We start from the raw sequence: 105,072 nt of genomic DNA on the forward strand, positions 1-105,072 counted from the left end.
CAGGTTGCATCGGCATCGGCGGCATCCGATTTGGAGCGCTGGACATAGGGCTTCACGTGCTGCGCCGGCATCAGCAGCACCTCGTGACCCAACGCGCGCAACTCCCGCGCCCAGTAATGAGCCGCGCCACAGGCCTCCATGCCAACCTTCAGTGGCGGGAGCCCCGCAAAGAAGGCGAGCACCTGATTGCGCCGCAGCTTCTTGCGCAATACAGGCTGTTCGGCTTCATTCACCCCATGCAACTGGAAAACGCTCTTTGACGTATCCATGCCAATGCGAATAAGTTTATCCACGGACGGTCTCCCTTGTTGAGATCTGCAACGACCTCATTCTGGCACATTGCGATGCCGTCGGGGGCCGTCCACCCCAACACCTACTGAAGTACGCTCCGCTCCGGTTCTCGAAAGCCGTCGTTCTCGACTCGGCCTGACCTGAATCTCAACACATCTTGCGCCGGTGCTATTCAGGTATTGGCGGCCTGGAAACTCAGACCCGTTCCACCGTCAGTTCCAGATCGGTGTCGGCAGCGGCGGTGACGCGCACCTGGGTGCCGGCGGGCAGATCCGGGCCGGAGACGCGCCACAGCGTGTCGCCGAGCTTGATGCGGCCGCGGCCGTCGCGGATCGGTTCGGCAAGCGTCGCCATCTTCCCGATCATCTGCGCACCACGGCGGTTGAGCAGCGGCTGGTCGCTCGGCTGGTCGCGTCCGCCCATGAGTTTCTTGCCGACAAAGGCTGAAACCAGTGACAGCACGAGGAATAGCAGCACCTGGACCTGCCATGTCCAGATGGCGGCATCCCAGATCAGCAGTGACACCGCGCCGATGACCAGGGCGGCGATGCCGATCCAAAGCATGAAGAAGCCCGGCGCGATGACCTCTACCACCAGCAGCACGAAGCCCAGGACCATCCAGTTCCACGGCCCGAGTTCAGAAACGATGCGATCGAGCATGGGAGTAACCTCCTACGATCTCAATTCTCGCTCGGGCGGACTACCGGCGGACGTGCCGCCTGCCGCTGCGCGCCGGTCGTGCCTTCGCTGCGGAACACTTCCTTGGCGATTTCGCCGATACCGCCAAGCGTGCCGATCAGCGACGAGGCTTCCAGCGGCATCAGCACGACCTTGCTGTTGGTGGCCGAACCGATCCTGGTCAGGGCCTCGGTGTATTTCTGGGCGACGAAGTAGTTAAGCGCCTGCACGTCGCCCTTGGAAATCGCTTCCGACACCACCTGGGTGGCGCGGGCTTCGGCTTCGGCGGAGCGTTCGCGCGCCTCGGCGTCGCGGAAGGCGGCTTCCTTGCGGCCCTCGGCTTCGAGGATCTGCGACTGCTTGAGGCCCTCGGCGGCCAGAATCTGCGCGCGCTTGTTGCGCTCGGCGGTCATCTGGCGGCCCATCGATTCGATCAGGTTGGCTGGCGGGTTGATGTCCTTGATCTCGACGCGGGTGATCTTGATGCCCCATGGGTGTGCCGCCTCGTCGACGACGCGCAGCAGGCGCTCGTTGATGGCGTCGCGGTTGGACAACAGCTCATCGAGGTCCATCGAACCCATGACGGTACGGATGTTGGTCATCGTCAGGTTGAGGATGGCGTTCTGCAGGCCGGCAACCTGATAGGCGGCCTGCGCCGCATTGAGGATCTGGTAGAAAGCAATGCCGTCGACACCGACGATGGCGTTGTCGCGGGTGATGATCTCCTGGCTCGGAACGTCGAGCACCTGCTCCATCATGTTCATCTTGGCGCCGATCCGGTCAACGAAGGGCGTGATGAGGTTGAGGCCGGGGCTCAGTGTCTTGGTATAACGACCAAAACGTTCGACGGTATAGTTGTATCCTTGCGGAATTGTCTTGATGCCCTTGAACAGCACCAGAACGACAAGCGCGACCAAAACAACGACCGCAATATCGAAACCACTGAAATCCATTTGGCTCTCCCTCAGAAGCAGGCCACGCAAGCCATTCCCGCACAGCCGGCTTCGCCAAAGACTTAAGTGTATTTCAGTAGCGTTACAATCAGGTGATGAGGGATTGTTTGCGGTTACACACTCAGTGGTTGAAGGCAAACAGGCTTGCATCCGTGTCTTCAAGCCCGTCGATCGATGCCGAGACGATCTCGGCAGCGATCCGCGAGAAGGTGATGCCGTTGCCGCCATATCCCAACACGGCATGGATGCGAGGATGCCCCGGAATGGCGCCGATATAGGGCAGCCCTGACGTCGTGTTGCCGAAGGAGCCGGTCCAGGAAAAATCGGGGCTGACGTCCAGATGCGGAAATATCAGGTTTAGTTTTGCGGCGATGCGTGCGCTCTTGTCGCCGATCAGGTCATCGCGCTGCGTCTCGTCGATGAAATCCTCGTCCTCGCCGCCGCATATGACCCGGCCATCGGCCGTTGCCCTGACGTAGAGATAGGGATCGGAAGCTTCCCAGATAAACGCCGCACCCGGCCAGAGCTTTCGCGGTTGCGGGCGGGTCGCGATCGCCCATGTCGATATGACCCGATGGGCGGCCGCCGGCACGATGTCGACCAGTTCGTAACCGGTGGCCAGGACAACGTGCCATGCCGTGATGGCGGGGCCGTCCCTCGTTGCCACGACCACCTCGTCGGCGCTGTCCTTGATCGCTGCCGCTTCGACCGGCGCATAGAGACGTGCCTTGCGCTCCCGAGCCCTGAGCAGCAACCCGGCCGTCAGCTTGCGCGGGTCGAGCGCGATATTGCCATGGCTGAGGATGGCGCCGCTGCGGTCGATGCCGAACGCCTCGGCGAGCGGCCGAGGGGTCAGATAGGTCGCGGCGATGCCGGCTCGCCGTCGCGCCTCGGCTTCCTCGCGCAATTCCGATGGGTCGAGCACGGTACCGGCCAGATAAAGCGATGCGGTGCGGCTCATGCCGCAGTTGATGCCGAGCTCATCGATGCGGGCGGCGAGATTGGAAATGGCCAGCCTCGAACGTCGCCAGGCCTGCCGTGCCTGGGCCTTGCCAATCATCCTCGACAGAACCGAAAGCGGCTGGTCGATTTCGAACTGCACCAGCGCCGTGGTTGCCGCTGTCGATCCTTTCAGCGGCCCACGCCGGTCGATGCAGATTACGGAGTGACCGTCCGCTGTCAGCGTCTCGGCCATCATGGCGCCGCTGATGCCCATGCCGATGATCAGCACATCGGTCTTGACGTCCCGAGTGAGACTGCCTGTCGGCACCGCGGGCGCGCGATAGGCGGACCAGACGGGCTGGCCGGTCCTGAGGTCGAGTTTGCGGAGCATCGAATTCTCCGGAGGCGCTGCTCAACGCCTCGGAGCTTGTGTTGTTCCGGTGTCAGGCCCAGCCTGACAGTTCGCGGCGTACCATCGCTTCGATCACCCCCATGCCCTCGGGGCTGTCGTTGAGGCATGGGATGTGGGCGAAGTTTTCGCCACCGGCATGATGGAAGGTCTCGGCTGCTTCCCGGCCGATCTCGTCCAGCGTCTCGATGCAGTCGACGGAAAAGCCGGGATTGACGATGGCGATCGATTTGACGCCGTCCTTGGCCAGTTTCTCCACCGTCTTGTCGGTATATGGCTGCAGCCATTCCTGCGCGCCGAAGCGCGACTGGAAGGTGGTGATCAGCTTGTTCTCGTCCCAGCCGAGTTTTTCGCGCAGCAGCCGTGTCGTCTCCAGGCAATGCGCCCGGTAGGGATCGCCCTTGTCGGAATAGGGTTTCGGGATGCCGTGGTAGGAGGTGATGACTACCTCCGGCTCGAAATCGAGCGTCGCCAGATGCCGTTCGATCGAACTGGCGAGCGCCTCGATGTAGACCGGCTCGACATAGTAGGGCGGCACGCTGCGGACGGCAGGTGCCGCGCGCATCTTCATCAGCGCCCGGAACAGCTGGTCGTTGGCGGTGGCGGTCGTCGTCGCCGAATATTGCGGATAGAGCGGGAATGAAAGGATGCGGTCGCAGCCTTGCGCCACCAGCCTTTCGGCGACGCTCGATGTCGAAGGGTTGCCGTAACGCATCGCCCAGTCGACGACGACATCGGGCAGGTCTCGTAGCGCCTCGGCCAGTTTTTCACCTTGTGCACGGGTGTAGGTGCGCAGCGGCGACTCGTTCTTCTCCCGGTTCCAGATCCGGGCATAGTTGGCGCCCGACTTCTTAGGTCGCCTGGTCAGCACCAGCCCATAGAGGATCGGATACCAGATCGCCTTGTTGAGCTCTATGACGCGCGGATCGGACAGGAATTCCCGGAGATACCGCCACATCGGCTTGAATTCGGTACCGTCGGGCGTGCCGAGATTGAGCAGCATGACGCCGACCTTGCCAGCCTTGGCCGGCGCGTATCCCGCCGTCGGGCCGACCGGCTTGATCGTCTTGGGGTCGACAACATTGGCAGGCGTCATAAGGGCTCTCCGGACACGGCGTGAAACTAGCGATGGCGCGCCGGTTTTCAATGCCGCGTCTGGCCGCACCATACCGCCTTTCCGGCCGGAAACAGAACACCCGCCAGGTTTCCCCGGCGGGTGTTTCTGCTGAAAGCGAAATGACGTTACTTCGCCGGGATGGTCAGGGTCGCGCCCGGCACAAGCCGATGCGGCCTTTGATCCTTGTTCGCCTCATAGATGAGTTTCCACTTGGTCGCGTCGCCATAGGCTTTCTTCGCCAGATCCCAGTAGGTATCGCCGGTAACGACGACATGGCTGCCTGTGGCCGGTGCGGCTTCAGCGGGCTTTGCCGGCTCGGCGGTCGCGGGTGCGGCCGGCGCGGGGGCGGCCGGCGCGGGGGCAGTCTCGGCAGGCTTTGCCGATTCGGCGGGCGCCGGAGCCGGCGGCTGAGGCGCGTTTTCCGTCGATATGGCTGGCGGTGTGTTGGCGATATCGCCTGAATTGGCAGGCAGTTCAGGCATCGCCGGCGCAGCTTCGGCGGGCTTTGCGGGTTCGGCAGGCTTTGCGGGTTCGGCAGGCTTGGCCGGCTCGGCGGCGGGAGCCGCCGCTGTCGTCGCGGCGATCTCGGTGATGCGGCCGTCGAGCTTCGGCGTATAGGGCCGGTGGGCGCCGAGATAATCGGCGACGACCTGTTCGAGGCCGGGGCCGTAATCATAGGCGTTCCTGGCCTTTTCGGCGAAGACCTTGTAGCCGTCGCCGCCCTGGCGGACATAGTTGTTGGTGGCGACGAGATAGTCCTTGTCGGGATTGATCGGCGTCCAGGCGCCGTTTTCCATCACCTCCACCGACTTCACACGGCCGGTATTGGGCGCGACCGACTTGTCGAAGGAATATTTGAGACCCGCCACCTGCGGGAAGCGGCCGGCACCGTCCTCGATCTGGCTGAGACCGCCTTCGAGCCCGGCGACCAGATCCTTGCCGGAAATCTGGAAGGTCGCCAGCGTGTTCTGGAACGGCAGCACGGTCAGCACCTCGCCCATGGTGACGGTGCCCTTGTCGATCGAGGCGCGCAGGCCACCACCGTTGGAGATGACGATCTCGACGCCCTGTCCCTTGACGCGGTCGAGGATGGCGTCGGAGACGAGGTTGCCCATCGCGCATTCCTTGGCGCGGCAACTCTCACGGCTGCCGTCGATGACGTCGGTGGTCTCGGCCACTTCCTTGTTCTTCAGGGCCTCGATCGGCGCGCCGAGCTCCTTGATGCGGGCGAGCACCGCGGGATCGGGCGTGATCGACTTGTCGAGATAGATCGGGTCGCCGCTCGCCGATTTGACGACGCCATTGTCGTCGAACACCACCTTGAACTCGCCGAGATATTTCGAATAGGACGCCGCCTGCACCACCGGCACCTTGTAGCCGTCCGGATTGTCGACCATCGTCGGGTAGGGGCCAGCCGCCTTCGGATCGGTGTTGGACAGAAGCGTGTGGCTGTGGCCACCGACCACGACATCGATGCCGGGGATCTTGGCAATGACATCGCGCTCCCTGTTATAGCCGATATGGGTCACGGCGATGATCTTGTTGACGCCTTCTCCCTTGAGCTTCTCGACCTCCGCCGTGATCGACTTGACGTCGTCCTCAATCGTGATGTTGGGGCCGGGCGAGGCGAGTTCGGGCGTGTCGTTGGTGACGGCGCCGATGATGCCGATCTTCTGGCCGCCGACCTCGACGACGATCGACGGCTTGACACGGTCGCCTAGCTTGGACTGCGCGTTGGCCTTGACGTTGGCACCGAGCACGGGGAACTTGATCATGTCGAGGAACGGCGCCAATGCCGCTTCGCCGTCGTCGAATTCATGGTTGCCGAGCGCCATGGCGTCGAACTTCATGTCGTTGAGGAACTCGCCTTCGGCCTTGCCCTTGTAGGTCGTGTAGAACAGCGAACCCTGGAAATTGTCGCCGGCGCTGAGTAGCAACACGTTCTGGCCTTCCAGCTTCTTGCGTTCCTGGGCGATGGCGGTGATCAGCCGGCCGGCGCCGCCGATGCATTCGCCCTTGGTCTCCTCCTCGGCAGAGCAGGTCGATTCATATTTGTTGTTGCCTTCGATGCGGCTGTGCCAGTCATTGATGTGCAGGATGTTCAGTGTGTAGTCGGCAAAGGATGCGCCGGCCGACAGGCCAAGTGTCGACGCGGAAAGGGCGGCAATGGCGGCAAGCTTCTTCATCTTCGTCTCCCGGTAGGCTGATCAGAGCCGTCTAACGCCCTTGCTTGACTGGGATATTACAGCCAGCGTTTCGATCATGTTCCCATCGCGTTCGGGCCGACGCAAGCGGAAATGCCGGTCGTATTTGCTGGCGCAAAACCCGGGGTATTTCCGGGCGCAAAAGGCGAGGGATTGCCGGCACAAAAACGGCGACCAAGCGGCCGCCGTCCTTTGTGACTGGAATGTTCGCCGGGTTCAGGTGCGTCGCGTCAGCACGAAATTCTGGCCGGCGGAACTGGTGCAGTTGAGCTGGCTGGTCGACACCATCAGGCAATTGAAGCTCACCGGGGTTTGGCGGATCAGCGAGGTGCCGTTGATCTGCACCGACGTGGCGCCTGTCATCGTGTAACTGCCATCGGCAAGCTTCTGTCCCGTATCCGTGGCGACGGTCGTGAAGGTGCCGCCGGTGAAGGTCGACAGGCCGGTGCCCTTGGCATCGATCCAGGAACCTTCGACGCCTTTCGGCGCGGCAGCCATCGGCGGCTGGTCGGGGCCGCTCGTGGCACAGGCAGCAAGCATCGAGGCGAGGGCACTCGCCATGCCCATCGAAAGAACTTTGCGCGCAATCGTCATATGAAATCCTCTCCAAACGCGTCGGTCCAAAAATCGGGTCGATTTCTGGAAGCGCGACGCGAACGTCCAAAGTGCTGGAATATGCTTTAGCGTCCGACGGACGCACATCGCCACCCCAGGCCGCACCCTTCAATCGCCCGATTTCCGGGCGATTGCAAGGCAATGGCGCATGGTCCGGGTGATGCTATCGGACGAGGATGTTGCGGAATTGCCACGGGTCGCTGCGGTCGAGGTCCTCCGGGAAGAGACCCGGGCGTCTGTCGAGCGGCGTCCAGTCGGTATAATAGCCCTTGACCGGTCCGAGATAGGGCGACTGCACGTCCAGGCACCGCTTGTAGTCCATCTCGTCGGCCTCGACGATGCCGGCGGCCGGATTTTCCAGCGCCCAGACCATGCCGGCCAAAACCGCCGAGGTGACCTGCATGCCGGTGGCGTTCTGATAGGGTGCCAGCGTGCGCGCCTCGGCGAGCGACAGCTGGGAACCGTACCAGTAGGCATTCTTGTCGTGGCCATAGAGCAGGACGCCGAGTTCGTCGACACCGTCGACCAGTTCGTTCTCGTCGAGCACGTGGTGTACCGGCTGCGGCTTGCCGGCGGCACCGAACATCTCGTCCAGCGACAGCATCGCATCGTTGCAGGGATGGTAGGCGTAGTGGCAGGTCGGGCGGTATTGAACCTTCCCCTTCTTGGAATGCACGGTGAAGAAATCGGCGATCGAGATAGCCTCGTTGTGCGTCACCAGCAGACCATATTGCGGTCCCGGCGTCGGGCACCAGGAGCGCACGCGGGTGTTGGCGCCGGGTTGCTCCAGGTAGATCGCGGCCTTGGAACCGTGCTTGTGCTTCTTGCCGTTCTTCGGCATCCAGGTCTCATGCGTGCCCCAGCCGAGCTCGGCCGGCTGCAATCCTTCCGAGATGAAGCCCTCGACCGACCAGGTGTTCCAGAACACATCCATGGGCTTGGGCTTCTTGGTGCGCTGGGTGTCGCGCTCGGCGATGTGGATGCCCTTGACGCCAGCCTTCTTCATGAGCTTGGCCCAGCCCTCGCGGTCTTCCTGCGCGGGCTCGGAGAACTCCATGCCTAGATCGGTGGCGAGATTGACCAGCGCCTGCTTGACGAACCAGGACACCATGCCGGGATTGGCACCGCAGGTGGAGACGGCGGTGGCGCCGCCCGGCTTGTCGTGCTTTTCCTTGAGCAGCGCCTCGCGCAACGCATAGTTGGTGCGGCTGGCATTGTCGGCCTTGGCGTCGAAATAGAAGCCAAGCCAGGGCTCGACGACGGTGTCGATGTAAAGCACGCCGAGCTTGCGGCAGAGCCGCATCAGGTCCACCGAGCCGGTGTCGACCGACAGGTTGACGCAAAAGCCCTGGCCACCACCATTGGTCAGCAGCGGCGTCAAAAGCTTTTTGTAATTCTTCTCGGTCACCGCTTCCTGGACGAAGGTGATGCCGCGCTCGTCGAGCAGCTTGCGATCGGTATCGCGCGGGTCGATGACCGTCATGCGCGACTTGTCGAACTTGAAATGGCGTTCGATGAGCGGCAGCGTTCCGTGTCCGATCGAACCAAAGCCGATCATCACCACGGGGCCGGTGATCTCACCGTAAACGGGCCAGTTTTCATTCGCCATTTTATCGAGCACTCCTTCAACTGCGTGCAAAAGCTGGGCAACTACGTGCAAAAGCCGAACAACCACGTGCAAAAGCCGGGCATTTTCGCCCAACGGCCATGCGCTACATCACAGATCATTGTCATAAACCAGCGAAAACCGCCAACCCGCGACTACGCGTCTTTGGCCATGTGGTTAAGGACAGCGGTCAGCCGATCGCGATCCGACGTCAGGCCCTTGTAGTCGAGTTGGGCGATGTCGAGCGCTTCGAGCTGAGCAGCGAAGGACGCCGCCAGCGTCGCCCGGTCCGGATGCCGCGCCAGCACGGCGAGCGGGTCGAGATGGATGCGGATGGTGAACAGGATATCGCGCGAGGCGGGCAGTTTGCGCAGCGTTTGACGCTCGACGCGGATGAAGGCGTGCGCCTTCACGTCACCATCGGGGAAACGCGTCGGCCGGCTGGTGGCGCGGTCGATGCGCTCGACATTGGACAACGGGTGGTAGAGCGCATCGCCTGATTGGATCGACCAGTTGTAACGTTCGACGGCCTGGCCCTGCAGGCCATCGAACATCCGGTTGATGAGATCGGCCGGTCTTGTGCCCGGGCCGAAGCCCGGCACCGGCTGATGGATCTGCTGCAGCGGCTTGCCGAATTTCTCGGTGAGCGACCAGGATGAGGGGAAGCACAGTGAACCCGCGGCCAGACGCCAGCCGTCTTCGCCCCGGCGCATGAGGATCAGGTCTTCCTGGACCAGCAGCGAGGCCGCGACCAAGGGAGCGCCGGCGAGGCTGGACGGGACTGCCGGATGGCTCGTCGCGCCCATGACCGCAACGCCCGCATCGCTGCGCCGGTGAGTGTCGGGAAATCTTTCCGGGAGGTAGGCGCCGAGCAAGTCGAGCACCTCTTGCTGGGCAGCGCGCGTGCCGTCCTCCTCGACGAAGACGCGCTCGGGGATTTCGTCATAGAGCCGGCGCTTCTCGGCGAGATAGGGCAGCAGGTGACCGTCCACCTCGATCCAGTTCACGGATTCCAGCGGCTTCAGACCGACGGTGAAGAGTTTCGACGAGCCGTCATAGGGCGTATGGGTGGGTTGCCGGAAACTCATGCCTCTTTGAACGAGCCCAAGCCGGCGGCGGTCATCCGCGCCGCGAATTCGGTGATGTCGTAGTCGGCGGCGCCCGCCTGGGCGAAAGGATCGGCTGCCAACCTGGCATCGAGCACTTCGCGGGGGCAGCGTGCGATGATGATGCCGCCGGTTCTTGGGCGCTTGGGCCCGGACGCAACGAAGATGCCTTCGGCGTAGCAGGCTTCCAGCCACTCGATATGGCCTGGCGCCAAGCGGTCGATCTCGGTGAGCGGCACCTTGTAGTTCAGCGACACGACGAACATTGTATTCTCCGGGCTTGGGTCACGACAGCCTGGCGGGGATCAGCCCGCGCAGCGAATTGCCGACGAACAGCGCCTTGGCGGATTTGAGGTCATCCAAGCTGTAGATCGCTTCATTGGCGCGGCCTTCATCCAGAAGCACGGCGCGCAATACGCCAGGCAGCAGGCCGCAATCGAGCCGTGGCGTCGCCAGGATGCCATCGCCGAAATCGGCGAAGACATTGGTGATCGTGCCTTCGCAGATCTCGCCGCGCTCATTGGCCAGCAGCACCTCGTCGGCCTGGGTGATGAGATATTCGGAGCGGGCATGGGTGTAGAGCTGCCGCCGGCTGGTCTTGTGGCGCAGCAGCATGTCGCTCGAATCGAGCCTCGTCCGTGCCAGCCGCAGCGCCCACACCTTGTCGGCGGCAAGGGGTTCATAGGGCTGCGCCGAGGCGTTGGCCTCGCCATTGCGCGACAGAGCGAGCCGCGTGCGCATGGCGATGGGTGATCGGTCGACCGCGCCGCTCAGGGCTTCGCCGACTTCTTGCGGATCATAGCTGAACCCCAGTTCCGCCGCCGAGCCATAAAGGCGCGCGAGATGGCGATCGAGTCGCAGGAAGCCCGAGGCGGGTTCCCAGCGCATGGTCTCGATCAGCTCGAAACCGGCGGCGTCCCCGTCGCGAAGCGGGCTTTGAGCAGACACTCCTGATACTCCTCTTGTGCGACCGAATCGAAGACGATGCCGCCGCCGACATTGTAGACGGCCTCGCCGCTGGCAAAGAGCGAGATGGTCCGGATCGCAACGGAAAAGCGCATCGTGCCGCCGGGTGCGATCCAGCCGATGGCGCCGCAATAGACGTCGCGGGGCGTGCCTTCCAGATCATGCAGGATCTCCATGGCGCGGATCTTCGGCGCGCCGGTGATCGAGCCGCAGGGAAACAGCGCCGCGAAAATCTGGCGTATGCCGAGGCCGGGCAGCAGCTTGGCCCTGACGTCGCTCACCATCTGATGGACGGTCGGATAGGTCTCGATGCGGAACAATTCCGGTACCTCCAGCGTGCCGACCTCGCTGATCAGCGATATGTCGTTGCGCAAGAGGTCGACGATCATCCGGTTCTCGGCCTGGTTCTTCTCGTCGTTGCGCAGGAAATTCTTCTGCCGTTCGTCCTCGTCGCCTGTTGTGCCGCGCGGTGCGGTACCCTTCATCGGATGCGTTTCGATCATCCCGGCGGCATCGATCTCGAAGAACAGTTCGGGCGAGCGCGACAGAACGATCGGGTCGCCGAGCGCGACCAGCGCGCCATATTTCACCGGCTGGCGTTCGGTCAGCGCGTCGAAGGCGCCGAGCGGATCGCCGGACCATTGCGCGTGCACCGGAAAAGTCAGGTTGCCCTGGTAGCAATCGCCTTGCCTGATGTGCTGGTGCAGCCGCGAGAACCGCTTCTGGTAATCCTCGAACGACCACGTCGCCCTTGCGTCGAATATCGGGCCGTTGGTGGGCGTGCTTCGCGGCGGCACCGCCTCTTTATGAGGGGCATCGAAGACCCCGAGGCAGACCAGCGGGGTCCGGCGCCTGCCCGGGAGCAGGGGAACGAGTTTCGGCTCCAGCAGGTAACCGGCCTCGTAGGAGAAATAACCAGCCAGCCATTTGCCGGCGTCGTGCGCGGCCTGCGCCGCTTGCAGCGCGGCCGGGAAGTCCTTGGCCTCATGCGCGACGATAATATCGGCCGGCCGCTCGAAAACGAGCTGGCGCGCGCTTTCGTCGTTGCGGAAAATTGCGGCGGGCAGGGACATGGGAACCGGGATCGATGTAGCCGACGATCGCTCTATATGGGGGGCCGGGCGCGCGCAATCGAGAGAGCGGCACCCTGTCCCTCAAAGCCGACCTTGGCCGGATCCAAGCTTGTCGGCAAAAAAGAAGCGGCGGCGCCAAGGCCGCCGCCGCTCACAAGGTCTCTGTGCCATCGTTCAGGTGTTGCTGGCGGTTCCGGCCGTCGGAAACTGCTTGGCGAATTCGGCCTCGTTGCCGACGGCGAGCAGCTTGGCCTGCTCGATCCAGCGTTCGCGCGCGATGCGGCCGTCGAAGTTCATCACATCCTCGATCCGCTTGATGTCGGTTGATGTCCAGGCGGCGATCTGGGCGAAGGTGGTGACGCCTTGCGCCTTGAGCAGCTTTTCGTTGACCGGGCCGATGCCAATCAGCCGGCGCAGATTGTCGGGCTTGCCCGACGCCGGTTTGGCTGCTGCCGTTGCGGCCTTCCTGGCGGCGGGCGCTGTCTTGGGAGCGGCCGAGGTCTTCGCTGGAGTTTTGGCCGCTGCGGGCTTCGGCGCCGCCTTTGCCGGGGCGGCCTTCGCCGCGGCCGGCTTGGCTGCAGCCGGAGTGGATTTGGCAGCGGCAGGCGTCGACATCACGGCTGCTGGTGCCGGACTTGACGCCTTTGCTCCGCCGGCGCCCGACGAGGCCTGCGCCTCACGCAACTGGCGCTCGAGGTCGGAGCGGGTCTTGCCGCATGCATTGAGTTCGCCGGTCAGGCGATCGCTGTCGGCGCGCAGCTTGTCGCGCTCGCCGCGGGTGCGATCGAGGTCGCCTCGAAGACCGTCGAGCTCACCACGCAAACGCCCCCAGATGAACCAGCCAACCAACACGCCTACCAGGAACGCCAGCAGCATGTAGAAAAAAGTGCCCATTATCTCTCTCCAGTCAGATCCGTCTGCCGCAGGGTCATGACCTTCGGCGATGGACTACTCGATGGTTCCGCAGATTCGCGAAACAGCCGGCTTCGGTTCGAGCTGTCGGCGATCGGCTTTGCCTGCCCATGGCCAACGGCCGTTGTCGCGTTCGCCTGAGCGCACGGCCGGCCGGGACTTTTCCTCGCCGATCCGCATGCGCTCCGGCTGAGCTTGAAGGGAAAGCTACCATAGAGCTTGCCGAAAGCTATGGGAAAACGTCCGTGGAGAGTTCTTCAAGAACAAATATTTAGGGCAAGAATAGCACGGTCCAAACATGCATTCGGGCTAAACTGTTCTTGCCGGGCGAGAGGCGTCTCAATCGTCCAGCGTTTCCAATTCGTCGATCAGGCCGCCGATCACGCCGAGCCCGATCTGCCAGAAGGCAGGGTCGGTGGCGTCGAGGCCGAAAGGCGCCAGAAGCTGCGAATGATGCTTGGTGCCACCGGCACGCAGCATCTCGAAATATTTGTCCTGAAAGCCGCGCTCGGCATTCTGGTAGACCGCATAGAGCGAGTTCACCAGGCAGTCGCCGAACGCATAGGCATAGACATAGAAGGGCGAGTGGATGAAATGAGGGATGTAGGTCCAGAACACCTCGTAGCCCTCGCGCAACTTGATCGCCGGTCCGAGGCTTTCGGCCTGCACTTCCAGCCAGAACTGGCCGAGCCTGTCGGAGGTCAGTTCGCCGTTGCGGCGCTCGGCATGAACCTTGCGCTCGAATTCATAGAAGGCGATCTGGCGCACCACCGTGTTGATCATGTCCTCGACCTTCTGGGCGAGCATGGCCTTGCGCTCGCGCCGGTCGGTGGTCCGCTCGAGCAGCGAACGGAAGGTCAGCATTTCGCCGAAGACGGATGCCGTCTCCGCCAGCGTCAGCGGCGTCGGGGCCATCAGTGCGCCCTGGCCGGCGGCCAGCACCTGATGCACGCCGTGCCCGAGTTCATGCGCCAGCGTCATCACGTCGCGCGGCTTGCCCATGTAGTTGAGCAGCACATAGGGGTGAACCGATGGTACGGTCGGGTGGGCAAAGGCACCCGGCGACTTGCCTGGGCGCACCGGCGCGTCGATCCAGTTGCGGTCGAAGAAGGTGCGCGCGATCTCGGCCATCTCGGGCGAGAAGCGGTGATAGGCCGACAGCACGGTGTTCCTGGCCTCGTCCCAGCCGATCACCGCCTGCGGCGTCTCCGGCAAGGGCGCGTTGCGGTCCCAGTGGTTCATCACCTCCATGCCGAGCCAGCGCGCCTTCATGGCATAGTAGCGGTGCGACAAGCGCGGATAGGCCTCGCGCACCGCGGAGGCGAGCGCATCGACCACGCCGCGCTCGACGCGGTTGGCGAGGTGGCGTGAATCGGCAATGTCCTCGAAGCCGCGCCAGCGGTCCGAAATTTCCTTATCCTTGGCCAGCGTGTTGGTGATCAGCGTGAAGGTGCGCAAATTCTTGCGGAAGGTCGTGGCCAGCGCCTCCGAGGCACGCCGGCGGACGTCGCCATCAGCATCCTGCAGACGGTTGAGGGCCGGCTCCAGCGTCAATTCCTCACCATCGATATCGAAGCGAAGATCGGTCATCGTCTCGTCGAACAAGCGGTTCCAGGCGCCGCGCCCGGTGATCGATTTTTCGTGGAAAAGCTGCTCGACGCGGTCCTCGAGCTGGTAGGGCTTGTCCATGCGCAGATCGAGCACCCACGGGCGGTAATGCCCGAAGGCGGGGTCGCCGGCCAGCGCGCCTTCGATCGCCGCATCCTCGATCAGGTTCAGTTCGAGCGCGAAGAACAGGAGATGCGCGCTGGCGTCGGTCATCTTCTCCTGGACGTCGCCATAGAGCTTGGCGCGCTGCGGATCGGCGGTGTTGCCGGCATAGACGAGGCCGGCATAGGAGACGATGCGGCCGATCAGTTCCTCGAGCGCCTCGTAGGCGGCAAGGGCCTCGCCCAGCCTGCCGGCACTGCCGCGCCCGGCCTCGGCGGCGAGCGTGCCTTTCCAGCGGGCCTCGAATGCGATGGCGTCGGCAGCCGCTTTGGCAATGTCGCGCTTCAGTTCCGGCGCGTCCATGCCGGCATAAAGGTCGGCGAGGTTCCATTCCGGCAGATCGCCAAGCCCGGCCGCGCCCTGACCGGACGCTGGCGCCGCAATCCGCCGATCAAACATCATGCGCATCGACATACCTTCTTTTTGGATCAAGAAACCGGCTTTTTGAATCGAGTGGCCGGCTTTGAATCAAGTGGCCGCAATTGGGAAGCCAGGATCAAGGGAATGGAGAAGCCGGTCAAATCCTAAGGAATTCGTTCACCGGGTTTTTTGAAACCTTATTTAGAACCCTGTGCCAAGATGATCCATGGGGATTTCGGGCGCGGGCAAACCAAGACAGTCATGACAGGTTCCATACTCATAGTCGATGACGATCCCGTGCAGCGCCGGCTGCTCGAGGCGGCGGTGACGCGGTTCGGCCATACCGCGATCGTCGCCGATGGCGGTGCTGCCGGCCTCGAAGTTCTCGACGGGCCTGGCGCCCGCGACGTCTCGGTTGTGATCCTCGACCTGGTCATGCCCGGTCTCGACGGCATCGGCGTGCTGAAGGCGATGCGCGAGCGCGACATCAGCGTGCCGGTCATCGTGCAGACCGCGCAGGGCGGTATCGAAACCGTGGTTTCGGCGATGCGCCACGGTGCTTTCGATTTCGTCGTCAAGCCGGCCTCGCCCGACAGGCTGCAGGCCTCGATTTCCAATGCGCTCAAGGTCGAAGCGGTCGAGGGTGAGGTCAAGCGCACGTCGCGCAAACGCGGCGGGCTGCTGACCTTTAGGGACATGATCACCCACAGTCCGGCCATGGACAGGGTGATACGCCTCGGCCAGAAAGCGGCGGCCTCCAACATCCCGATCCTGATCGAGGGTGAATCCGGCGTCGGCAAGGAACTGGTGGCGCGTGCCATCCAAGGTAGCGGCGACCGTCGCTCGAAACCGTTCGTCACGGTCAATTGCGGCGCCATCCCCGACAATCTGGTGGAGTCCATCCTGTTCGGCCACGAGAAAGGGTCGTTCACCGGCGCCACCGACAAGCACACCGGCAAATTCGTCGAGGCGCATTCCGGCACGCTGTTCCTTGACGAGATCGGCGACCTGCCGCTCGACGTGCAGGTCAAGCTGTTGCGCGCCGTCCAGGAGGGCGAGGTCGATCCCGTGGGCGGTCGCTCGACCGTCAAGGTCGACATCCGGCTGATTTCGGCGACGCATCGCAACCTCCTGCAGCAGGTCAAGGACGGCAAGTTCCGCGAGGATCTGTTCTACCGGCTGAACGTCTACCCGATCTTCGTGCCGCCGCTGCGCGACCGCCGCGACGACATTCCCCATCTGGTCACGCATTTCATGGAAAAGGTGGCGCCGGCCGACCCGCGCCATCGGCTGAAGGGCATTTCGGCGGCGGCGCTCGCGGTGCTGCAGGCCTATGACTGGCCCGGAAATATCCGGCAGCTCGAAAACGCCGTCTTCCGCGCCTCGGTGCTGTGCGAAGGCGATGTGCTGACCGCCGTCGATTTTCCGCAGATCCGGGCGCAGGTGGAAGGCACCGTCAATCTTGACGCGGACGACACGTTCGAAGCAGGCGCCGCCGCGCCGCCGCTGGCGCCGCGCGATGAGGACGTCGTGTCCGACGAGACCGCTCCCGTGCGCGAGCAGCCGGCCGGGGCGCAGCCCCGCTTCGGCATGCTGCGGGCACTCGACGAGCGCGGCAATGTGCGTGCGCTGGCCGATGTCGAACTCGAAATGATCAAGCTCGCCATCGATCATTACAATGGCCAGATGAGCGAGGTCGCCCGCCGGCTCGGCATCGGCCGCTCGACGCTTTACCGGAAGCTCAAGGAATACGGCATCGACCCGGAAACCGGCCGCGTCGATCGCCTCGCTTCCTGACGGCGCCCACCCGAGTGACAATCGCGCAAGACCGGGAACAGCTTGCTTTGCGATACTGCATCCCGATCAAGTATCGCAGCCGAACTGTGACGGCTGGAGGACGACTAAGGGGGCAGTGTTCACGCATTAAGGCTAACGGTAACAGATCGTGTTCGGCCAAAGCCGGAAAACATAATCTAAACCAGCGGTTTACCAAGAAACCCTGCGGACAATTTTTGACGGGATATTGCCACCGTGTTACCGCATTTCGGCTTCAATAAGCGATGATTAACCATTAGGATCGATATTCGGATGTGATAACGACACGTCCGTTTGGGCAAATCCGGGGACAAACGGCAGCCTGCAAGGCCTTTTGATTTGAACAGAATCGAACGACTCACAAACGGGCGGCACTATCATTTGAGCGTCTGGCCGAGATGGTTGGCGGCGGTGATTGTCGCGTTTGGTTTTGTCGCCGCGGCCGCCTCGGGCGCCCAGGCCGAAGTTCGTTCGCTGAAGCTCTACCACCTCCACACGCACGAGAAGGCGGAGATCGTCTACAAGCGCAATGGCCGCTACGTTCCCGAGGGCCTGAGGAAGATCAACATCATCCTGCGCGACTGGCGCCGCAACGAGCCGACCAAGATGGACCCGCGTCTGCTGGATCTGGTCTGGGAAGCGTATCGCGAAAGCGGCTCAACCGACTATATCCAGGTCGTCTGCGGCTACCGTTCGCCATCGACCAATTCGATGCTGCGCAGCCGCAGCCGCGGCGTCGCCGAGAAGAGCCAGCACATGCTTGGCAAGGCGATGGATTTCTATATTCCCGGCGTGCCGCTGAAGAAGCTGCGCAATATCGGCCTCAAGATGCAGGGCGGTGGCGTCGGCTATTACCCGGCCTCCGGTTCGCCATTCGTCCACATGGATGTCGGCAATGTGCGCCATTGGCCCGGCATCAGCCGCCAGGAACTGGTCAGCCTGTTCCCCAATGGCAAGACGCTGCATGTGCCGAGCGACGGCCGGCCGCTGCCTGGCTATGAACAGGCGCTGGCCTCCTATCAATCGCGCAAGGGTTCCGGCACTCCGAATATCGAAATGGCCAGCGCCGGCGGCAGCGGCAAGAAATCCGGCGGGTTCCTCTCTGCCTTGTTTGGCGGCGGTGGCGCCGACGAGGCCGACGACAGCGCCGACGTGGAGACCGCTTCGGCCGCACCTGCGCCCAAGGCTAGAAATCTGAAGCCGGCCCCGACCGCCAAGAGCAACCTGCCTGGTATCGCCATCGTGGCCCCGGAGAATGCCCAGCGCGCCGACATTCCTCAGCTTGCCGACGAGCAGGCTCCGGAGCCTGAGAAGAACACGCCGGAGACGATCATCGCGGCGCTGCCGGCCAAGGAAATCCCGTTGCCCGATTTCGCGCCGCGGCCGAAGGCCGATGTCGGCGCACAGCCTGAGAATGTTCCCTTCGCCATGGCGGATGCGACGGCCACCACCGAACAGGCAGTGGCGACCGCGCAGGCGCCGGCGAACATGCCTTTCGGCAAGTCCGATCCGGCAGCCATCGCGCAAGCCGCCGCCGCCGATCCGGCGCAGGTTGCCGTCAACAACATTCCCCTGCCGACATGGCGCCCCGAGCACTCGCTGCCGGCGGACCTCGCACCGCCGCCCAGCAAGGACGTGCTGATGGCGCTGGCCGAAACGGCTGACCAGGACAAGACCGCGACGGATGCGTTCTCCGTCCTGCCGACAGCGCGTCCCGAGCCGACCAAGCCCGACGCCGTCAAGGCCGTGCTCGACGAAGCCAATGCTCAGGTCGGCACCGCCGCCGAATATCAGGTGGCTTCGTTGTCCGAAGAGCCGCGTTCGGCCTTCAACGATCCGTCGGGTGTCGATGCGGCGTCGCCGCGCCAGGCTGTTGCCGCCCGTCCTGCCGGTTCCGATCCGGTCGCCGCGATCGGCGCCGGCGTGAAAACGACCCGCAAGGAGGCCAGGGCCACCGCCCGCGATCAGAAACCCGGCCCCAGGGCCGTGGTGGTTGCCGCGGCGCCGCAGGCCGCCCGCTGGGCACTGACCAGCGGCGAGAACGTCGCTACCGTTTCGAGCGCGACGACCGCGCCGGGCTACGCCTACAACATCGTGCATACGCCACCGAGCGAGGTCTATACGGCCGGCTTCCAGCCGAGCAACCAGATGGCCGACGCCAGCCGCTTCACCGGCAATGCCGTCAAGTTCCTGTCGGTCGCCCGCTTCCAGACGAAGTAACGAACAGGCCACAATATTGCTGAAGCCGCGCCGGGCGACCCGCGCGGCTTTTTGCTGTCCGAGGCACGATGCATCGGCGATGGATCACGTGCTGCTGAACTCCTCGTGAAGCCGGAACCGCTTCCTCGTTTCCCAGTTGGTGTGGGTACGTTCCAACCTGAGGAAATTCATGAAGAAGATACTATTGGCATCGGTTCTGGCAGTGGCGGCAGCATCGGCCGCGATCGGCCCATCGCAAGCTGAAACTCTGATCGTCAAGCATGGTAGGCATCACTGCAGGACCAAGGTGGTCACGCATTGGCAGCACCATCACAGGGTGGTCGAGAGGGTCAGGGTCTGCAACTGACCTGTGCTTGAGAAGAAAGCAATGCGGCCCGGTTGGCGAAAGTCGGCCGGGCTCTTTCGTGCCGAGCCGACAGGCGTTATCGCTGAAGCTTGCTCGCGGCCCGCGCGAGCGCTTCGATCTCGTCCCACTTGCCGGCCTTGACCATGTCGTCGGGCGCCACCCACGAGCCGCCGACGCAGACGACATTGGACAGGCTGAGATAGTCGGCAGCGTTCTTGCCGGTGATGCCGCCGGTCGGGCAGAATTTGACGTCGGCCAGCGGCGAGGCGAAGGCCTTCAGCGAAGCGATGCCGCCGGACTGTTCGGCCGGGAAGAATTTCAGGAAGCGCAGGCCGGCTTCGCGCGCGGCCATGATCTCGCCGGGCGTGATCGCGCCGGGCAGCAGCGGGACCTCGCTGTCGGCGGCGGCAGCCAGAAGCTCACGGGTGATGCCGGGGCTGACGATGAAGCGCGACCCGGCGCCGGCCGCCTCGTCGAACTGCTTGCTGTCAAGAATGGTGCCGGCGCCGACGATGGCCTCCTCGACCTCGCCCGCCACACGACGGATCGCTTCGAGCGCATCCGCTGTCCTGAGCGTAATCTCGATCGCCGGCAAGCCGCCGCGCGCCAGAGCACGGGCCAGCGGCACCGCATCGGCGACGTTGGCGATCTTCAACACCGGAATGACTGGCTGGCCATTGAGGAGCGACAGGAGTTTCTCGGTCTTGCTGGGCATCTGTCTCTCCTTGTCGGGCCGCATCGAAGGGTATTTCAACCGATTAGCAGACGGGTATTGCCCTGTCCACGAAACCGGTCGCGGCGCGATGTCACGCGCTGCCATCAAGCTTAAAGGTTCTTTCTCGACAAGGCCATGACAGGCAGCCCGACCCGTTTCGCCTTGAATCGGCTTCCACGAGCGTCTAGTTGCTCAGGCAATGACAACACCGCCCGCGCCATCCCAGCCAGTTCGCGTCGCCGCGCTCTACCGTTTTGCCCGGCTCGACGCCTTCGAGGCGTTGCGCGCGCCGCTTGCGGCCTTCTGCTGCGGCCGCGGCATCAAGGGTACGCTGCTCCTGGCTCACGAGGGCATCAACGGAACCGTAGCCGGCAGCGAGGAAGCGATCGCCGCGCTGATCGAACATATCCAAGCCATCGACGGACTGGCGGGCCTCGAGGTCAAGTACAGCAGTGCCGCGGCCATGCCGTTCCACCGCATGAAGGTGCGGCTGAAGCGCGAGATCGTCACCATGGGCGTCGAGACTATCGACCCGGCGGCAAGCGCGGGCACCTATGTCGAACCGGGCGACTGGAATGCGCTGATCTCGCAACCCGACACGATCGTCATCGATACGCGCAACGCCTATGAGGTCTCGATCGGCACCTTCAAGGGCGCCGTCGATCCGGCGACGGCGAGCTTTCGCGAGTTCCCGGCCTGGGTGGAAGCGCATCGGGCGGATCTCGAAGGCCGCAAGGTGGCGATGTTCTGCACCGGCGGCATACGCTGCGAAAAGGCGACCGCCTATGTGAAGTCGCTCGGCTTCGAGGACGTGTTCCACCTCAGGGGCGGCATTCTCAAATACCTCGAGGAGGTTCCATCCGAACAGAGCCTCTGGCAAGGCGAATGCTTCGTCTTCGACGAGCGGGTTTCGGTGTCGCAAGGCCTCGCGGAGGGCGCAGCGGAATTGTGCCGCGCGTGCCGCCATCCGCTGACGGAGAGCGACCTGATGTCGCCGAAATATGCCGCCGGGGTTTCGTGCCCGCATTGCTTCGACGCCCGCTCGGATGAGGACCGCAAGCGCTACGCAGAGCGCCAGCGGCAGGTCGAGCTCGCGCAAGCCCGGGGCAGGGGACCGCATATCGGATCCTGATCGAGGCGCCGGGGCCGGGCAAACCGGGGCCGCCTGTCATTGCAATGTCAAGCTTCGGGACCTACGTCTTCCGCGTTCGAAACCTGCCCGTTCGGCCGGGCAAATCCTGGAGGCATCGATGTTCGATCCCAAGAAGCTTCTCGACGAGCTGCTCGGCTCGCAAGTTCCCGGCACCAGCGGCACGGTCCGCGACAAGGCCGGCCAGGCGGTGCAGATGGCCAAGGATAATCCGCTGGCCGCCGGTGCGCTGGCCGCCGTGCTGCTTGGGACCGGCGCTGGCCGGAAGGTGACGGGTGCCGCGGTGAAGCTCGGCGGCTTGGCCGCCATCGGTGGCCTCGCCTACAAGGCCTACCAGAACTACAAGGCCGGCAACGCACCGGAACAGGCGCCCGCCGCCGGCGAGCCGGAATTGCTGCCGCCACCCAAGGATACCGCCTTCCACCCGTCGCAGGCGCCGCAAGGCGAGGATGAGTTCACGCTGACCCTGGTGCGGGCGATGATCTCGGCGGCCAAGGCCGACGGCCATGTCGACGACGAGGAACGCCAGAAGATCGCCGGCAAGCTCAGCCTCGCCGGTATCGGCGCAGACGCGGAAAAATTCCTGATGGCGGAACTGGAGAGCCCGCTCGACCTCGACACGCTGGTGGCCGGCGCCAGGACCGACGCGCAGAAGCTCGAGCTCTATACCGCGTCGCGCCTCACCATCGACCCCGACACGCGCGCCGAGCGCGGTTACCTCGACCTGCTTGCCGGGCGGCTTGGCCTGCCGGATGCCCTGATCGACCATGTCGAGGCAACGGTTTCGGCGGCGAAAGTGCCGGCCGCCAAGGGTACGTCACCCAATCCGCGGTGGTAACCCGGATTGGCACAGAGGGCCCTGGAGGCGTTTACCATTCGTTAACTCAGGAAGCGCATGATTCTACACAGTCGGATCGGCTTTCCTCCTCCCAAGCCCGGTTCAGATCAGGGCGGTCGCCAATGACCGCCCTTTTTGTCGGTGCTCGCCGGGTTCTCTCCCAAGAAACGCGTTTCACTTTTCGAGGGCATGCCCCGGTGGCCGCGCTTGCCATCGCCGCCATCATTTGCGATGCCTTCTCCATTCGAACCAAACTTGTGGATCAGGCGAGCACGCACAGCGCTGCCGAAGGACAACTGCCATGACCGAGCAAAAAACCGCCATCGTCACCGGCGCCGGCACCGGGATCGGCAAGAGCGTCGCCACGGCATTGCTCAAGGCGGGCTGGAACACGGTGTTCTGCGGGCGCCGCAAGCCGGTGCTGGATGCCGCGATCGCCAAGATCGGCCCGACCGAGGCCAGGGCATTGGCGGTTGCCTGCGACATCAGCAAGGCCGGCGAGGTCGACGATCTGTTCGAGACGGTGGCGGAGGCGTTTGGCCGCGTCGACCTGCTCTTCAACAATGCCGGCATGGGCTACAAGTCGACGCCGATCGACGAGATCCCGGTCGAGGTGTGGAACGATATTGTCGGCGTCAATCTCACCGGTTCGTTCCTGTGTGCGCGCGCTGCCTTCGGCGCCATGCGCAAGCAGAAGCCGATGGGCGGCCGCATCATCAACAACGGCTCGGTGTCGGCCTATGCGCCGCGTCCGGGCTCCGTGCCCTATACGGCGACCAAGCACGCCATCACGGGGCTCACCAAGACGCTGGCGCTCGATGGCCGTCCCTATGACATCGCCTGCGGCCAGATCGACATCGGCAATGCGCTGACCGAGATGGCGCAGCCGATGACGGTCGGCGTGCCGCAGGCCAACGGCTCGATCGCCGCCGAAGCGGTGATGGATGTCCAGCGCGTTGCCGACGCGGTCGTGCACATGGCCAGCCTGCCGCTCGACGCCAACGTGCTGTTCATGACGGTGATGGCGACCAAGATGCCCTTCGTCGGGCGCGGCTAAGCGGCGGGTGGCGGCAGGGCTTTCGCCGCCGCTTCATTTGCCAGCCAGCGGCACGCCGGGCTTGAAGAGCAAAATGGGCCTGATTTCGTAAACGGCGGTAGGATTGACGCGGCGAAGGTCGCGGGCGATTGCGATGGCGTCCTCTCTCGTGGCGCAGTCGACGACATAGAGGCCGAGCAACTGTTCCTTGGTCTCGGCGAAGGGGCCGTCGACAATCATGCCGTCGCCTGGCCCGCGCAGGGTGCAGGCATCCTGTGTTGCCCCCAGACGCGCGGACGGTCCAAGCGTGCCTTCCTCGTGGAGCCGGGTGTTTATCTTCAGCAACTCGGCCATCAGCGCCGTATCTTCCTGCGGCGTCAGCGCCTTGATCGCATCTTCCACGTGATAGGCAAGGATTGCATAAAACATCTGAGGTCACCCGATCTCGATCCGGTCCGGGCAAGTCGTAGCCGTTTTCGGCATGCTCGCCCAGCCTTGCCCAAGCGCCTCCGGACGGCTCATGACACCGTCATGGAAGGCGGCGGCACCGATCCGGGCTCGCGCGGCGGACGCTGAGCCTCACTTGGCCAGAAACGCTCCGATCCGCTCCAGCGCGCGCAGGATGTTCTCCTCGGAATTGGCGTAGGAAAGCCTGATATAGCCTTCGCCGAGAATGCCGAAATCGGGGCCGCCGATCAGCGCCACACCGGCCTCGTCGAGCAGCGCCGAGGCGAGCTTCTTGGCCTTCCAGCCGGTCTTCGATACATTGGGGAAGGCATAGAAGGCGCCCTTGGGCGTGATGCAGGAGACGTTTGGCAAGGCGTTCAGGCCTTCGACCACGATCTTCCGGCGGTTGTCGAAGGCGCGCATCATCTTGTCGACGTCGTCCTGCGGGCCGTCGATCGCAGCGATGCCGGCGAACTGGCTCGGCGCGTTGACGCAGGACCAGCAATTGACCGCCAGCTTGCGCACCTTGTCGTAGAGATGGGCGCCCTTGTCGCCGTTCGGCCAGATCGACCAGCCCATGCGCCAGCCGGTCATTGCCCAGGTCTTCGACCAGCCATTGAGTACGATCAGCCGGTCGCGGATCTCGGGAAAGCCGAGCAGCGAGCAATGCGTCTCGCCGTCGTAGGTCATGACGTCGTAGATCTCGTCGGAGAGGATGGCGACGTCGGGGTGCTTCTCCAGCCCCTTGACCAGTTTTTCGATCTCGGCCCGGGGCGTGACGCCGCCGGTCGGGTTGGCCGGCGAGTTGAGGATCAGGAGTCTGGTCTTCGGCGTGATCAGCGCCAGCGTCTCTTGCGCCGAGAAGGCGAAGCCGTTCTCCTCGCGCATCGGCACGGGAATGGGGGTTGCACCGGTGAATTCGATCATCGAGCGGTAGATGGGAAAGCCGGGGTCGGGATAGAGGATCTCCGCGCCGGGTTCGCCAAACATCAGGATGGCGGCGAACATGGTCGGCTTGCCGCCGGGCATGATCACCACCGCCTCGGGCGAGACCTCGACGCCGGTGGTGGTCAGCGTGCGCCGCACCACCGCCTCGCGCGTTGCCAGAAGGCCGTTGGCCGGCGTGTAGCCATGATGGCCGTCACGCAGCGCCTTGATCGCCGCCTCGACGATGTGCTGCGGCGTCTTGAAGTCGGGCTGGCCGATGCCGAGATTGACGATGTCGCGGCCCTGTTGGGCAAGTGCCGTTGCTCGCGCCAGCACGGCAAAGGCGTTTTCCTCGCCGAGACGGTCGAAGGCCGAAATCGTGTGGAGCATTTTTCCCGTCCCTGTGGTTCTTACTCTGCGGCAGCGTTTTTGTGAGCGTCCGCTCGCAAAAGTCAAACGGATTGGAGTTTCTGGTGTCGGAAAATCTTGAAAATTGGCAGCCGCGCCCGCGGCCCGAGCGCAAGGTGCTGGAGGGCCGCTATGTCAGGCTCGAGCCGCTGAGTGCCGCAACACATGGCGACGGCCTCTATGAAGCGTCGTCCGTAGCCGATGTCGACGGCCGCTTCGCCTGGCTGCCCGATTATCCGCCGGAAACCCGCACCGCCTTCCAGCCCTGGCTGGACAAGGTGGAGGCGAGCGAGGATCCGTTGTTCTTCGCGGTCATCGACAAGGCCGGCGGCAAGATAGCGGGACGCCAGACGCTGATGCGCATCGATCCGGCCTATGGCGTCATCGAGATCGGCAACATCTACTGGGGACCGCTCATTTCGCGCAAGCCGGCGGCGACGGAAGCGCAGTTCCTGTTCATGAAATACATCTTCGACGAACTCGGCTATCGCCGCTACGAGTGGAAGTGCAACAACCGCAACGAGCCGTCGAAGCGCGCGGCGGAACGGTTCGGCTTCAAGTTCGAGGGCATTTTCCGCCAGCATCTCATCGTCAAGGGTGAAAACCGCGACACCGCGTGGTATTCGATCATCGACAAGGAATGGCCGGCTCTGCGCAAGGCCTATGAAGCCTGGCTCGATCCGGCCAACTTCGACGCCGATGGCCAGCAAAAACGCCGCCTGGAGGATTTTCGCGCGGAATTCGGCGCGTAACGGGAGTTTGCCATTTGGCGCATACCCACGATCACAGCGGGCACGATCACGGCGGGCATGACCACGGCGCCGGCCATATGCATGGCTCGACCGACAAGAAGCGCGTCCTGATCGCGGCCTGCCTGACCGCGGGCTTCATGGTGGCGGAGGCGCTCGGCGGCCTGTTTACGGGGTCGCTGGCGCTGCTGGCCGATGCCGGCCACATGCTCGCCGACGCCATTGCGCTCGGCCTGGCCTGGTATGCCTTCCATCTGGCAGGCCGGCCGGCGACCGGCCAGCTCACCTATGGGTTCGGCCGGGTCAAGACGCTGGTAGCCTACACCAACGGCATCGCCATCTTCGTCATCGCGCTGTGGATCGTCTACGAGGCATGGAATCGCCTGCTGACACCGGCGCCGGTGCTGGGCGGACCGATGCTGGTGGTGGCGATCCTCGGCCTGCTGGTCAACATAGCTTCCTTCCTGGTGCTGCATGGCGGCGATCGAGACAACCTCAACATGCGTGGCGCTATCCTGCATGTGCTTGGCGATCTGCTCGGCTCGGCCGCCGCGATCGTGGCGGCACTGGTCATCGTGGCGACCGGCTGGACGCCGATCGACCCGATCCTGTCCGTGCTGGTCTCGCTGCTGATCCTGTCCACCGCCTGGTCGCTGATGCGCGCCGCCGCCCACGTCCTGCTCGAAGGCGTGCCGCCAAGCCTCGACCGCGACCTGATCGCCGGGGATATCCAGACAACAGTCAAGGGCGTGCGCGAAGTGCACCATATGCATATCTGGTCGATCGACGGCACGAGCAGCATGGCGACACTGCACGCCTGCCTTGACGAGGGCGTCGATGCGCATCAGGCGGTCAGTGCCATCAAGAAGCGGCTTGCCAGCGAGCACGGCATCAGCCATGCCACCGTGGAATCGGAATTCGGCCAGTGCGCCGACGATGGCGACGACCACGAGCATGAGCATGAGCACGATGCGGCCCCGCATCATGGCCACTATCACTAGGTCCGATCGATGACCATTAATCGGATCTGCCTCAGGAGTTCTCCAGCTTTGAAACTCAGCCCGATGAACGACCGCCGCTCCGGTGGTGCGGCATGATGGACCGTGAGACGCGCAATGCGGCCATCGCGGCGGTCTGGATCATGCTTCTGTTCGGCATTGCCGTTTTCTACCTGCCGACCGTGATGTTGGCACTCGGCAATTATTCGACCGTGCTGGCGGGTATCTTCGGCACCGCCTTCGTGCTGGCGTTTTTCTTGGTGTTCTGGCTGCGCGCGCGCACCCAGCGCAAAAATCGGGACAAGTAAGGGGTATCGGACATGCGCATTCTGATCACTGGCGCCGCGGGCATGGTCGGCCGCAAGCTCATCGCCCGGCTGGCCAAGGACGGCACGTTGCGCGGCAAGAAGATCACCGCGCTCGATCTGCACGACATCGTGCCGCCGCAGGCGCCAGCCATGGACGGCGTCGGCGTCGCACTGCACACGGGTGACCTTGCCGAAGCAGGCGCCGCAGAAGGTCTTGTTGCTTCGCGCCCCGATGTCGTCTTCCACCTCGCCGGCATCGTGTCGGGTGAGGCGGAAGCGAATTTCGAACTCGGCTACCGCGTCAACCTCTACGGCACGCGCGCGCTTTTCGAGGCCATCCGCCTGGCGGGGTTCGCGCCGCGCGTCGTCTTCACCTCGTCGATCGCGGTGTTCGGCGCGCCGTTCCCGGATGTCATACCGGACGAATTCCACCCGACGCCGCTGACTTCCTACGGCACGCAAAAGCAGATGAGCGAAGCGCTGCTCGCCGACTATTCCAGGCGCGGCTTCTTCGATGGCATCGGCATCCGGCTGCCGACGATCTGCGTGCGGCCGGGCAAGCCGAACAAGGCGGCCTCCGGCTTCTTCTCCGGCATCATCCGCGAACCGCTGAGCGGGCAGGAGGCGATCCTGCCGGTGCCGCGCTCGGTCGTGCACACCCACGCCAGCCCGCGCTCGGCGGTGAATTTCCTGATCCATGCGGCTGGCATCGACGGCAATGCTGTCGGGCCGCGCCGCAACCTGACGATGCCGGGCGTCGCCGTCACCGTCGGTGAGCAGATCGAGGCGCTGGAACGCATCGCCGGATCGAAGGCGGTAAGCCTGATCCGCGAGGTGCCCGACGAGACGATCTGGGCGATCGTCAAGGGCTGGCCGACGCGGTTCGAGGCGCGGCGGTCAAGGGAGCTTGGCTTCAGCGCCGAGAAGAGTTTTGACGAAATCATCCGAGCCCATATCGAGGATGAGCTCGGCGGCAAGATTCCCGGTTAGGAGTTGCGGTGCGCCTTGCCCATCCAACGGTATGGGCAGCTCTACACGGTGCCTGTCAGGCTCGCCGACAGCAACAGCAGTCCAAACAGGAACACGAAGGCCGCGCCGCCAATCTCGACGATCGGATGGATGCGGTTGCCCATGCGGCCGTCACCGGCGAAATAGACCGCCCAGTTCTTGGCTGTCACGGCCAGCGTCGCCAGCGCCGAAACGGTGATGGCGGTTCCAATCGACATCGCCAGCACCGACAGCAGGCCGCCGAGCCAGAGCCCGTTGAGAAGCGCGAAGCTCAGCACGATCAGCGCGCCGGAGCAGGGGCGGATGCCGACCGCCGCCACCGCCGACCATGCGGTACGCCAGTCGAAGCGGTCGCCCGACAGCAGCGCCGGATCGGGCGCATGCGAATGGCCGCAGGTTTCGCAGACCTCGCCGCTGGCGTGGTCGTGATGCGCATGATCGTGCGCGCCATGGTCATGATGGTGGCCATGCGCGCCGTGGTCGTGATGATCGTGCGAATGGCCATGCGCATGGTCGTGGTCCCCATGCGCGTGAAGTGCATGGGAATGTGCATGCGCGGTATGGTCGTGAGCGCCATGCGAATGGCCGGCGTGGGAATGACCAGCATGGCCCGCATGGGAATGACCGGCGTGAGCCGCCGAGAGGCTGTAGGCCGGCCCCTTGCCAAACAGGCGCAGGACGGCTGGACCCAGCTTGCGCCACAAAAGCCAGGCGCCAAAGAGGGTGACCAGGGCAAAGCTCATGATCTCCATGAACCAGGCCGCATCGGTCATCGAGATGGTGGTGCCGCGCAGGACGAAATATGCAAGCAGCATGACCAGGATCGCCGTCAGGCCCTGCAGCAGCGCCGAGACGAAGGACAACAGGATGCCGCGCTTCAGCGCCACTTCGTTTGCCACCATGTAGGACGAGATCACCGCCTTGCCGTGGCCGGGGCCGGCGGCGTGGAAAATGCCGTAGGCGAAGGACAGTCCGACGAGTATCCAGATCTTGCTGTTGTCCTGGCGCATCGCCTTCATGGCTGTCGCCAGCGCGCGATAGAATTCCTGCTGCCTGAGATTGATCCACATCAGGATATGGGCGAACGGACCGGTGGTCGGCGCCATGCCGTCATTGACGCCGATGCCGAGCGAACTCTGGGCGTGCGCGGCATTGGCGAAATGCATCATGGCAAAGGTGAGGGCCAACAGGCCCAATGCCAGACGCAGGGACGGTTTCGAGCAGTTCCCGATCAGGTTCACCGGATCTATCCTTCTGGCTGACAGGTCAGTTCGAGCTTGGTGGCAAAGATCTTGCTCATGTCGGTGCCTGTCGGATCGTTGAAGAAAGCATCCGTCAGGGTCTTCTGGTTTTCCTTGATCGCCTCGTCCGGGTCCGGCCGGACGACTTTGCTCGTGCAGTTCGACGGCAGCCCCTCGACGGTGATGTTGGAATCCTCGGTGAAGTCGATCGCCGTGTAGAAGGTCGGATCGTAGACGCCTATGTCGATCGTGCCGGTCAGCTTGATCGGCACCTTGGGTTCGGACTCGAACAGGATGATCAACTGGTCGTTGTCGAAATTGGCCATCAGATGCGGCGGCGGCACCATCGTCACGTCCTTGCCGTTCTGCGTGACGAGTTGGAAATAATTGAACTCGGCCAGCGAGGCATGGACGGTATCGGCGACCTCCTTCAGCTCCTTGTCGTCAAGCTTCAGGTCGGAGTTCTTGTCGAACTCCATCATCACAGTACTCGAAAACAGGTCGTCGAAGCGCCACAGGTGACGCAACGCTTTCACACTTTGGTGATCCGGGGACAGGATGACGTCGAGGCGTGCCTCGGCGAAGACGTGCGGATGCACCTCGGCGGGTCCCGTCGCGGCAAAGGTCGCCGCCAAGGCCGAAGCCAGCATGATTGCGTGCCGTTTCAAATGCATTCGCGGTCGCGATTCCCTTGGCTTTCGGAGAGAGTTGTCGAAGGTTACCAGAAAGGGGGCGAAAATGGGACCGCCGGCGCATGTCACCCAAAAGTGCGAAGCGGTTTCGGGACAACGACACGCACACTGAGGCTGGTCAGGCGTTCTCGCGCGTCCTGAACCACTGCACCAGGAAGTCGACGAAAACGCGCACCTTCGCCGGCAGATAGCGGCGATGCGGGTAGACGGCGAAGATGCCGCCGCCGGGCAGGATGCGGTCATCCAGCACCGCCACCAATTGGCCGCTCTTGAGGTCGGGCGCGGCGATGAAATCCGGCAGGATGCAGAATCCAAGCCCCGACAAGGCCGCGGCGCGCGCCGCCATCGGGCTGTTGACCTCGATCGGACCCGACACGGCGATGCTCACCGGATCGCCATTGTCGCCCTTGAACGGCCAGTTGTTCAGGCCGCGGCCATTGGTGTCGACGATGCAGGGCATGTGGCCGAGATCCTGGGGCCGTGTCGGCATGCCGTGCCTGGCGATCAGGTCGGGAGAGCCGCAGAGCTTGATCGAAAACGGCGCCAGCCGTCTGGCGATCAGCGACGAGTTCTCCAGCCGCGAGATGCGCACCGCGAGGTCGAAGCCTTCCTCGACCAGATCGACGAAGCGGTCGTCGAGCTGGATGTCGAGGACAATATCGGGATATTGCTTGGCGAAGTCGATCAGCGACTGGCCGATCGGCGCGTCGGCGAAAGTGCGCGGCGCCGACAGCTTGATCCGGCCGCGCACGTCGCCGGAGGACTCGCGCACGGCGTCGGCCAGGCTGTCGACCTCGCGCACGATCTCCGAGGCGCGGCGGTAGTAGGTGTGCCCGGCCTCGGTCATCGAGAACTGGCGCGTGGTGCGGTTCAGCAGCAGCGCGCCGAGCTCGTCCTCCAGCTCGCGCACATATTTCGACAGCAGTGCCTTGGAGCGGCCGATCTTGCGCGCCGCCGCCGAAAAGCCCTCGGCCTCGACGACGTCGATGAAGGCGCGCATGCGCGTCAATGTGTCCATGAATCAAGCCTTTCGTGCGGCATCGAGTAGTTTTCGGCCGAGCCGTATCAGGGCTATGTCGCTGCCGGAAGGGCCAAGCAGCGACAGGCCGAAAGGAGCGCCGGCGACCGAGCCTATCGGCAAGGTGATTTGGGGAAAGCCGGAGAGCCCGGCCAGGCACAGAAGATGCAAGGCGCGCTCGCGATAGGCCTGGAACTGCTCGGGTGTGCTGTCGACGTATGGCGCCGGGCCTGGCACCGTCGGCAGGACAAGGAAGCCGTCCTTGCCGAGCAGGGCGCTCAATTCACCGCGAAAGGTCAGCCGGCGCACTTTTTCGGCCTGTGCCGTCCGGTCGTCGACCGCACGGCCGAAGCCGAAACGCTCCTCGACCCCAGGCCCAAGGTCGCGTTCGCCGCTGGTGATCCATTCCCCATGCACCGTCCAGGCCTCCCTGGCCTGCAGCCGGCGAAAGCACCAATAGAGTTCATCCGGCGGAGAGCTGAAGCGCGTCGTCGGCGTCGCCGGCGTGCCGAAAACCGCGCCGGCCAGCGCCTTCATTCCCGCATATTCGGCGAGTGCCGGCCGGGCGACCATTTCGTCCAGCCAGCCGAGCGTCAGCGGGCGGTCGAGCGGATGCTGGTGCGGGTCGCGGCCGAGCAGCAACTTGCCGACGGTCTCGTAGGTTTCGATGTCGTCGGCGAACCAGCCAAACGTGTCGAAACTGGGCGCCAACGGCATGGTGCCTTCGAGGGAAATGCGGCCATGCGTGGTGCGGAGCCCGATCAGCCCGCAGAAACTTGCCGGCGCGCGGATCGAACCACCGGTGTCGGACCCCGTGGCGATGCCGGCCAGCCTGCCCGCCACCGCCGCCGCCGACCCCGACGACGAACCGCCGGTGACGCGGTCGGGAGCCGCAGGATTCACCGGAAACGGAAAATGCGCGTTCTGGCCGAACAGAGCGAAGGCGAGCTCGTCGGTCTGGGTCTTGCCGACGAAACGCGCGCCGGCGTCGAGAATCATCTGCACGGCGGGTGCCGTGCGCGACGCGGCGTGGCCCTCGGCGAATTTCTGCAAATTGCCGCAACCGGTACGGTAGCCGGCAACGTCGTAAATGTCCTTGACCGCCAGCCGCAGCCCGGCCAGCGGCCCAAGCTCGGCATGGGCCACCGGCATCTGGCGAAGGTCGAGAAAGGCATTGAAGGGGCCGTGCGTGCCTGTCATCGTTCGATATCCGGATACGGTTGCGCCAACATTGTTCGATGCCAGAAATTTTACAACCTGGGATACGATTTTTATTGATTGTGAAATGCTTCGCTCTTATATCGCGCTTGCCCAAAGTCGCACGTGCCTGTGGGTGTCCGCCGGTCCTCGAATGGTGAGGAAATCGGTAAGGTAACTGGAGCCAACCCCTCCAGTCGGTTTAGCGGCCAACCGCAGACCGAGGACACCTTGAAGCAACGACGGTGCGGGCCTTTCTGGTTCTCTGCCGGTTGTCCAAAGACCGGGGTTACTGAAGAGGCACACCTTCATTGCCGGCAGTGCGGAACGGGGTTCTCCCAATCCAAGCCAAGGCAGACAAAGCGAACCGAAGCCGGGCAAGGCCAAGGTTCATCGCCGCGAGACGGCGTTTCATGGTTCCGGGGTCTCCACCGGCTGGTTCCATGGATTTTCCGTCCCGCCTTTGTTTGACCGCGTGTTCGCGAGGCCGAAAGCCCGTGTCCGCACCCTTGTGCGCGCCGAAAGGCGCGATGGAGAAACCCGATGGCTACACAGCGCATCCTCGACTTCCTCGCCACCCGACGCCCGTCCGGCCCCTGCCTCGTCGTCGACCTCGATGTCGTGCGCGACAATTTCCGCGCCTTCGAGAAGGCTCTGCCCGATTCCAGGATCTACTATGCGGTGAAAGCAAACCCGGCGCCGGAAATCCTGCGCCTGCTTGCTGCGATGGGCTCGTCCTTCGACACCGCTTCCGTTGCCGAAGTCGAGATGGCGATGGACGCCGGTGCGCCGGCGGACCGCATCTCCTTCGGCAACACCATCAAGAAGGAGCGTGACATCGCACGCGCCTTTCAGCTCGGCATCAAGCTGTTCGCGGTCGACTGCGTCGAAGAGGTCGAGAAAATCGCCCGCGTCGCTCCCGGCGCCCGGGTGTTCTGTCGTGTGCTGACCGATGGCGAAGGCGCCGAATGGCCGCTGTCGCGCAAATTCGGCTGCGTGCCTGACATGGCCGTCGACGTGCTGCGCCATGCCAAGGGCCTCGGCCTCGACGCCTATGGTGTGTCGTTCCATGTCGGCTCGCAGCAGACCGACTTGACCGCATGGGACCGTGCGCTGGCCGACGCCAAGAAGGTGTTCGCGACGCTCGCCGAAGAAGGCATCGTGCTCAAGATGGTCAACATGGGCGGCGGCTTCCCGACGCGCTATTTGCGCGACGTGCCGGCGGCGCAGGCCTATGGCCAGGCGATCTTCTCGGCGCTGCGCAAGCATTTCGGCAACGCCATTCCGGAGACCATCATCGAGCCGGGCCGCGGCATGGTCGGCAACGCCGGCGTCATCAAGTCGGAAGTCGTGCTGATCTCGAAGAAGGCCGACAACGACAATGTGCGCTGGGTGTTCCTCGACATCGGCAAGTTCGGCGGTCTGGCCGAGACGATGGACGAGGCGATCCGCTACCCGATCGTCACCGCGCATGACGGCACCGAGACCGCGCCTTGCGTGCTCGCCGGCCCGACCTGCGATTCGGCCGACGTGATGTACGAGAAGACGCCGTATCCGCTGCCTTTGTCGCTGACCATCGGCGACGAGGTGCTGATCGAAGGCACCGGCGCCTACACGACCACCTACTCGGCTGTCGCCTTCAACGGCTTCGAGCCTCTCCGATCCTACGTGATCTGACGGCTCGCTAGAGCTGTTCAGATCACCCCTGGTGGGCGCCCGTCGCCCGCTTGGGCTCGCCTGTGGAACAGATCTCCGCTCGTGAAGGGATCGCGGAAATGGAAATGTCAGTTGAAATCGTGGCTCATGCGCCGGCCATCGTAATGGTCGCCGAAACCGTTGCCGACGTGGCGGCGCGCGAAGCCTTGCTCGATCGTGCCATGGGTCCGAAGCGCAAGACCAAATCGTCGGAGAAGCTGCGGCGCGGCCGCCGGCCCTCCGAGGGCCTGGCCTTCGTCGCGCGCGATGCCTCGGGCGGCGTGGCCGGCACGGTGCGGCTATGGGACGTCACCTTGGGCGAGGGCGGTCCGGCAGCGCTGCTGCTTGGTCCGCTCGCCGTCGATCCCTCGCTCACGAGTGCCGGCATCGGCTCGGCGCTGATGCGCCATGCGATCGCGGAAGCCGCGCGCCTCGGCCACGCGGCGATCCTGCTGGTCGGCGACGAGCCCTATTATGGCCGCTTCGGCTTTTCGGCCGCCAGGACCGGTGCGCTCGCCATGCCGGGGCCTTACGAGCGGCACCGCCTGCTGGCGCTGGAACTGGTGGATGGCGCGCTTGACGGCGCCGAGGGTACGCTGAAGGCGTCCGGCCGCAACCTCAAGGCGCAGGCGCAGATCCTGGCGCGTGAGGCTTAAGCGCGGCTCCTTCAATACAAAACGCCGCCTGAAAAGGCGGCGTTTTGCTATTTCAAGGCCGCTTCTGGCGGCTGCGTCCGTTCAGCCGATCAACTGGCTCAGCGCCATGGCGACGGTCATGTCGCCTTCGACCTTTATCTTGCCGGTCATGAAGGCCATGGTCGGATTCAGGTCGCCCGCGATCAGAGAATCCAGATCGTCGAGCGACAGCTTGATGGTGCAGTCGGTGGGAGCATCCGTGGTCGAGACGGTTGCGCCGTCGATGACGATGACGCCGTCGCTACCGGTGTCGAATTTCACGGAACGATCGAACCCGCTGCTGGCCACGCGCGACTTGATCTTCTCGGCAATCTCCTGAACGCTCACGCTGTTCTCCTGTCTGGTTGCATCCGTCACGCATCGGCACTTCGGTCCAGCCGAAGTCCATGCGGCATCACTGGCGATCATGATCGCTGCCGCATATAGCTTTGGATTGACGTTTACGTCAACGCGAATTGGTGGAACTGGGCCGACCGCCGACCACTATCGGGACCGGCGGCAGCGGGCCGATGGCCGATCGCTCAATGCGCGCTGACCGGCTTGGGAGTCTCGGGCGCCGGGGTGCCGGCGTCCTGCCGCCGGCGCAGCCAGTTGTCGCGGATCTCATCCTTGCTCAGGAAATTGACTTGGTCGATCAGGACCTCATGGACCAGGGTTGCGCCGACACGGGTGTTGATCGTGTCGCGGATGGCGCCGCGAAAGGCATCGAGGTCGACCGTCGCCTTCTTGCTGAAGTCGATCTGGGGGTGGGCGTAGAGATAGGTGTAGACCTCGTCTGTAATCAGCGCCTCGGCTGGGATCGACAGCTTCTTTATCTGTTCCGGCTCGACGGTATAGACGAGCTTGGCCAGGAAGTAGCCGTCGATCTTCGAATCGTGGATCAGCGGCACCGAAATGACGTCGGTCTTGACGTAGTCCAACCCGCCCAGCATCGGCTTGGGTTTTTCGCCGACGCCGCGTTCGCCGGCGGCCTGGAACGAATAGAACACCGCGCCGAGCGTGGCGGCGCAGATCCAGACCGCTATGGCGATGACCTTGATCATGTTGATCCCGAGCCCGGCATCGCCGCGCTCTAACCTTTTTGCCTGCCGAACTCGCCGGCGGAGTAGGTGCCGTCGGTTTCGGCGCGCTGGATGGCGCTGCGCAGCAGGCCGGCGACTTCGTTGACGGCGCTTAGATGCGCCAGAATGGCGGCCTCGTTCTTCGCCAGCTTCTGGCGCAGCCGGGTCAGGCCCTCGCGGTGCTGCTCGAGGAATTCGGCCTCGCTGCCGCCCTTCATGGCACGGGTCAGCTCGTAGAGATAACGGCTCTTGCGGGCGTTCGACGCCTTGAGGTCATAGCCGGTGTCGGTGCGGATGCCGGCGGTCTCTTCCTCGACCACCTCCTCGATGCGGCCGATGATGGCAGCAAGGTTTCCAGGCCGTGCAAAGGCGGTCGGTGCGTCCGACGCGCTCGCGCGCGCTGGCAGGTTGGCGGTCAATTCGGAAGAGTCGGCCATGGTGTTTCCCAGTCTAGATCTTGATGTCTGTTTTTATGGTTGTCTCGTCGCCGGTCATCGACTTGGCGGCCTTGCGCTGCAATTCCTGGACGAGCGAGGTCGACAGACGGGTCTGCTGATCGATCTCGGTCTTTTCCGGTCCGTTCGAAACCGGGCCGATCGGCACCTTGCGCCTGCCGTCCATGTAGTGGTCGGCGAGCAGCGACTTGGCGATGCCGATGCCGCCGCGATCGGCCATGACGTCGGCGACGCGCTCGGCGAGCTGCGATTTCCACATGTCGCCGGCGAGACCCGTGCCGTAGACGCCCTCGGTATCCTTGGGCAGCATGTTCTGGATGAAGGTCTGCAAGACCATCGCCTCGAACTTCTTGAATTTCTTGGCAGGATCGGCTGTCGCCGCAGCCTTGTCAGCCGTCGCGCGCGACAGGATCGAGCCGGCATCGACCGAGGCCGCGGTGTCGACCGAAAACGTGCCGGCGACGCTCCCGGCGCGCTTGGTCAGCGCGGCGCGGGCAGCCTCTATATCCATCGGATCGGCAGCTCGGGCGACATCCATCACGATGTCGCTGGGTGGAGAGATCGCCAAGAAGGTCCGCCTTTTGCCGGGTTTCCTTAGCCCGGACCATGCCTCAACAAGCTTGTGGCAGGCTTGCGGGGAGTGGGAGGCGCAGGGGCGGGAATCGGGTCTGCCAAGTGCCAGAAGCAGAACATGAGGGGATGACGCTAGTCGATATGCAATCAGCTTGTTCGGAGCGGATCGCTCAAGACTTTCGTCACCCCCCCCAAATCAGCGCACCGTGCTCGGCACAGGCGTGTTGAGAAGCTGCTGCTCCCAAAGATACGCGATGCCGCTGCCGCCGAAGTGCTGGATGAGAATCTCGGTCAACTCCTCGACATGCTCGGTGCGCGCCCAATCGCGTTGCCATTCGCCAGCGAGCGCCATCACGGTCATCACGTTCGCGCCGGCCGTGATCATTCGCTGGATGGCAACTTCGTGAGACTCCTTCGAAATGCCGCCCGACGCGTCGGCGATCACGGTCACGTCCCAGCCTTCGCCGACCGCCTGGATCACAGGCATTGCGACGCAGACCTCGGTCCACAGGCCGGCGATGATCAGCTGCTTGCGGCCGGTCGCCTTGACGACGTTCACCACATTCTCGTCCTGCCAGGTGTTCACCCAGGTGCGATCGATGACTTCCTGGTCCGGAAATACGTCGGTGATCTGCTTAAAGAGAAGTCCACCGCGCGCGGCGATCACGCTGGTGAGAATGGTCGGAACATTGAAGGCTTTTGCCAGCTTCGCCAGCGCGGTCGTGTTGTTGACCACCATGTGCGGATCGTGGCTGTTCAGGTTTGCGAGCTGATAAGGTTGGTGATCGATCAGAACGAGGACCGAGTCTTCAGGACGAAGAAGCGAATCAAGGCCGTTGCGAGGGGTCATCAAGACTTCCTTTCTCTGCTGCCGTGGACGGCAATGGGTTCAGGGGAGACATGCGCCAGCGGGCGGCGTTGCCTGGACGCAATTTGCTGTTCCTCTTGGTGATGCGGTAGTGCCATAGTGAGGCAAGCTGTGTTGCGAAACGAGGAACGCCGGAATGGACATTGAAGATCTACAGACATTCGTCGTAGTGGCCGATGCAGGGGGCGTATCGGCCGCCGCGCGCCGGCTCGGCGTCTCCAAATCGATCGTCAGTCGGCGGCTCTTTCGGGTTGAAGCGGAGCTTGGCGTCCAGCTTCTGGCACGAACGACCCGTGGCGCTGCGCTCACGGAAGCGGGCATGACGTTCAGGGACCATGCGGCCCGAGCCAGCGCCGAGATCGACACGGCCAGGGAAACGATCCTCCCCACTGGTGAGTTGCGCGGCCGCCTGCGGGTTGCGATGCCGCTTTCTTTCGGCCCGACTCACTTCGCCCCCGTTCTTGCGGAAATGGCGCAACATCACCCGCAGCTCCACATCCATACCTCCTACAGCGATCGCTTCGTCGATCTGATCTCCGAAGGTTTCGATTGCGCGATCCGGGTCGGTTATCTTCAGGACTCCTACCTGATCGCGAAGCGCATCGGGCCGATCTACGGAAAGCTTGTCGCAAGCCCGGCTTATATTAAAGCGCACGGTTCACCTGAGACGGTAGAGCAACTCGTCGACCATCAGGCCCTCATGCAGGGAACGGAAGCCTGGCAGTTCATGGATGGCGACAAGATCGTCACGGTTCAGCCGCAGGGCAGGTTCAAGGCCGACAACGCTACGGCGCTTGCCGTTGCCGCTGGGGCAGGACTCGGCATCGCCTGGCTCCCCGATTGCATCACATACGAATATGTGGCCTCCGGCGCGCTGGTTCCGGTGATGACACGCTATCCCCCACCTTCGGCAGGCGCTTATGTCGTCCGACCGCCGGGTCGGCACCCCGCGCGAAAGGTCCGGGTCCTCATCGAAATGCTGATCGAGTACTTCGCACGAAATCCGGACGTTTGGGGTGTCGACCGTTAAACACAATTTCCGCGGCAGGCGGATGGGCTGTCTTCGCAACATTGATGAATTCGGGCCAATGATCGAGCCCCGGCACTATTCCTCGCCCCGCTTCTGCGCGATCAGGTCCAGGCGCTCGCGGTCTGATCGCTCGCGTTCGTCGCGATTGCGCACGTCCTTGTAGGCGCGCTCGACCATGTTGGTGCGGGCGCTTGCCGCGGCGATGAGGCCGGCTTCTTGCCTTGCGCTTTCCAGGCTCTCCTCCTGGCGCACGACGGCCTGGGCGATGCGGCGATGATAGAGATCGGGGAACAGGCTGGAGAGGGAGTTGTCCTGGTCGAAATGGCCGATCAATTCGCGGGCTTCGGTCTCGGCGGCGTTTGCCGCGGCGACGAAGGTGGCGTGGCGGGTTTCGTGCAGGGCTTTCAGCTGTTCCTGCACCTTGATCAGTTTTCTCAAGCGATCCTTGCGCGTGCTCATGTCACCTCGCCAGCGTGAGGTCGACGAAGCCGTCGACGAACAGCGACAGCATGGTGCCGATGGCGAAATAGAAGATCAGCATGCCGCCGGCGATGACGAAGGGCTGGGAGATGAAGTAGATCGGGATCTGCGGGGTCAGCTTGTTGACGAAGCCGATCGTCAGGTTGACGAGAATGGCATAGGCGACGAACGGGCTGCCGAGGCGGATGACCAGGAAGAACGTGTCCGACACGGTGTCGGTGACGTCGACCAGCGCTGCCTGCGGGTTGAAGAAGACGTTGACCGGCGCGACCGTGTAGGACGTCACCAGGGCGCGGACGATCTCGTGATCGAAGTCGAAGACGAACAGCATCAGCAGCGCCGAGAACGAAATGATGGCGGCAAGGGCCGCCTGGGGCTCCGGCTCCTCGATCGCCGGTCCGCCGGAGCCGCCATAGCCGATCAGCATGGCGATGGCCGAGCCCATGAAGCGAAGCGCTTCCATGTAGAGCCTGGTCATGGCGCCGATCAGTCCGCCGACCAGCAGCTCCGAGACGATCATCGGCACCAGGATCTGCGGGCGCGGATCGACGAAGGGAAAGATCTTGTCCCACAGGAAGGCGAGCAGGCCGCCGGTAGCGGCGACCGCGACGAACAGCCTGACCTGAACCGGGATGCGGGCGCTGGACAGGCCCGGCATCAGCATGAAACAGGCACCGATGCGGCAGAAGGCGAGAAACGCCGCGATGACGACGGCCTGCGAGAGAACGCTCACGATATGGTCCCGAGCACCCTGATCTCGACGCCCTTGGCGATTTCGACATGGGAGAGCACCGGCAGCGTGGTGAACAGGCGCTCGATGATCATGCGCACATAGGGGCGGGCGTCGGGCGCCGTGACCAGCACGAAGCGCTCGCCGGCTTCCAGATGTTTCTTGATCGCCTTGGTGGCGTCCTGGCCGAACTCCTCGAGCTGGCGCGGATCGATGTCGAACTCGCGCACCTCGCCCTTGGCGTCGCGCTTGAGGCTCTGGTGGAAGGCGAGGTCCCAGCGGTTGCCGAGGCGCAGCACCTTGAGCACGCCGCCTTCCGAGAGGTCGCCGCAGATCTGCTGGGCCATGCGGATGCGCACATGTTCGACGATCTGCTCGGTGCGGCGCACATGCGGCGCGATCTCGGCGATGGCCTCGATGATGAGGTGCAGATTGCGGATCGAGACGCGTTCGGCAAGCAAAAGCTTCAGCACCGCCTGCAGGCCGGGATAGGAGATGTGGGTGGTGCAGATCTCGTCGGCGAGCTTGCGGTATTCCTGGTCCTGGCGTTCGAGCAGCGCCTTCATGTCCTTGTAGGAGAGGAGCTGCGGCAGGTTGTTGCGGATGACTTCCGAGAGATGCGTGAGCAGCACCGACATGTTGTCGGCGAAGGTGAAGTTCTCGCGCTTCAGATCCTCGGCGAAGGTTTCCATGACGGAGTAGGCGCGCATGCCGAAGGCGGGCTCGCGGATTTCCTCGCCGGGGATTTCGGGTATATCGCGGTTGCCGAGCAGCACCATGATCTCGCCGACGCGCATCGAATATTCGGCGACTACAGTGCCGTGCACCTTGATCTGATAACTTTTCGGCGGGATGGCGAAGTCGTCGGCGACACGGACTTCAGGCACGACGAAGCCGTATTGCTGGGCGAATTTCTTGCGCATCTTGGACATGCGGAAGACCAGTTCCTGATGCGAGACCAGGAGCCGGGTCGAAAGCTGCTTGCCGATCAGGAGTTCGATCTCGGCGGTGGCGAGCGAGGCCTTGACCGAATTCTTTTCTTCCTCGGCCTTGGTCGCCTTCTCCTGGCTCTTCAGTGCCTCGGCCTCGGCGACGGCCCGGTTGTGGCGCATCGGAATGACATAGCCGAGGCCGGCCATGCCGGCGGCGAGCGCGAAGAACGGGAACAGCGGCAGGCCGGGCATCAGACCGAGCAGCACCAGCAGTGCGGCCGCCACGTAGAGCGCGCGCGGATGGGCACCGAGCTGACCGAACACGGCCTGGTTGGTCGAACCGCGCGTGCCGCCCTTGGAGACCAAGAGGCCGGCGGCGAGCGAGACGATCAGCGCCGGGATCTGGGTGACCAGACCGTCGCCGACCGACAGCTTGATGAACACGTCGGCGGCCTCGCCCATGCCCATGCCGTGCCTGATGTAGCCGATGGCGATGCCGCCGACGATGTTGATGGCGGTGATGATGAGGCCGGCGATGGCGTCGCCGCGCACGAATTTCGAGGCGCCGTCCATCGAGCCGAAGAAGGAGGATTCCTCTTCCAGTTCGCGGCGGCGCAACTGCGCGGTCTTGTCGTCGATCATCCCGGCGGAGAGGTCGGCGTCGATCGACATCTGCTTGCCGGGAATGGCGTCGAGGGTGAAGCGCGCGCCGACTTCGGCGATACGGGTGGCGCCCTTGGTGATGACAATGAAATTCACCACGATCAGGATCATGAAGACGATGAGGCCGATGACGAAGTCGCTGGCCATGACCAGCTTGGAGAAGCCGGCGATGACATAGCCGGCGGCGTGCGTGCCCTCATTGCCATGCGACAGGATCATGCGCGTGGTGGCGATGTTGAGCGACAGGCGCAGCATGGTGGCGATGAGCAGCACGGTCGGGAACGAGGAGAAATCGAGCGGCCGCTGGATCCACAGCGCCACCATCAGGATCAGCACCGAAAGCGCGATCGAGAAGGCGAGGCCGATGTCGATGAGGAAAGCCGGGATCGGCAGGAACAGCACCGCCAGGATGACGATGATGCCGAGCGCGAAAAAGATGTCGCGGCCGTTCTTGGCCACCGCGCCGGGCTGGATGCTTTCGCTGATCGCCATTCTCGTCCTCGAACCCATGGGCTGCCGAGCATGCGACAGCCCGGCGAGGGTAGCTGGCCAAGCTTGCGCGAGGGTGGGAGAGTGGCCGGATCGACTCTCTCGCGAAGGACAATCCATGCTGCTGATCATCGGTACGATCCGACTGCCGCCCGACAGGCTCGACGAGGCAAGGCCGGTGATGGAACGCATGGTTCGCGCCAGCCGCGCCGAGGACGGCTGCCTTGAATATTCCTATGCGCAGGATGTGCTTGATCCCGGCTTGATCCGGGTCACCGAGGCATGGCGCGACAGGACAGCGCTCGATGCGCATTTCCGCTCGCCGCATATCGCCGACTGGCGTGCGACCTGGCCGGAGCTCGGCATCGGCGAGCGCAATCTCGTGCTCCACGAGGCCGGCGAAGCCATGCCGACCTGAGCGGTCCGGCGCCCCGATCCTTGCCGGCCGCCAGCAAGCAATCAGGTCTCGGCGGTGTCGGCGGTGGCAACGCCGACCAGCCACCGCCTGACGGCCCGTTCCTCCGCCGCCGACAGGCCGGCGGCCAATTCCCTCTCGATCGCATTCACACGGTCCCGGCATCGCCGCAGCAGCGCCTGTCCGCTGGCGCTGAGCTCGATATGCTGGATGCGGCCATGAACAGCGTGCGGCTTGCGCACCAGCGAGCCGGCCCGCTCCAGATTGGTGACGATGACGCTGAGCGTTTGCGGGGTGAGCAGCGCCAGCCGGGCAAGATCGGCGTTGGAGAGGCCTGGATAGGCCGCCAGCATGGTCAAAGTGACGAATTGCGGCTGCGTCACGCCGAGGTCGGCCAGCGTCCGGTCGACTCTCAGCCGATGCGCGCCGGCCGCCTGCCGCAGGAGATAGCCGAGATAGCCTTCCTCGCCGCGTTTGCCTTCGCCCGGAGCTGGAACCGACGGAGGCTGATTTGGCTTGCGCATGATGTAAGAGCTCTTATATGTTGTTCGAACCCTGATATTAAAGCAGAGCAAGGACGAAGACGATGGCCTATCGGATTTTTCTCGCCGGCGCCTCCGGCGCCATCGGGCGGCGGCTGGTCCCGCAACTCCTGGCCGCTGGCCATCAGGTGACGGGCACCACGCGCAATGCCGACAAGGCCGTCAGATTGGAGGCCCTTGGCGTCGAGCCGGTGGTTGTGGATGTGTTCGATGCCGCCGCGCTGTCGCGGGCGATGCTTGCTGCCCGCCCCGACTTCGTCATCCACCAGTTGACCGACCTGCCGGCGGGCCTGGACCCGAGCCGCATGGCCGACGCTGTCGTGCGTAATGCCCGCATTCGCGACGAAGGCACCCGCAATCTGGTCGCCGCGGCCGCCGCCGCCGGCGTCAGGCGCATGGTGGCGCAAAGCATCGCTTGGGCCTATGCGCCAGGCCCCGAGCCGCATGCCGAGGCCGATCCGCTGGATGGCGGGGCAAGCGACAACCGCGGCATCAGCGTCGGCGGGGTCATCGCGCTCGAAACGGCCGTCCTCGACGCACCATTCGCCGGCATCGTCCTGCGGTATGGCCAGCTCTATGGCCCGGGAACGGGAGCGAATACGGCTGCCGGCGCGTCGCCGCTGCATGTCGATGCGGCCGCCCATGCGGCGCTGCTCGCGTTGGACAATGGCGCGCCCGGCATCTTCAACGTTGCCGAACCCAATGGGGCCGTCTCGACGCGAAAGGCGGCCGAGGAGCTCGGCTGGCGCGCCGATTTCCGCTTGCCCGCCTGAACCAATCCGCTCGGAGACGTCGACATGATCAGCAATCTAGCCCGTTTGCGCACTGGCCAGTCCCTGATCGCTATCAGTGCCGTCGCCGTTCTGTTCGCGCTGGCGGCGAAATGGACCGGTCCGGGTTTGACGGGTGTCGAGCCGGTTGGCATGGAAACGCGTATGAACATGGAAGGCGCTGCCGAGGGCAGCCCCGCCGCCGCGCGGCCCAAGACGGTCGTCACGCCTGTCTCCTGCGAAAGGCTGCCTAACGTGCCCGGCAAGTCGATCACCACGGTCGTCGTCGCATTTCCTCCAAATGCATATACGTCCCGACACCGGCATCCGGGCTCGGTCAGCGCTTTTGTGCTCAAGGGCACGCTGCGTTCGCAACTGGCGGGCGGCCCCGTCGGCACCTATACGGAGGGACAAACCTGGTTCGAGCCACCCGGAGCGATCCATCTCTTCGCCGAGAATGCCAGCACCACCGAGCCGGTCGAACTGCTGGCGACCTTTGTTGCCGACGACGATTGCGGCCCGCTGACGATACCGGACTGACCGCATGTCGCTGGTGGCTTTCCGCTCCCAGGGCGAGAAAAGCCGGATCGGGCGGTATCGCGGCCATATTGGCGCCTTTGATGTCGGCGTTGTGGTTGTCACGACGTGCCGCCCGGCGTATCAGGCGGGTCTTCCTTTGCCTTTGATCTCGGCGAGCCGTCCCGGTGCTTTCCAGAAACCAACCCCAAGTCTACGCCCGCCGGTTGCGCGCGGTGCTTTTGAGGTCAGTCCCTCTCCTGGAGGCGCGCGGCATCGCCGTGGTCATCATGGCGGGCGTTGTCGGCGTCATGGCCGGCATACTGGTTACCTCGATGAGCCAGATTGTGCAGGACCTGCACGGGCTGCTGTTCGGTGTCCAGCCCGGCGGGCGGCTGTCGGGCATGTTCTCGCTTGGCAATCCAGTGCAGGCGCTGATCCCCGCGATCGGCGGCATCCTGCTCGGGATATCGGTGGTCTGGCTGAGGCTTCGGAAATTCCGCACGCCGGTCGACCCGATCGAGGCCAACGCGCTCTATGGCGGGCGCATGTCGCTGACCGACACCTTCATCATCGTCGTGCAGACGATGATTTCCAGCGGCTTCGGCGCCTCCGTCGGCCTAGAGGCCGGCTATACGCAGGTCGGCTCCGGTGTCGCCTCGCGGCTGGCGCGCGCCTTCCGGTTGCGCCGCAACGATGTCCGCATCCTGGTCGGCTGTGGCGCCGCCGGCGCCATATCAGCCGCCTTCGATGCGCCGCTGACCGGCGCCTTCTACGGTTTCGAGCTGGTCATCGGCATCTACTCGGTCGCCAATGTCGCGCCTGTCATGACGGCCGCGGTCTCGGCGTCGCTGACGGCGGAAGTATTCGGCGGCGTACCGTTCCCGCTCGAGCTTTCAGGGTTGCCGCAACTCACAGCCAGCCAATATGTGCCATTCCTTCTGCTCGGCCTGCTCGGCGGCGCGGCCTCAATCGCCATCATGCAACTGGTGACGCTGATCGAGCGCGGTTTCAACAGGCTTTCGATCGATGCCTCGCTGCGGCCCGTCATCGGCGGTGTCCTAGTCGGCCTCCTCGGCCTGATCACGCCGCAGGTCCTGTCCAGCGGCCACGGCGCGCTGCACCGCGAGTTCGCCATGAATTACGGGCTGGCGGTGGTGGCCAGCGTCTTCGTGCTGAAGCTGGCTGCGTCGGCCATCTCGCTGGGCTCGGGTTTTCGCGGCGGACTGTTCTTCGCCTCGCTGTTCCTCGGCGCGCTGCTCGGCAAGGCGTTCGCCGGTGTCATGGCGCTCGTCTCGCCGGCGACCGGCATCGACCCCTCGGTCGCCGCCGTCGTCGGCATGACGTCGCTTGCCGTCGGTGTCGTCGGCGGTCCGCTGACCATGACCTTCCTGGCGCTGGAATCGACCCGCGACCTGACGCTCACCGGCGTGGTGCTGGCCGCTTCGATCATGGCGGCGATCCTGGTGCGCGAAACCTTCGGCTATTCGTTCTCTACCTGGCGCTTCCACCTGCGCGGCGAGACGATCCGCAGCGCCCACGATGTCGGCTGGATGCGCAGCCTGACCGTCGGCTCGATGATGCGCGAGGACATCAAGACCATCGATGCGTCGACGACGCTGGCCGCCTTCCGCAAGGAGTTCCCGCTGGGGTCGGCCCAGCGCGTGATCGCCGTCGACCCGGGGGACGAATATGTCGGCATGCTGATCGTGGCCGAACTGCACAGCGATCCTTCCGGCGGCGAGGTGCCGGTGCGCGATCTTGCCCAGTACAAGGATGCCGTTCTGGTGCCCAGCATGAACGTGCAGACCGCCGCCGAGACCTTCCAGCGCGCCGGGGCCGAGGAACTGGCCGTGGTCGAGGACTTCGCCGACCACATCGTGCTCGGGCTTCTGACCGAGGGCCATTTGATGCGGCGCTATGCCGAGGAACTCGAAAAGGCGCGGCGAGACCTGTCGGGCGAGGGATAGGCGCGCCTGCGGTTTCCGAACTCGTCAGTGCTCGATCGGTCCCTTGGCAGGCACCAATGCCGTGCCGGCGGTTGTCGGGCGCTCGATCACGCGTCGCACGCGCGGCGGCTCATCGCCTGAGTGCAGCGCCCGCAAGCGTTCGCCGACAATGGCGTCGGCATGGGTGATGCGGCCGTTGTGCCTGACATATTCGAGCCAGGTCGGCGTGTGGTAATGCTCGATCCAGATCGACGGATTTTCGAGATCGCGCGCCAGCGTCCAGTTGCGGGCACCGTCACGGCGGCGGATGCGGCCACGTTCGGCCATGGTGGCGAGGAATTCCGCCTCGTCCTCGTGCCGGATCACATATTCGATCATGATGGCGATCGGGCCGCTGCGCGGCTTGAGGTCGAGGGCGAGATGCGGTTCCTTGAAGCGATTGAGCGGGTCGAGGTTGAGCACCTGCTGTTGCGGCAGCGGCAGCACAAGGCCGAGGGCGCCGCCGGCGAGCATTGCGATGGCCGCGGCGATCAGCGCCGTCTCGGCACCATGCGCATCGGCGACGACACCCCAGATCCAGCTGCCCAGCGCGATGCCGCCGAAGGTGGCGGTCTGGTAGACCGAGAGAACCCGGCCGACCACCCAACGCGGCGTTGCCATCTGCACCGTGACGTTGAAATGGGATAGCGCGATCACCCAGCAGGCACCGCCGACCAGCAGGCCGAGCGAGGTCTGCCAGGCATGCTGGCTGATGGCGGCGTTGAAGGCGCAGGCAGCGAAACCAGCGAAGGCGCAGCGCACCATCGTCTCGCTGGAGAGCAACTGCCGCAGCCGCACGCTGATCAGCGCGCCGCCGACCGCGCCGATGCCGAAGGCGCCCAGCATGATGCCGTAGGTCAGCGCGTCGCCCCTGACGACGTCGCGGGCCACCAGCGGCAGCAGCGCCAGCACCGCGCCGGCGCTGAAGCCAAAGGCCGCGCCCCTGACCAGCACTTTGCCGATGTTGGGCGACATGGCGACGTAGCGCAGGCCGGCACCCATGGCGGCCCCCAATGACTCGCGCGGCAGGGTCGAGACCGGTACATCCGGTTTCCAGCGTGCCAGCACGACGATGAGGCCGATATAGCTCACCGCGTTCGCCGCGAAGGCGGCGGCCGCACCGGCAGCCGCGACGATGATGCCGCCGATCGCCGGTCCGACGCTGCGGGTCAGGTTGAAGCCCATGGAATTCAGCGCCACGGCGGCGGGCACCTTGTTGCGCGGAACGATGTCGCCGACGGAGGCCTGCCATGACGGGCTGTTGAGCGCCGTGCCGCTGTCGATCAGGAAGGTGAAGGCCAGCAGCGTCCACGGCGTGATCAGATCCAAATAGGTGAAGGCGGTCAGAAGCGCCGAAACGACCAGCATGAATGTCTGGGCGACCAGCATCACCTTGCGGCGGTCGAAACTGTCGGCGATGGCGCCGGCGACAAGCGCGAACAGCATGATCGGCAAGGTGGTCGAGGCCTGGACCAGGGCGACCTGATACGGCGAGGTGGCGATGGTGGTCATCATCCAGGCGGCGCCGACACCCTGGATCAAGCCGCCGAAATTGGAGACGAGGCTTGCGCCCCACACGGCGCGGAAGATGCCATGCCGGAACGGCGCCAGCGCCGAGACGCTTTCGCTATCCGGCTTTTCGTCAATCATGGGTGGTTCCTGCCACGGCGCGCTGATCCTTGCGGTGATCCGTTTCCCCGCATGATTTGCCGAAACTATGGCATCGCGGCGCAAAGGGCGAATGCCTTGCGGGCAAGATCATGGTCCAACAAGGGGATAGCGGAGGGCCACACGCTTCTGGCGGAAGGCACCGAGCATCCTTTCTGGAATCGCTCAGAAACCGTTCTGGATGCGCTCGAAGATGACATTGGTGAAGGCCGATATCTGGCCGCCGATGAATGGGCCAGTAAGCGCCACCACCAGCATGATGGCGACGATCTTGGGCACGAAGGTCAAGGTGATTTCCTGGACCTGTGTCAATGCCTGGATCAAGGCGATGCCGATGCCGACGGCCATTGCGACCAGCACCACCGGCGCGGATGCCGTCAGCACCGTCCACACCGCGTACTGGACGATATCGAGTGCGTCGGCCTCGTTCATGTTGGCGGTCGGCCTAGCTCGCCGGCTTGATCGATACGCCCGCGCCGACGGGGACCGTGGTGCCATCCTGCAGCACTGCGATCAGGCCGTTGCTGCCAAGCGTCACCGACGCCACCGTGCCCGTGGTCTTACCATCGGCCGAGGTGATGTTGCGGCCTATGAGAGCGTCGGCCTGCGACAGCGCCGACGACTGCATGATCTGGTCGAGCTTGGTGTTGGTCTGCACCGACTGCTCGACCTGCGAGAAGGTGGCGAGTTGGGCGACGTACTGCGTCGAATCCATCGGCTTGGTCGGATCCTGGTTCTTCATCTCGGCGATCAGAAGTTTCAGGAACGAGTTATAGTCGACAGCGGTCTTGGCGGTCTGCGCGGTGGTCTGGTTGGCGCCAACCGGTACCGTCGTCGTCATATCCACGGTCATTAGTATCGTGCTCCCACGGCCAGCGGGCGCGCGGCGCCCGGAATATCGTCATTGCCGCCAAGCGCGCGGCGTTCGAGAGGATAAAGCGAACGGATCGCCTTCAAGGCCTCGTAGATGTGATCCTCGCCGACCATGCGGTCGACCTGTTTCAGCGCGCTGCCGATCTCGGCGTCTTCGAAACTTGCAATAAGCAGCGGCAGCGAGCGGCGGAACATCTCGCGGGCTTCATCGGCACCAGCGGGGTTCATCAGCATGACCTGCACGATGAAATAGAGCTGCCGCAATGGCGTCGACGCCTCGTCGGCCTGGATCACATGGCTTTCGAGCAGGAACTGCACGTCGTTCATCAGCTCGACGGTGACCTTGCGGTCGACGCGGATGACGGCGCCGTTGATGTAGATCTTCTCGTTGGGTTTCAGTGAGATCTTCAGCGTGTTGGTCATTGAATGCCGTCGCGGATGATCTGGGACACTTCGATCAGCCCCTCGAAATTGTCGGTGCGGCCCTGGCGGATGTCCTCGGCCTCGCGCAACAGCCACAGGCCGATGGAAATCAGGTTGGCGCGCAATTCCTTGGGGAGTGCGTTGTCGCTGGAGCCAAGATCCTCGACGAAGGTGGTCCAGACGCGATTGGTGAAATGCAGCGCCTCCACGGCCTCCATCGAAGCCTGACCGGCCGCGGCGGCGGCCGACAGCATGTCGATCGAGCGGGTCAGCAGCTCCCGTTCGCGGTCCTTGGCGTCCGCGACGGAGGTGCTCTGAACGTCGGCGTAGGAGAATTGGTACATTGTTGGCTCTACCGTTCCGCTAGAGGTGTCAGGTCAGGTAATTCAACAGGCTGAGCTGCTGCAGGCGCGCCGTCAGAGCGAAAGACGTCTCGATATGCTGCGTCAGGTCGGCGACGCGGGTCGCTGCTTCCGCCGGATCGACTGCTTCGAGATCCAGAATGTGCCGTTCGAACAGGTCGATCTGCGTCTTCATACGGTCGCTGGCGTCGGAGACGCGCTTCTGGACGATGCCGGTCTGGGATTGCACCTGCGCGATGCCGCTCAGCGCCTCGCCGACCAGTTTCTGCGAATGGTCGACGATGCTGTCCTTCGCCGCCTGGCTGATATTGGTGGACATCAGGCTGGAGACCAAGGCGGCCGCCATGGCAAGCTTCCTGATGCCGTCGCTGTTGGCGCCGGTCGAGGTCTCGGTGGTTTCGTTGAGCGCGATGCGGCTGACGATCTGCTGGTCGGTCGCGTTCGACATGTTGGTCTGCCAGCCCGCGCCGAGGAACTGCGGCGTGACATCGTTGGTGATGAAATCATCCATCTGGGCCGCGGTGATGTTGGCCGCGGCCGGGTCATTGGGCGTAAAGCCGAACTTGGCGACGAAGGAGGCGTCAAGGGCGGCCTTGGCGGGAGAGCCGGCGGCCGTGAAATCGTTGATGGGCTTGACGTCGGTGTTTGTGCCGGCGAACAGATATTCGCCGTTGACGCTGGTGTTGAGGATCGACGTAAGCTGCTGGATGGTTGTCTGGCCGGTCGATTGGGTCAGGCTGTCGGTGTTGTCGCCCGACGATGCGGTGGTCAGGCTGGACAGGAAAGTCTGCGCGACGTTGGAGAGTTGGCCGAGCGAGGTCTGGGTCGATGAGAGCCGGGCGGCCACCAGTCCGTTGGAATCGACAATGACGTTGAGCCGGTCGAGGTCGCGCGAAAAGGTGACGGACTGTGCGGTACGCCCACCGAGTGCCAGACCGACATCGGCGACCTTGCCGGTCGAGGACTCCTTCGTGGCTTTGACGAGATCGGCCTGCATACGCATTTGCTGATAGCGCATGGCATTCGTAAGGGCAGCAGAGGAGACAAAGGTCATGGCTTATCCCACCGCGTTCAACAGAGCCGTCATCATGTCGTCGACGGTCTTCATCATCCGGGCGGATGCCTGATAGGTGTGCTCGAGATCGAGCATCAGCGACATCTCCTGATCGACATTGACGCCCGTTGCGTTGGACAAGGCATCGGCGCTGCGCTGTGCCAGGGCTTCCTTGGCGTCGGCTGCGGTCGAAGCCTGCTGACGAACGCCCTGCAACCAGCCGATCGAATTGGCGGCGTAGTCGGCAACGCTGGAGGTTGCCGAAATCCCGGCCGAGGGATCGAACGTCATCGGCTTGTCGAGCTGGTCGCCATAGGCGACCAGAAGGTTGGAGTATGAGGCCCCGCCAGTGTTGGCGACGTATGCGGCGCCATTGGCGCCGCCGTCACGCAGCAATGTCGGGTTGCCGCCAGTGCTGGGATCCATCGCGGCGTTGATCTTGATCGTTCCAGCAAGGCCATCGACGAGCGTGCCCGCGGCTGGCACCGCCGGTGCGCCCGACCAGGTGAACAGGCCCGCCGCGTTGGGCATCGACGGTGCGGTTTCGGCAAAGGCGGTGATAAGGCCGCGGGCGGTTTCGTCGAGCTGGCTCTGCATGGTCGAGGCGACGCCGTCGCGCAATTGCAGCAGGCCGGCAATCGTGCCGCTGGCGGTGGTGTTGCCGCCGCTGCCCGCCGAGACCGGTACGTTGTCGATGTAGACAGCGTTGCCGGCCGCACCCACGGCATAGCCCGTAGATGGGGCGAAGCTGACGGCGCGTGGGATCGTCTCGAACAACGTCGTGCCGTCACCCGTGGTGATGACCATGTCGTTGTCGCCACGCGTGAAGGTCGATACCGGAATGTAATTGGCGATCTTCTTCAATAATGCGTCGCGTTGGTCGAGCGCATCGGAAACGTCGGTGCCGGAACGGGTTCCGGACATGACCGCCGTGTTGGCGTCCTGGAACTGGTTGAGCAGCGAGTTGAGATCCTTGACGGCGGTGTCGATCTGGCCGTCGGTCTGGGTACGAAAATCCTGAATGGCCTTGGAGCCCTCATTCAGGGACCGCACGACCTGTTTGGCCGCGTCGATGACGCTCGAGCCAAGATTCTGGTTGGACGGCGAGGTGGCGTATAGCTGCAGCGCCTGCTGCAGGTTGGCGATGGCGGTCGAAGGTGAGGAGGCGTTGTCGACGCCATTCACTGAAACGTCGAGCTGGTCCATGCCGCCGTAGAGCGCGTTCTGGCCGGCGTAGGCGGACAGAGCGCCGAGGTTCTGGCGAAACAGCAGGTCGTTGGCTGCACGCTGGACATCAACCGAACGCGCGCCGGGCGTCGTGCTGGTGACCAGCGCGATGCGGCGCGAATAGTTCGGATTGTCGGCGTCTGCCACGTTGCGCGTGACGACGCTTGTCTGCCGCGAGGTGGCCAGAAGCGCCGATTGGGCGATGCTCAGTGCGGAGGAAAGCGACATGCTGGTCTTTCACGGGCGGAGCCCGGTTTATCTCTTCAGGTTGACGAGGACGTCCATCAGATCGGACCCGGTCTGGAAGACTTTGGAATTGGCGGTGTAACTGCGCTGAGCCGCGATCATGTCGGTCAATTCCTCCGCGATATCGACGTTGGAATTTTCGAGTGCGCCGGAAATGATCGAACCAAGCTTGCCTTCGTTGGCAAAGCCGACACGGATCGCACCGGAGTCGGTGCCTTGGGCGTAGACATTGCCAGGCAGCGCCTTGAGCTGGTCGGGGCTCTGCACGTCGGCCAGCGGAATCTTGTAGAGCGGCTTGGAGGTGCCGTCCTTGTACTGGGCGTAGATGGTGCCGTCCTTGCTGATCTGCACCTTGTCGATGGTGCTCGGCGCGTTGCCGTTGACCTGTGCGTCGGAGACGGTGAAGCCGGTGCCGAGCTGGGTCAGCTTCGACAGATCGAGGTCGAGGCTGGCGCCGCCCGGTACTGTGAATGAAACGTCGGTCGGGGTGCCGGTGAGCTTGCCGGTCGTGGTATCGAAGGTCAGGTTGGCCGTGCCCAGGGCACCGCCGGCAGCGTAGGGGAAGCCAGTTCCGGCCGTCGCCTTCGATTGGTCGAAGACCGCCACCTCCCAGGTGCCGGCACCGGTATTGGTGAAATAGACGTCGAGCAGCTTCTTGTTGCCGAGATTGTCATAGGCGACCATCGACGATTTCGAAGTGTACTGCGCGCCCGCCGAGTTCGTGCTGGGCAGGTTGCCGGCGGCGACCGGCGTCGCACCTGCCGGCAGATTGCCGCTGAAATTACCCTGGGTGCTCGGCGTCGCGGTCAGTCCCTGGTCGGAGATGACAACCGGCTCGAGACCTTCGAAGCCGTTTACCGTCGCCGCCGGCGTGCCGTTGGCATAGCTGTAGGCCATCAGCTGGAAACCGGCGGCATTGACCAGCCGGCCCTGGGCATCGGGAACGAAGGCGCCGGCGCGGGTCAGGAAAGGCGTGCCGCTCGGGTCCTGGACCACAAAGAAGCCATCGCCGCTGACGGCAAGGTCGGAGACCGAGGTCGTGTATTGAAGCACGCCCGGATCGCTCACCGCCTGGCGGATCGTCGTGGTGACGCCGCCGGAATTATAGGCGCCGCCGGTCGACGGCATGATCAGCGTCGAAAATTCGGCCGAAGACCGCTTGTAGCCGGTGGTGTCGGAGTTGGCGATGTTGTCGGCTGTCGTCGACAGGCGGTTTGCCTGGGCATTCATGCCGGAAACGCCGGTCCGCATCATTCCGTAGAGGCTCATCGAGATGTCTCCGCAATATCCATGCCGCTGGCTTCGAGGCTACGCGTCCTGTCTTGCGCGAGGCTGGCGCGGTGCCGCATCAGAACACGAGCCGGTAGCCGAGGAAGCGCTTGGAATCGATCGGGTCAGTGCCCAGCTTCTCGCGCAGTTTCTTGCGCAACTTGCTGATGTGGCTTTCCACCACGTTCTCCTCGACCTCTTCGTCGAAGATGCCGTAGATGGCGTTGAACACCTGGGTCTTGGTGACGCGGCGGCCGCGATTGCTCGCCAGATATTCCAGGATACGGCGCTCGCGGCGCGGCAAGGGCAGCGGCTGGCCGTCGATCTCGGGATCGCGGCCGTCCATGAAGATGCGCATGGCCCCGATCTCGGTGTAGGCGACGTCCTCGCTGGCGCGTCTGCGGATGGCGGTGATGCGGGCCAGGATTTCGCGGATGTGCACCGGCTTGCGGATGACATCGTCGACGCCGCTCTCGAACAACCGCAGCGTGTTTTCCAGCGAATGCTGCTCGCTGAGCGCAATGACCGGAGCTCCGGTGCGGTCGCGGATCTGGCGCGGCGAGATCGCGCCGTCACGGCAGTCGCCGATCAGGAAGGCCCGGACCGAACGCAGATCGGTGTCGGCGGCCGAGTTGACCCACTCGCCGAATTCACCCGGCGCGAAACCGGCGCAGGCGATCCCCTCGCGGTCGAAAAGTGAATTATAGCCCTCTGTCACGAGCTCTCGCTCGTCAACGATAACGATCATCGGCCCCGCCTCCGAATCAGCACATTTGCCCCGTGGGGAAAGGCGTATCCGCTGGCGGGAATCCTGAACAACCATCATTTCTTGTAACTAGTTTCTTGGGAGTCTGGAATCGCATCGGTTGCATTAGCATGCCGCCAGATATGCTTACCGGTCCAACTCGTGACGAAGTCGTGCTACCCGCTTCGTGTCAGGGGATCGATGTATTAGCAGGAAAAAATGCGCTTAGGGGTTGCAGAAGGCGCGGGCGTTCGCGGTCCATTTGCCAAAGCCGGTGGCCACCATGTTGGCGATCACCCTGCAGACATAGACCTTCTGCGCCGGATCGTTGTCGGGACCGGCATGATAGCGGGCGACGGCCATCGACCACGTCTCGTGGCGGGCATGGAGGCTGGCCAGGAAGCGCGCCGCGTAGTCGACGTTCTGGCGTGGGTCGAGCATGTCCTCGACGCTGCGGAAATGCGAGGCATGGTAGTGATGGTTGATCTGCATGCAGCCGAGATCGATCAGCGTCTTACCCTCGCGCTGGGCGTTGGCGAAGGCGGCAAGGGCTTCGGTCCGGCTTCTCGGGAAGACTGCTTTCCCCTCTATATTCAATGCGTTGGGCTGAAGACTGCCTTTGTTGCCGGTTTCCGTCAACCCGACGGCATAGAGGATACCGGCGGGCACGCCATAGCGGTCGGCGGCACGCAGGATCTCGGGTTCGCAAGGATTGGTGGCGGCGCCAGCGCTGCTCGCGAGGCTAGATAAAGATATCGCCGCCAGCGCGCTCGCGAGAAGGCGAAGCGGCGCGGCCGTGTGCTTGCGCTTCATGATGGTTACCCCTTGCGGATTGCTGACCCGACTGCTGGCCGCCGGCTCCGCTATTGCCGCCGCCGGAATTTCCAGGCTGGAAGGATGATGGATCGCGGCCCGGTGCAGCGCTGACGGAGGCGGTTGTATCCGTCCGGGTTGTAGAGGGAACTGCAACCGAAGGTTGCAGGATGGTGACCTTATCAACCTCGAAGCCCAGTCCGCGCAGCGACTTGCCGATCGCCTCGCTGTCGCTGGAAAGCCGGCGATAGGCATCGTGTGTTTCGGGCTTCAATTCAATCGACAGTTGTTCTCCAGAGAGCCGAAGATGGGCAGTGACCATGCCCAGTTCGGCCGGGTGAAGTTCGATCTTCAATACATGTGTCGGAACGGCAACAGAGCCCGTCAGCTGACCGGTCGCGGAAGCCGTGGAAAGCGCCTGGTTCGGGCCGCCATCGGCTGAAATGGCGCCGATGACGTTGAGGGCTGCCTGGCTCATCGGCGCCTGCGGCGGCGCAGGAAAGCTGCGTTCGGAAACCACGTCGATGCGTGCCGCCGCCGACTGTTGTCTTCCCGGCTCGGACCGCAATGAGGACTGAAGGTCGGCGATGGATTTCAGCTGCGGCGGCGCGTGTTCCGTCTTCACGCCCGGCACCTCCGCGGGCGCCTCGGGCAGGGGGCCGGCCGCGATGGTATTGTCGTGTTTCGGCGCGACGGGGGTGTCGCGGACGAACTGACCGTCGAGTTTGGTCAACGGTCCGTCGACGAGCGATACCCGCTCAGGCTTGGATATGGGTTCGAGACCGTCAGCGGCGGATTTCTGCCGATAGGCCTTCGGCGGAAGCTGTCCAACGACAGCCGCGCCCTGTCCTGCTTCGCTCGGGTCGGCCGATTTGGCCGATGTCGAGAAATGGCGCAGGTCATGAAACGCCATCAGCAGCGACAGATGCTCGTCGAGCGCCGTCGCGCCCGGTTCGGCGACCGGCGCGTCGGCATCGGCATCCTTGTCCGCCCTGGCGTCCTTGCCGTCCTTCATGGATTTCGCGGCAGACGATCCGCTTGGCGTGGTCCTTGTCTTGCCCGTGGGCATCGGCTCGTCCTTGCCTTCCTTTGCAGCAAGGTCCGCAGCAAGTCTGCTCCAACGCGGATCGCGAGAGCCTGCCTCGGCCGGTGGCTGCTTTTCCGAATGAGTAGGGTTCGCACCGCCGTGCACCATCTCGCCGAAGCTGGCGTCGTCCTTCTTTCCAGACGCGGCCGGCTGCTCGGCCGTGCGCGCGGCGGTAAATCCTGGCAGGGCCGGGCCGAGGCTGGGGGTCATTTCGGGGCGGCTCCAAGCATCTGGTCGATCAGGTCTAGCTGTCGACGGGTTTTCGTCATGGCGGCGTCGGTCGGGTCTGTGGTGTCGGCGCTGGCCGAGGTCGCCGGTGCAGATGCCGGCAGGACGGTTGCCGCGTCGGTTGCGGGCGTGGGTGCGCTCGGCGCAGCCGCTGCCGCTTCCAGGGATGGCGCGACGGCCGGCTGTTCGGAGACGGCGCCCTCGACAGGCGGCAATCCGGCGGCATCGGTGGGCGACGCGGCCGCAATCTCGGGTTCGGGCGATGGCGCGACCGGGGCGGGCGCCGGATCTGCGGCCGGAGGGGAGGCAGGCGGCGCCACCACTTCGCCGGCGATGGTCTGGGCCGCGTCGAGCAAGGCGCGGTCGCCATCCGACAATTTGCTGCGGTCGATCTTGCCCAGTTTGGCGCGCACATCCTCGATGGTATCGGAGGTCACCGTGGACAGGCTGGAATAGAGCAGGGCGCGCGGATCGCCCTGGTTGGTGTTGCCGTCGCGACCCTGTTCGGCCCGTGTCGAGGCGAAGGCCGACAAGTCGGTCATGCCGTCAATCGCGGCGCGGCGAGCGATGCGCAGATAGATCACCTTCTCGCGCTCGGGATCCATCATAGAGGTGATGTCGGCGAGCTTGTCCTGGCTGATCGACATATGCAGTGCGATGACGCCGGAGACGAAGGAGTCGGCGAACTGGCTTGCATAGGGCGAATAGAGATAGCGCTCGACATATTGGGTGGAGGCAAGCGCGAACCGTGCCGCGTCGCCTTGCGTCACGGCAATGCCGACCGAGCGCCGCAAAGCCGCCTCCTCGACCAGAGTGCCGGGGCTGAGCAGCCTGGCATCATCGAGCAGCGTGAGCGCAAGCGCCGGCTGGTCCGTGGCAAGCAGCGACCCTTTGACCAAGGCGAGGAACGCGCCGAGATCGCCTGGCAGGGCCATCGGGTCGATCGGCCTCAGGGCTTCGATCGCCTCGCCGGGCCGGCCGTTCAGATAGTCGATCACACCCTTGGCTATGGCAAGGTTCCGCGGATCGGAGGCGGCGCGCGATACGGCCGCCTCGACGGTCACCGGATTGCCGCCGCTCATGCCGTAGACCAGGAGCGCGCGAAAATTCCTGGGATCCTTGAAATCGTCGGCATCCGCCGCGCGCAAGCGTGCATCGGTCATCTCGAGCAGCTTGGCCTGCATCGGCATCGCGGCGTGGTCGCCGGCCGCGATGCGGTCCTGGACAAGCTGCAACGAGCGTACCAACTGATAAGGCTGCAGCGTATCCTGGGCGAAGCCCGCCGACGGATACGCCGCGGCCAGCAGCAGCAACAGGCCCGTCAGGCGGCTGGTCAGCGCCGCCCGCTTCATCCGCCGGTCGCCATCAGGATTTCGATCCGGCGGTTGGTCGCCGACATTGGGTCTGCCGGATCCTTGGGCTGGCGATCCGCGAAGCCTGCAACCTCGGTGATGCGGCGTTCATCGACACCGCCACGCACGAGCATGTAGTAGGCGGAGTGCGCGCGCGCCGTCGACAGCCGCCAATTGTCGTAGCTGGCGCTGCGGAAAGGGCGCGCATCGGTGTGGCCGTTGATTCTGATGGTGCCTTTCTGGCCGTTGACGATGCGGCCGATCTTTTCCATCGCCAACACCAGTTCACGGCTCGGCACCGCCGACCCGACCTCGAACATGCCGAAGTCGAGCTGATCGGTGATAGAGATGACGACACCCTTGTCGGTGGCTTCGACCGAGACACCGTCATGCAGCTTGTCACCGGGCTTGAAGGCATCGGCGAGCTGCTGCTTGACGTTGGCTGCCGCCTTCACAGCGGCGGCGGTCGGAGCCTTGTCCGCCGCCTCGGGTTTTGTGGCCTCCTGCTTCGCGACGGCCATGCCCGTCTTGGCCGTATCCGCGGCCTTGTCGTCTCCAGCGTCGGCGTTGCCGGCCTTGGCATCGCCAGTCTTGGCATCGCCGGTCTTGACCATTGTCGCGGCGGCGTCCTTGCCATCCCCAGCCAGGGGCTCGAGCGGTGCGTCCTTCGCGGGCGGTGCCGGCGACACCGCCTTGACCTTGGCGACCTGAGTCTCGGCGGCCTTGTCGCCGGACTTGAGCGGGTCGCCCTCGATCCTGGGACGCTGGGCACTCGCCTCTGCGCCGGGCGCGGCGACCTGCTGTGACCAGAAGTCAGGCTCGAAGGGATCGCGATAGGACGCGCCGCCCGAGGCGCCCGTCGCCGGGCCGGAATTCTGCGCGCCGCCATCGCCTTTCTGGCTGACATTTTGCATGACGCCGGTGTCAGTGGCAATCTCGGAGAGCACCGCATAAGGGTCGGCGAACAGATGATCGTCTGACTGTTGGGACTGCTCTGGCTCTTGCTTGTCCTGCTTGCGATCAGATGAACCCGCCTCACCATTGCCGCCCTGATCGGCCTTGTCTTTCGCCTGTTGCGGGTTTTGCGCCGTCGTGCCGATCGCGTGCGGCCCGTCGCCAAGGTCCTCCAGACCTTTGCGGCTCGAATTGCGGTCGACCAGCTTGACGGGGTTGAAGTAGCTGGCGACGGCCGCCTTGGTCTGTTCGTTGGCGGCATTGATCAGCCACATGACCAGGAAGAAGCACATCATGGCGGTCATGAAGTCGGCGAAGGCGATCTTCCAGACGCCGCCATGGTGACCTTCGTCGTGGTCGTCATGCCCGCGCCGCACGATGATGATCTCGTGCCTACCATGATCGGCATCGGCGACGCTCATGACAACACCTCGGAAAGTGCTGCCGACCATTCGGCCATGCGCGTCTCGAACACGGCTTCGTCGATGGTGACCGTCAGGTCGAAGCCGGGCGCCTCGATGAAGTCGAGATTTTCGGCGCGCGGCCCAAGCGATGCCTTCAGCGTTTCGAACAGCGGGAGCGGCCCGCGGACGGCGATGCGTACGGCTTCGCCATCGCCAACGGCGTCGCGGACCGCGCCGGCGAGCGCTTCAAGCGAGCGCGTCCGCAGATCGTCGCTGACAACGCCGCCGATGATGCGGGCGACCGAGGCGCCGACGAGATCCGTCACGCGCGCCTCCATGGCGTCGAGCCGCGACGAGACCGCCTTGCCGACATCGCCACCGAAGCTGTCGAGAAAGGCCTTCGCTTCCTCGACATTTGCCTGGCGTTCCGCTTCCAGCGCTGCCTCATGGGCCGCGGCAAGCCGTTCGCCGAGCGTTGCCTCCGCCTGGGCAACCGCTTCGGCGATCAGCGTACCGATATCGGCCGGCGGTCCAGCCGCGTCGGGCTTTTGCTCGGCGGCGGCCTGGGGCTGGCGGGCACGTTGCGCGCGGGTGCCGAAATCCGGGAGAAGATCGAAGAGGGCTGCTGAGGGCATGGTCTAGGCCGCGACTTCCTGGGCCGCCCATTTGCGCAGGATCTGCGCGGTGCGTTCCTCGTTGATGTCGACCATGCGGGCAAGCCGCTCCTGCGGGGCCGGCCTGATCTTCTGGCGCAGATCGTCGAGCGGGGTGGCGCCGGCACGCGTGCCGGGCAGGGCGCCGATGGGGGCACCCGCATCGGCGGAAGCGGCTGCCTCCGGCGTCGGCAGAGAGCGTTGGACTTCATCGAAATTGGGGCCTGCTATGGCGGGCGTCGCCTTTGCCGTCAACGCGGCCGCCATCGGCCGCAAGCCGAAGAAGGCGACCAGGAATACCACGACGATGAAGGCGCCGGCATTGATCAGCGTGCCGGCATGCTGGCCGATGGAATCGAGCATTCCCGCCTGGGGCACCGCCTCGCCGTCCAGGCCGTCGATGAACTCGACGGCCGAGACGTCGATGACGTCGCCGCGCTTGTCGTCGAAGCCGGTGGCGGAGCTCACCATCTTCTGGATTTCGGCGACGCGCTTGGCGATCTGTTCCGGCGTCGCGTCCTTGCCCAGGATCGCCTTCAGCCGGTCCTGGTTGACGACGACGGCGATCGACATCTTGGAGACGGTATAGCCGTTGGAGACGGTGGCTATCTTCTTGGAGTTGATCTCGTAGTTGGTGATCTCTTCCTTGCGGTCGTTCGCCGACGAGGTTTGCGGGCCCTCGGTCGCGGTAGCCTGGGTCTCCGGCAGATTCTGCTCGACACTGGCGGGGGTCGAAGCCTGTTTCTGGTTGCTGTTCTCATTGGCGCGCACCGACTGCACGGAGCGTTCGACGCGGGAATTCGGATCGAAGATGGTCTCCTCCGTTTGACGGGTGTCCGTGTTGACATCGGCCTTGACGCTGGCACGGAAATTGTCGGGACCGAGATAGGGCGTCAGCGCGCGGCGGATGTTGTCGCCGATCTGCGCTTCGACGGTCTGCTCGACGCCGAGCGTGCGGGCGGCACTGGTGTTGGAGGGATCATCGCCCGCGGCCAAGAGGTTGCCGTTGGAATCGAGCACCGTCACCTTGTCGGCCGACAGGCCGGGGACGGCGGCGGCGACGAGGTGGCGGATCGACATGGCGCTTTTCTCCGCGTCGATGCCGGCGTAACGGATGACGACCGAGGCGGAAGGCTGTTGTTCGTCACGGCGGAAATTGGCGCGCTCGGACATGACGATGTGGACGCGTGCCGCCTTGATGCCTGCTATGGACTGGATGGTGCGGGCGATCTCGCCTTCGAGCGCACGCACGCGGGTGATCTGCTGCATGAAGGAGGTGAGGCCCATCGCACCGACATTGTCGAACAGCTCGTAGCCGGCATTGGCGCTGGTCGGCAGGCCCTTCTCGGCAAGCAGCATGCGTGCCTGCGCCGTGGTCCCGGCCGGCACCAGCACGGAGGTTCCGTCGGCGCCGACGTCGAAGCCGATGCCGGCCTCGCCCAGCACCAGGCCGATCTGGTTCACGTCGGAGCGGTCGAGTCCGACATAGAGCGTGTCGTAGGCCGGTCGGTTGAGGTAGACCGAGGCAATGCCGATGACACCCATCACCAGGACGGCGATGCCCGCCAGCATGGCCAGGCGCCTGACGCCAAAGCCGCGGAGATTCGAGATGATGCTCTGGATCTGTTCCGGCACGATTGAGCGACTCCCAGCATGACTGTCCGCCGGAACACTAGCCCTCGAAGCTTGTGCGAAAATGAAATCGGGCCGCGCTTGCGGCGCGGCCCGTGAATTGGAAGTAGAAGTAACCCGTCAGCTAAGGCTGGACTAGCCGTTCTTGAACAGCGACAGGATCGACTGCGAGGAGCTGTTGGCGATCGACAGCGCCTGGATGCCGAGCTGCTGCTGCACCTGCAGCGCCTGGAGACGGGTCGATTCCTTGTTCATGTCTGCATCGACGAGTTGGCCGACGCCGCGGTCGATGGAGTCCATCAGGCTCTGCGTGAAGGTCTTCTGCAGGTCGATGCTGCTTTTGGCCGAACCGAGGATGGTGGCCTGGTCGGTCAACTGGGCCATGACCTTGTCGATCTTGCCGATCATCTGGGTGATGATGTCGTCGGTCACGCCCGCCGCGGTGATGTCGAGATTGTAGGCGGAGACATTGTCGATCTTCGTGGCAGCCGGGCTTACCGCGGCCTGGCCCGCGGTGTTGGCGGCAATGTCCGTGGCGCCGCCAGCGAGCGCGGTCGCATAAGCGGTGTCATATTGGCTCTGTGCCGCCGCTGTCGAGTAGACAGAGGTTTGGCGATCGAGCGTGCCCTGGTTCTTGACGTCGGTGGCGAGGCCGGAATCGAACAGCTTGGTGCTCTCGACATTGATGTCGATCGTTCCAAGCGAAATGGCGCCCGAGGATGAGCGGTTGAAGGACGAGACGATCTTGGCGTCGGCCTGGACGCCATCATTCGGCGCGGCGACCTGCTTGGACGTCACCGAAAGGTAATTCGAACCCGAAAAGGTGGCGGCATCGGCAAAGGACTTCATCTGCGCCTGGAGCGCCGTGATCTCGGTCTGCGTCTTTGCCTTGGCGGCGTCCGTCTGGCCGACGGTGGAAAGCAGCTTGGTCTTGATCTGGCCGATCGACGTCAGAACATTGTTCATGCCGGTATAGGCGGTGTCGACTTTCGAGGCGCCGAGGCCGAGGGCGTCCTGCACGGTCGAGAGCGCCTGGTTGTCGGAGCGCATCGTCGTGGCGATCGACCAGTAGGCGGCGTTGTCGGAGGCCTGAGAGACGCGGTAACCCGTCGAGATGCGGGCCTGTGTCTGCTCGAGCGACTTGTTGGTGGCGTTGAGGCTTTGAAGTGCGGTCAACGCCGCAGCGTTCGTCATGATGCTCGCCAAGAAACTCGCTCCTTTTTCCAGACCGGTCTTCTCAAAAACCGGCGTTGCCCTCGCGAGCCGCTCGACCCGCCCGTGGATTGCCGCCGCCCCGATCGGGCCGATTCGGCAATCCGTTGTAAGTCATTGGTTAACCATGACTAGCGCGTTATGGTTAACGGCCTGTTAAAAGCTGACTTTGGAGGGTTAAGGAACGAGGGTTGCGCGGGGCTGGAGCAAACGCAAAACGGGCCGCGCTTTTGGCGCGGCCCGTCGGTCTAATGTAGCCGGTTGAGTGTGATCAGCCGCGGAAGAGCGACAGGATCGACTGCGAGGAGCCGTTGGCGATCGACAGCGCCTGGACGCCGAGCTGCTGCTGAACCTGCAGCGCCTGGAGGCGGGTCGATTCCTTGTTCATGTCGGCATCGACGAGCTGGCCGACGCCGCGATCGATGGAGTCCATCAGGCTCGAGGTGAAGGTCTTCTGCAGGTCGATGGAGCTCTTGGCGGCGCCGAGCTTGGTGGCGGCGGTCGTCATGTCCTTGAGCGCGGCGTCGACAACCGTCATCATCTGCGAGATCTGGCTGTCGCTGGCGGCCGTGGTGCCCGAGAAGATGGCCAAGCTGGCGACCGAATAGGTGTCGGTGCCCGCTGCGGCAGCGCCTAGGGTCGGGGCCGAGGCCGATGTAACCGCTGCGCCAGTGGCGCCGAGGCGGTCTGTGTCCAGAATGCCCTTGGCGGTCGGTGCGGCGCCGGCGTCATAGAGCTTGATGCTTTCGACATTGACGTCGATCGTCGAAATCGAAACAGCGCCGGCGGCGCTACGGTTGAAAGCCGAAACGACTTTGACGTCGGCTGCCGTGCCCGAAGCCGTCGACACCGAAAGCATGTTGGTGCCCGAGAAGGTCGCGCCATCGGCGTAGGCCTTCAACTGATCCTGAAGCGCCTTGATTTCGACCTGGGTCTTTTCCTTGGAGGCGTCGGTCTGGCCGTAGGATGCGGTCAGCTTCTGCTGGATCGAGTTGATGGTGGTGATCGCGCTGCTCATGCCGGTGTAGGCGGTGTCGACCTTCGAGGCGCCGAGGCCGAGCGAGTCCGAAACGGTGGACATGGCCTGGTTGTCGGAGCGCATCGTGGTCGCGATCGACCAGTAGGCGGCGTTGTCCGAAGCCTGGGAGACGCGATAGCCCGTCGAAATGCGGGACTGGGTGGTGGCGAGGCTGTTCTGCGTGGCATTAAGGCTCTGCAGCGCCGTCAACGCGGCGGTGTTGGTCATGATACTGGCCATGGCTACTCGTACCTTGTTTTTACAGGTGTTTTTTGCATACCGGTTTGTCCGGTATGACGGAGCGGCATCATGCCAATGACCGTTGCGTTTGGGTCACCCGCCATCTGCGAGCGACTATGGCGGCGAGTCCCTACCAAAGGACTAAATCGGACGGTTAATCGAAAATAATTCGGAGAAAATTCGATAACGCTCGCGCCACTCGGTTTCTCGGAGCGAACGGTGTCTGATGCCGAGCGTGGGAGATCAGGTGAAAGAGCGCACCAGGCTCCCGACGAGCAGGTTCCAGCCGTCGATCAGGACGAAGAACAGGATTTTGAACGGCAGCGACACGACCGTGGGCGGCAGCATCATCATGCCCATCGCCATGGTGATGGTGGCCACGATCAGGTCGATGACCAGGAATGGCAGCACGATCAGGAAGCCGATCTCGAAACCGCGCCGGATTTCGGAGATCATGAAGGCAGGCACCAGGATGCGCAGGTCGACCGTCTCCTTGGCAACAACCTGGCCGCGCTCGCGGGCGAGGTCGGCGAAAAGATCGAAGTCCTTGTCGCGCACATTGTGCAGCATGAAGGTCCGGAACGGATCGGAAATCTTCTCGAAGGCCTCGGTCTGGCTGATCTGGTTGTCCATCAGCGGCTTGACGCCGGTGTTCCACGCCTGATCGAAGGTCGGTGCCATGACATAGAAGGTCATGAACAGCGACAGCGAAATGAGGATGAGGTTCGCCGGCGTCGACTGCAGGCCGATGCCGGCGCGCAGGATCGAGAAAGCGATGACGAAACGGGTGAAGCTGGTCACCATGATCAGCAGGCCCGGCGCCACCGACAGGACGGTAAGCAGGCCGAACATCTGAATGATGTAGCCGACGGTGGTGCCATCGGCTTTGCCGATGCCGCCAAGGTCCAGTTGCTGGGCCGCCGCGACGGAGGTGGCGGCACCGATCAGTACCGCGGCAAGAAGGAATTTTCTCATTCGAGCAGCAATGTCCTGATAAGAATCTGTTTAACGTGCCCCTGACTGCGGATGGAGGCGCGTTCGTCGAGGTCGGCCTTCAGATGCTGGTAGCCGCTGGCACCTTCGATCTGGTGCATCTTCAGGGTACGCACGAAAGCCAGAAGATCCTGTTGAATGTCCTCTGCCATGGTCGGCGGCTGCGGCGCGTCATAGACCACGGATACTTCCATCCTGATCCATGTATCCGCGGGCGAGGCGATATTGGTGGTGATCGGCGCCAGTGCGACCAGTGTCGGGCCCGTGCCCGGCTGTTGTGCGGCGGGCTGGGCGACCTTGCCCTCATTTTCAGGCGCAACCGACACCGATGGTGGTGCATCGACGCCTTTGAGATAGCCGCCTGACATCCAGCCCATGCCGATGGCGGCGGCCGTCACCACGAGCAGCATGGCGCCCTGGATGGCAAGGGAAGGACCCTTGCGAGGCTGAACCTGTTCGACGTTGGCCACGGTGTTTTGCTCTCCAATCCCCACAAGGCCAAGAACTAGAACGGAAGAACCTGGTCGAGGACCTGCTGGCCATAGGCCGGTTGCTGGATCTCGGTGATGCGGCCGCGTCCGCCGTAGGAAATGCGCGCTTCGGCGATGCGTTCGTAGGGGATCGTGTTCTCGGCGCCGATATCGGCTGGGCGCACGATGCCGGCGATGGTCAGCACCCGGAGCTCGGCATTGACGCGCACTTCCTGCGACCCGGTGATCATCAGATTGCCGTTGGGCAAGACATCGGTGACGATGGCTGCCACATTGAGCTCAAGCGTTTCCGACCGCTTGATCTCACCATCGGCGGTCGTGTCCGTCTGGGAGTTGAGCGCTCCAGAGCCCTTGCCGGCGGTGCTGAGCTTGTCCCATTGCGCGCTGATGTCATAGCCAAGCTGCCGACTGGCGGTGCGGCTTCTGTCATTCTGGTTCTTGAAGTTGGCGCGGTCGTTGATGCTGATTTTGACGGTCAGGATGTCGCCTTGCGACAGCGCCCGCGGGTCGGTGAACAGTCGGCTCTGGCGGTCGTTCCACAGCGAGAACTTCTTTACCGGCTGCCGCGGCGTTTCCGGGTATTTATACAGCGAGCCGGTGTTGCCGACATCTATGCCGGAGCCGACCGGGGACAATGCCGGTTCCTTGCCGACGTCCTTGAGGTTGGTTCCGCAGCCGGACAGTGCTGCGACCGCGCACAGGATGAGCATTCTGCGGATCATGACGGATCTACCCTTCGGGCTGCGCTGGCCATGATGCCGGTAAGCGTCGCCGCCGCCTTCTGGTCCATTTCGTTGAGGATGACGCCGGCCTTGCGTGAATCGAGCTTCATCAGGATGGCCGCGGCGAGGTCGGCGTTGACGATCGCCAGGCGTTCGGCCGCCGCATCGGGCTTCATGCCGGCATAGATCTTGACGACGCCGTCCTCGGCCCGGGCCAGGAACACCTCGCGCCGCTTCAGCCAAGTCTCGTATTCGGCCTTCTTTGCGTCCAGCGCCTTCATGCGCTCGTCGATGCCGGCCTGGAGCTGCTTCAACTCCTCGGCCTGCAGGGCATAGCGGCGATCGCGGGCGGCGTCGGCGATATTGGAGCAGAAGCGCTCGATCTCACTCTGGTCCGGCGTTTTCTCGCGCGTTAATTGCTGCGGCGCCACGGCGGGCTGTGCTCCGGGCAGAACCTGGCGAACCGCGTCTTCGCCGTGAGCGCGGCCGCCGAAGACGGACACCGCCGCGAGAGCCGCGGCCGCGAACAGGATGGCGCGAGCCCGGCGTCTTTCGTTGGGTGAGAGGGAAAGCATCATCGGCATCGCCTATTGGAGAACCAGATCGGCTTGCAGGGCGCCGGCCGACTTGATGCCTTGCAGGATGGCAATGATCCCGTCCGGCTTGACGCCGAGACGGTTGAGGCCGGAAACGAGGGTTTGCAGGTCGGGCCCGTCGAGCACGGCGACGCGGGCGTCGGGCCGGCTGGCATCGATGGCGGTGAACGGCTCGACGGCGGTTTCGCCCTTGGAGAAGGGTTCGGGCTGCACGACGCGCGGGGCTTCCGTGATGCGCACCGTCAACGTGCCGTGGCTGATGGCGACACGCGAGATCTTGACGTCGTTGCCGATGACGATGGTGCCGGTGCGCTCGTCGATGACGACGCGGGCCGGCGTGTCGGACTCGACCACCAGATTCTCGATCTCGGCATAGAAGCGGGCAGCCGAAACGCTCTTCGGCCGCCTGATCTGCACTGTGCGGGAATCGCGCTCGGCCGCCACGCGCATGCCGAAGCGCTGGGCGGTGTAGTCGTTGATCGCGTCGGCGATGCGGATGGCGGTCGAAAAATCGGGATTGCGCAATTGCAGCGTCAGCGTCGACTGGTCGTCGAACTCGGCCTTCACCTGCCGCTCGACTATGGCCCCGTTCGGCACGCGGCCGGCGGTCGGCACGCCTTGCGTCAATTGCTGGGCCTGACCCTGGGCGGTGAAACCGGAAACGATGACCGCGCCTTGGCCGACAGCGTATATCTCGCCGTCCGCCGCCTTCAGCGGCGTCATGATCAGCGTGCCGCCGGCAAGCGAGGTGGCGTCGCCCATCGACGAAACGTCAATGTCGATGCGGGCGCCCGATTGCACATAGGGCGGCATGTTGGCGGTGACGATGACGGCGGCGACATTCTTGGCGCGTGCGCTGCCGCCTTCGGTGGCGATGCCGAGATTTTCGAGCATGGCGCGGATCGACTGTTCGGTGAACGGCGAATTGCGCAGGCTGTCGCCGGATCCGGCCAGCCCGATGACAAGTCCGTAGCCGACGAGCTGGTTGTCGCGCGAGCTCTGCAGTTGCGCGATGTCCTTGATGCGCGAGGCGACCTGGCCTGGCGGCAGCGAACTCGGCCCGGGCGAAACGCGGAACATGCGCGTGGTGGTGGCCGGATCATATTCCGGATCGTCGTAGACACCCCCATTCCTGGCCGCGAGCTCGCGCTTGGCCTTGGGCGTCAGGCCATCGGCCAGCGCCGGCTGCAGGCCAAGTGCCGCCGCGAGCAGAAGGGCAAATGGGCGCATCATGAAGCGCCGACCTGGATGGTGCCGTCGGCCATCACCGTGCCGGAGAGGATCTTGCCGCTGTCGCTGTTGCGAACCTTGATGAAGTCGCCGGCCGAGCCCGGCTGCAAGGTCACGGCGGTGGCCGTTATCGTCAGCCCGCCGGCGACGAAGAAGACCTGCACGGCGGCACCCTGTTCGACCAGCCAGGCCTCGCGGATGGCGGCGGAAGGAATATAGCGGCCCGGCAACAGCGTGCGCTTGGCGATCTTGCCCTGGAGTTCCTCGGAACGAGTCGCCACGGCATCCGGCTTGTGCTTGCCGGGGAGGAGGGTCACCTGCTTCAGGGCGCCGAGTTCGATCGTCTCGCCGGGATAGATGACGCGGTTGGGGATCAGCACGACCTCGCCGGCAGGCTGGTTGCTGGCGATCTGCGTGGCCGACTGACCCGTCGATTGGCCTGCCGATTCCTGGGCGAAAGCCGGCATGCCGCCGGCCACCAGCGCAAGGGTCAGCGCGGCGCGGCGGAATGCGGAGCAGGAGATCGGCATGGCCATCATCCGTTACCTGATGTTCTTGGAGACGACGGAGGCCATGTCGTCGGCGGCCTGGATCACCTTGGAGTTCATCTCATAGGCGCGCTGCGCCGAGATCAGCTCGGTGATTTCCTTGACCGGGTCGACATTGGAAGCCTCGAGATAGCCTTGCTGGATGGTGGCGAAGCCGGGATCGCCGGGCACGCCGACATTGGCCGGGCCGGAAGCCGTCGTTTCCTGGAACAGATTGTCGCCAAGCGGCGCGAGGCCGGCCTCGTTGGCGAAGTTGGCGATCTGAAGTTGGCCGAGCGTCTGCAGGTTGGTCTGGCCGTCGATGCGGGCGAAGACCTGACCGGTCTTGTTGACGATGACCTCGACCGCATTAGTCGGCACGGTGATGGCCGGAATGACACTGGCGCCGTCCACGGTCACCAACTGGCCGGTGGCGTTGGTGTTGAAGGCACCGGCGCGGCTGTAGAGCGTGCCGCCGTCGGCGCCTTCGATCTGGAACCAGCCCCTGCCGGTCAACGCCATGTCGAAACTGTTGCCGGTGCTGGTCAGCTCGCCCTGGGTGTGCACGTTGCGCACGGCGGTCGTCTTGACGCCGAGGCCGATCGAAACGCCTTCCGGCACCAGCGAGGCGTTGGAACGGTTCGGCACACCTTGCGTGCGATCGACCTGGTAGAGCAGGTCGGAGAATTCGGCGCGCGCGCGCTTGTAGCCGGTGGTGTTGATGTTGGCGATGTTGTTGGCGATGACTTCCAGATTGGTCTGCTGGGCATTCATGCCGGTGGCTGCGATGGCGAGTGCTTTCATGGCCTGCTCCTCAGATGCCCATGCGACTGACTTCGAGATAGGCCGAGACGACCTTGTCGCGGATGGCGACGGCGGTCTGCAGCGCCTGCTGGGCGCTCATCACGGCATCGACCACCTGGCGGGTGTCGGCGTCGCCCTTGAGCGCCTGCATCGATACCTGCTCGGCATTCTGCATGGTGCTGACGGTCTTGGAGGCCGCCTGGCTCACCGCTTCGGCGAAGGAGGTGCCGAGGTTGCCCGATGCCGCCGACGCAACACCGCCCTGCAGCAGGTCGGTGGCTGTATCGCCCAGCCCAGGCTTCAGGTTAAGCGCGCCGATGCCGTTGACGATCATTGGTTCCTCATCAGGTCGATGGTCATTGAAATGAGGTCGCGCGCCTGCTTCACGACTTGCAGGTTGGCCTCGTAGGAGCGGTTGGCCTCGGTCATGTCGGCCATTTCGATCAGCACGTTGACATTGGGCATCTTGACGTAGCCCTTGTCGTCGGCGGCCTCGTTGCCGGGCTGGAATTCGATGGGAAAGTCGCTCGGGTCGCGGTCGATCGAGTTCACCTCAACCGTTGAGCTGCCGGAGGCCCGGTCGAGTTCGGAAACGAAGCTGATGGTCTTGCGGCGATACGGGTCGGCGCCCGGCGTGGTGCCTGTCGACTGGGCGTTGGCGAGGTTTTCCGAAACCACGCGCAGGCGCTCGGACTGAGCGCCGAGGCCTGATGCTGCGACTTTGAGGGCTGCGGTCAGTGCGTCCATGGTCAGCTCTTCACCGCCATCATCATCATTGAGTGGAATGCCTTGACGATGGCCGTGTTGAGCTCGAAGGAACGGCGTACTTCGCCGGCCTTGAGAAGCTGGTCTTCAAGCACGACCGTGTTCTTGGACGGCATGATCACGCCGTCGTCTTCCTGCGGCTTGATGGTGAAGCCGGCATTGGTGGCAGCACTGCCGAGATGGCCGGGCTCGGTGATCTGGAGCGACACCGCGGTGCGGTCGAGCACCTTCTCGAACGGCTCGACATCGTTTGCCGTGTAGCCCGGCGTGTTGGCATTGGCGATGTTGCCGGCGACCGCCGACTGACGCACGGACAGCCACTGCGCTTGCTTGGCGGCGAGATCGAAAAGGGAAACGGGCTCCATGGGAATCTCCGGGCATGTGCCCAAAGACTAGGCCGCCAGTCTTGCGCGGACCTTGCGGACGGTCGCTAGAGTATGACAGCGAAAAATATGAGGCGGTTTTCGGACGGCATCTTGCTCCGTCTTTTTGGACTTGGATCCGGCTCGGGGCAAAGCCGAAACAGCCTTACCTGGAAAGCTCGATCACCTGGTTGGCGCTGGTGAGCATGACCCATTTGCCATTGCGCTGTTCGATCGCCGATACCTTGCTGGAATCCGGTAGCGTCGAACCCCGCTGGACCATCCACAGGCCGGTGTCGTCCTCGATCATGGCGCGGCCGTTGGCGACATGGACCATGCGGAACTTCGCGATGTCGGCGGGGAAGGGCTGATCGCCGGGCGGCTCCGTTCTGGAATCGTCCTGCACCGTGCCGGTGGCAAGCAGGTCGACGTTGGTGTTGGGAACGTCCTTGGCTGTCAGTGGCGCGCTGCGCGCGGCAACCACGCCGCCGCCCGCACGTCCCGAATTGGTGCCTGTGCCGCCGAACTTGATCGCCTGCACGCCGAACTGGTCCTGATTGAAGAAAATGTACCAGGGAAACAGGGCGCAGGTCAGGCCGAGCGTGATGCCGAGCGCGGCGATGACGACGTCGGCGCGACGGTCCGCCTTCTTCTTGCCCAGTCTGGGGAATTGCGGCTTTGGCGGCTGCGGCCATTCGGTGGCGGCGAACAGGCCATCGATCAGCGATTCGCGGCTTGCCTGCGTCATCTCGGGAGCATCGACGCCGGGAACCACATGCGTTGAGGAAAGGGCGGTCCGACCAAGAACAGGTTCGGATCTGGGGAGAGCCGGTTTGACGGCCCTGGCCAGAACAGCCGCGGTCCTGGCAGCCATGGCGCCCACGGCGTTTGCCTTGGCGACCCTGGCCTCCTCCGCTCGAGCCTGCTCCGCGGCGTTCGCCTCGGCGATCATCTCGTTCAGGAGGCGCTCGGTGTACTGGCGTTCAGTCTCCTGGTTCGGCATTCTGCTTTCCCTTGAGGTGGCGGGCAAGGTCGGAGAACGGATCGGCGGACGGGCGGTCCCTCGGCGATTGCGCCAGCGCCTCATAGATCAGGGGCACTTGGCGCACGGCCATGTCGAGTTCGGCGTCGACGCCGCCCTGATAGGCGCCGAGCAGGCGGATGTCGCGCGTGTCCTCGAAACGGGAGATCATCGACTTCAGCCGCGTCACAAGGGCTCGCTGCTCGACGCTCCAGGCCTTGCCTGCAAGTCGCGATATGGACGACAGTGGATTGACGGGCGGATAGCGGCCCTGTTCGGCAATCGCGCGGTCGAGCACGACATGGCCGTCGAGGATGCCGCGCACAGAATCTGCGACCGGATCGTTGTGATCGTCGCCGTCGACCAGCACGGAGATGATGGCGGTGATCGAGCCTTTACCTTCGGCTCCAGGCCCGGCACGCTCGAGCAGCTTGGGCAATTCGGTGAAGACCGAGGCGGGGTAGCCGCGGGCGACCGGCGGCTCGCCGGTTCCCGTCGCCACCTCGCGCAGCGCATGAGCGAAGCGGGTGATCGAATCCAGCACCAGCAGGACACGGTGGCCCTGGTCGCGGAAGTGTTCGGCCACGCGCATGGCGGTGTCGGGCGCGCGCCGGCGCATCATGGCGCTCTCGTCGCTGGTGGCGACGACGGCGACGGTCTTGGCCATGCTGTCGCCGATCGTGTCTTCGAGGAATTCGCGGACCTCGCGGCCGCGTTCACCGATCAGCGCCACGACGACGGTGTCGAACGCGTCGGCGCCGGCGAGCATGGCAAGCAGCGTCGACTTGCCGACGCCGGAGCCGGCGAAGACACCCATGCGCTGGCCGAAGCAGAGCGGCGTGAAGATATCGATGACCTTGACGCCGGTCATGAAGGCGGTGCCGACACGCTGCCGCGCCATGGCGCCGGGTGTCGCGGCCGCCGCCGACATGTCGTCGCCCCTTACCAAAGGCGGACCCCCATCGATCGTCCGGGTGAGCGCATCGATGGCGCGACCGCGCCACGAGGCATGCGGCGCCACCGCGAGTGGACCCCTGCGGAACACGGCATCGCCGATGCCGGTGTCGGCGCTGCGTTCGAAGGGGGCGATCACAACCTCGTCACGGCTGATTTTGACGATCTCGCCGCGGCGCGCGCCGGCCTGGCCGCGCTGCTCGACAATGTCACCCAGCCTGGTGAAATCGGAAAGGCCGTGCACCTTGTAGTGCGTGGGCGTGACTTCCGTGACGAGGCCTCCGCGCTTGACCAGCCCGTCGCCGTCGCCGAAGCGCCTGACAATCCGCTCCAAAGCGGCAAGCCTGTCCTGCGGCGCCGGCTGGAGCTGTCTTTCGGGTGCGCGGATGGATGGCTGCTCTGACGACATGCTATGACTTCGAGCCGAGCGTCTTTATCGCCTCGTCGGTGGAGGAATCGGTCTGCCGCATCAGCGCGGCGGTGTTCTCGAAGGCGCGCTGGACCATGATCAGCCGGGTCATTTCCAGCACCGGATTGACGTTGGATTCCTCGACGAAACCCTGCGCGACGCCGATGTCGGAGCGGTCGGTGACCGGTTCGGGCGTGCGTGCGGGCACAATGCCGGAATTGCCGTAGCGCACGAAATTCTCGCCCGGGTCGAAATTGTAGAGGCCGATCGAGCCGACGAGCTGTTCGTTCTGGCGCAGCGAGCCGTCGGCGCCGGCCTTGGGCGGACCGTTGCGGGGATCGAGCTGGATCGGCGCGCCGCCGGCGTCGAGCACCGGATGGCCCTCGACCGACATCAGCTCGCCATTCTCGTTCATCGAGAAACGACCGTCGCGGGTCATGACGGTGCCGGCCGGCGTGTCGATGGCGAACCAAGCGTTGCCCTGGATGGCGAAATCGAATGGATTGCCGGTCTCCGTCATGGAGCCGTGAGCTCCCGACAGAAAGGTCTTGCCGGAGGAGGCGAACGAAACCGACTTCTGCCCGGTACCCGACACCACGTCCGCGAACTTCACCCCCGTGGCGCGAAAGCCGACGGTGTTGGCGTTGGCGACATTGTCGGCGATCGTGTCGAGTCGGCGCTCGAGGGCCATTTGCGCGGAGAGGGCGACGTAGAGACTGTCTCGCATGATCAGAACTTCAGTTTCTGCATGGCCATCATCAGGTCGGTGGAGATGCCCGATGCGACCGGTTGGGCGAAAAGCACGCTGATCGATGTCACGGCCGGCGAGGTCGGGTTGTTGATCTCGTACATGCTGGTGAAGCGGGTCAGGAACTTGTTCAGTTTCACGGGATCCGTGAAATCCGAGATGTCGAGCTTCTGCCCGAACAGTTGCGCCTGCTTGTCGATGTCGGCGGTGGCGAAGGAATCGGGCAGCCCCAGCGCGGTGCGCACGACGCTGGCCAGCGCGGTGTCGGCCAGCACGTCGTACCAACTTGTGATGTCGGGTGCCTTGCGCTGGAAATAGAGCGCCAGCCGCACGCCCTCATTGGTCTGGCCGGCATCCTCTTCCAGTGTCTGGCGCATGTATTTGTCGACGGTCGGCTGCTGCGCTGGATTGATGGTGGTGGCATTCTCGCCGTATTGTTCGAAGTTGAGGGCCGTAGCCAGTCCCGCGTAGGCCGGATCCGTCTGCTTGTTGGCGACGCTGTCGGGATCGCGCACGCCGCCTTGCAGGACCTGCTTGATAAGGTCCTTGTCCTCCGTCGCCGAATCGAGGCCGTACGCGGCCAGCGCGTAAGTGTAAAGGCGGCTGTTCGACATAAGGTCGTCGACCGACTTCACCTTGGTGATGTTGGCGAGATAATACGTCGTCTCGCCCTTCACATAGTCCGAATTCGGATCGAGACCGGCGATTTGCGCCTGTATGGCGTAGTTCTTCGTCACCAGTTGCTGGGCCTTGTTGTAGATCGTCGCATCGGCGCCGTTGGCAGCGAAGTTGAAGGCGCTGACGAAGGCGGCGTAGCGCTTGTCGGTCAGCTTGTTGGCGAAACTGTTGGAATCGGAAACGCCTTCCTTGAGCGCCTTGACCATGAACGCCTTGGCGTAGTCCATATCCTCGAGACCGTAGGCCTTCATGGCATATTTGAACAGCCGATCATTGTTGACGAAATCGTCGATCGATTTCACCTTGGTGATGTTGGCGAGATAATATTGGGTATCGCGATCGACCGTCGGCTGTTGCTCGATGCGGTCGATCGACTTGTTGATGTCTTTGGTGATCAACTGGTAGCTGGTATAGGTACTGAGCAAGGACACGCCTCCGGCCGAAGCTATGCCAGCACAATAAGCTCACTTCCTTGCGCGAAACTGAATCGCCAATTTTCGGTCCCATGGCGGCTCGGATTCAAGCCTCACACAAGGCACGGGGACTATCCCTTGTCCGACGTGAAATGCGGAAGGACCGGTCGTGGGCATTCTGATTGGACTTGTGGTGACGCTCGGCTGCGTCCTTGGCGGCTTCATGGCCATGGGCGGGCATCTGCACGTGCTGGTCCAGCCATGGGAAGCCGTGGTCATCTGCGGCGCGGCGCTCGGCACCTTCCTTGTCGCCAATCCGATGAAGACGGTCAAGGATACCGGCAAGGGCATTCTCGAAGCTTTCAAGCAGGCTGTGCCGAAGGAGCAGGACTATCTGGAAACGCTCGGCGTGCTGCACAGCCTGATGCGCGAGCTGCGCTCCAAGTCGCGCAGCGAGGTCGAGGCGCATATCGACAATCCGGAGGAGTCGGCGATCTTCCAGGCCTTTCCGACCGTGCTCAAGAACCACGATTTGATGAATTTCATCTGCGACTACTGCCGCATCATTATCATCGGCAATGCCCGCTCGCACGAGATCGAGGCGCTGATGGACGAGGAAATCCAGACCATCAAGTCCGACAAGATGAAAGCCTATCACGCGCTGGTCGCGGTCGGCGACGGCCTGCCGGCGCTCGGCATCGTCGCCGCCGTGCTCGGCGTGGTCAAGGCGATGGGTGCGCTTGACCAGTCGCCGGAAATCCTCGGCGGCCTGATCGGCGCGGCGTTGGTCGGCACCTTCCTCGGCATCTTCCTGTCCTACGCGGTGGTCGGGCCTGTCGCCACCAAGATCAAGACGGTGCGCGAGAAGAAGAACCGCCTCTACATCATCGTCAAGCAGACGCTACTCGCCTACATGAACGGTGCGCTGCCGCAGGTGGCGATCGAGTTCGGCCGCAAAACCATCTCCTCCTATGAACGGCCGACTATCGACGCCGTCGAGCAGAGCACGATGAACACCGGCGGCGCCGAGAAGAAGGCCGCCTGAGCGATGCGCGACAGACCGGTGCCAAAACTGTCATGACCAGTCCGGGCAGCCCCTCGCAAGCGCGTTCGTTGATCATCGAGCGTCTGGTCGGCGACAGCGGCGAGGCCGACCAGGTCATCGACGCCGGCCGCGCCATGGCCGAACGGGCCGTACCGCTGCTGCAGAAGGCGCTCTCGAGCGAGCTGGGCGCTCCCGTGAGCGTTGATCTCAGGGCCGTGGAGGTCAGCCGTGTTCCCGAGGCGCGTTCGCGCGCTGGCGATACCTTCGCCATGACCGTTGTCGGCTCGCCGGCATCCTCGGACGCGATGACCCTCGTCATCGACGCTCCCGCGATCGCGATCATCGTCTCGACGCTGTTCGGCGGCGACCCGGACATGCCGGTGTCGCCGATCGAGCGCGACCTGTCGTCGATCGAGGCCGATGTCTCGACCATGGTGTTCCAGGAGGTGGCGCAGGCGTTGAACGGATCGGGACGGCGCTCGCTCGAATTGCGGCTGCCGGCGCCGCGGGCCATGTCGGGCATCGAGGCCAGGCGGCACGTGTTGCGCGACGGTGCCGCGATCCGCATCGTCCTCGGCATCTCGACGCCGGTCGACAGCGGCTCGATCACGGTGACGATGCCGCAGCGTATCGTGCTGGCCGGCCGCGACGGTACGGCCAGCGTCAGCGCGGATGATCACGGCACCAGCTGGCGGGCACGCTTTTCGGAAGAGGTGATGCGCTCGACCGTGGCGCTCGAAGCCACCATGCCACTGGCACGGCTGACGCTCGGAGACCTCGCCGATCTCGAAGTGGGCCAGGTCATCGACTTCGACGAGACGGCGCAATCACGGGCTCGCCTCAGTGCGCGCGGCCAGACGCTGTTCGTATGCGAGTTCGGCAAACTGGGGCAGAATTACACCGTCCGAATCAAGCATCCTTTCGATGCCGGGCAGGATTTCATCGATGGGCTCATGCCGGCTGGTGCCGGGCGCGCCTGAGCTTTTGGAGACGACGCATGGCCAAGACCAAGGTAGAACCAGAGCTCGACCAGCCGGACGAGCGGCTCGATCGTGCCATCGAGGAATTGCGCGGGGTCCTGCACGAAGAAGAGCAGCGCCCGGAGATGGCGGCAAGGGACGCGGCATCGGCCAATTCAAGCGTCATCATGAACATCCCCGTCGATGTCCAGATCATCCTCGGCAGCACCGAGATGGCGGTTTCCGATCTGATGGCGCTGCAGAAGGGTTCGACCGTCGCGCTCAACCGACGCATCGGCGAACCGGTCGATGTCGTGGTGAACGGCCGCAAAATAGCGCGCGGCGAGATCACCGTGCTCGAAAGCGACCCTTCGCGCTTCGGCATCAGGCTGACCGAAATCATCGCCGGCACGAAGGGCGCCTAGACATGGCTGGCAGGGCTTGCCGATGGCAGCGGAGGCGAAAGGCATGACAACGCCGCTGACGACCCTGACACGCGCACAGAAGGCGGCCGCCATACTGGTGGCGATGGGCAAGCCGTCGGCCAGCCGCCTGTTGAAATTCTTCAAGCAGGAAGAGCTGAAGGCGCTGATCGAGGGCGCCCGGCTGCTCAGGACCATTCCGCAGAGCGATCTCGAGCGCATCGTCGCCGAATTCGAGGCCGAATTCACCGAGGGCGCGGGCCTGCTCGATTCCGCCGACAGGATGGACACGATCCTCAACGAGTCGCTCTCGCCCGAAGAGATGAGCGCCATCATGGGCAACCAGAAGCCGGAGGCGGCGCCCGAAGGGCCGCCGCCGATCTGGCCCGATCTCGAAAAGCTCGAACCCTCGCGGCTGGGCGCCTTCCTCGCGGGCGAACATCCGCAGACGGCGGCCATGGTGCTGTCGAAACTGGCGCCGCAGGCGGCGGCGAGCGTGCTCTTGACGCTGACGAAGCCGATGCGCGGCGAGATCATCAAGCGCATGGTGACGATGGCCAATGTTCCGGCCGCCGCCACCAGGATCGTCGAGAACCGGCTGCGCGCCAGCGTGCTGTCGGACACCTCGACCAAGGACACTTCGGCCGGGCAGGCGCGCGTCGCCAGCGTGCTCAACGAGCTGGAAAAGCCCCTGCTCGACGAGGTCATGCAGGATCTCGAAGCCGCCGGCACGCCCGACCTCGACGGCGTTCGGGCCCGGCTGTTCGCTTTCGACGACCTGCCGCTGCTCACCCAGAAGGCGCGCGTGCTTTTGTTCGACGGGCTGTCGACCGAGCTTGTCACGCTGGCGCTGCGCGGCACGTCGGCGGCACTGGCCGAAGCGGTGCTGTCGGCAATCGGCGCCCGCTCCCGGCGCATGATCGAGGCCGAACTCGGGCAAGGATCGGACGGTGTCCCCGCCGCCGACATCATGACGGCACGCAAGACGATCGTGACGACCACCATCCGGCTGTCGCGCGAAGGCGCTTTCGAACTTCCCTCGACGCAGAACGCCGCCTAAGGCATGTCCGACGCCGCCGACAAGGATTCGAAAACCGAAGAGGCGACGGAAAAGAAGATCCGCGACACAATCGAACAGGGCAAGTTGCCCCATTCGAGGGAGACCGCGATCCTGGCCTCCTTTGTCGCCATATTGGTGTTCACCGTCTTCTATGCCAAGGACGCCATCGTCGAGCTCGGCATGTTCCTGTCGATGTTTCTGGAGAAGCCCGAGGCCTGGCCGATGGACACCGAGACCGATGTCATCGAGCTCTACAAGATTGTCATGCTGGAAGTGGGCCGCGCCGTACTCAGCCTGCTGGTGCTGCTGACCGTTGCCGGCATCGGTGCCTCGGTGCTGCAGAACATGCCGCAATTCGTCGGCGAGCGGATCAGGCCGCAGATGTCTCGTATCTCGATCGTCAAGGGCTGGAACCGGATGTTCGGCGCCCAGGGCTGGGTCGAATTCCTGAAGTCCCTTGCAAAAGTCGGTTTTGCCATCGCCGTGCTCACCTTCACGCTGTCGGAGGATCACCGCAAGCTGCTTGCCGGGATGATCACCAATCCGGTCGCTTTCGGTCTCGTCATCCGCGGCATCGCCGTCGACATACTGGTGGCGATCGTCTTCGTCATGGGACTGATCGCGGCGATCGACGTCGTCTGGTCGCGCTTCCACTGGAAGCAGGACCTGCGCATGAGCAAGCAGGAGGTCAAGGACGAGTTCAAGCAGGCCGAGGGCGACCCGATCGTCAAGTCGCGGCTGCGCTCGCTGGCGCGAGACCGGGCGCGCAAGCGGATGATGACGGCGGTGCCGCGCGCGACGCTTGTCATCGCCAACCCGACCCACTTCTCGATCGCGTTGAAATATGTGCGCGACGAGGATTCGGCGCCGCTCGTGGTGGCGAAAGGGCAGGACATCGTGGCGCTGAAAATCCGCGAGATCGCCAAGGAACACAACATCCCGATCTTCGAGGACGTGGCGCTCGCCCGCTCCATGTACAAGCAAGTTTCGGTCGATAACGTGATCCCGTCGCAATTCTACCAGGCCGTCGCCGAACTGGTGCGGATCGTCTACTCGAAAAAGGCTGAGCGCAGACAGATTTCATGAACCGGCAACCGCACGCAAAATCCCGTGAGATCATCGTCGCCAGCGCCATCGAACAGGTGGTCGGCGAACTGAGGTTGATCGATGTCGCCGACTATATCGCCTTCATTCGGCTGGAGCATTTCGCCTGCCTGTCGGACTTGGTCGATTCAGCGGTGGAGCTGTTCTTCATGCCGGGTACGCTGAGGCTCGGCCATGGCGGCGAAGCGCATGTCGACTGGAGCGGCAGCCCGCGCATCGTGCTCGACCTGGAGCTCAGGCCACCCGGCGTGACCGTCTATTTCCAGCTGACGCTGAGCGAGACCGGCAATACGGTCGTGGTCAATTACGTGTCGTTTGAAAAACCGGGCGAAGACCCAGAGCACAATACGGCGCTGCTGGAGGCGGTGATCGAACAGGCCCGCATCCGCAAAGTCGAACCGCTGGCATTTTAAGGCGCTTCAGCCGACAGCGATTACTCGATAAGCCCCAGCCGCAGCGCCTTGGCGACCGCCTGGTTGCGGTTGACGGCATTGAGCTTCTGGGTCGACTGGGTGAGGTACTGGTTGGCGGTGTGCACCGACAGTTTCAGGAGCCGCGCGATCTCCTCGCTGGTGTTGCCGTTGGCGGTCAGCTTCAAGCATTCGAGCTCGCGCTTGGAGATCGAGCGCATTCTGCCGGCATCGCCGGGACGCATGCGCGCGACCGCGGCAAAAAGCGAGAAGCAGCGAGCGTGGATTTCGTAGAGCGCATCCTGCGGCAGCGCGATCTCCGATCCCTGGAAGACGACGAGGCCGCATTGACCGCGATCGGCATGGACGGGAAAGGCAATGCCGCTCGATCCGGGTGTCAGCGGCGCCATCTGTCCGGTCCAGGCGAGACTGCCGAACATGTCGGCCATGGCCGCCACGCCATCGTCCGTCCACCAGCGCGGCTCGGTCGAAATCCGGCTGTGGCGAACGATGTCCTCGCCATTGGCCCCTGAAATGAACTTCGTCGCCACCGCGATGCCGGGATAATCGGAATCAAAGCACGGGACCAGCCGGTCGCGCTCCGGCGACGGGCTGACGAAGAACAGGCCGAAGGCCGAGGCGTTGATGTCGACTGATATCCAGCGGCAGCGGCGCACCGCATCGGGAATGGTGACGGCGTGATGTGTTTCGGATCCGAGCGAGAAGGCGCCGAAGGGGCTGCGCTGCTCGTTGAAAAGGGCTTCCGCGGCGTCCTTGATGTCGGCGTGTTTCAAATGATGCCACTCCTGATCGCCGTGGCGATGGCCATCGCGCGGTTGCTGGCCGCGAATTTCTGGATGGCGTGGGTGATGTAGCTGTTGACGGTGTTTGAGGAGACGCCAAGGATGACTGCCACCTCGTCGGTGGTCTTGCCTTCCGAGACCCAGAACAGGCATTCACGCTCACGATCCGAGAGCGGATCCTGCATGGCCGAAGCGGCGATCAACTGCGGAATGTGCGAGAGCGCGTAGCAGCATTTCAGTTGCGCCTTCATCAGCGCCGGCTGGTCGATCTGGCCGGCCGCCGCCGCCGAGAACAAGGCGAACAGGCGCCGACGGCCGACATTCAGCCGCAGTGAATAGATTTCGGCATGGCCGAGCACGTCGAGGAGCCGGGCCTCTTCGCCCGAGACCAGCCCCTCGGCATCCGGCGCCTCGGCCGCCACGAATGGTGTCGGACGGATACCGGGTGCGGCGGTGAGCGGTCCCTGGGCAAGGCTTGCGATCAGCCGCTTGCCGATCAGCTCGATGGCGTCGAAGATCCAATTCGAGGAGACGATATGCGCATCGTTGCGGTCCTGGTCATGGACGATGGCGACCAGCATGTAGCTGTCGGCGCCGATCTCGGCGGTCAGCTCCATGAAGAAGCTGGTGAGATCACCGCGCGACGTCAGGCGCGAGCCCAATGTGTCGGATTGAAGAGGCGCGGCGGGACTGCTCATCTGCTGCTTTTGGCCGGAATCGATGCTGATGTCCGGTTGCTGGGGAGCCAGCCGCCGAACCCGAAAACGCGTTACTTTTACGAGACACACGAGGCGCGGGGCCGCGCCCAACCAGACGGAATCCATTCAGGGCACGCGAAGACATCCGCGTCTGGCGCCGGAGAAGTCCGGAACGTGAGACTTTGGGTGGTTGCCGCGCCCCCCGAGGACCGGCTGATTCGGGTCTAATCTACCCGCAGATGAATCCGACATCAAACGCGATTTGACAAAATCGAATCCGATGGACTCGGCCTGCGACTCAGGGGCCGATCTCCGTGCCTTTCCATGGGCGGGACGTCGAGCCGGGCAGGCCGGTCATCGCGTTTGCGATGGGCGCATGCAATGCCAGGTCGACGCAAAAAAAGGGCGGCTGGCGCCACCCTTCCTTGTCTGTCTTCCGTGCGGACCGTTGGTTCCTCTGGACGAGAGATCTAACGATCCTCGAAGCCGGTCAGCACGCCGACGGCATTGATGCCGATCTCCTCGACGGCGTAGCCGCCTTCCTGGACGAACAGCGTCGGCAGGCCGAGTTTGGCGACGCGCCGGCCGATCTTGGGATAGTCGGGGCTTTTCAGCTTGAACTGGCTGATCGGGTCCTTCTCGAAGGTGTCGACGCCGAGCGAGACGACGACGATGTCGGGCGCGTAGGCGGCCAGCCTGGCGCAGGCATCTTCCAGTGATGCGTTCCAGGCCTCCCAGCCGGTGCCGAAGGGCATGGGATAGTTGATGTTGAAACCTTCGCCCGGGCCCGCGCCGCGCTCATCGGCATGGCCGAGAAAGAAGGGGTATTCGACCATCGGATCGCCGTGCAGGTTGAGAACCTGCACGTCGGCGCGGTCATAGAAGATCTCCTGCGTGCCGTTGCCGTGGTGATAATCGACGTCGAGGATCGAGACACGTTTGGCGCCCTGGTCACGGAACCATTGCGCGGCGACCGCCGCGTTGTTGATGTAGCAATAGCCGCCCATGAAGCCGGCGCCGGCATGGTGGCCGGGCGGACGGCAGAGCGCGAAGGCCGATCTCTCGCCGTCCTTGACCAGGCCGGCCGCGGTCAGAGCGACGTCGTAGGATGATTTGATCGCGGCCCAGGTGCCCTCGACGAAAGTGGCGCCGCCGTCGAAGGAATAGTAGCCGAGCAGGGCGTCGATACGCTTGGGCGGCACGTCGCCGCGCAGGCCGCGCGTCGGCCAGGTGAACGGCATTGCCGAACCCGTGAAGCCGGATTCCACCCATTGCGGCCAGACGGTCGGCAGGAAGTCGATGTAGTCGGCCCTGTGGACGCGCTTGGCGGCGGCAAGGTCGTGCTCGACCGGCGCGATGATCGGACCGAGCTTCTCGCTTTCGACCCGCGCCTTGATGAACTCCGCGCGCGAGGGCTTTTCAAAGCCGGGCACGATGGCCGAGGTAACCAGTTCCATCTGGCCGGCGTGGCCGGCGTGAAGCGGCGAATAGACAGTCTTCATGAAGTTCCTCTCGAAGCGCGAAATCAACCAAGATTGAGATAGGGGCTCAGCAGCGCGAGCCACATGGTTTCGACATCGTCCTCGATGAGGTCGAATGTCCTGCGGTCCTTCTTCAGCCCCACGAGCCGGCAGGCATGCCCGACCTCCATCATCACCACGCCGAGCCGGCTGGCGATCTTGCCTTCGAGCGCCGGGTTTACATGCTGCAGCCATGCCGCATAGAGGGCGATGATCTGGTCGTCATATTCGTTCTGGATCGGCCGCAGGTCGGCATTGCCTGAGATGGCCTCGATCACCGGCATCAGGGTGGCGTTTTCGAGATAGAGCTTCGACGTGTCGATGAAGAGCTTGCGCACTTCGCGCCGAAACTCTTCGCGGTTGGTGGGCGCGGCGACCTTGATGCGCCTAGCGATCACCTCGGGAAAGGACGACAGCCAGCGCCGTGCTAGGTCCAGAAGAATGGCTTCCTTGTTGGGAAAGTACTGGTAGACCGAACCGACCGACAGGCCCGCGCGCTGCGCGATGGCGAGCGTCGTCGGCGTCTTGGTTCCTTGCTCCCGCGTCAGGATAAGCGCGGCGTCGAGAATCCTGTCGACCACCTTGCTGGATCGCTGTTGCCGAGGCTGCTTGCGCGGTTCGAGCGCTATCCTGGTTTTGCGGTCGAGACTGCGCTTCACTGCTTGATGCCCTCGTACCCCGCCTGGTCCCAACACAGGCGGAGCGTGCTGTCCACAATACATTCTAAATCCGGCATGTTGACAAACGCGAATAATCAGTCGCATTCTTTATCCACGCTGTCTCTTGGGATAACAAGGGGAATTTCGAAGACAGCGCGCCGGCATCATTCGTTATCCGACGGTCCCGCTCCGTGGTGTGGCGGGTCGTTGGACGCGAGCTTTGCCGGTCTCTGTCAGTCGTCAAAAGCGCGGAGTCGCGATGTCGGTCACGGGTGCGGGTGATAGTGCGGATCTGATTGTCATCAACGGTCGTGTGCTGACCATGGACGGTGACAATCCCGCCGCCGAGGCCGTTGCCGTCAAGGACGGCGCCATCATCGCCATCGGCAGCAGCACCTCCATCGAAGAGTTCAAGGGATCGGGCACCAAGGTGATCGACGCGCTTGGCGGATCGGTCCTGCCCGGCTTCATCGAAGCCCACATGCATCTGTTTTCGGGCGCCGCCGAGCTTGCCCATCTGCAACTGGCTGGGGTGCACGGGTTCGAGGCGCTGCAGAAGGCGATCCGCGGCTATGCAGCGACGCACCCCGACGCGCGGATGCTGGTCGGGCAGAGCGTCGACTACACCGTGCTCGACGACGAGCGGGTGACGCGCCACCATCTCGACGCGATCCTGCCGGACCAACCTTTCGTCATGGCCGCCCCCGACCATCATACGATGTGGGCCAACACCAAGGCGCTAGAACTCGCCGGCATCCTCAACGGGCGCACGCTTGGGCCGGGCAACGAGATCGTCATGGGCGACGATGGCCTGGCAGCGGGCGAATTGCGCGAGGGCGAGGCGTTCGGCCCGGTTCTCGACCTTGCCGGCGAAGGCCGCGTGCGACTGGGCCTGGCGACCGGCGGCGAGCCCAACCCGATGCCGTCGGCCGCCGAACGCGCTGCCGACCGCGACATCATGCGGCGCGGGCTTGCCTGGTGCGCGCGCCACGGCATCACCTCTATCCAGAACATGGACGGCAATCTTTACCAGCTCGAACTCTTGGCCGAGATCGAGGCCGAGGAAGGGCTGCCCTGTCGGGTGCGGATCCCCTTCCACTACAAGAATTTCATGACGCTCGACATGCTAAACAAGGCGTCTGTCATGGCAGAGCGCTACGACAGCGAGTGGCTGTCATCGGGCATGGTCAAGGTGTTCTATGACGGCGTGCTCGATTCCTGGACGGCGGTGATGGTCGAGCCTTATGCCGACCGCCCTGACTGGGTCGGCGAGCCATTGTTCACGCCGCAGCAGTTCATCGATCTGGCTGTCGCCATCGACAGGCGCGGGCTGCAGATCGCGGTTCACTCGATCGGTGACGGCGCCGTGCGTGCCGTGCTCGATGGCTACGAGGCGGCGCAAAAGGCCAATGGCAGGCGTGACAGCCGGCATCGCGTCGAGCATATCGAGGTCACCACCACGGCGGACGTGCCGCGGTTTGCCGAACTCGGAGTCATCGCTTCCATGCAGCCCCCGCATCCGCCGGGCGCCATGGATTTTCCGCTGGAGCCGACCGTGTCGCGCATCGGCCCGGCCCGCTGGCCGCTGAGCTATGCCTGGCGGACCTTGAAGAACGCCGGCGCCCATGTCGTGTTCGCCTCGGACTGGCCGGTTTCGCCGATCGACCCGATCCTGGGCATCCAGGCGGCAGTACTGCGCAAACCCTGGGCAGAAAGCGATCCCGACCAGAGCTTCTCGCTGCAAGAGTCGATCGCCGCCTACACGGTCGAGGGCGCCTATGCCGAATTCGCCGAGCACCGCAAGGGCATGCTGAAATCAGGCTATGTGGCGGATCTGGTGGTGCTGTCGGCCGATATCGAGAAGACGGCGCCGGCCGATCTGCACAAGCTGCGGCCGGTGACGACGATCTGCGGCGGCAAGGTCACCTATCAGGCCTGATAATGGCATGAGGCTTGCTGGCTAAAAGACTGACTGAACTGTGATTCAATGCCGGGCTTGCCAACCTACCGGCCATGTGGTCACATCCAACAGGGGACAAACTCCGCCAGCAAGAGCGGGGTCAACAGTGAGGCGTAATCGTGCCGGACAAACCGGATCGGAATGCGATTGAAGTAGTAAACGTCAGCAAAATTTTCGGATCGGGTGAGGGGCAGGTCGCTGCCCTCGACAAGGTCTCGGTATCCATCCGCGAGAACGAGTTCTTCACGCTGCTGGGACCCTCCGGCTGCGGCAAGACCACCTTGCTGCGGCTGATCGCCGGCTTCGACTTTCCAACCGCCGGCGAGATCCTGCTCTACGGCCAGGACATCGCGCCATTGCCGCCCTTCAAGCGGCCGGTCAACACCGTCTTCCAGTCCTACGCGCTGTTCCCGCACATGACGGTCGCCGACAATATCGGCTTTGGCCTGGAAATGCTGGGCAAGCCGAAGGGCGAGATCAAGGCGCGTGTCGCCGAGATGCTGAAGCTGGTCAAGATGGAAGCGCTGGCGGGCCGTCGCACCGGCCAGATTTCGGGTGGCCAGCAGCAGCGCGTGGCGCTGGCCCGGGCACTGGCGCCGCAGCCGAAGGTGCTGTTGCTCGACGAACCGCTCTCGGCGCTCGACTACAAGCTGCGCAAGGAGATGCAGATCGAACTGAAGCGGCTGCAGAACGAGACCGGCATCACCTTCATCTTCGTCACCCATGACCAGGAAGAAGCGCTGACTATGTCGGACCGCATCGCGGTGATGTCGTCGGGCAAGATCCTGCAGGTCGGCTCGCCCTGGGACATCTACGACAAGCCGGCCGAACGCTTCGTGGCCGACTTCATCGGCGAAACCAATTTCCTCACCGCCGCCATCTCAGGCGCCGGCAAGGGCAAGGCGCGCGCGACGCTCAAATCCGGTGCGATCATCGAGGCGACCGTCGCAGAAGGCTTCCAGCCGAAAGACAATGCCACCGTGGTGGTGAGGCCCGAGCATGCCAAGCTGACGAAGGACAAGGGCGACCTGTCGGGCACGGTCGAGAACATCGTCTATTTCGGCACCGACACGCATATACATGTCCATCTCGACAGCGGCGAGGCCTTCACCGTGCGCCAGCAGAACACGCGCAGCGCCGGCTGCGGTTTCGATCGCGGCGACAAGGTCGGCATCATGATCGGCAACGACGCCGCGCAAGTGCTGAGGGACTGATGGCGACAGCGGAAGAAGTCGCCAAGGCAGCGGAACGGCGCGATGTCCGTGACCGCTGGCTTTTGTCAGCGCCCGCGCTGCTGGTCATTCTGTTTGCCGCGACCGGCCCGCTGCTGATCGTGCTGGTCTATTCGTTCCTCACCCCCGGCGCCTATGGCGACGTGAAATGGCAGTTCTCATCCGACGCCTGGACATCGGTCTTCCTGGAACGCGATATTTTCGACGACACGCTGTCGCTCGCGGCGGCGCACGTCACCATCGTCTGGCGCTCGATCAAGCTCGCGGTGGTGACGACGCTCGCCACCTTGGCGCTCGGTTTCCCGACGGCCTATTTCATGGCGACGCGCAGCGAAAAGACCAGGGATCTCTGGCTGTTCCTGATCACCATCCCGTTCTGGACGAACCTGTTGATCCGCACCTTCGCCGTGCTGCAGATCATTCGCAACGAAGGCATCGTCAACACGATCCTGCTCAAGCTCGGCATCGTCTCGGCACCGGTCCAGATCCTCTACACCGACACGGCGATCCTCATCGGCATGGCCTATGTCTACCTGCCGCTGATGGTGCTGCCGATCTATGCCAGCATGGAGAAGCTCGATTTTCGCCTCGTCGAGGCGGGCTATGATCTCTATGCGACACGCTTCAAGGTGCTGCGCAAGATCATCTTTCCGCTGGTCAAACCCGGCGTCATTGCCGGCTCGATCCTGGTTTTCATTCCGGCACTGGGCGCCTATGTGACGCCGAGCGTGCTTGGCGGCGGCAAGAACATGATGCTGTCCAACCTGATCGAGTTGCAGTTCGGACAGGGCCGCAACTGGCCGCTGGGCTCGGCGCTGTCGATCACGGTGATGATCATCGTCATGGTGGCGCTGCTTGCCTATGTGCGCAATGCCGGCAAGTCGGGGGTGCGGCATGGCTAGCAACTTCTCCATCAAGCACCAGCCGGGCTTCACCGCGATCGCGGCAACCTGTTTCATCGTGCTCTATCTGCCGATCTTCGTGCTGGTGATCTACGCCTTCAATGCGGCAAGCTCGACCTCGGAATGGGGCGGCTTTTCGCTGAAATGGTTCCAGTCGGCATACCAGAATACGCAGGTCATCGATGCGACGCTGCGTTCGTTCCAGATCGGCTCCATCGCGGCGGTGCTGTCGACCATCTTTGCTACCATGGCCGCGCTCGCCACCACGCGCACGGCGTCCTATCCTGGCCTGACCTTCAAATACGCGGCGATCAACCAGCCGCTGATGGTGCCCGAGATCGTCACCGGCGTGGCGCTGCTGATCTTCTTCTCGCGCATCAAGATCTTCACCGGCTACTCCGGCATCGGCTACCTAGTCGCCGCGCATACGGCGTTCTGCATTCCCTTTGCCTATCTGCCGATCCGGGCGCGGCTGGAGAATATGGACCTGACGCTGGAACGCGCCGCGGCCGACCTCTACGCGACGCCGTGGAAGACCTTCCGCCGGATCACGCTGCCGCTTTTGTGGCCCGGTATCCTGGCCGGGCTGATGCTGGCCTTCGTCATCTCGCTCGATGACGTCGTCATCACCGAATTCGTCAAATCGGGCGGCCAAGACACGCTGCCCACCTACATGCTCGGCCAGATCCGCCGCGGCATCACACCCGAGATCAACGCGATATCGACCGCCTTCCTGCTGCTTTCGGTCGCGATCGTCACGTTGTTTTTCTTCGTCAGCAGGAAACGAGACTGAACCTGAAATGGGAGTTGAAACCATGAACTGGAAGACAACAGCGAGCGCCATGGGGTTGGCGCTGCTCGCTTCGACGGGCATCGCCCGCGCCGATGGCGAACTGAACATCTACAATTGGGGCAACTATACCAGCCCCGACGTGATCAAGAAGTTCGAGGCCAAATACAACATCAAGGTGACTATCACTGACTATGACTCGAACGACACCGCGCTGGCCAAGGTCCGCCAGGGCGGCACCGGCTTCGACATAGCGGTGCCTTCGCAGACCTACGTGCCGATTTGGATCAAGGAAGGCCTCGTGCTCGAGACCGATCCCGGCAAGATGGAGAACTTCAAGAACGTCGCGCCCGAATGGGCCAATCCCGACTTCGATCCAGGCCGCAAATACTCAGTGCCGTGGGCATTGGGCACTGTCGGCGTGGTCGTCAACACCGACGTCTACAAGGGGCCGGCCGACAGCTGGGGCATCATCTTCAACACGCCGGACGAGCTCAAGGGCAAGGTCAACGTCGTTCCCGAGATGAATGACGTCATCTTCGCGGCGATCAAATATGTCGGTGGCCAGCAATGCACCGACGACAAGGCGGTTCTGAAGAAGGTGCGCGATACGCTTGTCGCGGCCAAGCCGAACTGGATCGCCATGGAGTACAACACCATCGAAAAGATGGGCGCCGGCGACTTCAAGGCAACCAGCGACTGGAACGGTTCGGCTCTGCGTCAACGCCTGGCCAATCCGGCCATCCACTACAACTATCCTAAGGAAGGCTATGGCCTGTGGAGCGATAACGTCGTCGTTCTCAAGGAAGCCAAGAACGTCGAGAACGCCAAGCTGTTCCAGAACTTCATCATGGATCCGGAAAACGCGGCGGGCCTCTCTGCCTTCCACCGTTACGCCAACGCCATCACCGGCTCGGACAAGTACATGCCGGCGGACATGAAGGACGCGCCGGAAGTGGTCATTCCGGCCGCCGCCAAGCCACAAGGCGAATTCCAGAAAATGTGCGCACCGGAAATCCAGGACATCTACACCAAGATCTGGACCGAACTGCAGAAGTAGTCACAGACACAAGGGACCCGGCGGCACCCGCCGCCGGGTCTTTTCTTTTCCGGGAATGGCCTTTCATGGACTCCTATCGCAACAGCGATCCGCGGCCGCCGATCATGCAGGGCTCGCCGTCCGCCATGGTGCCGCCCAGGCTCGATTGGGACCGGCCACCGTGGAACCGATGGGCTTTCCAGCATATCAGGGAAATTCTGCCGACCGCCGAAGTCTGGCGTGGCGCTGGTCACCGCCACCGCATCGAACGCGCCGAAGTCGATCTCGACGGGCTGGCGGTAGAAGACAGCGAGGGCAGGCCTTCGACACTCGCCGGTTTGCTCGACGAGACCTATACGGACGGCTTCCTGGTGCTCAAGGACGGCAGGATAGCCTATGAGCGCTATTTCAATGGCATGGACGAGCGCACGCTGCATCTGTCGCAGTCGATGGCGAAGTCCGTCACCGGCACGGTGTTCGGCATATTGGCCGGGCGCGGCCTGATCGATCCGGCCAGGCCGGTCACCGATTATTTGCCGGAACTCGGCGTCACCGGCTGGGCCGGCGCCCGCGTCCAGCACGTGCTTGACATGACGACCGGCGTACGGTTCTCCGAGGAATACACCGACCGCTATTCGGACATCGGCCAGGTCGATGTCGCCACCGGCTGGAAGCCGGTGCCGCCCGGCAGCGATCCGGATTTCCGCTGGCCTTCGCACATGTTCGAGCTGATCCTGGGCTTGAAAGAGACCGTGCGCCGGCACGGCGCTCGGTTTGAATATCGCTCGATCGAGACGGACGTGCTCGCCTTCATCATGGAACGGGTGACCGGCAAGCGGCTGGCGCAGCTGCTTTCCGAGGAGCTCTGGCAAAAGCTCGGCGCCGATGAAAGCGCCTGCTTCACCGTGGACAGCGCCGGCTATGCGCTGGCCGATGGCGGCTTCAACGCGACGCTGCGCGACTACGCCCGCTTCGGCCAGCTGATCCTCGACAATGGCGGCGGCATCGTGCCGGCCGACTGGATCGAGGCGACGCGCACTGGCAAGCATGGTCCGGATTTCTCCGCCAGCCTGCCCGATGGCAGCTATCGCAACCAGTTCTGGATCGAGAATTCCAGTTCGCGGGCACTGATGTGCCGTGGCGTGTTCGGACAGTTGATCCACATCGACTGGAACACAGGAATGGTGGTGGTGAAGCTGTCGACCTACCCGGATTTCAGCAACATGGCCTATTCCGTGGCAACGCTGAAGGCCGTGCACGCCATCGCCGCGGCGCTCGCCTAAACCTCAAGAAGAAAAAGACTGGAAGGAAACGCCATGACCGGCAAGACCGCGTTCGAGACACGATACGGATTCCGCCGTAACGAGGTGCTGCTCGGCAACTGGCGCGTGGGTCCGTTCAACCGGTGGTCGTTCCAGAATCTCGGCGAACTGGTGCCAACCGCCCGCGTGACGGCGCCGGCCGGTGTCGAGGCGCCGATGCGAGACCTCAGTGGCTTGCTCGGCGAGAAGGTCACGGTCGCGAGCGCACCGGAGACGGTGGCTGAATTCCTCCTGCGCTCCAGCACCGACGCGCTGACGGTGATGAAGGGCGGCAAGATCGTTGGCGACTGGTTCGCGCCGCATATGGATTTCGGCGCGCGCCACATCATCTTCTCGATCAGCAAGTCGGTGACCGCGATCATCGCCGGCATACTGGAAGGCGAGGGGGTGTTCGACCCTGAAGCGCCGGTGACGCATTACATTCCGGAAGCTGTGCGCTCGGCCTATGGCGATGCAAGCGTTCGGCATGTGCTCGACATGAGCGTCAGCCTCGATTTCGAGGAGGCCTATCTCGATCCGGAAAGCGCCTTCGCCCGCTATCGCCGCGCGACGCTGTGGAATCCCGGCGGCGGCACCGAAAGCCTGCGTGAATTCATCCTGACCCTGCAGCGGCTTGCCGAGCCGCATGGCCAGACCTTCCGCTACCGCTCGCCCAATTCCGACCTGCTCGGCCTTCTCTTGGAACGCGCGTCAGGGCAGCGCTTCTGCGATTTGATGCGCAAAAAACTGTGGCTGCCGCTTGGCGCCGTCAGCGAGGCCTCCATCGGTGTCGACATGGAAGGCACGGCACGCACCGCCGGCGGCATTTCGGTGACGCCACGTGACCTGGCGCGCATCGGCGAGATGATGCGGCAGGGCGGCACAGCCAATGGCCGCCGCATCGTGCCCGAGGCCTGGGTACGCGACACCACCAGCACCGGTGGCAGCTCGGAAGCTTGGCAGCGTGGTGCCATGCTGCCGCTGTTCCCGAAAGGCCGCTACCGCAACAAATGGTATCAGACCGGCTTCGAAAATGGTGCCTATTGCGGCATCGGCATCCACGGCCAATGGCTTTATGTCGATCCCAGGACCGAAGTGGTGATCGCCAAGATGTCGTCGCAGCCGGAGCCGGTCGACGATCCGCTGGACATTGAGATCGTCGCGTTCTTCGAGGCGCTGAGCCTGATGGTCTAAGGCGCTGCGACGGCCACATTAGAGGCTGCTTTCCTGTGGACCCGCCGCGCTGATGGATGCGCGGGTGGTTGGCGGACTGAACGTGTGCGCTTATGGTCGCCGCTCTTTTCGACGAGAGTGGGAATGACATGGCATCCGACATCAAGCGCATCGCAGCCATCATCGCGGCCGAAATCAAGGCGCGGCCCGAACAGGCGGCCGCGGCGATCGGACTGCTCGATGAAGGGGCGACAGTGCCGTTCGTGGCACGCTACCGCAAGGAGGTGACCGGCGGGCTGGACGACACGCAGTTGCGCGACCTTGCCGAGCGTCTTGTCTATCTGCGCGAGCTCGACGCCCGCCGCGACACCATCCTGGGCTCGATCCGTGAGCAGGGCAAGCTGACCGAAGAGCTTGAAACCAAGATCGCGGCGGCGGCCACCAAGGCGGAGCTCGAAGACATATACCTGCCGTACAAGCCGAAGCGCCGCACCAAGGCCGAGATCGCCAGGGAGCGCGGGCTGGGGCCGCTGGCCGAAGCCATTCTCAACAATCGTTCGCTGGTGCCGGCGGAAGTTGCGCTCGCCTATGTCACCGAAGAGGTGGCCGACACCAAGGCCGCGCTCGAAGGCGCGCGCGATATCCTGTCGGAGCAGTTCGCCGAAAATGCCGATCTGGTCGGCAAGCTGCGCAGCTACATGAAGGAGCGCGCCTTCCTGCGCGCCAGGGTGGTCGACGGCAAGCAGGAGGCCGGCGCGAAATTCTCGGACTATTTCGATCATGTCGAGCGTTGGTCCAGTGCGCCAAGCCACCGCGCGCTGGCCATGCTGCGCGGCCGCAACGAGGAGGTGCTGTCGCTCGATATCGAGGTCGACGCGGATGACACCTCGCCGGTGAAGCCGGTCGAGCGGATGATCGCCAATGCCTATGCCATCGGCGGCAGCCTGCCGGGCGATCGCTGGCTGATGGAGGTCGCCGGCTGGACCTGGCGGATAAAACTGTCGCTGCACCTGACGCTCGATCTGATGCGCGACCTGCGCGAGCGGGCCGAGGAAGAGGCGATCCATGTCTTCGCCCGCAACCTGAAGGATTTGCTGCTCGCGGCTCCCGCCGGCTCGCGGCCGACGATGGGGCTCGATCCAGGCATCCGCACCGGCGTCAAGGTCGCGGTGGTCGACGGCACCGGCAAGCTGGTGGCAACGACGACGGTCTATCCGTTTCCGCCGCGCAACGATGTGCGCGGCACGCAGGCCGAGCTTGCCGCGCTGATCCGCCAGCACAAGGTCGAGCTGATCTCGATCGGCAACGGCACCGGCAGCCGCGAAACGGAGAAGCTGGTGGCCGACATGCTGTCGGACATGCCCGCGGGGGCAGGCCCGAAGCCGCTCAAGGTGATCGTCAGCGAGGCGGGTGCCTCGGTCTATTCGGCGTCGGCGACGGCGGCGGCCGAGTTTCCCGGCCTCGACGTGTCGCTGCGCGGCGCGGTGTCGATCGCGCGGCGGCTGCAGGATCCGCTGGCCGAACTGGTCAAGATCGAGCCGAAGTCGATCGGTGTCGGCCAGTACCAGCACGATGTCGACCAGTACCGGCTCGGCCGCTCGCTGGAGGCTGTCGTCGAGGACGCCGTCAACGCGGTCGGCGTCGATCTCAACACCGCCTCGGCGCCCTTGCTGGCGCGCGTTTCGGGCCTCGGCGCGTCGCTCGCCGAAGCCATCGTCGCGCATCGCGATGCGACCGGCCCGTTCGCCAGCCGCAAGGATCTGCTGAAGGTGGCACGGCTTGGGCCGCGTGCGTTCGAACAGTCCGCCGGATTCCTGCGCATTGCCAATGGCAGCGAGCCGCTCGATGCCTCGTCGGTGCATCCGGAAGCCTATGGCGTGGCCAAGAAGATCGTCGCCGCATGCGGCCGCGATGTCCGCGCGCTGATGGGCGACAGTGCCGCGCTGAAGGCGCTCGACCCGCGCGTCTTCGTCGACGAGCGTTTCGGCCTGCCGACGGTGCGCGACATTCTTGCCGAGCTGGAAAAGCCAGGCCGCGACCCGCGCCCCGGCTTCAAGACGGCGACCTTCGCCGACGGCATCGACGACATCAAGGATCTGAAGCCCGGCATGCTGCTGGAAGGCACCGTCACCAACGTCGCGGCGTTTGGCGCGTTCGTCGATATCGGCGTGCACCAGGACGGGCTGGTGCATGTCTCGCAACTGGCCGACCGTTTCATCAAGGACGCGCATGAGGTGGTCAAGGCCGGCGACGTGGTGAAGGTGCGCGTCGTCGATGTAGACATCAAGCGCAAGCGCATCGCACTCTCCATGCGCAAGGATGCCGGCGAGGGCGGCGCATCGAAGGGCGGACCGCGCGACAATGGCGGCGGCAGGCCGGCGCCACGCTCGCCGGCGCCGCAGCGCCAGCCGGAGCGGCCGGCACAGCAAGGTGCGTTCGGCGCGGCGCTGGCGGATGCGCTGAAGCGGAAGTAGCTACCATGCCAGAACGGCCGGCTCCTTCTCAAGTTGCCCCAGCAGCCAGTCTCGAAAACTGGCAACCGGCGGATAGCCGCGCTTGTCGTGGGGAACGACGAGGTAATAGGCGCTGCGGCTTTGCATCGGCTGGCCGGGCGCTGGCACAAGCTGGCCGCGCTGTAATTCACCCTCGATGAGGAGCAGCGGCAACAGCGCCACGCCGAGCCCCGCCATGCAGGCCTGGGCGGCCGTGCCGAACTGTTCGAACTGCATGCCTGGTCCGGTCGGCGCGTTCAGCCCCTGATTTTCGAACCATTCCGTCCATGCGCCGGGGCGGGTCGTCATGTGCAGCAGCGGCAAACGACCGATGTCGGCCGGCGTGGCGATGGCGCGGCCGGCGAGGAATTCCGGCGACACCACCGGCGCCACGGTTTCGCGCACCAGAAGCGTCGAGTGGGCTTCCGGCCAGTCCGGCAAGCCGTAGTGGATGGCCGCATCCAGCCTCTCCCTGGCGAAGTCGAAGCGGCCGACGCGGGTTACGAAGTTGATGGTGATGTCGGGATTGCTTTCGACGAAATTGGGGATCATCGGCATCAGCCAGCGCGTGCCGAAGGTCGGCAAAATGGCCAGGTTCAGGATACCGCTATGTCGATTGCTCATCAATCCGAGCGCTGCGTCGCGCAATTGGCCAAGTGCCGAGCGTACCGCCTCGGCATAGATTTCGCCTGCCGTCGACAGGCGGACGTTGCGACTGTCGCGCTCGAACAATCGGCGGCCGAACTGATCCTCCAATAGCCTGATCTGCCGGCTGACAGCGCCCTGGGTCAAGTCAAGCTCCTGCGCGGCGGCGGTGAAGGACCCAAGCCGGGCCACCGCCTCGAAGGCAGCGAGGGCGCTGATGTTGGGCAAAAGGCGGCGCTGAACACTCATGATCTATTCCTAACGCTCATTGATCCGTGAAGCAATTTCGTTTGATTTTTTCAGGCCACGGGCCGATAAGCCGGGCTTCACCCTTGTGAGGATCAAGCCATGGCCGCCGACAAGAATGCATTCGTCTGGGAAGACCCGTTCCTGATCGAGGACCAGCTTTCGGAAGACGAGCGCATGGTGCGCGACGGCGCGGCGGCCTTTGCCGCCGACAAGCTCGCGCCGCGCATCGAGGAGGCCTATCTCAACGAGACTTTCGACACTGCGATCTTCCGCGAGATGGGCGAGGCCGGCCTGCTCGGCATCAACATTCCGGAGGAGTTCGGTGGCCTCGGCGCCAACTATGTCACCTACGGGCTGGTGGCGCGGGAAGTCGAACGCGTCGATTCCGGCTATCGCTCGATGATGTCGGTGCAGTCATCGCTGGTGATGTATCCGATCCATGCCTATGGCTCGGATGAGCAGCGCAAGAAGTACCTGCCGAAGCTCGCCAGCGGCGAATGGATCGGCTGTTTCGGTCTGACCGAGCCGGATGCCGGCTCCGACCCCGGCGGCATGAAGACGCGCGCGCAAAAGACCGCCAGCGGCTACAAGCTGACCGGCTCCAAGATGTGGATTTCCAACGCCCCGGTCGCCGACGTATTCGTCGTCTGGGCGAAGTTGAAGGGCGAGAACGGCAAGGACGAGATCCGCGGTTTCGTGCTGGAGAAAGGCATGAAGGGGCTGTCGGCGCCGAAGATCGGCGGCAAGCTGTCGCTGCGGGCGTCGATCACCGGTGAAGTGGTGATGGAAGGCGTCGAAGTCGGCGAGGACGCATTGCTGCCCAACGCCAAGGGCCTCGGTGGACCGTTCGGTTGCCTCAACCGGGCCCGCTACGGCATCTCCTGGGGCTCGATGGGTGCGGCGGAAGATTGCTGGCATCGCGCTCGGCAGTATGGCCTCGACCGCAAGCAGTTCGGCAAGCCGTTGGCCGGCACCCAGCTTTACCAGAAGAAGCTCGCCGACATGCAGACGGAGATCGCTTTGGGGCTGCAGGCTTCGTTGCGCGTCGGGCGCCTGCTCGACGAGGGCAAGATGGCGCCGGAAATGATCTCGATCGTCAAGCGCAACAATTGCGGCAAAGCGCTCGACATCGCCCGCCAGGCCCGCGACATGCATGGCGGCAACGGCATCCAGATCGGCTACCACGTCATGCGCCACGCGCAGAATCTGGAGACCGTCAACACCTATGAAGGCACGCATGACGTGCACGCGCTGATCCTGGGAAGGACGCAGACGGGGATACAGGCCTTTTTCTGAGGGTTCGATAGCCGTTTAATTTAGGTGCACCGCAACATCCGCTTGGAGAATGGCGGCCAGATGTGTCAGGGTTCGGCCAGCTAAACGCCGATCTATGGGGCCCCATGGCAATTCTGGCAGCCGTCTACCACCTGACCCACTACAAATACGACCGGCCAGTGATTCTGGGTCCCCAGGTGATCAGGCTTCAGCCTGCACCGCATTCCCGCACCAAGGTGTTGAGCCATTCGTTGAAGGTCGAGCCGGCGAACCACTTCGTCAATCTGCAGCAAGATCCCTACGGCAACTTCCTCGCCCGTTTCGTCTTTCCCGAGCCGGTGACGGAGCTGAAGATCGAGGTCGACCTCGTCGCCGACATGACGGTCTACAATCCGTTCGACTTCTTCGTCGAACCGTCGGCCGAGGCATTCCCGTTCGATTATCCCGAGGAAATCAGGGATGATCTGGCCATCTACCGGACACCGGAGCCGGCGGGGCCGCTTCTTTCGGCTTTCCTGGAATCCATCGACCGCAGCGCGCCCAACACGGTCAATTTCCTCGTCGACCTCAATGCGCGTCTGCAGCGCGAGATCGCCTATATCGTGCGCATGGAAACCGGCGTCTTCTCGCCGGAGGAAACGCTGGCGGCGGCCAAGGGCTCCTGCCGGGATTCGAGCTGGCTTCTGGTGCAGATCCTGCGCAATCTCGGCATCGCCGCACGCTTCGTCTCGGGCTACCTGATCCAGCTCAAGCCCGACCTTGTCGCGCTGGATGGGCCGGCCGGCACATCGGTCGATTTCACCGACCTGCATGCCTGGTGCGAGGTCTATCTTCCCGGTGCCGGCTGGATCGGTTTCGACCCGACCTCCGGCCTGCTCACCGGCGAGAGCCATGTTCCGCTGGCCGCCACGCCGCATTTCCGCAATGCGGCCCCCATTTCGGGCATGGCGAGCTTTGCCAATGTCGAGTTCGGCTTCGAGATGCGGGTCGACCGCATCGCCGAGCATCCGCGCATCACCAAGCCGTTCTCGGATGAAAGCTGGCAGGCGCTCGACGCGCTCGGCGACAAGGTCGATGCCGCGCTCGAGGCCGGGGATGTGCGGCTGACCATGGGCGGCGAGCCGACCTTCGTGTCGATCGACGATTTCGAGGCCGCCGAGTGGAACACCGCCGCCGTCGGCCCCACCAAGCGTGAAAAGGCCGACGCGCTGATCCGCCGCCTGCGCGAGCGTTTCGCGCCCGGCGGCTTTCTGCACTACGGCCAGGGCAAATGGTATCCCGGTGAAAGCCTGCCGCGCTGGACCTTCTCGCTCTTTTGGCGCGCCGACGGCGAGCCGGTGTGGAGCGACCCGTCGCTGATCGCGCGGGAGAAAAGCTCGGCGGATGTCGGGCCGAAACAGGCCGAAAGCCTGCTGACGGCGATCGCCGGCGAACTGGGCATCGACACATCCATGGTCAGCGAAGCCTATGAGGACCCAGCCGAATGGCTGCTCAAGGAAGGCAAGCTGCCCGAGAATGTCGACCCGTCCAACTCCAAGCTGGAAGATCCGGAGGAACGCAGCCGCATGGCGAAGGTGTTCGAGCGCGGGCTGACCAAGCCGTCCGGCTATGTGCTGCCGGTGCAGCGCTGGAACAGCCAGGCGTCAGATCCGCGCTGGCGTTCGGAAAAATGGAAGACGCGGCGCGGCCGGCTGTTCCTGGTGCCGGGCGATTCCCCGGTCGGCTACCGTCTGCCGCTCGGCACGCTGCCCTATGTGCCGCCGGCGCAGTTCCCCTACATCGTGCCTGTCGATCCGTCGCTGCCGCGTGGCCCGCTGCCCGTGCGGGAAGCGATCTTGCCGACGGCCGCGCCGGCCGAACTGGAAGGCGCCGACGAAATGGCCCGCCGCCAGCAGGCGGCCTCGTTCACGGCGGCGACCGGCCAGCAGGAGCGGGTCGAGCAGGAGATCACCGAGATCGGCGGCGCGGTGCGCACGGCGCTTTCGGTCGAACCGCGTGACGGCAGGCTGTGCGTTTTCATGCCGCCGGTCGAGGCGCTGGAAGACTATCTCGAACTCGTCGCCGCCGCCGAGAACGCGGCAAAGGCGATTGGCCTTCCCGTGCATATCGAGGGCTACGGCCCTCCGCACGATCCGCGCCTCAACGTCATCCGCGTCGCGCCCGACCCCGGCGTCATCGAGGTCAACATTCACCCCGCCTCGAATTGGCAGGATTGCGTGGCGACGACGACGGCGATCTATGACGAGGCGCGGCAGACGCGGCTTGGCGCCGACAAGTTCATGATCGACGGCCGCCACACCGGTACCGGCGGCGGCAACCATGTGGTCGTCGGCGGCGCCACGCCCAATGACAGCCCGTTCCTGCGCCGGCCCGACCTGCTGAAGAGCCTGGTGCTGCAATGGCAACGGCGTCCTTCGCTGTCCTATCTGTTCTCCGGCCTGTTCATCGGCCCGACCAGCCAGGCGCCGCGCTTCGACGAGGCGCGTCACGATTCGCTCTACGAGCTCGAGATCGCGATGGCGCAGGTGCCGCATCCCGACCAGGGGGCCGCACCCTTGCCATGGCTGGTCGACCGCCTGTTCCGCAATCTGTTGACCGATGTCACCGGCAATACGCACCGCTCGGAAATCTGCATCGACAAGCTGTTTTCCCCGGATGGTCCAACTGGCCGTCTTGGCCTGGTCGAATTCCGTGGATTCGAGATGCCACCCAATGCGCGCATGTCTCTGGCGCAGCAATTGCTGGTGCGGGCCATCATCGCACGCGCCTGGAAGAACCCGCTCGACGAACGCTTCGTGCGCTGGGGCACCTCGCTGCATGACCGCTTCATGCTGCCGCACCATGTCTGGGCGGACTTTCTCGATGTGCTCGACGACCTCAAGCTCAATGGGTTCGAGTTCCGGTCCGAATGGTTCGACGCCCAGCTCGAATTCCGCTTTCCCTTCTGCGGCGAAGTCCAGCATGCCGGCATCAAGCTGGAGCTCAGGCAAGCACTGGAGCCATGGCATGTGATGGGCGAGCAGGGCGCGATCGGCGGCACGGTGCGTTTCGTCGATTCCTCGGTCGAACGGCTGCAGGTCAAGACCGAAGGCCTCAATCCGGAGCGCCATGCGATCGTCTGCAACGGCCGCATCGTGCCGATGAAGGTGACCGACGACCGGGAGGTGGCGGTGGCGGGCGTGCGCTTCAAGGCCTGGCAGCCGGCCTCGGGTCTGCATCCCGCGTTGCCGGTCAACACGCCGCTGGTGTTCGATATCTATGACCGCTGGTCCGGCAGGGCGGTCGGCGGCTGCGTCTACCATGTCGCGCATCCCGGCGGGCGCAGCTACGACACTTTCCCGGTCAACGGCAACGAGGCCGAGGCACGGCGGCTCGCCCGCTTCGAACCGCGCGGCCATACCCCGTCCGGCTATGTGTTGCGCGAAGAACAGCCGGGGGAAGACTTCCCGATGACCCTTGACCTCAGGCGTCCACCAAGACTGTGATCTGACATGGCAAAGGGGAATCACAAAAGGGTACGCGGCAAGCCGCAGGCCCATAGCCTGCTGGAGCGCTACCAGCCGATCGACGGCGTCGTCGACGAGATGGTCGACGCGTCGGGCAATCCCCGCCCGGTCTGGAAGCATTTTGTCGAGGCGCTGGACGAACTCGGTGCCGAAAAGCTCGGCCAGCGTTTCGCCCGCGCCGACCAGTATCTGCGCGATGCCGGTGTCTACTACCGCGTCTACGACAAGGCGGGCGCCAACGAGCGCGAATGGCCGCTGGCGCACATCCCTGTGCTCATCGAGGACAGCGAGTGGCAGACGATCAGCGCCGGCCTGGTGCAGCGCGCCGACCTGTTCGAGGAAATTGTCGCCGATATCCATGGGCAGAACCGGCTGGTCGAAAAAGGCATCCTGCCGGCAGGGTTGATCGCGGCGAGCCCTGAATATTTGCGGCCCGTGGTCGGCACCAGGCCGGCCGGAGGGCATTTCCTGCATTTCTGCGCCTTCGAACTCGGCCGAGGCCCGGATGGCCGCTGGTGGGTGTTGGGCGACCGCACCCAAGCGCCTTCGGGCGCCGGCTTCGCGCTGGAGAACCGTGTCGCCACCACGCGCGCTTTGTCCGACATCTATGGCGAGATGCATGTGCACCGGCTCGCCGGCTTCTTCCGTCGCTTCCGCGATGCGCTGATCGGCATGGCAAAGGAGAGCGACGGCCGCGTAGCCATCCTGACGCCGGGGCCGCTCAACGAAACCTACTATGAACACGCCTATATCGCCCGCTACCTCGGCATCATGCTGCTCGAAGGCGAGGACCTGACCGTTTCCGGGGGGAGGCTGATGGTGCGCACCGTGTCCGGACTGATGCCGATCAGCGTGCTGTGGCGGCGGCTCGACGCCGCCTTCGCCGATCCGCTCGAGCTGCGCGCGGATTCGCAGATCGGCACGCCGGGCCTGGTCGAAGCGATCCGGCAAGGAACGGTGTCCACCGTCAATGCGCTTGGCTCCGGCCTGATGGAGACGCGTGCGCTGCTTGCCTTCCTGCCCAAGATCGCGCGTGAATTGTGGGGCGAGGAGCTGCTTTTGCCCAGTGTGGCGACATGGTGGTGCGGGCAGGAGACGGAGCGCGCCCATGTGCTCGCCAATATCGACCGGATGGTGGTCGGCCCGGCGCTGTCGACAAGACTTGCCTTCGAGGATGACGGACAGACAAAGCTCGGCTCGGCACTATCGGCCGGGGAACGGGCGGAACTGGTAGCGCGCATCGAACGCGATGGCGAGGCCTTCGTCGGCCAGGAAGCGGTGACGCTTTCGACGACACCCGTCTATGTCGGCGGCTGGCTGGAGCCGCGGCCGGCGAGCTTGCGCGTCTATCTGGCGCGCACGCTCGAGGGATGGACTGTGATGCCGGGCGGTTTCGCCCGAGTCGGCATGTCGCTCGACCCGACGGCGATGGCCATGCAGCGCGGCGGCCAGGCGGCTGATGTCTGGGTGGTCAGCGACAGACCGGTCGAGCGCGAGACGCTGCTGCCGCAGGAGGGCGACAGTTTCAACCGCACCAAGCCGGGTAGCCTGCCCAGCCGCGCGGCGGAAAACCTGACCTGGCTTGGCCGCTACATCGAACGCTCGGAAGACACCGTGCGCATCCTGCGCGCTTATCATGTGCGGCTCGCCGAAACGTCCGATCCCGACATGCCTCTGCTGGCAGATATCAGGGACTATCTCGAGCCGTTCGGCATCGATGTCGAAACGGCGATCCCATCGGGATTGATCGGCATGCTCGACAGCGCCGTCTACAGCGCCGGCCAGATCCGCGATCGTTTCTCGCCGGATGGCTGGCTGGCGCTCAAGGATTTGTCGAAGACGATCCATCGGTTCGCCACCACCGTGGCGCCCGGCGACGACGCGACGCGGGCCATGACCGTGATTCTGCGCAAGCTTGCGGGATTCTCGGGCCTGCTGCACGAGAACATGTACCGTTTCGCCGGCTGGCGCTTCCTCGAGATTGGCCGTCGGCTGGAGCGCGGCATCCAGATCGCCAGCACGCTGGCCAGACTGACCGGTGGCAAGGCGCCGGATGGCGCGCTGGACATGATGCTGGAGATCGGCGACAGCGTCATGACCCATCGCCGGCAATATCCGGTGCAGGCCGGCCGGCGCACGGTGATCGATCTCCTGGCGCTCGATCCGCTCAATCCGCGCTCCATCCTGTTCCAATTGGAACGGCTGAAAGCCGAGATAGGGCTGTTGCCGGCGACCGGCGGCGAGGGGCACATGTCGGCGGCGGCCAAGGAGATCCTGCAGCTCAACACCGCCATCGCCATCAAGGAGCCGGCTGACATGACGACGAAGGCGCTGAACGAACTCGCCAGCGAAATCGGCGGCCTGTACAACAGCCTCGCCAAAGCCTATTTCGGCTAGAAAACAATGGCCATGCTGTACGACATCAGGCTTCTGCTCCATTACGACTACGCCGCCGCTGCCGGCGGTGGCCGGCATCAGGTGCGGGTGCTGCCGCCGACCATTGGCGACGTGCAGCGTGTCATCGCCGCTTCGCTTTCCTTTGAGCCGGCGCCCAATGAACGATCCGACTTCACCGATTTTTTCCGCAACAACGTCACCTCGATCGCGTTTCGCGACGCGCATGAAGCGCTCGACATTAGGATGAGCGCGCGCGTATCGGTGTCGCGGCCAGAGCCTGGGCTCGACGTGTCGCCCGATATCGGCCGGCTCAGGCAGGAACTGGCCGCCGTGCGGTCGCTGGCATCGGCATCGCCGCATCACTTCTTGGTGGCAAGCGGTCATGCCGGAATGGATGCGGCGATCACCGCCTATGCGCAAGACAGCATCGGTGGCTCGACCGCAGGCACGGCGATGAGCCTCTGCAGGCGTATCCACCATGATTTCACCTATGATGGCGAAGCGACCACGGTGCGAACCCGGGCCAGCGATGCCTTCCGGCTGAAGCGGGGCGTCTGCCAGGATTTCTCCCACATCATGATCGCCGGGCTACGCGGTCTCGGCATTCCGGCCGGCTATGTCAGCGGCTTCCTGCGCACCATTCCGCCCAAGGGCAAGCCCCGGCTGGAAGGTGCGGATGCCATGCACGCCTGGGTCAAGGTCTGGTGTGGACGCGATGCCGGCTGGCAGGAGTTCGACCCGACCAACGGCATGCGGGCTTCCAACGACCATATCACCGTCGGTTACGGGCGCGACTATTCGGATGTGGCGCCCATCGTCGGTGTGCTGAAGACGACCGGCGGACAGGTCGGGGAGCAGGCTGTAGACGTCATCCCGGTGGTGCTCGAAAAGGCGTGAAAACGGGGACATGCCTACTTTTGCCCGGCATGAATAGACAAAACGTCTTCTCAAACCTGAAGGTGGCAGCTACTCTGTCTTCGTTTTGTTGAAGGGGACAATAGGTGTATTCTTAAAGCGCACGGGGCGGGTGCTGTGTAATTTGAAAACGGTTAGCGTAATTATTCCCGCGCACAATGCGGCAGCAACTATCGCGACGACATTGGCGTCACTCCGCGGCGAAGCCGATGTCATCGGCGAGGTCCTTCTGGTGGACGATGGATCCACTGATGATACTGTCGCCGAGGCGCAGCAGGCGGCCGCTCGACTTTTGCTCCCGTTGCGCGTGTTGGCAGCCAGCTGCCGCGATGCCGGCGGTGCCCGTAACGTGGCGCTGGCGGAAGCGCGCCATCCTTGGGTGTATCTGATCGACGCCGACGACCTGCATCTTCGGGGCGGGTTGGGCGCGTTGCTGCGGCAGGCGGAGACCCAGCCGAAAGCCGACATGATCGTTGGCGCCTACCGGCGACGGGTGAGTGGCCAGGACCGGCAGATCAAGGTGCCGAACGGCTATCAGGCTGCGTGCCTGGCAAACGCTTCGGCCTATGTGAAGGGCGATATACGGTCGGTCGCCGTGGGCAGTGTGCTGGCATCCCGGCACCTGATCGGGGAGACGCGGTTTCCGGTCGGGCTGGCCTATGACGAGGACACGCTGTTCTGGGCGCGGCTGATGAGCAAAGCATCGCTGGCAATGGTTCAGCAGCCCGTCATGATCTATGAGGTCTCGCCGGAACGATCCGACGATCGTTTCGCGATCAACCCGGTGCGGCGCTTCCTGGACTGGCGCCGGGAACTGCGCACCCTGGCCGACTGCGACATCCCGCTCTCGGCGCTCAAGACCAGGGAGGGCCTTGTCGCGCTCAAGATCGCTCGTGTCCATTATGCACGGGGCGACCTGAACATGGCGGCGCGCTTTCTCGCAATAGCCTCGGCGGCGCCGAAGCGGCGCTCGGAAGCTTGGCGGTGCCTGCGCTACAAATTCAAGCTCGCGGCGCGTCGCCGGCTGTCCTTTCCGATCACTCAGATGCGGAGCGCATTGTAGGTCTTGTCGGCGCGAGGCGGGATCGCCTGCTTTCCAGACAGGTGTGGAACCAGCCGTCAGCCCGCAGCTTATCTACGCGTATTTTGTGTGGAGCTGACATGCTGCAGAGGACCGGATCGTCGCATAGCCGATTGGCCGATGGGGATAGCCTATCCAAGAATGGAGCACAGATTCCCGCCAGGAATACCGCGCTGACCTATGTCAGCGATGCCGAGCCCGGTATCCGCCGGCTGAAGGCTGGCAAGGGATTTGCCTACAAGGGACCGGGCGGGAAAGCGGTCTCCGATGCCGCCAGGGCGCGCATCGCGGCGATCGTCATCCCGCCGGCCTGGACCGATGTCTGGATTTCGCCCGATCCGAATGGACATATCCAGGCGACCGGGAGGGATCAGCGGGGGCGCAAGCAGTATCGCTATCATCCACAATGGGCCGAGGAGCGCGACGGTGCCAAATATTCGAGCCTCGTCGCTTTCGCCGAAAGCCTGCCGGACCTTCGGCGCAGAATCGACAGCGATTTGCGCCGTCACGGCCTCCCGCTCGAACGCGTGGTCGCCGCAGTGGTCTGGCTGCTCGACAACACGATGATCCGCGTCGGCAACGCGGCCTATGCACGCGACAACAAGAGCTTCGGCCTGACGACATTGCGGGACCGGCATGTCGACATCAAGGGGTCGAGCCTGCGCTTCGCCTTCAAGGGCAAGTCCGGCAAGGAATGGAGATTGAAGCTGATCGACCGCCGCATCGCCGGGATCGTTCGGGGCGCGCAGGACCTGCCGGGCCAGAAACTGTTCCAGTATCTCGACGAGGGAGACGATAGACGCCCGGTCCGCTCCGACGACGTCAACCGCTACATCCGGGACGCCGCCGGCGACGCGTTCAGTTCGAAGCATTTTCGCACATGGGGCGGCACCATCCACGCCGCGTCGCTGTTTGCGCAGACCGAACTGCCTGAAAGCCAAGCACGGCAAAAGCGGGTCATGAACGACGTCATCGACAAGGTGGCCGCACGGCTGGGCAATACGCGTGCGGTCTGCCGCAAATGCTATATCCACCCGCAGGTTTTCGAGGTCTGGTCGCAGGGACAGCTGCTTGCCGAAATGGCGGAAGCCAGCAAGCGCAAGCGGTCCATAAACGGTCTCGATGAGGAGGAAGCGCTCGTGCTGAGATGGCTAAAAACACACGAAAGCTAGAGCGGGATGAGATTTATAAGAGTCGTGGGATTCCCAAATCATCGCAGTTCTGATTCAACATGCATGCTGGGAG

103 protein-coding genes and 1 pseudogene are annotated in these 105,072 nt (G+C 64.0%); 38 read left to right on the forward strand and 66 right to left on the reverse strand.

Features of this window, described 5'->3' with window-relative positions:
- The 14 genes and pseudogenes from LB543_RS19700 to LB543_RS19765 all read right to left on the reverse strand — a co-directional run.
- Nucleotides 1–293: pseudogene (locus LB543_RS19700) on the reverse strand (IS110 family transposase); the annotation flags it as partial.
- A gap of 193 nt (nucleotides 294–486) precedes the next feature.
- Complete coding sequence (locus tag LB543_RS19705; RefSeq protein ID WP_140810577.1) at nucleotides 487–951, reverse strand: NfeD family protein; 465 nt, start codon at nucleotides 949–951, stop codon at nucleotides 487–489.
- Nucleotides 952–971: 20 nt separating this feature from the next.
- Nucleotides 972–1,922, reverse strand: coding sequence for an SPFH domain-containing protein (locus LB543_RS19710; RefSeq protein WP_127278883.1), 951 nt, complete (start codon nucleotides 1,920–1,922; stop codon nucleotides 972–974).
- Between the two features lie 121 nt (nucleotides 1,923–2,043).
- Nucleotides 2,044–3,255, reverse strand: a complete 1,212-nt coding sequence (locus LB543_RS19715) for an NAD(P)/FAD-dependent oxidoreductase (RefSeq protein ID WP_224615261.1) — start codon at nucleotides 3,253–3,255, stop codon at nucleotides 2,044–2,046.
- 52 nt (nucleotides 3,256–3,307) lie between these two features.
- Nucleotides 3,308–4,369, reverse strand: a complete 1,062-nt coding sequence (gene hemH, locus LB543_RS19720; protein WP_224615262.1) for a ferrochelatase — start codon at nucleotides 4,367–4,369, stop codon at nucleotides 3,308–3,310.
- Between the two features lie 146 nt (nucleotides 4,370–4,515).
- Nucleotides 4,516–6,576, reverse strand: coding sequence for a bifunctional metallophosphatase/5'-nucleotidase (locus tag LB543_RS19725; protein WP_224615263.1), 2,061 nt, complete (start codon nucleotides 6,574–6,576; stop codon nucleotides 4,516–4,518).
- A 234-nt stretch (nucleotides 6,577–6,810) separates the two neighbouring features.
- Nucleotides 6,811–7,188: a hypothetical protein gene (locus LB543_RS19730; RefSeq protein WP_224615264.1), complete on the reverse strand. Its 378-nt coding sequence runs from the start codon at nucleotides 7,186–7,188 to the stop codon at nucleotides 6,811–6,813.
- A 184-nt stretch (nucleotides 7,189–7,372) separates the two neighbouring features.
- Entirely contained in the window at nucleotides 7,373–8,818 is a 1,446-nt protein-coding gene (locus tag LB543_RS19735; RefSeq protein ID WP_224615265.1) for a homospermidine synthase, read from the reverse strand.
- A gap of 152 nt (nucleotides 8,819–8,970) precedes the next feature.
- On the reverse strand, nucleotides 8,971–9,903 hold the full coding sequence (locus LB543_RS19740) for a heme-dependent oxidative N-demethylase family protein (RefSeq protein ID WP_140756019.1): 933 nt from the start codon (nucleotides 9,901–9,903) through the stop codon (nucleotides 8,971–8,973).
- A complete protein-coding gene (locus LB543_RS19745; RefSeq protein WP_140756017.1) occupies nucleotides 9,900–10,187 on the reverse strand; it encodes a YciI family protein in 288 nt (95 codons plus the stop codon). The genes LB543_RS19740 and LB543_RS19745 overlap by 4 nt, the downstream gene beginning before the upstream one ends.
- 19 nt (nucleotides 10,188–10,206) lie before the next feature.
- The gene (locus LB543_RS19750; protein ID WP_140756015.1) at nucleotides 10,207–10,869 is read right to left on the reverse strand and encodes an aminotransferase class IV family protein; all 663 of its coding nucleotides are present in this window, start codon (nucleotides 10,867–10,869) and stop codon (nucleotides 10,207–10,209) included.
- Nucleotides 10,818–11,972: an aminodeoxychorismate synthase component I gene (locus LB543_RS19755; protein WP_411908771.1), complete on the reverse strand. Its 1,155-nt coding sequence runs from the start codon at nucleotides 11,970–11,972 to the stop codon at nucleotides 10,818–10,820. The genes LB543_RS19750 and LB543_RS19755 overlap by 52 nt, the downstream gene beginning before the upstream one ends.
- A 162-nt stretch (nucleotides 11,973–12,134) precedes the next feature.
- The gene (locus LB543_RS19760) at nucleotides 12,135–12,854 is read right to left on the reverse strand and encodes a proton-conducting membrane transporter (RefSeq protein ID WP_140810566.1); all 720 of its coding nucleotides are present in this window, start codon (nucleotides 12,852–12,854) and stop codon (nucleotides 12,135–12,137) included.
- Between the two features lie 357 nt (nucleotides 12,855–13,211).
- Entirely contained in the window at nucleotides 13,212–15,050 is a 1,839-nt protein-coding gene (locus LB543_RS19765; protein WP_224615266.1) for a M3 family oligoendopeptidase, read from the reverse strand.
- Between the two features lie 213 nt (nucleotides 15,051–15,263).
- Here LB543_RS19765 and LB543_RS19770 point away from each other — a divergent pair, with 213 nt between their 5' ends.
- The 3 genes from LB543_RS19770 to LB543_RS19780 all read left to right on the forward strand — a co-directional run bounded on the left by LB543_RS19770 (nucleotide 15,264) and on the right by LB543_RS19780 (nucleotide 19,383).
- The gene (locus LB543_RS19770) at nucleotides 15,264–16,799 is read left to right on the forward strand and encodes a sigma-54-dependent transcriptional regulator (protein WP_224615267.1); all 1,536 of its coding nucleotides are present in this window, start codon (nucleotides 15,264–15,266) and stop codon (nucleotides 16,797–16,799) included.
- 399 nt (nucleotides 16,800–17,198) lie between these two features.
- On the forward strand, nucleotides 17,199–19,037 hold the full coding sequence (locus LB543_RS19775) for a DUF882 domain-containing protein (protein ID WP_263498765.1): 1,839 nt from the start codon (nucleotides 17,199–17,201) through the stop codon (nucleotides 19,035–19,037).
- 169 nt (nucleotides 19,038–19,206) lie between these two features.
- On the forward strand, nucleotides 19,207–19,383 hold the full coding sequence (locus LB543_RS19780) for a hypothetical protein (RefSeq protein WP_140810563.1): 177 nt from the start codon (nucleotides 19,207–19,209) through the stop codon (nucleotides 19,381–19,383).
- Nucleotides 19,384–19,459: 76 nt separating this feature from the next.
- On the opposite strand, the gene LB543_RS19785 is transcribed toward LB543_RS19780, so the two are convergent.
- Complete coding sequence (locus tag LB543_RS19785) at nucleotides 19,460–20,098, reverse strand: 2-dehydro-3-deoxy-phosphogluconate aldolase (RefSeq protein ID WP_224615269.1); 639 nt, start codon at nucleotides 20,096–20,098, stop codon at nucleotides 19,460–19,462.
- Between the two features lie 199 nt (nucleotides 20,099–20,297).
- Here LB543_RS19785 and LB543_RS19790 point away from each other — a divergent pair, with 199 nt between their 5' ends.
- The 4 genes from LB543_RS19790 to LB543_RS19805 all read left to right on the forward strand — a co-directional run bounded on the left by LB543_RS19790 (nucleotide 20,298) and on the right by LB543_RS19805 (nucleotide 23,143).
- On the forward strand, nucleotides 20,298–21,230 hold the full coding sequence (locus LB543_RS19790; protein ID WP_140756003.1) for a rhodanese-related sulfurtransferase: 933 nt from the start codon (nucleotides 20,298–20,300) through the stop codon (nucleotides 21,228–21,230).
- A 118-nt stretch (nucleotides 21,231–21,348) separates the two neighbouring features.
- Nucleotides 21,349–22,086, forward strand: coding sequence for a tellurite resistance TerB family protein (locus LB543_RS19795; protein ID WP_224615270.1), 738 nt, complete (start codon nucleotides 21,349–21,351; stop codon nucleotides 22,084–22,086).
- A 122-nt stretch (nucleotides 22,087–22,208) separates the two neighbouring features.
- Nucleotides 22,209–22,391, forward strand: coding sequence for a hypothetical protein (locus tag LB543_RS19800; RefSeq protein ID WP_224615271.1), 183 nt, complete (start codon nucleotides 22,209–22,211; stop codon nucleotides 22,389–22,391).
- Nucleotides 22,388–23,143, forward strand: a complete 756-nt coding sequence (locus LB543_RS19805) for an SDR family oxidoreductase (RefSeq protein ID WP_224615272.1) — start codon at nucleotides 22,388–22,390, stop codon at nucleotides 23,141–23,143. The genes LB543_RS19800 and LB543_RS19805 overlap by 4 nt, the downstream gene beginning before the upstream one ends.
- Before the next feature lie 33 nt (nucleotides 23,144–23,176).
- On the opposite strand, the gene LB543_RS19810 is transcribed toward LB543_RS19805, so the two are convergent.
- Complete coding sequence (locus LB543_RS19810; protein WP_224615273.1) at nucleotides 23,177–23,551, reverse strand: YciI family protein; 375 nt, start codon at nucleotides 23,549–23,551, stop codon at nucleotides 23,177–23,179.
- 150 nt (nucleotides 23,552–23,701) lie between these two features.
- Nucleotides 23,702–24,886, reverse strand: a complete 1,185-nt coding sequence (locus LB543_RS19815; protein ID WP_224615274.1) for a pyridoxal phosphate-dependent aminotransferase — start codon at nucleotides 24,884–24,886, stop codon at nucleotides 23,702–23,704.
- Between the two features lie 83 nt (nucleotides 24,887–24,969).
- On the opposite strand from LB543_RS19815, the gene LB543_RS19820 reads away from it, so the two are divergent.
- The 4 genes from LB543_RS19820 (at nucleotide 24,970) to denD (ending at nucleotide 27,949) form a co-directional block, all read left to right on the forward strand.
- The gene (locus LB543_RS19820; RefSeq protein WP_140755994.1) at nucleotides 24,970–25,656 is read left to right on the forward strand and encodes a GNAT family N-acetyltransferase; all 687 of its coding nucleotides are present in this window, start codon (nucleotides 24,970–24,972) and stop codon (nucleotides 25,654–25,656) included.
- A 14-nt stretch (nucleotides 25,657–25,670) separates the two neighbouring features.
- Complete coding sequence (locus LB543_RS19825) at nucleotides 25,671–26,654, forward strand: cation diffusion facilitator family transporter (protein ID WP_224615275.1); 984 nt, start codon at nucleotides 25,671–25,673, stop codon at nucleotides 26,652–26,654.
- A gap of 92 nt (nucleotides 26,655–26,746) precedes the next feature.
- Nucleotides 26,747–26,959 (forward strand): hypothetical protein, encoded by a 213-nt coding sequence (locus LB543_RS19830; RefSeq protein ID WP_224615276.1) that lies wholly within the window; start codon nucleotides 26,747–26,749, stop codon nucleotides 26,957–26,959.
- A gap of 12 nt (nucleotides 26,960–26,971) precedes the next feature.
- The gene (denD, locus tag LB543_RS19835; RefSeq protein ID WP_224615277.1) at nucleotides 26,972–27,949 is read left to right on the forward strand and encodes a D-erythronate dehydrogenase; all 978 of its coding nucleotides are present in this window, start codon (nucleotides 26,972–26,974) and stop codon (nucleotides 27,947–27,949) included.
- A gap of 41 nt (nucleotides 27,950–27,990) precedes the next feature.
- Here the strand turns inward: denD and LB543_RS19840 are convergent, their stop codons facing one another.
- From LB543_RS19840 to LB543_RS19855, 4 genes are all read right to left on the reverse strand, one after another.
- Nucleotides 27,991–29,136: a nickel/cobalt transporter gene (locus tag LB543_RS19840; protein ID WP_263498769.1), complete on the reverse strand. Its 1,146-nt coding sequence runs from the start codon at nucleotides 29,134–29,136 to the stop codon at nucleotides 27,991–27,993.
- A 77-nt stretch (nucleotides 29,137–29,213) separates the two neighbouring features.
- On the reverse strand, nucleotides 29,214–29,882 hold the full coding sequence (locus LB543_RS19845) for a DUF1007 family protein (protein WP_140755986.1): 669 nt from the start codon (nucleotides 29,880–29,882) through the stop codon (nucleotides 29,214–29,216).
- Between the two features lie 136 nt (nucleotides 29,883–30,018).
- Complete coding sequence (locus LB543_RS19850) at nucleotides 30,019–30,918, reverse strand: LysR family transcriptional regulator (RefSeq protein ID WP_140755984.1); 900 nt, start codon at nucleotides 30,916–30,918, stop codon at nucleotides 30,019–30,021.
- Between the two features lie 3 nt (nucleotides 30,919–30,921).
- Entirely contained in the window at nucleotides 30,922–32,118 is a 1,197-nt protein-coding gene (locus tag LB543_RS19855) for an amidase (protein ID WP_224615278.1), read from the reverse strand.
- Between the two features lie 540 nt (nucleotides 32,119–32,658).
- On the opposite strand from LB543_RS19855, the gene odc2 reads away from it, so the two are divergent.
- Nucleotides 32,659–33,792: an ornithine/lysine decarboxylase gene (gene odc2, locus LB543_RS19860; RefSeq protein ID WP_224615279.1), complete on the forward strand. Its 1,134-nt coding sequence runs from the start codon at nucleotides 32,659–32,661 to the stop codon at nucleotides 33,790–33,792.
- Nucleotides 33,793–33,890: 98 nt separating this feature from the next.
- On the forward strand, nucleotides 33,891–34,466 hold the full coding sequence (locus LB543_RS19865; protein ID WP_224615280.1) for a GNAT family N-acetyltransferase: 576 nt from the start codon (nucleotides 33,891–33,893) through the stop codon (nucleotides 34,464–34,466).
- A gap of 81 nt (nucleotides 34,467–34,547) precedes the next feature.
- Here the strand turns inward: LB543_RS19865 and LB543_RS19870 are convergent, their stop codons facing one another.
- From LB543_RS19870 to LB543_RS19890, 5 genes are all read right to left on the reverse strand, one after another.
- Entirely contained in the window at nucleotides 34,548–34,832 is a 285-nt protein-coding gene (locus LB543_RS19870) for an SCP2 sterol-binding domain-containing protein (protein ID WP_224615281.1), read from the reverse strand.
- Nucleotides 34,833–35,026: 194 nt separating this feature from the next.
- Nucleotides 35,027–35,548 (reverse strand): hypothetical protein, encoded by a 522-nt coding sequence (locus tag LB543_RS19875; protein WP_140810547.1) that lies wholly within the window; start codon nucleotides 35,546–35,548, stop codon nucleotides 35,027–35,029.
- A gap of 29 nt (nucleotides 35,549–35,577) precedes the next feature.
- The gene (locus LB543_RS19880) at nucleotides 35,578–36,003 is read right to left on the reverse strand and encodes a hypothetical protein (protein WP_140755974.1); all 426 of its coding nucleotides are present in this window, start codon (nucleotides 36,001–36,003) and stop codon (nucleotides 35,578–35,580) included.
- A 13-nt stretch (nucleotides 36,004–36,016) separates the two neighbouring features.
- Nucleotides 36,017–36,559: a rod-binding protein gene (locus LB543_RS19885; RefSeq protein WP_224615324.1), complete on the reverse strand. Its 543-nt coding sequence runs from the start codon at nucleotides 36,557–36,559 to the stop codon at nucleotides 36,017–36,019.
- Nucleotides 36,560–36,790: 231 nt separating this feature from the next.
- A complete protein-coding gene (locus tag LB543_RS19890) occupies nucleotides 36,791–37,444 on the reverse strand; it encodes a hydrolase (RefSeq protein ID WP_224615282.1) in 654 nt (217 codons plus the stop codon).
- Between the two features lie 154 nt (nucleotides 37,445–37,598).
- Here LB543_RS19890 and LB543_RS19895 point away from each other — a divergent pair, with 154 nt between their 5' ends.
- Nucleotides 37,599–38,492: a LysR family transcriptional regulator gene (locus LB543_RS19895; protein WP_224615283.1), complete on the forward strand. Its 894-nt coding sequence runs from the start codon at nucleotides 37,599–37,601 to the stop codon at nucleotides 38,490–38,492.
- 75 nt (nucleotides 38,493–38,567) lie between these two features.
- Here LB543_RS19895 and LB543_RS19900 read toward each other — a convergent pair whose 3' ends face one another.
- Genes LB543_RS19900 through flhA form a run of 3 tightly spaced genes read right to left on the reverse strand, consistent with a single transcriptional unit; the run spans nucleotide 38,568 to nucleotide 41,789 of the window.
- Nucleotides 38,568–38,951: a hypothetical protein gene (locus LB543_RS19900; protein WP_224615284.1), complete on the reverse strand. Its 384-nt coding sequence runs from the start codon at nucleotides 38,949–38,951 to the stop codon at nucleotides 38,568–38,570.
- Between the two features lies 1 nt (nucleotide 38,952).
- Nucleotides 38,953–39,705, reverse strand: a complete 753-nt coding sequence (gene fliR, locus LB543_RS19905) for a flagellar biosynthetic protein FliR (RefSeq protein ID WP_224615285.1) — start codon at nucleotides 39,703–39,705, stop codon at nucleotides 38,953–38,955.
- Nucleotides 39,702–41,789, reverse strand: a complete 2,088-nt coding sequence (gene flhA, locus LB543_RS19910) for a flagellar biosynthesis protein FlhA (protein ID WP_224615286.1) — start codon at nucleotides 41,787–41,789, stop codon at nucleotides 39,702–39,704. Before flhA ends, fliR begins: the two co-directional genes overlap by 4 nt.
- Nucleotides 41,790–41,904: 115 nt before the next feature.
- Between flhA and LB543_RS19915 the strand changes: the two genes are divergently transcribed.
- Nucleotides 41,905–42,204: a putative quinol monooxygenase gene (locus LB543_RS19915; RefSeq protein ID WP_140810538.1), complete on the forward strand. Its 300-nt coding sequence runs from the start codon at nucleotides 41,905–41,907 to the stop codon at nucleotides 42,202–42,204.
- Between the two features lie 41 nt (nucleotides 42,205–42,245).
- On the opposite strand, the gene LB543_RS19920 is transcribed toward LB543_RS19915, so the two are convergent.
- Nucleotides 42,246–42,725: a MarR family winged helix-turn-helix transcriptional regulator gene (locus LB543_RS19920; protein ID WP_224615287.1), complete on the reverse strand. Its 480-nt coding sequence runs from the start codon at nucleotides 42,723–42,725 to the stop codon at nucleotides 42,246–42,248.
- 62 nt (nucleotides 42,726–42,787) lie between these two features.
- Between LB543_RS19920 and LB543_RS19925 the strand changes: the two genes are divergently transcribed.
- The 3 genes from LB543_RS19925 to LB543_RS19935 all read left to right on the forward strand — a co-directional run bounded on the left by LB543_RS19925 (nucleotide 42,788) and on the right by LB543_RS19935 (nucleotide 45,999).
- The gene (locus LB543_RS19925; protein ID WP_224615288.1) at nucleotides 42,788–43,516 is read left to right on the forward strand and encodes an NAD-dependent epimerase/dehydratase family protein; all 729 of its coding nucleotides are present in this window, start codon (nucleotides 42,788–42,790) and stop codon (nucleotides 43,514–43,516) included.
- Between the two features lie 24 nt (nucleotides 43,517–43,540).
- Nucleotides 43,541–44,053 carry a cupin domain-containing protein gene (locus LB543_RS19930; protein ID WP_224615289.1) on the forward strand — a complete coding sequence of 171 codons (513 nt, stop codon included), beginning with the start codon at nucleotides 43,541–43,543 and terminating at the stop codon, nucleotides 44,051–44,053.
- Between the two features lie 164 nt (nucleotides 44,054–44,217).
- Entirely contained in the window at nucleotides 44,218–45,999 is a 1,782-nt protein-coding gene (locus tag LB543_RS19935) for a chloride channel protein (RefSeq protein WP_224615290.1), read from the forward strand.
- A 24-nt stretch (nucleotides 46,000–46,023) separates the two neighbouring features.
- Here the strand turns inward: LB543_RS19935 and LB543_RS19940 are convergent, their stop codons facing one another.
- The 31 genes from LB543_RS19940 to LB543_RS20090 all read right to left on the reverse strand — a co-directional run bounded on the left by LB543_RS19940 (nucleotide 46,024) and on the right by LB543_RS20090 (nucleotide 74,202).
- The gene (locus LB543_RS19940; RefSeq protein ID WP_224615291.1) at nucleotides 46,024–47,667 is read right to left on the reverse strand and encodes an MFS transporter; all 1,644 of its coding nucleotides are present in this window, start codon (nucleotides 47,665–47,667) and stop codon (nucleotides 46,024–46,026) included.
- Nucleotides 47,668–47,850: 183 nt separating this feature from the next.
- Complete coding sequence (gene fliQ, locus LB543_RS19945; protein WP_013893193.1) at nucleotides 47,851–48,117, reverse strand: flagellar biosynthesis protein FliQ; 267 nt, start codon at nucleotides 48,115–48,117, stop codon at nucleotides 47,851–47,853.
- Between the two features lie 13 nt (nucleotides 48,118–48,130).
- On the reverse strand, nucleotides 48,131–48,538 hold the full coding sequence (gene flgD / locus LB543_RS19950) for a flagellar hook assembly protein FlgD (protein WP_224615292.1): 408 nt from the start codon (nucleotides 48,536–48,538) through the stop codon (nucleotides 48,131–48,133).
- Nucleotides 48,538–48,981 carry a flagellar biosynthesis repressor FlbT gene (gene flbT, locus LB543_RS19955; protein ID WP_140755950.1) on the reverse strand — a complete coding sequence of 148 codons (444 nt, stop codon included), beginning with the start codon at nucleotides 48,979–48,981 and terminating at the stop codon, nucleotides 48,538–48,540. Before flbT ends, flgD begins: the two co-directional genes overlap by 1 nt.
- Entirely contained in the window at nucleotides 48,978–49,325 is a 348-nt protein-coding gene (flaF, locus tag LB543_RS19960) for a flagellar biosynthesis regulator FlaF (RefSeq protein WP_140755948.1), read from the reverse strand. The genes flbT and flaF overlap by 4 nt, the downstream gene beginning before the upstream one ends.
- 28 nt (nucleotides 49,326–49,353) lie before the next feature.
- Nucleotides 49,354–50,397 (reverse strand): flagellar hook-associated family protein, encoded by a 1,044-nt coding sequence (locus LB543_RS19965; protein WP_224615293.1) that lies wholly within the window; start codon nucleotides 50,395–50,397, stop codon nucleotides 49,354–49,356.
- Nucleotides 50,398–50,400: 3 nt separating this feature from the next.
- A complete protein-coding gene (gene flgK / locus LB543_RS19970; RefSeq protein WP_224615294.1) occupies nucleotides 50,401–51,852 on the reverse strand; it encodes a flagellar hook-associated protein FlgK in 1,452 nt (483 codons plus the stop codon).
- A gap of 27 nt (nucleotides 51,853–51,879) precedes the next feature.
- Complete coding sequence (locus tag LB543_RS19975) at nucleotides 51,880–53,139, reverse strand: flagellar hook protein FlgE (RefSeq protein WP_140810529.1); 1,260 nt, start codon at nucleotides 53,137–53,139, stop codon at nucleotides 51,880–51,882.
- 79 nt (nucleotides 53,140–53,218) lie between these two features.
- On the reverse strand, nucleotides 53,219–53,887 hold the full coding sequence (locus LB543_RS19980) for a response regulator transcription factor (protein ID WP_015315897.1): 669 nt from the start codon (nucleotides 53,885–53,887) through the stop codon (nucleotides 53,219–53,221).
- A gap of 222 nt (nucleotides 53,888–54,109) precedes the next feature.
- Nucleotides 54,110–54,697 (reverse strand): transglycosylase SLT domain-containing protein, encoded by a 588-nt coding sequence (locus LB543_RS19985; protein ID WP_224592642.1) that lies wholly within the window; start codon nucleotides 54,695–54,697, stop codon nucleotides 54,110–54,112.
- Nucleotides 54,627–55,994: a flagellar hook-length control protein FliK gene (locus LB543_RS19990; protein WP_224615295.1), complete on the reverse strand. Its 1,368-nt coding sequence runs from the start codon at nucleotides 55,992–55,994 to the stop codon at nucleotides 54,627–54,629. The genes LB543_RS19985 and LB543_RS19990 overlap by 71 nt, the downstream gene beginning before the upstream one ends.
- A complete protein-coding gene (locus LB543_RS19995; RefSeq protein ID WP_224615296.1) occupies nucleotides 55,991–57,364 on the reverse strand; it encodes a chemotaxis protein MotC in 1,374 nt (457 codons plus the stop codon). Before LB543_RS19995 ends, LB543_RS19990 begins: the two co-directional genes overlap by 4 nt.
- A complete protein-coding gene (locus tag LB543_RS20000) occupies nucleotides 57,361–58,740 on the reverse strand; it encodes a MotB family protein (protein WP_224615297.1) in 1,380 nt (459 codons plus the stop codon). Before LB543_RS20000 ends, LB543_RS19995 begins: the two co-directional genes overlap by 4 nt.
- A complete protein-coding gene (locus LB543_RS20005; RefSeq protein ID WP_224615298.1) occupies nucleotides 58,737–59,357 on the reverse strand; it encodes a hypothetical protein in 621 nt (206 codons plus the stop codon). The genes LB543_RS20000 and LB543_RS20005 overlap by 4 nt, the downstream gene beginning before the upstream one ends.
- Before the next feature lie 3 nt (nucleotides 59,358–59,360).
- The gene (gene fliF, locus LB543_RS20010) at nucleotides 59,361–61,010 is read right to left on the reverse strand and encodes a flagellar basal-body MS-ring/collar protein FliF (protein WP_224615299.1); all 1,650 of its coding nucleotides are present in this window, start codon (nucleotides 61,008–61,010) and stop codon (nucleotides 59,361–59,363) included.
- Nucleotides 61,011–61,142: 132 nt separating this feature from the next.
- On the reverse strand, nucleotides 61,143–62,213 hold the full coding sequence (locus LB543_RS20015; protein WP_140810522.1) for a flagellin: 1,071 nt from the start codon (nucleotides 62,211–62,213) through the stop codon (nucleotides 61,143–61,145).
- A 277-nt stretch (nucleotides 62,214–62,490) separates the two neighbouring features.
- Nucleotides 62,491–63,477, reverse strand: coding sequence for a flagellin (locus tag LB543_RS20020; protein ID WP_140755928.1), 987 nt, complete (start codon nucleotides 63,475–63,477; stop codon nucleotides 62,491–62,493).
- A 243-nt stretch (nucleotides 63,478–63,720) separates the two neighbouring features.
- A complete protein-coding gene (gene fliP / locus LB543_RS20025; RefSeq protein ID WP_027144757.1) occupies nucleotides 63,721–64,452 on the reverse strand; it encodes a flagellar type III secretion system pore protein FliP in 732 nt (243 codons plus the stop codon).
- On the reverse strand, nucleotides 64,449–64,940 hold the full coding sequence (locus LB543_RS20030) for a flagellar basal body-associated FliL family protein (protein ID WP_224615300.1): 492 nt from the start codon (nucleotides 64,938–64,940) through the stop codon (nucleotides 64,449–64,451). The genes fliP and LB543_RS20030 overlap by 4 nt, the downstream gene beginning before the upstream one ends.
- A 35-nt stretch (nucleotides 64,941–64,975) precedes the next feature.
- A complete protein-coding gene (gene flgH / locus LB543_RS20035; RefSeq protein WP_140755922.1) occupies nucleotides 64,976–65,683 on the reverse strand; it encodes a flagellar basal body L-ring protein FlgH in 708 nt (235 codons plus the stop codon).
- Nucleotides 65,680–66,267 (reverse strand): MotE family protein, encoded by a 588-nt coding sequence (locus LB543_RS20040; protein ID WP_224615301.1) that lies wholly within the window; start codon nucleotides 66,265–66,267, stop codon nucleotides 65,680–65,682. The genes flgH and LB543_RS20040 overlap by 4 nt, the downstream gene beginning before the upstream one ends.
- 3 nt (nucleotides 66,268–66,270) lie before the next feature.
- Nucleotides 66,271–67,512: a flagellar basal body P-ring protein FlgI gene (locus LB543_RS20045; protein WP_224592662.1), complete on the reverse strand. Its 1,242-nt coding sequence runs from the start codon at nucleotides 67,510–67,512 to the stop codon at nucleotides 66,271–66,273.
- Nucleotides 67,509–68,045, reverse strand: coding sequence for a flagellar basal body P-ring formation chaperone FlgA (flgA, locus tag LB543_RS20050; protein ID WP_224615302.1), 537 nt, complete (start codon nucleotides 68,043–68,045; stop codon nucleotides 67,509–67,511). The genes LB543_RS20045 and flgA overlap by 4 nt, the downstream gene beginning before the upstream one ends.
- Before the next feature lie 6 nt (nucleotides 68,046–68,051).
- Nucleotides 68,052–68,840: a flagellar basal-body rod protein FlgG gene (gene flgG, locus LB543_RS20055; protein WP_023770445.1), complete on the reverse strand. Its 789-nt coding sequence runs from the start codon at nucleotides 68,838–68,840 to the stop codon at nucleotides 68,052–68,054.
- Nucleotides 68,841–68,850: 10 nt separating this feature from the next.
- A complete protein-coding gene (locus tag LB543_RS20060; protein WP_181182895.1) occupies nucleotides 68,851–69,174 on the reverse strand; it encodes a flagellar hook-basal body complex protein FliE in 324 nt (107 codons plus the stop codon).
- On the reverse strand, nucleotides 69,171–69,587 hold the full coding sequence (gene flgC, locus LB543_RS20065) for a flagellar basal body rod protein FlgC (RefSeq protein WP_140755914.1): 417 nt from the start codon (nucleotides 69,585–69,587) through the stop codon (nucleotides 69,171–69,173). Before flgC ends, LB543_RS20060 begins: the two co-directional genes overlap by 4 nt.
- A 2-nt stretch (nucleotides 69,588–69,589) precedes the next feature.
- Nucleotides 69,590–69,970, reverse strand: coding sequence for a flagellar basal body rod protein FlgB (flgB, locus tag LB543_RS20070; protein WP_027144748.1), 381 nt, complete (start codon nucleotides 69,968–69,970; stop codon nucleotides 69,590–69,592).
- A gap of 163 nt (nucleotides 69,971–70,133) precedes the next feature.
- On the reverse strand, nucleotides 70,134–70,970 hold the full coding sequence (locus LB543_RS20075; protein WP_140810512.1) for a hypothetical protein: 837 nt from the start codon (nucleotides 70,968–70,970) through the stop codon (nucleotides 70,134–70,136).
- Entirely contained in the window at nucleotides 70,951–72,351 is a 1,401-nt protein-coding gene (gene fliI, locus LB543_RS20080) for a flagellar protein export ATPase FliI (RefSeq protein ID WP_224615303.1), read from the reverse strand. Before fliI ends, LB543_RS20075 begins: the two co-directional genes overlap by 20 nt.
- A 1-nt stretch (nucleotide 72,352) precedes the next feature.
- Nucleotides 72,353–73,078 carry a flagellar basal-body rod protein FlgF gene (flgF, locus tag LB543_RS20085; RefSeq protein WP_140755908.1) on the reverse strand — a complete coding sequence of 242 codons (726 nt, stop codon included), beginning with the start codon at nucleotides 73,076–73,078 and terminating at the stop codon, nucleotides 72,353–72,355.
- 2 nt (nucleotides 73,079–73,080) lie between these two features.
- Entirely contained in the window at nucleotides 73,081–74,202 is a 1,122-nt protein-coding gene (locus LB543_RS20090) for a DUF1217 domain-containing protein (protein ID WP_224615304.1), read from the reverse strand.
- A gap of 157 nt (nucleotides 74,203–74,359) precedes the next feature.
- Here LB543_RS20090 and motA point away from each other — a divergent pair, with 157 nt between their 5' ends.
- The 6 genes from motA to LB543_RS20120 are packed head-to-tail and all read left to right on the forward strand — an operon-like array spanning nucleotide 74,360 to nucleotide 79,193.
- Complete coding sequence (gene motA / locus LB543_RS20095; RefSeq protein ID WP_140810508.1) at nucleotides 74,360–75,235, forward strand: flagellar motor stator protein MotA; 876 nt, start codon at nucleotides 74,360–74,362, stop codon at nucleotides 75,233–75,235.
- 32 nt (nucleotides 75,236–75,267) lie between these two features.
- Complete coding sequence (locus LB543_RS20100; RefSeq protein ID WP_224615305.1) at nucleotides 75,268–76,215, forward strand: FliM/FliN family flagellar motor switch protein; 948 nt, start codon at nucleotides 75,268–75,270, stop codon at nucleotides 76,213–76,215.
- Nucleotides 76,216–76,232: 17 nt separating this feature from the next.
- Nucleotides 76,233–76,619, forward strand: a complete 387-nt coding sequence (gene fliN / locus LB543_RS20105) for a flagellar motor switch protein FliN (protein ID WP_224615306.1) — start codon at nucleotides 76,233–76,235, stop codon at nucleotides 76,617–76,619.
- A 43-nt stretch (nucleotides 76,620–76,662) separates the two neighbouring features.
- Complete coding sequence (locus LB543_RS20110) at nucleotides 76,663–77,676, forward strand: flagellar motor switch protein FliG (protein ID WP_224615307.1); 1,014 nt, start codon at nucleotides 76,663–76,665, stop codon at nucleotides 77,674–77,676.
- Nucleotides 77,677–77,679: 3 nt separating this feature from the next.
- Nucleotides 77,680–78,762 (forward strand): flagellar biosynthesis protein FlhB, encoded by a 1,083-nt coding sequence (gene flhB, locus LB543_RS20115; RefSeq protein WP_140810504.1) that lies wholly within the window; start codon nucleotides 77,680–77,682, stop codon nucleotides 78,760–78,762.
- Nucleotides 78,759–79,193: a hypothetical protein gene (locus LB543_RS20120; RefSeq protein WP_224615308.1), complete on the forward strand. Its 435-nt coding sequence runs from the start codon at nucleotides 78,759–78,761 to the stop codon at nucleotides 79,191–79,193. The genes flhB and LB543_RS20120 overlap by 4 nt, the downstream gene beginning before the upstream one ends.
- Before the next feature lie 20 nt (nucleotides 79,194–79,213).
- On the opposite strand, the gene LB543_RS20125 is transcribed toward LB543_RS20120, so the two are convergent.
- The 4 genes from LB543_RS20125 to LB543_RS20140 form a co-directional block, all read right to left on the reverse strand.
- On the reverse strand, nucleotides 79,214–79,984 hold the full coding sequence (locus tag LB543_RS20125; protein ID WP_224615309.1) for a helix-turn-helix transcriptional regulator: 771 nt from the start codon (nucleotides 79,982–79,984) through the stop codon (nucleotides 79,214–79,216).
- Nucleotides 79,981–80,691: a helix-turn-helix transcriptional regulator gene (locus LB543_RS20130; protein WP_224615310.1), complete on the reverse strand. Its 711-nt coding sequence runs from the start codon at nucleotides 80,689–80,691 to the stop codon at nucleotides 79,981–79,983. Before LB543_RS20130 ends, LB543_RS20125 begins: the two co-directional genes overlap by 4 nt.
- Before the next feature lie 470 nt (nucleotides 80,692–81,161).
- Complete coding sequence (locus LB543_RS20135; protein ID WP_224615311.1) at nucleotides 81,162–82,193, reverse strand: histone deacetylase family protein; 1,032 nt, start codon at nucleotides 82,191–82,193, stop codon at nucleotides 81,162–81,164.
- Between the two features lie 23 nt (nucleotides 82,194–82,216).
- Nucleotides 82,217–82,870: a TetR/AcrR family transcriptional regulator gene (locus LB543_RS20140; protein ID WP_140810500.1), complete on the reverse strand. Its 654-nt coding sequence runs from the start codon at nucleotides 82,868–82,870 to the stop codon at nucleotides 82,217–82,219.
- A 259-nt stretch (nucleotides 82,871–83,129) separates the two neighbouring features.
- Between LB543_RS20140 and LB543_RS20145 the strand changes: the two genes are divergently transcribed.
- From LB543_RS20145 to LB543_RS20180, 8 genes are all read left to right on the forward strand, one after another.
- Nucleotides 83,130–84,809, forward strand: a complete 1,680-nt coding sequence (locus LB543_RS20145) for an amidohydrolase (protein ID WP_224615312.1) — start codon at nucleotides 83,130–83,132, stop codon at nucleotides 84,807–84,809.
- A gap of 140 nt (nucleotides 84,810–84,949) precedes the next feature.
- Nucleotides 84,950–86,044 carry an ABC transporter ATP-binding protein gene (locus LB543_RS20150; RefSeq protein WP_140810498.1) on the forward strand — a complete coding sequence of 365 codons (1,095 nt, stop codon included), beginning with the start codon at nucleotides 84,950–84,952 and terminating at the stop codon, nucleotides 86,042–86,044.
- Entirely contained in the window at nucleotides 86,044–86,964 is a 921-nt protein-coding gene (locus tag LB543_RS20155; protein WP_140755880.1) for an ABC transporter permease, read from the forward strand. Before LB543_RS20150 ends, LB543_RS20155 begins: the two co-directional genes overlap by 1 nt.
- Complete coding sequence (locus LB543_RS20160) at nucleotides 86,957–87,757, forward strand: ABC transporter permease (protein ID WP_140755878.1); 801 nt, start codon at nucleotides 86,957–86,959, stop codon at nucleotides 87,755–87,757. Before LB543_RS20155 ends, LB543_RS20160 begins: the two co-directional genes overlap by 8 nt.
- A 22-nt stretch (nucleotides 87,758–87,779) precedes the next feature.
- Nucleotides 87,780–88,814, forward strand: a complete 1,035-nt coding sequence (locus LB543_RS20165; protein ID WP_140755876.1) for an extracellular solute-binding protein — start codon at nucleotides 87,780–87,782, stop codon at nucleotides 88,812–88,814.
- 65 nt (nucleotides 88,815–88,879) lie between these two features.
- A complete protein-coding gene (locus LB543_RS20170) occupies nucleotides 88,880–90,076 on the forward strand; it encodes a serine hydrolase domain-containing protein (protein WP_224615313.1) in 1,197 nt (398 codons plus the stop codon).
- A 33-nt stretch (nucleotides 90,077–90,109) separates the two neighbouring features.
- Nucleotides 90,110–91,288 carry a serine hydrolase domain-containing protein gene (locus LB543_RS20175; RefSeq protein ID WP_224615314.1) on the forward strand — a complete coding sequence of 393 codons (1,179 nt, stop codon included), beginning with the start codon at nucleotides 90,110–90,112 and terminating at the stop codon, nucleotides 91,286–91,288.
- A gap of 128 nt (nucleotides 91,289–91,416) precedes the next feature.
- Entirely contained in the window at nucleotides 91,417–93,741 is a 2,325-nt protein-coding gene (locus LB543_RS20180; protein WP_224615315.1) for a Tex family protein, read from the forward strand.
- Here the strand turns inward: LB543_RS20180 and LB543_RS20185 are convergent, their stop codons facing one another.
- The gene (locus LB543_RS20185) at nucleotides 93,742–94,653 is read right to left on the reverse strand and encodes a LysR family transcriptional regulator (RefSeq protein WP_224615316.1); all 912 of its coding nucleotides are present in this window, start codon (nucleotides 94,651–94,653) and stop codon (nucleotides 93,742–93,744) included.
- A gap of 99 nt (nucleotides 94,654–94,752) precedes the next feature.
- On the opposite strand from LB543_RS20185, the gene LB543_RS20190 reads away from it, so the two are divergent.
- From LB543_RS20190 to LB543_RS20215, 6 genes are all read left to right on the forward strand, one after another.
- Complete coding sequence (locus tag LB543_RS20190) at nucleotides 94,753–95,949, forward strand: acyl-CoA dehydrogenase (protein WP_224615317.1); 1,197 nt, start codon at nucleotides 94,753–94,755, stop codon at nucleotides 95,947–95,949.
- Nucleotides 95,950–96,053: 104 nt separating this feature from the next.
- Nucleotides 96,054–99,413, forward strand: coding sequence for a DUF2126 domain-containing protein (locus LB543_RS20195; RefSeq protein ID WP_224615318.1), 3,360 nt, complete (start codon nucleotides 96,054–96,056; stop codon nucleotides 99,411–99,413).
- 6 nt (nucleotides 99,414–99,419) lie between these two features.
- Entirely contained in the window at nucleotides 99,420–101,831 is a 2,412-nt protein-coding gene (locus LB543_RS20200; RefSeq protein WP_224615319.1) for a circularly permuted type 2 ATP-grasp protein, read from the forward strand.
- Between the two features lie 12 nt (nucleotides 101,832–101,843).
- A complete protein-coding gene (locus tag LB543_RS20205; RefSeq protein ID WP_224615320.1) occupies nucleotides 101,844–102,728 on the forward strand; it encodes a transglutaminase domain-containing protein in 885 nt (294 codons plus the stop codon).
- Nucleotides 102,729–102,816: 88 nt separating this feature from the next.
- Nucleotides 102,817–103,809, forward strand: coding sequence for a glycosyltransferase family 2 protein (locus tag LB543_RS20210; RefSeq protein ID WP_224615321.1), 993 nt, complete (start codon nucleotides 102,817–102,819; stop codon nucleotides 103,807–103,809).
- 98 nt (nucleotides 103,810–103,907) lie between these two features.
- Nucleotides 103,908–104,999 carry a DNA topoisomerase IB gene (locus LB543_RS20215; protein WP_224615322.1) on the forward strand — a complete coding sequence of 364 codons (1,092 nt, stop codon included), beginning with the start codon at nucleotides 103,908–103,910 and terminating at the stop codon, nucleotides 104,997–104,999.
- The last annotated feature ends 73 nt before the right edge of the window (nucleotides 105,000–105,072 follow it).

The sequence above is a fragment of the Mesorhizobium sp. ESP7-2 genome (assembly GCF_020164715.1).
Classification (GTDB): domain Bacteria; phylum Pseudomonadota; class Alphaproteobacteria; order Rhizobiales; family Rhizobiaceae; genus Mesorhizobium.

Coding starts and splice junctions, on each gene's coding strand:
- LB543_RS19705 (WP_140810577.1), bottom strand. CDS start 951: ATGCTCGATCGCATCGTTTCTGAACTCGGGCCGTGGAACTGGATGGTC.
- LB543_RS19710 (WP_127278883.1), bottom strand. CDS start 1,922: ATGGATTTCAGTGGTTTCGATATTGCGGTCGTTGTTTTGGTCGCGCTT.
- LB543_RS19715 (WP_224615261.1), bottom strand. CDS start 3,255: ATGCTCCGCAAACTCGACCTCAGGACCGGCCAGCCCGTCTGGTCCGCC.
- hemH (WP_224615262.1), bottom strand. CDS start 4,369: ATGACGCCTGCCAATGTTGTCGACCCCAAGACGATCAAGCCGGTCGGC.
- LB543_RS19725 (WP_224615263.1), bottom strand. CDS start 6,576: ATGAAGAAGCTTGCCGCCATTGCCGCCCTTTCCGCGTCGACACTTGGC.
- LB543_RS19730 (WP_224615264.1), bottom strand. CDS start 7,188: ATGACGATTGCGCGCAAAGTTCTTTCGATGGGCATGGCGAGTGCCCTC.
- LB543_RS19735 (WP_224615265.1), bottom strand. CDS start 8,818: ATGGCGAATGAAAACTGGCCCGTTTACGGTGAGATCACCGGCCCCGTG.
- LB543_RS19740 (WP_140756019.1), bottom strand. CDS start 9,903: ATGAGTTTCCGGCAACCCACCCATACGCCCTATGACGGCTCGTCGAAA.
- LB543_RS19745 (WP_140756017.1), bottom strand. CDS start 10,187: ATGTTCGTCGTGTCGCTGAACTACAAGGTGCCGCTCACCGAGATCGAC.
- LB543_RS19760 (WP_140810566.1), bottom strand. CDS start 12,854: ATGGGCACTTTTTTCTACATGCTGCTGGCGTTCCTGGTAGGCGTGTTG.
- LB543_RS19765 (WP_224615266.1), bottom strand. CDS start 15,050: ATGCGCATGATGTTTGATCGGCGGATTGCGGCGCCAGCGTCCGGTCAG.
- LB543_RS19770 (WP_224615267.1), top strand. CDS start 15,264: ATGACAGGTTCCATACTCATAGTCGATGACGATCCCGTGCAGCGCCGG.
- LB543_RS19780 (WP_140810563.1), top strand. CDS start 19,207: ATGAAGAAGATACTATTGGCATCGGTTCTGGCAGTGGCGGCAGCATCG.
- LB543_RS19785 (WP_224615269.1), bottom strand. CDS start 20,098: ATGCCCAGCAAGACCGAGAAACTCCTGTCGCTCCTCAATGGCCAGCCA.
- LB543_RS19790 (WP_140756003.1), top strand. CDS start 20,298: ATGACAACACCGCCCGCGCCATCCCAGCCAGTTCGCGTCGCCGCGCTC.
- LB543_RS19795 (WP_224615270.1), top strand. CDS start 21,349: ATGTTCGATCCCAAGAAGCTTCTCGACGAGCTGCTCGGCTCGCAAGTT.
- LB543_RS19800 (WP_224615271.1), top strand. CDS start 22,209: ATGACCGCCCTTTTTGTCGGTGCTCGCCGGGTTCTCTCCCAAGAAACG.
- LB543_RS19805 (WP_224615272.1), top strand. CDS start 22,388: ATGACCGAGCAAAAAACCGCCATCGTCACCGGCGCCGGCACCGGGATC.
- LB543_RS19810 (WP_224615273.1), bottom strand. CDS start 23,551: ATGTTTTATGCAATCCTTGCCTATCACGTGGAAGATGCGATCAAGGCG.
- LB543_RS19815 (WP_224615274.1), bottom strand. CDS start 24,886: ATGCTCCACACGATTTCGGCCTTCGACCGTCTCGGCGAGGAAAACGCC.
- LB543_RS19830 (WP_224615276.1), top strand. CDS start 26,747: ATGATGGACCGTGAGACGCGCAATGCGGCCATCGCGGCGGTCTGGATC.
- denD (WP_224615277.1), top strand. CDS start 26,972: ATGCGCATTCTGATCACTGGCGCCGCGGGCATGGTCGGCCGCAAGCTC.
- LB543_RS19840 (WP_263498769.1), bottom strand. CDS start 29,136: ATGATGCATTTCGCCAATGCCGCGCACGCCCAGAGTTCGCTCGGCATC.
- LB543_RS19845 (WP_140755986.1), bottom strand. CDS start 29,882: ATGCATTTGAAACGGCACGCAATCATGCTGGCTTCGGCCTTGGCGGCG.
- LB543_RS19850 (WP_140755984.1), bottom strand. CDS start 30,918: ATGGACACATTGACGCGCATGCGCGCCTTCATCGACGTCGTCGAGGCC.
- LB543_RS19855 (WP_224615278.1), bottom strand. CDS start 32,118: ATGACAGGCACGCACGGCCCCTTCAATGCCTTTCTCGACCTTCGCCAG.
- odc2 (WP_224615279.1), top strand. CDS start 32,659: ATGGCTACACAGCGCATCCTCGACTTCCTCGCCACCCGACGCCCGTCC.
- LB543_RS19865 (WP_224615280.1), top strand. CDS start 33,891: ATGGAAATGTCAGTTGAAATCGTGGCTCATGCGCCGGCCATCGTAATG.
- LB543_RS19875 (WP_140810547.1), bottom strand. CDS start 35,548: ATGATCAAGGTCATCGCCATAGCGGTCTGGATCTGCGCCGCCACGCTC.
- LB543_RS19880 (WP_140755974.1), bottom strand. CDS start 36,003: ATGGCCGACTCTTCCGAATTGACCGCCAACCTGCCAGCGCGCGCGAGC.
- LB543_RS19885 (WP_224615324.1), bottom strand. CDS start 36,559: ATGGATGTCGCCCGAGCTGCCGATCCGATGGATATAGAGGCTGCCCGC.
- LB543_RS19890 (WP_224615282.1), bottom strand. CDS start 37,444: ATGACCCCTCGCAACGGCCTTGATTCGCTTCTTCGTCCTGAAGACTCG.
- LB543_RS19895 (WP_224615283.1), top strand. CDS start 37,599: ATGGACATTGAAGATCTACAGACATTCGTCGTAGTGGCCGATGCAGGG.
- LB543_RS19900 (WP_224615284.1), bottom strand. CDS start 38,951: ATGAGCACGCGCAAGGATCGCTTGAGAAAACTGATCAAGGTGCAGGAA.
- flhA (WP_224615286.1), bottom strand. CDS start 41,789: ATGGCGATCAGCGAAAGCATCCAGCCCGGCGCGGTGGCCAAGAACGGC.
- LB543_RS19915 (WP_140810538.1), top strand. CDS start 41,905: ATGCTGCTGATCATCGGTACGATCCGACTGCCGCCCGACAGGCTCGAC.
- LB543_RS19920 (WP_224615287.1), bottom strand. CDS start 42,725: ATGCGCAAGCCAAATCAGCCTCCGTCGGTTCCAGCTCCGGGCGAAGGC.
- LB543_RS19925 (WP_224615288.1), top strand. CDS start 42,788: ATGGCCTATCGGATTTTTCTCGCCGGCGCCTCCGGCGCCATCGGGCGG.
- LB543_RS19930 (WP_224615289.1), top strand. CDS start 43,541: ATGATCAGCAATCTAGCCCGTTTGCGCACTGGCCAGTCCCTGATCGCT.
- LB543_RS19940 (WP_224615291.1), bottom strand. CDS start 47,667: ATGATTGACGAAAAGCCGGATAGCGAAAGCGTCTCGGCGCTGGCGCCG.
- fliQ (WP_013893193.1), bottom strand. CDS start 48,117: ATGAACGAGGCCGACGCACTCGATATCGTCCAGTACGCGGTGTGGACG.
- flgD (WP_224615292.1), bottom strand. CDS start 48,538: ATGACCGTGGATATGACGACGACGGTACCGGTTGGCGCCAACCAGACC.
- flbT (WP_140755950.1), bottom strand. CDS start 48,981: ATGACCAACACGCTGAAGATCTCACTGAAACCCAACGAGAAGATCTAC.
- flaF (WP_140755948.1), bottom strand. CDS start 49,325: ATGTACCAATTCTCCTACGCCGACGTTCAGAGCACCTCCGTCGCGGAC.
- LB543_RS19965 (WP_224615293.1), bottom strand. CDS start 50,397: ATGACCTTTGTCTCCTCTGCTGCCCTTACGAATGCCATGCGCTATCAG.
- flgK (WP_224615294.1), bottom strand. CDS start 51,852: ATGTCGCTTTCCTCCGCACTGAGCATCGCCCAATCGGCGCTTCTGGCC.
- LB543_RS19975 (WP_140810529.1), bottom strand. CDS start 53,139: ATGAGCCTCTACGGAATGATGCGGACCGGCGTTTCCGGCATGAATGCC.
- LB543_RS19980 (WP_015315897.1), bottom strand. CDS start 53,887: ATGATCGTTATCGTTGACGAGCGAGAGCTCGTGACAGAGGGCTATAAT.
- LB543_RS19985 (WP_224592642.1), bottom strand. CDS start 54,697: ATGAAGCGCAAGCACACGGCCGCGCCGCTTCGCCTTCTCGCGAGCGCG.
- LB543_RS19990 (WP_224615295.1), bottom strand. CDS start 55,994: ATGACCCCCAGCCTCGGCCCGGCCCTGCCAGGATTTACCGCCGCGCGC.
- LB543_RS19995 (WP_224615296.1), bottom strand. CDS start 57,364: ATGAAGCGGGCGGCGCTGACCAGCCGCCTGACGGGCCTGTTGCTGCTG.
- LB543_RS20000 (WP_224615297.1), bottom strand. CDS start 58,740: ATGAGCGTCGCCGATGCCGATCATGGTAGGCACGAGATCATCATCGTG.
- LB543_RS20005 (WP_224615298.1), bottom strand. CDS start 59,357: ATGCCCTCAGCAGCCCTCTTCGATCTTCTCCCGGATTTCGGCACCCGC.
- LB543_RS20020 (WP_140755928.1), bottom strand. CDS start 63,477: ATGGCCAGTATCATGACCAACACCGCCGCGTTGACGGCGCTGCAGAGC.
- fliP (WP_027144757.1), bottom strand. CDS start 64,452: ATGAGAAAATTCCTTCTTGCCGCGGTACTGATCGGTGCCGCCACCTCC.
- flgH (WP_140755922.1), bottom strand. CDS start 65,683: ATGATCCGCAGAATGCTCATCCTGTGCGCGGTCGCAGCACTGTCCGGC.
- LB543_RS20040 (WP_224615301.1), bottom strand. CDS start 66,267: ATGCCGATGATGCTTTCCCTCTCACCCAACGAAAGACGCCGGGCTCGC.
- LB543_RS20045 (WP_224592662.1), bottom strand. CDS start 67,512: ATGATGCGCCCATTTGCCCTTCTGCTCGCGGCGGCACTTGGCCTGCAG.
- flgA (WP_224615302.1), bottom strand. CDS start 68,045: ATGGCCATGCCGATCTCCTGCTCCGCATTCCGCCGCGCCGCGCTGACC.
- flgG (WP_023770445.1), bottom strand. CDS start 68,840: ATGAAAGCACTCGCCATCGCAGCCACCGGCATGAATGCCCAGCAGACC.
- LB543_RS20060 (WP_181182895.1), bottom strand. CDS start 69,174: ATGATCGTCAACGGCATCGGCGCGCTTAACCTGAAGCCTGGGCTGGGC.
- flgC (WP_140755914.1), bottom strand. CDS start 69,587: ATGGACGCACTGACCGCAGCCCTCAAAGTCGCAGCATCAGGCCTCGGC.
- flgB (WP_027144748.1), bottom strand. CDS start 69,970: ATGGAGCCCGTTTCCCTTTTCGATCTCGCCGCCAAGCAAGCGCAGTGG.
- LB543_RS20075 (WP_140810512.1), bottom strand. CDS start 70,970: ATGCCGAACCAGGAGACTGAACGCCAGTACACCGAGCGCCTCCTGAAC.
- fliI (WP_224615303.1), bottom strand. CDS start 72,351: ATGTCGTCAGAGCAGCCATCCATCCGCGCACCCGAAAGACAGCTCCAG.
- flgF (WP_140755908.1), bottom strand. CDS start 73,078: ATGCGAGACAGTCTCTACGTCGCCCTCTCCGCGCAAATGGCCCTCGAG.
- LB543_RS20100 (WP_224615305.1), top strand. CDS start 75,268: ATGACCAGTCCGGGCAGCCCCTCGCAAGCGCGTTCGTTGATCATCGAG.
- fliN (WP_224615306.1), top strand. CDS start 76,233: ATGGCCAAGACCAAGGTAGAACCAGAGCTCGACCAGCCGGACGAGCGG.
- LB543_RS20110 (WP_224615307.1), top strand. CDS start 76,663: ATGACAACGCCGCTGACGACCCTGACACGCGCACAGAAGGCGGCCGCC.
- flhB (WP_140810504.1), top strand. CDS start 77,680: ATGTCCGACGCCGCCGACAAGGATTCGAAAACCGAAGAGGCGACGGAA.
- LB543_RS20120 (WP_224615308.1), top strand. CDS start 78,759: ATGAACCGGCAACCGCACGCAAAATCCCGTGAGATCATCGTCGCCAGC.
- LB543_RS20130 (WP_224615310.1), bottom strand. CDS start 80,691: ATGAGCAGTCCCGCCGCGCCTCTTCAATCCGACACATTGGGCTCGCGC.
- LB543_RS20135 (WP_224615311.1), bottom strand. CDS start 82,193: ATGAAGACTGTCTATTCGCCGCTTCACGCCGGCCACGCCGGCCAGATG.
- LB543_RS20145 (WP_224615312.1), top strand. CDS start 83,130: ATGTCGGTCACGGGTGCGGGTGATAGTGCGGATCTGATTGTCATCAAC.
- LB543_RS20155 (WP_140755880.1), top strand. CDS start 86,044: ATGGCGACAGCGGAAGAAGTCGCCAAGGCAGCGGAACGGCGCGATGTC.
- LB543_RS20160 (WP_140755878.1), top strand. CDS start 86,957: ATGGCTAGCAACTTCTCCATCAAGCACCAGCCGGGCTTCACCGCGATC.
- LB543_RS20165 (WP_140755876.1), top strand. CDS start 87,780: ATGAACTGGAAGACAACAGCGAGCGCCATGGGGTTGGCGCTGCTCGCT.
- LB543_RS20170 (WP_224615313.1), top strand. CDS start 88,880: ATGGACTCCTATCGCAACAGCGATCCGCGGCCGCCGATCATGCAGGGC.
- LB543_RS20175 (WP_224615314.1), top strand. CDS start 90,110: ATGACCGGCAAGACCGCGTTCGAGACACGATACGGATTCCGCCGTAAC.
- LB543_RS20180 (WP_224615315.1), top strand. CDS start 91,417: ATGGCATCCGACATCAAGCGCATCGCAGCCATCATCGCGGCCGAAATC.
- LB543_RS20185 (WP_224615316.1), bottom strand. CDS start 94,653: ATGAGTGTTCAGCGCCGCCTTTTGCCCAACATCAGCGCCCTCGCTGCC.
- LB543_RS20190 (WP_224615317.1), top strand. CDS start 94,753: ATGGCCGCCGACAAGAATGCATTCGTCTGGGAAGACCCGTTCCTGATC.
- LB543_RS20195 (WP_224615318.1), top strand. CDS start 96,054: ATGGCAATTCTGGCAGCCGTCTACCACCTGACCCACTACAAATACGAC.
- LB543_RS20200 (WP_224615319.1), top strand. CDS start 99,420: ATGGCAAAGGGGAATCACAAAAGGGTACGCGGCAAGCCGCAGGCCCAT.
- LB543_RS20205 (WP_224615320.1), top strand. CDS start 101,844: ATGCTGTACGACATCAGGCTTCTGCTCCATTACGACTACGCCGCCGCT.
- LB543_RS20215 (WP_224615322.1), top strand. CDS start 103,908: ATGCTGCAGAGGACCGGATCGTCGCATAGCCGATTGGCCGATGGGGAT.